This window comes from Fulvivirga sp. AWR4_260, from assembly GCF_056158185.1.
On sequence record NZ_JBSWSU010000015.1, the window covers coordinates 2652889 to 2768231 of the forward strand.

A 115343-nucleotide genomic window follows, 5' to 3' on the forward strand; every position below is an offset into this window, starting at 1 on the left:
TGCCTCATTAAACCTTGATAATAACACTAAACTCGAAACCTTATTAGTTTCTAATAATAAGCTAACAAGCATTGATTTAAACCATAACGACAGCTTAACTTACCTTTTCATTTCTAGCAATAAGCTTAAAAGTTTGGATTTAAGTAAAAACCAAAAATTATTAGAGATTCATGTTGATAGAAACCCCGATTTACACTGTATTAAAACAGAAAACAACCAAAATATACCTCGTATCTACAAATCAGATTCACAACAAGTAAATAACAGCTGTATTTAATTGTATTGGTGAAACTGTTTCCACTAGAATCACTCTCAAAATAAAGGAAAGCTAGTTTTTTCAATTTTGTTCCTAATTATGAGGTATGTACATGTATAAATAAGTTGTGCGTATTGCGAACACTATTTAGTGACGCTCAAGGAGAATACAGAGATGACAATTGGGTAATAAGTTTCTATAATAAATTGAAAATGGGAAAGATTTTTCAGAAAAAACAAGTCCTAAAAGTGACAAAAATGGGGCTGCAATAGGGTAGCCCCATGTATCGCAGTAAAAGAGACTCGCGCACTCAAGAATATTATTAGCTTCTTGCAGCATATCCATGTGATGCTAGCAAAGTTTTTCATTTCAAATTTTGCCATCAATACATACACGCGCCATAATACCCAATAAAATCATGAAGCGAGCATTAGCTTCAACCAAAAAAAGCGATGCAGATCTTAAGGAGATATAGAATTTTTTATTATTTTATCTATCTATAAGTAGATAGATTTATATATGAAACAAAAGATCATCACTGAAGCGAATTCCTTATTGCTAAAAAAAGGATACAACGCCTTTAGCTACAAAAGCATTACACAACAAATTGACATTAAAACATCGTCAATTCATTATTACTACCCCACAAAAACAGACTTGGGTATTGCCATCATACAACAACATGAATTGGCCTTAAAACAAACTATACATAGAAATAGGAATAAGAATGCAATAGAAAAAATTGACAAACTGTTTTACTATTATCAAAAATTGGCCAAAAGCAACAGTGTCTGCATTGTAGGCGCCATGGCATCGGATATCAATACCTTGGAGCCACCACTAAGAAATCAACTCCTAAACTTTTCAAACTCAGTAATCGATTGGGCAACTTCTATCATAGAAGAAGGTATTGAACAACAATTATTCAAATCATCTCATAACGTAAGGCTAAGTGCTAAGTTGCTAATATCTAGCTTAATGGCACTAGTTCAAATGGCAAGAATAGAACAGGTTTCCAACGATTTTGATCTTTGCATAGAAGAATTAAAAAGCAATATTCTACTCTAAAAAATTATGTATGGATCACTAGAGAATTAGCTGCTATTTTATAAAAAAACCCTTAAAACAGCTCCCAACGCCATGAAATCATCTTTCCACAATTCTTTAATCAACTATAATGAAACAAGAAAATTTTGAAACACTTTGTGCTGATGGCGTAAAATTAAACGGCATTTTACTTATCCCAGAAAAACCAAAGGCTGTAATTCAATTTAATTGTGGTACAGGCACAAAAAAGGAGTTTTACCTTAAATTCTTAACATATTTAGCAGAGAATGATTTTTTGTGTTGCCTTTGGAATTATCGTGGCACTAAAGAACACGATGACCTAAAAAAACTTGATATCAGTTATGTGGATTATGGACTTAAAGATATGCCTGCAATAAAAAGTTATTTGGATAAAAGGTTTCCAGAATTACCTTTTATACTCATCGGACACAGTGTAGGAGGCCAACAAATAGGGTTTATGAGCAACTTGGGAAATGTGGTTGGTAACATCAACATCGCTGTTTCTTCTGGCTACTGGCTTTATATGCCGTTTAGGTACCGCATGAAAGCCTATTTCTTCTTTTACATATTCGCACCATTAAGTGCTACTATCTATGGATATATCAAAGCAAAGCCTTATGGTTTTATGGAAAACCTTTCTACAAAATTTGTATACGAATGGCGAAATTGGCTGGGGGAAAAGGATTTGTTTTTCAGCAAAAAATACTACGGAAAGAGCTTTCCAATAGGACATTTTAAAAATTTCAAATTTCCTATCCATACTTACTACTCATCAGATGACACCATATCTAACAAAAAAAATACAAATGCATTTTGGCGAAACATACAAAGCGATAGAGACATCACATTCACAGAATTAGAGCCTAAAGCATTGGACTTGAAAAAGATTGACCACTTTGGCTATTTCAAAACGCGCATGAAAGACAAACTTTGGACTGACATTGTAAAACGATTGGACGCATTGGTTGGAACATAAACAGCACCTGCTATACCTCTATAAAATTAATTAGGAATTGTTTACATCATCTGACCTCTATAATAGGAATAAGGGAATGTTTCTATCCCTTATGCAATTGTTGGCAGCAGGCTAAAAAAATAAAAGATAATGATTGACATTTTAGATAGGATAAAATTATTTGAGATTTTAAGCAAACTTCAGGCAGACGATAAGCCAATATTTGGAATAATGACAGCGCAGCACATGATAGAGCATTTGGCTTTTGCAGTTCGGTTTTCTAACGGAAAAGAGCCTCAACACCATTATTATCCGACAGACAAAGAGCAACGAATTAAAGCGTTTGTTATCGGCACAGACAACGCTATGCCGATAGGTTTTAAATCTCCTGTTCTGCAGACAGAAGGACTTCCTACACTTAAACATTCTACTTTGGCCACGGCAATTGACAACCTTAAAGCTGAATTAAAGAACTTCGACAATTATTTTACCAATCAACCATTAGATAGGCCTGTTAATCCGACCATGGGCGAACTGAATTATCAAGAATGGGTACGGTTTCATAACAGACATTTCACTCACCACTTCCGACAATTCCGTTTACTTTAAGTTTGACAGACGCGATGCATTTACATTGACAACAACAAGGCAATTAAAGTCCGAACTGCTTACATGGCCCCGATGAAAAAAAATAGAACAAAACAACAAGCATTGCTCTTTGGAGTGTCTACCTTAGATGGCACTAAAAAATATGACTGAATTTTTATTATAAATCATCATGACATTATGATTGGAACTGGAAAAATTAAACAACGGATTGAAGAAATAAAACTACCTCCAATCGAGTAGTCGATTAATCTCCCCATAATTAAGGCAAAATATTCCCCCTAAGTTTTATAATTATATGATTGACTTTATTGTAAATATATGAAGAGTTGCTTTTTTATTTTAGATGATATAAATGGCCATGCATAGGAATAACTAGCCATGTGTATAAAATAAAAAAGGACAAACTTAAGTTTGTCCTTTTTGTGGAGCAAGGCAACTCAATTTCGAACTTTATTGCAGAAGACATAAAGCGAATTCAGGGGTATGTGAGGTAGTTTTTTGTATTGAAGTCATTTAATTTAGATGGACAGCAAGCAATATTCAACATTGATTTATATCATTACTAGATGGCACTCATAATAAGAATGTAGAATCAACCCGTTAATTATAAATAGGTTAAGAGTTTCATAATGAATATGCTTTTAAAAATTATTCTTATTTCATGACTTTAGCTAGCTTCATCAGCATCTGAATCTATACTATTAGTTTAATTACAATTACCTCTTAAGTAAATAGATGCCGTTATTATAACCACATATTCTAATACCGGATTAAAATTGCATCACACTTAGGCTTCTTACAGCCAAAAATGATGTAATGTGCAGTAGGGTATTATTGATTTAAGGGATGTACGCAAGAGATTATCATGGTGCGTCAGGAGGTGGGTGAATAGAATTTTTTAATGCTTATTATTCCATAAATTGTTGGTGTTGTACGAGTAGATATTTTTCAATATTTCGTTCCTTCAATGCTAGAAAGCCAAATTCATAGCAAAATAAGTAGACATCACCTTTTTGGTTTTTCCAAAAATGAGTGAAATATTTAGGGTTAAAACCTTCTTGTATCAAGGTTTCCTTTCTTACAGTAGATTTTCCTGCTTTATTAAATAATTTAAGCACCTTCCTGTTGATTTTCAATTGTTGATCCACCTTCAAGTAAAATTCTTCAGTTTTTAACCGCAGCTCATATTGAGCAATAGATTTACACTTGGCAGAACAGTATATTTTATCTTTTCGTCCAAAGACCTTATCTCCGCATGTTGGGCACTGTCTAGTTTTCATAGAGGAATATTATACGGATAATATACGAATAATATGCGTATAAAATTCCTTTTAGAATGAGAGGCTTTACGTAATTGCATTGGTTATGAAAGCATTGACAAAAAAATAACTTTAAAGCATTTGATGATTGGCGGAGTCAGAATGATAGGGATGAAGTTTTACCCTGATCAAGTTATTCAAACATTGATTAAAACATTGCCAGATATAAAATGGAGTAAAAAGTATGAAATGGCCTATTGCCCTAATACTCCTGAACATATAAAGCAAATACATTTTATTTTTAAAGGAGTGGCTTGGGTAGATGGGAAATACTTTTTTCGTAACAGACCACTAATTCAGCCTGTAAATGAGTCTAATCAGTTTAAAATTGGTGATACTAAAGTTAGAAAGACGATTGGTGATTATAGGTTATGCCCAAAAGATTATTTGCAGAAGTTAGCATTGAAGAAATATGCCGTTTCAACAGCTAAAACATATGTAGGTATGTTTGAGGGTTTTATAAATTATTATAAAAATGTACCTCTGCATGATTTAGGAGAGGAAGAAATAAGAAATTATCTATCATATCAGGTGTCTTTGGGGCGGTCAGACTCGATGCTGAATCAAATAATAAATAGTATAAAGTTTTACTATGAGATAGTGCTGAATATGCCCAATAGGTATTATGGAATAGAAAGACCGAGGAAGAGAGTTAAATTACCAGAGGTATTATCAAAAGAAAAAGTGAAGCGAATGATATCGAGCGTAAATAATATAAAGCATAAATGTATAATAGGCTTATTATATTCAGCTGGCTTGCGAAGAAGTGAGTTGCTCCAACTCAAAATATCAGATATAGATAGCGATAGAATGCAAATAAGAGTGAAAGGAAAGGGGGAAAGGATCGCTATACGCTCCTAATTACTAATTTATTGCAAGATCTACGAACGTACTATAAAATATATAGACCGAAGAAATATCTAATAGAAGTACAAGAGGGAGGGATTTACAGCGGAAAGAGTGTGTTGAATGTAGTGAAAAGGGCAGCTAGTAAAGCAAAGATAACCAAGTCAGTTGTTCCTCACATGCTACGACATAGTTTTGCTACACATTTATTAGAGGCCGGAGTGAATCTTCGTCAAATCCAAGTGCTGTTGGGACATAATTCTAGTAAAACGACAGAGATCTATACTCATGTAGCCAATACCTCTATGAAATTAATTAAAAATCCTTTAGATTGACTACCATAATAGAAATAAGGGAATGTTTGTGTCCCTTATACAATTGTTGGCAGCAAGGCTGAACACAAATTACTTCAAACCCAACTTTTTTCTGTGCTTTTTACCCCAACTTTCCATTGGTTTTACAACTTCATCAAGACCAAAAGAGTAATCCGTTACGGTATATTCAATTCTTACGGGATAATCATCAACAACCGTTCTTTTAATCAATAAATTTTCTTCCAAATGTTTCAATTCTTTGGACAGCACACGATTAGTTATTTTCGGAATTGAATTTGAAATCTCATTAAATCGTTTATTTCCACTATAAATTGAAAGAATAATTGGCAGTTTCCATTTCCCACCAAGCACGTACATCGTGTCTTGTATTGCCTTTATTTTTTCTTGAAATCGCTTTTCTTCTTTTGTCATAACATATCAAGTATCCTTTAGGATATAAGTATCAAATATATACCCTTTATATTTTAGATTTGTATTGTAAAACACAAAATTGATAAAAATGAAAACAATCTTTATTACAGGAGCTTCATCCGGCATCGGAAAAGCAAGTGCAAAATTGTTTCAGTCAAAAGGTTGGAATGTAATTGCCACAATGAGAAACCCGGAAAAAGAAAGCGAACTGACAAAATTGGAGAACGTAACGATTTTACCTTTGGACGTAACCAATCTTGACCAAATAAAATCAACAACACAAAAAGCGATTTTATTGAGTGACATTGATGTAGTGTTAAACAATGCAGGTTACGCCTTGTTTGGAGCAATGGAATCGTTTAGTGAAGAACAAATTGTAAGACAGGTAAATACCAATCTTATTGGTGTAATGCGAGTAACAAAAGCCTTTATTCCTCATTTCAGAGAAAAGAAAAGTGGTTTGTTTATCAATATATCATCTATTGCGGGACTTATGGCGTATCCATTTGGAAGCGTATATCACGCAACAAAATGGGCTTTAGAAGGTTGGAGCGAAAGTTTGTCTATTGAATTAGCCCCTTTTAATGTAGGCGTAAAAACTATTTCGCCAAGTGGAACAAACACAAATTTTAATAATGCAAGCGATATGGTTTCGCACCCCGCTTACGATAAATCTTTACAAAAACTATTGAGCAGTTTCAGTTCTGACAACACAGCAAAACAAATGGCAGAAGTTATTTATGAAGCAGCAACAGACAACAAAGACCAATTGCGCTACCTCGCAGACGAAACAGCTAAAACGAGATATTCGAGAAGATTGGAAATTGGTGTAGAAGAATTCAGGAAAGAAATTAAGAAATTCTTTTTGAGTATGTTTTAAAGAATTAAAAAAGAAAGTCCAGCTGCCAATCGTGTAGACGGCCGTGAGCTTTAAGCCCACGGTGCGCCTCACACACCACGTAGCGTACGGGTCTCGTACTACGCGGTTCATTGAATCTCGGGTTGTAATTCCTTCTGCCTGCTTAAGAAAAGGCTATAAAGGCTCAAAGACCAGTATTCCTAATCGAATTACGACACGATTCAATGTTCAGCCCTTCATTATTTAGTGAGGCCTCCTTGTTTTTCAAGGCTCGTTACCAATAACTACTATGACCTCAGCTGACTTCTCTCTACCCAACCCGTGAGCGAGAGACCTCCCCAGGTAAGGGCATATTCCTTCACCCAATATCCACTGGATCTACTGCATAGGTGCTGAGTGGATAACCACTTTGGGACGTCAGTATGATGTGCTACCTCATCCGACCTACGTAGCCTCAGTATCCAGTTCCTGTTCGTTGGAACCAGGATTTGCAGTCTCGCTTACTGCAGTGCATGCCTAACCACAAACCACCTTGCGACTTGCTAATGCTTCGGGACACGACTTCCGCACACAAGGGACTTTCACTGGAGTGTCTACCTTAGATGGTACAAAAAAGAGAGTTCGTAAATGATTAGATTTGAAAATGTCAAAAACGTTTGAAGATGAATTTAAGGTAATGATTGTAGACTTATTACAATCAGGCAGAAAAGCTACGGAATTAGGTGAAGAGTATGGTATAAGTGCTGGAACCGTTAGGCGTTGGCATAGAGAGTATAAGAAAAAATCAGGTGATTTTTCCAAGCCGCATGCCTTAACACCAGAACAACAAGAGCTTAAGGCACTTCAAAAAGAACTTAAAGAAGTAAGACTAGAACGCGATATATTAAAAAAGGCAGTAAGCATCTTCTCCAAGAACGACAGGTAAGGTACGGATTTATTCATAAAAATAGATTTCAGTATCCTGTTGGGAAGATGTGTAAGTGCATGGAAGTAAGCAAAAATGCCTATTATAATTGGCTCATTCAGCAAGGAAAGCCCAAGGTAAGCTCATCCAAAAAACGCCTAAAAGAGCGTATTGAAGAAATTTTCAGTAAGAGCCATGAAATATATGGGAGTTATCGCATTCAAAAGAAATTGGAACGTGAAGGCTTATTGTATTCTCGTTCCTATATCGCTTTATTAATGAATCAGATGAACCTAAAAAGTGGAGTGTCTACCTTAGCTGGTACAAAAAAAGAGAGTTCGTAAATGATTAGATTTGAAAATGGCGAAAACGTTTGAAGATGAATTTAAGGTAATGATTGTAGACTTATTACAATCAGGCAGAAAAGCTACGGAATTAGGTGAAGAGTATGGTATAAGTGCTGGAACCGTTAGGCGCTGGCATAGGGAGTATAAGAAAAAATCAGGTGATTTTTCCAAGCCACATGTCTTAACACCAGAACAATTAGAACTTAAGGCACTTCAAAAAGAACTTAAGGAAATAAGACTAGAACGCGATATATTAAAAAAGGCAGTAAGCATCTTCTCCAAGAACGACAGGTAAGGTATGGATTTATTCATAAAAATAGATTTCAGTATCCTGTTGGGAAGATGTGTATGTGTATGGACCAGCTAATAAAGATGATAAGCCAATGGAATCTCAAATGATAATTCCAATTAAGTTTAGAAGGGATGAATAAATTTCAATCCGCAGAATTAGACAAATTCAAAGATTGAATTTTTATACTAGCGCTCATGAGAATATAAAATAACATCAAGTAAGTATAGGAAGCAGGAAATAGGGTAGCGCTGCTGTTAGTCGCCTAATGTATCAACATTTAGGTGAAAAAAGCACATCAATTAAAAAGAATGGGGCAAAAGCTTTTAAAGCAAAAAAGGGCTATAAAGCCACTTTTTTGTAATGGGAGCAGAATCGAACTGCCGATCTCAGGGTTATGAATCTCAAATTCAAAAATATAAACAATTGATTGTCCAGTTTATAAAATTAAATCGACTATTGGTGCAATTTCTGGGTTGAACTTAACATAGATTGAAGTCTGCAAGCGATGTTAAGTAAATGTATAAAATAGAGTTTCATGAAGCCTTAGATCTTGCATGTCTATAATCATCAATCAGTAGGGCCTCGCAAAGTAATAATAGAAAACTTCATTAATGCAACATTGTTGCATTAATGAAATTGTTTGCTTATATATGCAACAATGTTGCAACTAATAAGGGTAAGCTGAAAACCTTCGATAGAGTAAGCGTTTAATCTAAAAATTTATTCATTATGAAAACCAACAAAGAAAACCTAATCGCGCAAATCTTATCAGACAAAGCTTCACGTTCAGTAGGTGGTACACATTGTAGCAACTGCGGTCACTGTACTAGCACTTTGTAAAATAAGTTGCAGCGGTGGTATGGGTTTCCATATCACCGCTTTTCTTTGAATTTAACGGCCATGAGAATTTTGGAAAAAGAACAGTTAAATAATTTATTGAGCTTTAAAAATGAGGACGTGCTTTCCAGATTTACTGATATGTATGATGTATCTGACGAGGAGGCCAGGGAGATACTTCAAGAAACTTTAAAGTTTCTTTATATCAGTCAAATACCAGGAACATTTATACCCGATGATTTACTCATTATTGATGAGATGTGGCATAATATGATCCTTTTTACCCCTCAGTATCACCAGTTTAGCCAACAGCATTTTAATAAGTATTTTCATCACCTACCGGCTACCAAAAGGGAAAAAGAAAATCGGAAGGATATGGTGGCATCTGACCCTGAAAAAGCCCGGCAGGATTATTTGGATAAGCTGCAGGTACTTATATCAGTAACTTATGATTATTTGGGTGAAGAAACCGTGAAAAAGTGGTTTCAGTTGTACCCAGAAAAATATAGTAAAGAGCGTATAAGATCATTGAGGAAGTAAAACATGAGTATTTTTCCTAAAAGAACAGTGCCTGGCAGTCAGGTGACCATTCATTGGAATTTTAATATTGCTCATTTAAAAGATATCCATGTTTGCCCTTGGGTAAGAATCGGTGTAAAGGATCCGAATGGTAAGACTCATATGCTATTTGAAGACTTCGTTTTGGGCTTGCCAGATCCGGCAGAAGGAGACGTGAGTGGTTTAAAATACCTGAATAAAAATTTACCATTACTCATCATTGCTGATTATCTAAGCGGGGCTCATAGAAAAGAGAAGCTTGTTGAGATTTTACAGAATATTCAATCAGGTCGCCACTTTTATTTCACCTTTGATTTAGACGATGAAGCTCCTTTAGGAAGGTACTCCCTAATCTCTGAGGTACACAGTGGGGGTGAAGTGAGATACTCAAAAACAGCCCCTGACGATTATTTTTTAGTAGAAAAGGTGTCTGTTAGCGGAATTGATTCTTCTCAGGAAAGTAAAATGGCTATAGTGGAAAACCATTCTGCTGAGAAAACACCAGTGAAGATTATTGGCTGTAGCTACACCACGGAAGGTAAGCTGAAGACCCAGGTGAATGTATTTGAGCTAGACCCGTTTGAAAAACAGAGAATTGTACTACATGCCCCCATTAATTATTTGTCTTATAATGAAGAGCGTAAAATAATTCCTCTTCAGCAAGCCGCTGTAAATATTCTTAGAAATCAGCAAATTCTCCAGCTCGATAAGGCGGATGGCACTACTTATTTATTAGAGAAAGATGGCGAGGAAAAGGCTTACACGCTAACGGCAGAGGAAAAGGAATTTTGGCTCAAAGCCGATGGTCTGCTCACAACCAGTGACTTAACCGAAAAGGAAAAGAAAATCCATGATAGACTAGTCAAACTAGATTTTATTAAAAATATCAGCTTTTAGCGCTTTATACATTCACTATATATGTTATCCAAATATTCCTCTCTTTTAGTGATTTTGATTCTGACTATCAGCTACTGCTATGGTCAAAATGCTAGTATTTTAGGAAGCCTACACTCAGAAGATGGCGTGGAGTTGCCGGGTGTATACTTAAAGCTTTCCAATGGATTGTCAGCTATAACCGATGAACACGGTACTTTTCTATTAAAAAATATTGCCCCAGGACATTACGTACTAGAAACATCCTTTATAGGTTTTCAGGCTTTTAAGCAAGGGGTGAATCTCTCAGCAGGTCAGAAGCTTAAATTGGACCTCGTACTCCAGGAAGAGGTAAAACAGTTAGAGGAGGTGGTAATTGCAGGGGAAACAGAAGCGATGGCTTTAAAGAAGAGTGTTTCATCGGTAGCTTTAGTAGAGGCTAAGCCTTTTTATAACCGTTCTTTAAATACGCCAGATTTGCTTAACACTATCTCTGGTGTTCAGGTTAGGCAAAGTGGAGGGGTGGGGAATAGTGCGGAGATATCGATTCAAGGTCTTTCAGGTCGGCAAGTTAAACTGTTTATAGATGGCATTCCTATGGATTTTCTACTTCCCGTAGAAGAGTTAGGGGTAGGCAGTGCACTCTCCATGTTTCCGGTGAATCTTATGGAAAGGATGGAGGTATACAAGGGCGCCGTACCAGTGGAGCTGGGAGCAGATGCGCTGGGAGGGGCTATTAATATTGTCACAAGAAAGAGTTTCCATGATTACCTGGAATTCACTACTGAGAGAAGTTCATTCAATACATTACGCTCTAGTATAAGTGCCAGAAAAGTATTTAAATCGGGTTTTAATTTCGGCGTAGGAGCCTTCTATCTTGCATCTGATAATAGTTATAATATTGATGATGTGAAGCTGATTAACGACTTTGGAAATCCAGAGTCTATTTCGGCCAAAAAATTTCATGATCGTTTTCGTAGTTATTTAGTAAAAGGTGATTTGGGTGTAGTTAACACGGCATGGGCAGATCAGCTGTCACTAAACTTTAGCTATGGTGACTTGTATGATGAGATACAGCACAACTTTGAAATGCGTCAGCCCTATGGCCAGGCCTTAAATTTATCTACTACTTACAATACATCTCTACATTATGAAAAATACCAGATAGCCAATAAGCTGGATGCTGATGTTTACCTTGGCTATAACCTGATTCAGACTCACTTTGTAGATACTACCCGGAATATCTACAATTGGCGAGGGGAGGTGATAGGTCAGAAAAGCTATGGAGGAGAGATTACCACCTCTCAGAATGACCTCAGTCTGGAGGGGAAAAATATAACAGGCAGGCTCTTATTAAACTATAAGCTAACACCTGGCGCCAAGCTTACATTTAACACTGTATTGACACACTTTAAACGTTCTGGTAAGGACCCTGTAGCAGCTCAATACTATGGAGAGGATTATTTCCAGAATCCGGTTTACATGGATAAACTGGTGGCAGGTTTAGGCTTTGAAAAACAATTTCTAAGTGATAGAATAACCAGCAATACAGCCATAAAAGCTTACACTTATAATTCTGAGGGCTTCTTAATTGAAGACGGCGATGCCAATACCACCATGCAGGATTACTTCCAACCGGGTTTTAGTCAGTCGCTTAAGTGGGTAATAAATTTACGCTGGCTGGCCAAATTTTCTTATGAATATGCCACCCGCATGCCTGATAGGGTTGAGGCACTGGGAGATTTTAGCTCGGCTATTAATGCAAACCCATCTCTAAAGCCAGAAACTAGTCATAATCTGAACCTGGGCACCTTCTATCAAATGAAGAAATGGAAGTTTGAATTGAATGGATTCTATCGTGATGTAAACGATATTATCATATTACAGGCAGTTCCACCACCGGTACTTAGCAAATATGAAAACCTGTTGAAAGCTAAAATATCTGGAGTGGAAGGTGAAGTACAATATCAGCCCTGGAAATGGGTCACTATTCGGGCTAATGCTACCTATCAGGATCTTCGTAATCGTTCTTCAAAAGGAAATGCCGGTGTTTCCAATGACCGATACTACGGAGCGAGACTGCCCAACAAACCCTATTTATTTGGTAATGGTGAGGTGCAACTACAAAAAGAAGGGCTCATTCAAAAGGGAGATCAGATACAAGCTTGGTGGACCACTGCTTATGTGAAGGAATTTTTTCGCTATTGGGAGATTGATGGGCGCAAGGAAGATAAACTTACCGTGCCTAATCAGTGGCTGCATAATCTAGGTCTATCCTACACTTTAAAAGGTGAGCAACTCACCCTTTCATTAGAATCACAGAATTTATTTAATGCACAGGCTTACGATAATTTCAGGGTGCAGAAACCCGGCAGATCATGGCATGTGAAAATGAGATTTTTTATAACGAAACCCTAAATTTATTTCAATAAAGATGAAAACAACTAATTACTATTTAAGCCTGCTCAAAGGTGTTAATTACCTGGTTATTATAATCGCAATATTTGGTGTAGTGTTGGTGTCTTGTAGCGATGATGATCCAGAAGTGGATCCTGATGCACCTGTTATTAGGCCTACTGAAGGTCTCACCATGAGAGGAGGTGAAACCATCAATTTTACATTTTCTGTAGTTGCTCTCGGCACTGTTTCAGAAGCTACCGTGGCAGCCAGTTCAGGCACAGCTGCTATTACTAATGTAGGAGATGTAATAGGCAGTACAAGCAGTTTGGTGCAGGTAACTTATACCACGGGTACTGATGTTAGCGGAACTCAAAAAGTAACACTAACTATCACGGATGAAGCTGGAAAGACTGTGAGTGAGGCCGCTGAAGTTGAGGTATCCTTACCAGTAAATTACGGTGTGGCATTGGTTTCCGGGGCTGGAGGCGTTACCACTACCTTCCTTCAAGGACTGGTAAATTTAGATATGACTAGTATTGACAATAGTAATAGTACTGAACTAGCCCAGTTTGCTGCGGTATATTCAGATGGTAGCTCCATGTTTGCCGCTGGGTTTGGAGCCCCTGCTACTATGAGCAAATACGTGTTTAACGCCGAGGGTGAAGCAGTGCTTGATCAGGAAATAATAGTGCCGGGGTCTAATTCTTTTTCAGCAGTAGAAATCATTACTAGTGGAGAGGGTTTTGCTACGGTAGGTGGAGGCCTATCTCGGGCGGTAAGGTTTAGCCCCGCCGAGATGAGGATAACTGGTGAAATAGATTTAAGTGAAGCAGGTGATGGTCTTTTTTACTCTGATATGATTGTAAGAGATAATACCCTTTTTATCGCTCTTAATGATTTTGGAGGTTCTGGTGAAGCCATGGTGGCGGTAGTAGACCTACAGACCAATCAATTAGAGAAAGTAATTACAGATGATCGTACATCTACCTTATTTGGATCTCTAACATCGGCTATAATGACCACAGCGGAGAATGGCGATGTTTATGTACAAGGTTCTGGTTTATACAGTGGTAAGCCTAGCGGCATACTTAGAATTAAAGCTGGAGAGACAGACTTCGATCCTGACTACTTTTTTAACCTGACAGAAGCTACTGGAAAAACATGCTTTGGCTTATACCATTTCGGCGATGGTGCTACATTTACCAGTATGTCTTTAGATGATGATAACTGGTTTGGAACCGATGGTGACAACCCGTCATTTAGATATCACAAAATTGATTTATCATCTAAAAGCGATGAGGGTGATCTGGATATGTCCCTTCCTAATACATTCGCCAGCTCTCGCACCATGTTTTTCTACAAAACACCCGATAATGAGATATTATTTCCTATAGCAGGTAAAGATGAGGATGCTTTATACAGTTATGAAATGAGTACAGGTGTGGTAAGCAAGAAAATAACCAGCACAAGTGGCTATTTCAGTGGATTGGTTCCTGTGAATTGATAAGGTATGCTGGAAGCCATCAATCTTACTAAAAAATACGGAGACTTCACCGCACTGAATGGACTTAACCTGTCCATCAGTGAGGGGAGTATCTTTTGTCTACTGGGAGCCAATGGAGCAGGTAAATCCACCACCATTAATCTTTTTCTCAATTTTATTGAGCCTACAGCCGGACAGGTTACCATACAATCATTAGATGTAACAAAGCATGGTAAAGAAACTAAAAAGCTTCTGTGCTATATACCTGAAAATCTGATGCTCTACCCCAATTTATCGGGTTTGGAAAACCTGGATTTCTTTTGCGGACTGGGGGGTAAAAGCTATGAAAAGGATTACCTGCATGAATTGCTTACCGACTCTGGTCTTCAGGCTAAGTTTATTAACAAACGGGTGAATAGCTACTCTAAAGGCATGCGTCAGAAGGTGGGCATTGCTTTGGCCAGAGCCAGAGAGGCTAAAGTTTTGCTTTTAGATGAACCTACTTCGGGTTTAGACCCAAAGGCCAGTAATGAGTTTTCTGAATTACTACTAGATATGAAAGATAAAGGGGTAGCTACCTTAATGGCTACCCATGATCTTTTTCGAGCCAAAGACACTGGCACACATATAGGTATCATGAAAGAGGGTGTCTTGATAGAGCAATTTCGCTCTGCAGAGGTCAGTTTCAATGATCTGGAGAAATTATACCTTACTCACATGCACAATTAATATGCACCAACTTTTATTAATAATCCGTAAGGAAATCAAGGAGGCTATTCGTGAAAAACTGGTCATTTCTCTTGGGTTGATCGTGGTTATCTTATTGGGTGTAGCTTTGTATTCCGGCTATGTGTCTTATCAGCAACAGCGGCAAGTGATTAGTCAGACACAGGCTGATAAAAGGCAAGAATGGCTTAGCCAGGGTGATAAGCATCCGCATATAGCGGCACATTACGGAACATTTGCTTTTAAACCCAAAACCATATTAAGCTTGTTCGACTTTGGTCTGGATGCTTATACGGGTACCTCAGTTTATTTAGAGGCCCATCATCAGCATGAGTTTATGTTTCGTCCAGCACAAGATCATAGCAGTATGATTCGTTTTGGCGAGTTAAGCGCAGCGCTGGTACTACAGGTGCTCTTGCCATTATTGATCATCTTTTTAGCTTTTACATCATATACCCGTGAGCGGGAGAGTGGGACCTTAAAATTGCTGATGAGCCAGGGCGTATCCTTGAGCACCCTTACTTGGGGAAAAGTGTTGGCTTATGGTGTCATATTATTGGGGATTTTATCTCCATTTGTGATCCTGATGATAGGCTTTAGTTTTATTGGAGTACAACAGCAAATTATTCCTGATTTATCAGTGCGAATATTATTGATGTCCTTTACTTATGCCTTCTACCTCTTCCTGTTTGTTGCCTTTTCAGTATGCGTGTCATTGCGATCTAAAACGGGTAGGAATGCGCTTTTATCATTACTTTCTGGTTGGATATTTCTGGTAGTGCTTATGCCCAAGACAGTGGCTAACCTGAGTGAGAGCTTTTATACACTGCCTTCCATGCGCGAGTTTAAAGCTGCCATAGAAAGAGATAAGATGAATGGTCTGGAAGGACGGCCATTGCTATCAGAGAGAAGGGAAAAGTTAAAGCAGGAATATTTAGTGAAGTATCATGTGGCCTCGGTGCAACAGCTTCCCATTAACTTTGAAGGGGTAAGCATGCAGGCTGGTGAAGAGTATGGTGATGAGGTATATGATTTCCATATCCAGGAGCTACGAGACACCTTTCATAAGCAAAACCAACTCAGTAGTTATGCTAGCGTAATCAATCCATTTTTGGCTATTGGCCATTTATCCAGGGCATTAGCAGCTACAGACATGTATACTTTCATAGACTTTGAAGAGAAAGCTGAGAAATACCGTAGGCAGCTCGTAAAAAAGATGAATGCCGACATGGCGGAAAACTCTGAATACGGAGAATTTTACGGATATAAGGCAGGGCATGATCTATGGCAGGAGATTGAGGATTTCTCTTACCAAACCCCTACTGTGAGCACGATACTTTCTCATTATACCCTGGAGCTTATATCTCTATTCATGTGGGTGGTAGTTATTATACTGTTGATCCATTTTACCAACCGAAAAATGAAGCCTTTGTATGGTTAAAATATTAAGCACTATTGTTCGCTACGAATGGAAATCATTCTTGAGAAACAAATTTCAATTATTGATGCTGGTGGTGGCTTTTGTCTTTGGCTTATACGCCATTTACTATGGCCAAGCAGAAATGGGGGCACAGCGGCGAACTATTAAGGCAGTGTTGAAATTAGAGCAGGAGGAATTTGAGAAGTATAAGTGTAGCTTTAAAGCTGAAATGGAGACCTTAGAGCAGGAACAGACTCATGACATAGCCTCTAAGCCCGCCTATGCCTGGTACCGCCATGGTTACAATGCCACTTTACCTCCGCATGATTATGCGTCATTGGCCATTGGTCAGAGAGATTTGTTTCGTTATTATTATCGACTAACGGGTATGAGTCTGCATTATCAACTATTTGAAAATGAGCTAGCTAACCCTGTGAATCTGCTGGCAGGTAACTTTGACTTGTCTTTTGTTCTGGTGTACCTCTTTCCTTTGTTGATTATAGCTTTTTGCTATGGCTTGTTCTCATCAGAAAAAGAAAGTGGGACCCTGGCTTTATTACAAATACAGTCAGTGAGCATGAGAACCATAATATTAGTGAAACTGACTTTTTACTTTTTATTGATTACTGGCTTAGCTTTGCTTTTATCATGTATCGGGCTGGTAAGCTCAGGAAGCCCCTTGGCAAGTGCCAACCTGATGCCAGCAATTGCATGGCTCATAGGCACCGTCATATATTGTGCTTTCTGGTTTAGCCTGTTATTCCTGATCATCAGCTTTAAAAAAAGCTCATCATTTAATGCCATAACGGCAGCCTGCTGCTGGCTTCTTTTTCTTATCGTGATTCCCGGATTACTTAATTTAATGGTGACCATAAAATATCCTCTAAACAGTGCTGCGCTTGCCGGGATTACGAGGAGAACCAGTATTGAAAACGAAAATGATGAGAAGGAAGCTAAAGCAGTTATCTATGAATTCCTTGAGCATTACCCACAACTGGCCGGCAGTAATAGCCTTATTCATAATGATCTACTACCCAAAGCCTATGCTGCTTTTACCGCCTTGAAGGATATTCATCACCAGCCTGATGTAGACCGCTATAACGGACAGGTGGTAAAAAGAAATACCTGGACTTCACAATTTGATTGGTTGAGCCCGGCAGTGAACATGCAAAATGTAATGGCGCACATTACTAAAACCGATGTTGATACTTTTTTGGGCTATCAGAAGGCGCTGGTAGCCTTCCATAAAAATATTACCGATTTCTATTTCACGCGACTGTTTGGGGATAAGCCCATATTGCTTGAAGACTATAATAAGGTGCCGATTTTTAAAGTGAAAGAACCCGAAAATAGGTGGTTGGTGGTATGGAACGGTTTAATCAAAATGCTGATTATGACCACTTTTATATTGGCTTATAGCATAATCCAAGCCCGTAAACTGTAGCCATATATTCCATATGCCAGAAATAGTAAATTTATTGAAAGATACACCCTGGCGTCTTATGAGGAAGCTGTCTTTGCCGGGAATCCTTGGCATGATGGTGCTGTCTGTTAACTCATTGATAGATGCCACTTATCTGGGAAATATGGTCAGTGCAGATGCTTTTGCTGGTGTCTCTTTGCTATTTCCCATCACGCTCATAGTGAGCAGCGTTACGGGGTTCATAGCCGCAGGGTCTACCTCGGTGCTCAGCAGGGCCATTGGAGCAAAAAATAGGGCTGTGCAGCAAAAAGTAATGCCTAATTTGCTGATGCTTTCGCTGATCTCTTCAGCTGTTCTAATGTTATTAGGATGGTTGTTTTCAGAGCAGACTGTCGCATTATTAGGAGCAGAACATACTGTGCTTAAAGCAGGGACTGATTATCTTCATGTATATCTCATAGGTGTGTTCTTTAGCATTTTTGGACTTGCTTCAAATGCATTAATACGGGCAGAGGGCAAGGTGAAGCAAGCCATGCAGTTTACAGTAATAGCTGTAATTGTAAATGTTATTCTCACACCTGTTTTTATACGCCTATTACATCTCGGCGTTCAGGGTGCGGCATGGAGCAGCATGGCCAGCATGATTGTTTATAGTATATTCACCTCTTTATATTTTATTAGAAATAAGGCATCATTTAAGGTTGGGAAATTACGGGTGAGACTTGAGAAAGAAATTATAGGTGATGTCATTAGCGTTGGATTTTCGGCCTTTTCCATGCAGATATCAAATGTATTGCGACAGTTCATAGTTTTTAGGTCCGTCACGTGGTATGGTACAGGTCATGATTTAGCTGTTTTTAGTGCTGGCTTTAGATTATTTGCTTTTATTTCGGTACCCGCCATGGGTTTATTGCAGCCCCTTCAGCCTATTATAGGGGTGAATTACGGAGCCGGAAATAGACAGAGATGTGTACAGACAATAAGGTTTTTTCGTAACGCAGGTATTATCTTTTTAGCCATCATGTCACTAATGCTGGTACTATTTACGGAGTGGTTTATAAGTATTATGATTCCTGGGCTACTACTTGCTGAACAGGAAGTGTTCCTGCTGCGTAGCATCTTTATTGTGCTGCCCTTTTTGCCATTTTCCACCATTACGATTATTTATTTACAGGCCATAGGGATGGGCAGGAAGGCTTCGCTGTTGCCCTTACTGAGGCAGGGGATTTTGTTTTTACCCTTAATACTCATTTTGCCTTACCTGTTCCAGGTTTCAGGCATCTATTTTACGCTAGCTTTAGAGAATGTGGTTTATGCCATTTTACTATGGTTGGTTATGTCTAAAGAATTTCAGTGCCTAAGACATGATGCTCAGCCTTAGTTTATTTTTCGGCCTACAATATGATAAACGTGCCAGTGCTTAAGCTTTCCAGAGGCAGTTTTCCCCTCTTCATTAACCTCTTTCAATACTTCAATATCAAATTTTGATAAAAGCTTTTCAACTTCTGCCCGCGAGAGAAAAGTCATATCGGCTCTATTGCTCCAGGAATCATTCGGTCCGAAAAATTGACCAGTAAACACGCCACCAACGTCCAGGCTATTGACAATTAGGGTCCAGACATGATTAAAATGATCAGGGTGGCAAAAAGGCAGAGAAAATGTAGCATTTATTAATCCGCTCGGGGGTAATTCAGTCAACTCTTCAAAGGAACTACACATAGTAGATAACTGACCTTGATATGAGTCTGAACATTGGTTTTGTAAAAGTTCAATTGCCTCAGGTTCTTGATCTATGGCTAATACTTGCCAGCCATGATCTAACAAGGCTATAGCGTCTATTCCATTTCCGGAGCCTAGATCTATAGCTATAGGATGAGATTTGCAAGGTTCACAGAACTCAAGAGCCTTTTGCAGGGTAGCGGCAGGAGGGGTGCTCTTATTATTGAAGTGATGATAATGTTTTTGCCATATTTCGCTCATCAACGTAAAGTTTATTATACAGGATATTTTTAAATGCAACAATAGTGCATTTATTTTGTTAATCAAATATAATGCGATATATACTCCTTGATTTCATCCAAAGTAAGTTGCGGAGGTGAGTTTTAAATTGAGATGAGTAAAATCCATGACCATGTATTTTTGAATAAATCAGCTATAATATTACTTACTGATGTAAGTAGTTATAGTATTCACTAAATTCACTTACAATTATCAAAATTGAATTATTATGAAAAAGCAATTCTCATTAATTACCCTATTGTTTGTATTTACATCATTTATACTCATAAGTTGCGGATCCAATCCTGCGGAATCAGAAGAGCACAAAAAGCTAGTTAGTGCTCATGATGAGATGGAAAAGAAACATAAAGAAATGGAAGATACCCATGCTGATATGGAAAAGATTCATCAAGAATTTATCGATGTCCACAGAGAAATGAGTGGAGGTGATGTGGATAGTTCTCATATGGTTATTGAAAATGATCATCAGGCATTAATCGATAGTCATGCAGAGGTGATTAAAAAACATGAAACTTTGATTGGCCAGCATGAAGAATTAGAAAAGAAACATGCTGCTGGTGAGGTAACTCCTGAAGCAATGGAGAAAGATCACGAAAGCATGAAAAAAGAACATGAAAATATGGATGCAGAGCATGCTAAGCTTATGGCGCAGCATGAAAAAATGAAGGCTGACCATGAACAAATGAAAGCTGACCATGAGGCAATGGAGTCAGACGAAGAAGTGGAAGAGGCTGATATGTAAGGTAAAACGACATTAAAATGGAGCCAGATCATTCCTATGATCTGGCTTTTTTTATGCCCGTAGGGGAACCGAGTGAGTGAAATATTAATGCAACATAGTTGCATTTGCAATTCCATTGATTAATATTGTAATAGGAAATTAATGCCATATGATATCACCTATTACCTTTATCCACGCCTATTTTGTTCGGTTATTAAGTTTGAAACAGCTATGTTTTCTTGCTTTCATATTCATCACGCTCTTCGCTTTTAGTGTCGGAGCACAGAGCTTAAAGGTTCAAGGTGAGGTAGTTGACAAAGCTGGCGACCCGCTCATCGGAGTGAACATCATCATAAAAGGAACTACCTTAGGCACTACTACGGATCAGAGCGGAAAGTTTGCTTTAATGGCCAGCTCAAGGGATACTTTGATTTTTTCTTTTATAGGTATGAAATCTAGAGAAGCTAAGGTTTCAAATGGACTCATGAACATAACGATGGAAGAAGATGCAGCAGCTCTAGACGAGATTATTGTTCGCTCCAAGCAAAAAAAATATGAAGTTGAACAAGGTAAATTGATTTTTAATGTTCAAAATTCAGCCTTAACCACTGGCCAGACAGCTCTTGATATTCTTAAGAGATTACCTGGAGTCAGTGTAGGGCAAAACGATGAAATATTATTCCGTGGCTCATCGGGCATTAATGTGATGGTGAATGGTAAAATGACTTATTTATCTGGTAACCAATTAGCTAATTACCTTAAAGGGATGAGTGCCGAAAATGTGAGTAAGATAGAGTTAGTGACCACACCTACTGCTGAATTTGATGCCTCAGGTAATGCAGGTATCATAAATATCATTTCTAAAAAATCTTTAGGAAAGGGCTATGCTGTAGATGTACGTTCTGCCGTTTCTAAGGGTAAATATTGGCGTGTGAATGAAAATGTAACTGCTAGTTTAAGTACAAAAAAAATGAACCTATACGGGGCATTGGATTTCAATATGCCTAATCAGTTTTCCACTAATAAAAGTGGTAATACTATAGATGACGAGGGCACTTTTCGGCTCATTCGAGACAATGAAACCAGTTATAAAGTAAAATACTACACTTGGCGGGTGGGGGCAGACTATCAGCTTTCGCCCAAGCACAGTGTAGGTGTAAACTACCATGGATATTTAGATAACTGGAAAGGCTTTTATTACTCTACTGTAGAAAAGCGTGATCAGCTAAATCAGCTTCAATCTTATATTTACTCAGAAAATAAGGTAGACGAACCTTACCATTATGATGCTGTGAGTGCAAACTACCAATATAAGATAGATACCTTAGGCAAAAAGATAACGGCAGATGCTAACTACACGTCATATCATAATTATTCTGATGGCACCATCACTACAGAAAACTATGATGAAAATGGTAGACTGGCCTTTCAGGATGTGCTCCAATCTCATCAGCCAGGGTTCGTGGAAATAACCTCTGTAAAGGCTGATGCCGATCTGCCCTTCAGCCACTTTACCTTTAAAACTGGGGTTAAATACGCCGAAATTCAGAATGACAACCAGTTCCGGTTTGACTCCCTTCAGTCTGGTAGATATATAGAGATTGAAAGTATGAGTAATCATTCTAAGTATAAAGAAAGGATAGCAGCAGCATATCTTTCTGGGGCTAAGGTTTTAAATAAAACTACTATAGAGGCGGGGCTCAGGCTTGAATATACTGATGCAGACGGCGTCACTGAAAAGCAGAGCATTGCAAATAGCTGGAATTACACCAAGTTTTTTCCTTCATTAGCTGTAGAGCAAGTGATTAATTATAATCATAAATTGGATTTTTCACTCAGCCGGCGCATTAACAGACCGGATTATACGGACTTAAACCCTGTTCGCTGGTATAATGACCAGTATTTTTATTACTCTGGAAACCCGCAGTTAGTACCTGAGCTGGCCTGGGTATATCTGCTTACCTACAGCTTAAAAAATCAATACATTTTCTCCACTTCCTATAATAAAAGCGTGAATTTTATTAACAGAAGGTTAGCCATAGATGATAATGGTGTTACAATAAAAAGTCAGAGCGCTAACTTTGGTAACAGGCACAGATTAGATTTCACATTGTCTGCACCATATTCTCTCTGGAATTTTTGGGATATTCAGTTCTTTGCTGATATCAACTATACATCATACCCGATATCTTTACTTGCTGGAGAAAAGCAAATGTCATTGTGGTCTGTAACGGCTACATTGCAACAAGATTTCTCATTACCTAAAGATTTTACCATTAACGTGGGGGCATACTATTTCTCTTCAGAACTTAGGGGTATATACATTACCGAGCCGACAGGCTTTGTAAACGTGGGAGTAAAAAAGGCGCTGTTGAATGAGAAGTTATCAGTACAGTTTAATGTAAGTGATATATTTAATACTAATAGATACCAGGCTACTTCGCAAAGTGATATTGCGGACTACTATTATAATGATAAACCAAATAGCAGAATTGTTGGCATGTCTTTAACCTACCACCTTGGAGGTAAACTACTTAGATCAAATAACCGAAGATCTGAAGAGCAGGAGAGATTATAAAAAAAAGAGTGGCTATTCTCTGACCTTTGAATAAACCACCCTTTTTTAACTTTTATATTTTACAATTTTAGTTTTATCCCTCCATTCATCACAAAGCCATCCACTGGCGCATATATGTCTCTAAAATTTGGATTATCAATACTGCCCGTATATATAGTATCAAAGGCAGTCTGTCTGGTATCGAGAAAATTTTCAAAGTTTAGAAAAATCGATAAATGTTCACCTATAGTCTTTTCACTCATTAAGCCTACTATCCAGTAAGATTGGCCTGTTTCGCCGTCATTAAGTACTTGGGGGCTATAATAATATGCCTCCAGACCTATCCAGAAATTTTCCTCCTTTTCATACATTAAAACATTGTTGAGTCTATGCTTGGCTACCAGTGGTGACTCTACGGTCTTGTTTTTCTCATGTTGATGTACATCGGCAAAAGTGTAGCCTACAAATAGCTTAAAATCATGATAGGCCAACCTTACATTAACCTCAATGCCTTTGGTGTCTAGAAAATAGCCTGCTGATTGTGTGAAAGTGTAAAAATCAGAAGTGGAAGGCTCTAGCTGAATGGGGGCATTAATTCTAGTATAAAAGATGAGCAAGTTGGTGCTCAGATCTAGTTCATGGGTTAAAGAAGCTTTGTAGTTAATATCAAGATTGCTTCCTAAAGAGCGCTCAGCATCCAGCTCACTGTTGTTGATCGGTTGTACATTTTTAAACTGAAGTCGTTCAGCCTCTTCAGAGAATATGGTAGGCGTTTTATATCCTAAGCCACCCCCCAAACGCATGGTAAGTTGAGGCTTTGGCGTATACATTAAAGAGATTCTTGGTAAAATGAATAGGCCGTAATCTGTTTGATAGTCTGTTCTAAGTCCGGTTTCTACAGCCAATTTGTCCAATGGATTCCAGGTGTTTTGTAAAAAGAGTCCCCAGGTAGCCTGCGAGTAATCCAGAGGTTGATTAGCGGTTACATCTCTCTGGTTGAAGTAATCCGTCCATAAGTTGATCCCTAAAATCCATTCTGATTTGTTTTGCCAGTTACTATAATTTATCTCGCTAAATGAGCTGAATTGCGTGCCTGAAAAAGTGTAAGAAGGTACGTTAATGGTTCTATCATAATGATTTAAACTGTTCTTTACATTTATTTGACTCAGCGGTGAGAATTTATGTTTCAGGTGCAGTTGTGTAGATACTCTGTCCGTTAAGTTCTCTTCAAAGAATGCATTATCTGCACTGTTTCCTTCCACATAATCCATGTTACCACCCAGCCTGTCTTCAGTGATATAACTTAAGCCTACATTAAGCTCAGTGTCTTGATTGAAATATAAAAAGAGCTTAGGGTTAAACGTGAAACGATCAAATTTAGGTATAGCGGTTAGCCCAATATCTGCCGGATCATAAGCCGAACCTTTGTTATAAGAGGAGAAGATGGTCATTCCTGTTTTTTCGTTTCGATTAGCATAAAATCCACTTAGATCCAGACCCAGTGCTGAGGTTCCATTGGCCATGAAGCTTAGTTCTCTATCGTATGTTGGGGTTTTGGTAACTAAATTCACCAGACCTGCTATGGCACCACCACCATAAAGCGTGGAGCTTGAGCCCTTTATTACTTCCACCTGTTTCAGGTCTAGTGGAGCTATTTGCATTAGGCTTAAACCACCGGAAAAGCCTGAGTAGAGTGGCATACCGTCTCGTAATAACTGAGTGTATTTGCCATCCAGTCCTTGTATACGAATACTCGAATTATAGCTGGTGGCAGAAGTCTGCTGTGTCTGTATGCCTGTACTTTCGTTGAGCAGCATGCGTATATCACCAGGTTTCATATTGCCTTTTTCAGAGAGTTCTTCTCCAGCGATAAATTCTACACGTGTGGGTATATCCTCTATAGTTCTACTAGATCGTGTGGAGCTAATAGTAATTTCCTCCATCTCGTGGGCCGATGGGGATAGTGATATGGTGAAATAACCTAAAGAATCTGAAAGCGGAAAGCTAACTGTGATGATAGAGGTTTTATAGCCAATATAACTTATTTCTATTTTTTGCTGACCGTCAGGGATGTTTTTTACTTCCACCAGGCCCTGTTGGTTAGTGGTTCCCCCTATAGAAATATCAGAAAAATAAACGGAAGCTCCTATAAGTGGTTCGTTAGTTTCATGGTCTTTCACCATGGCATTAAAGTTATTTTGGGCATACACAGTGCTATAGGCAGCACAGAGTAATGCTAATGAAATGATATAGCGCATTGTTGAATTAGATTTGAATAATAGATAAACTCTAGCAATAGAAAGTATCGCCAGGTATTTAAAAAAACGGAGGTCTATTATGTCAAACTTGGCGGGCGGCCGGGTGGTGAGCTGAAGATGGAGGAGGTAGATGAGAAATACACAATTTCGTGCACAACTTTCTCTTCAACTTGATCGGTTAAACAGAATATTTGATTACTTACAGTGAATCCGGAGCACATCCCGCATGATAAAAATGGGGAGCATGCTGTTTTAGCTGTGTCAGTAGGGTATGAGCAATCTGTTACCTCTGAAGATTCACAGCAGTCATCATCTTCATAGCAGCAAGGAAAAACTGATAAGGAGAGTACAAGAATTATAAGTACGTAACTGATGGCGTTCACAAGATAAAGATAGTCAGCTATATTTTAGTAATCCAATAATTATGAGAGATATTGAAAAGGCTTAAGGAATGCGTCCTTTTATAAAGGAAAAGAATTAGTTCTTAAGCAGCCTAATTGATTTAATTTGCCGTATGCACTTTTGCCTCAGATGATTAAACTAATTACTGGTTAAAAAAATGACGGTAGCCAGAATGCACAATAAGAAGTGTAGGAGATAAAAAGCAGGTTTATTTTTTAATGATTTCATCGTTTGAGAGGTTTATAGTTTAACAACTGTAAATGGCGTGGCCTTGTATTCACAGAAATGGATGCCACATTATTACTTACTTCGCAATATACTTCAAGTACAAGGATAGATGGATAATTCAATAAATGCAACCATGTTGCATTTATTGTTCTTTCAATTATCTTTGCGATCTAATTTCTTACACTATGATAACTGTACTAAAGAGAAAATCTGATGAGCTTGGCATTCTGAGTTCGTCACTTTGTATACTTCATTGCTTGCTTACTCCTGTTCTACCGGTGGTTTTCTCGGCCACTTCTGTGAGAGAGCTAAATAGTTATGAATGGTGGGGTGCTATGGATATAATTTTTCTATTGGTTGCCCTTGTCGCCATATATCGCACAGCCTGGCAAACCACTATTCGTTGGGTAAGAGTTGGGCTTCTTATTTCTTGGCTTCTACTCACTTTGTTAACATTTAACGAACGTCTTGAAGGTGTTGACTTTCCTTTGGATATGATGTATTTCCCTGCAACTTAAGGAGATGCCGATGCCCTCATAACTGTTGTCAAGTAGTTTCTAATAAGTGATAGACACAAATGTGTGTTTAGGCAACTTTTAAATAAGAGCATCTAAAAAATGATATAAAGAGGAAATGAAATTGCTGCACGCATGAGCATCTTCAGTGGCTGACTTTATACAAATAAATACCAATAATAATCAGGAACCACATAATTGAATATGATATGAAAATAGGTGATAAATTACTAGAAAGACATCATCATGAAATAAATGGTGAGAATCATGTTATGAGCTCAGTAGAGACTCCTTTAAGAAAAGATGCTTTCACTAAAACTGATGAAGAAAAGATGGTGAATATTGAAAAACTCTTTGGAGGAATCATGGAAGAATTAGGTTTGGATTTAACTGATGACAGTCTGCGGGGAACCCCATACCGTGTGGCTAAAATGTATGTTAAGGAATTGTTTCATGGCCTAAAACCAGAAAACAAGCCTTCGCTATCTGTTTTTGAAAATAAATATCAATACAATAAAATGCTTGTAGAAAAGGATATTAGTTTTTCATCTGCATGCGAGCATCATTTTCTCCCTATAATTGGTAAGGCACATGTAGGGTATATTTCTTCAGGCAAAGTTATCGGGCTTTCTAAAATTAATAGGGTGGTAGAGTATTATGCACGTAGACCACAGGTACAAGAACGGATGACTCTTCAAATATATAATGAGCTTAAAGATGCGTTGCAAACTGATGATGTGATAGTGGTAGTGGAAGCGGAGCATTTATGTGTTTCTACTCGCGGAGTGAACGATAAGACCAGCAAAACTACTACTCTGGAGTATGGAGGTAAGTTTGCTGATGTAGATTTTCGTAATGAATTTTATCAACATATTTGAGTAGGGCGGATTGGCTAAAAAAGATGTTGAAACAATATTAAAACAATACTAACGGCAGACTACAATTAAGTTCTGCTTGTTGGGTTATTACCGCATAGTGCTAAGGCTTTTACCTTCTCTTGAAAGTGAAAGCGCCCAAATGTTTTGTGAATTCTAATTAGCAAGTGCTTGAATTCTAAAGGGAAGGGATTATGAAGGTCTTAAGTCCATATTTTCCTCCTTTCGGCTTTATGCCAGTCACATAATAACTACGGTTCACTATGCATAATTTTAATGCCTACCCCAAGTGGAGTAGACCATCGGTTTTATCAACTAAATGAAGGTGTAATTAATATTCATCCTTCAAGTGCGTGCCATATAGCTATTTAACGGGCAAACCTAATTTCAGATTCTTGTATGGTATAATTTAAAGAGGTACGGCATAGTCGTGTTTTATAACTCCCATCACAAAGGTACTATGCGCACTTCCAATATTTCTAATTGAGCCCAAATCATTGAGTACAAAATCTTGATAATGCTTCATGTCCCTCACCATCACCTTTAGTCGAAAATCATAATTGCCCGAGATATTATAGCACTCACATACATACTTGGAAGCTGTGATGTCTTGGACAAATTGATGCCCTATTTCTTTAGTGTGTTCTTTTAGGGTAATATCACAGAAAACGATTAGTCCTTTTCCAACTTTTTCGGCTTCTACTAATGCTACGTATTTTTTTATTATCCCTTCTCTTTCCAAACGTCTGATTCTTTCATAAACAGGAGTTGGAGATAGGTTAACCTGTAGTGCAATTTCTTTCGTGGTTAATTTTCCGTTTTGCTGAAGCAATTCTAATAGCTTCAGATCAATCTGATCTAAATCTGACATAGATAAATTTTCTTTTGATGAGTTAAATGTATAGGTGTAAAAGATGATTTATCTTTTAATTCCTTATTTATAGATTATGTATCTTAATTTGATGTTAAATTTAATTAATTAATCTTTTATTTTGACCTTTGTTGGAGATTAAAACTGAAAAAGAATACACGGCCGTTCTGTTATAATATTCGATTACAAACCCAATGAAAGCCATGAAAGATACTCAGACTACAGTCAAGAATGATTTTGTTTTTACGCTAAAGAGCACTTTTTTAGATGAAAACTACCACCCCTCAAGCCAAACGCGGCTAACCACTAATTTTGCAAACTTAGCAAGAGGAGAAAAGCGCCAGCAGAATTTACGCAATGCCTTAAATATGATTAATAATCGATTCAATGCATTGGCTCATTTGGATAATCCAAAAGGCGACCGTTACCATGTAGAACTTGAAATCATCACCGTAACGATGAGTATCGATGATGACAATGGTGTTAATGATATGCCAATGATTGAAGTTCTGAAAACGAATATTTTTGACCATAAAACAGGTCAGCAAATAGAAGGCATTGCCGGAAATAATTTTTCTTCTTACGTGCGTGATTACGATTTCAGTGTTTTATTAATCGATTATAATAAAGACAAACCTAATTTCAGTGTCCCAGAAGATTTTGGTGATTTACACGGAAAACTTTATAAGCATTTTGTGAGCTCAGACACTTATAAAGCGCACTTTAAGATGCCTCCCATCATTTGTTTAAGTGTATCTAGCAACAAAACTTATACTCGCACTGATTATCAGCATCCGGTTTTGGGAGTGGAGTATGTGCAGAATCAGTATTCTCTCACTGATCAATATTTCGACAAAATGGGCTTAAAAGTTCGTTTTTTCATGCCTCAGAACAGTGTGGCGCCCATGGCTTTTTATCATTCCGGAGATCTACTTACTGATTATACTGATCTTGGACTCATCAGCTCTATCAGTACAATGGAGGCTTTCCAGAAGATTTATCGCCCTGAAATTTACAACGCCAATTCGGTGGCAGGGAAAGTCTTTCAACCAAGTCTTACACACGAAGATTATTCACTGACGCGCGTGGTTTATGACCGCGAAGAACGTAGCCGACTAGCCGTAGAACAAGGTAGATATGCTGAAGAGCACTTCATTAAGCCTTATAAAAATACATTAGAACAATGGTCGGCCAATTTCAACCTTTAATTAATACAACCCATTAAAAATATTATATGACTAAGAAGTTATTGCTTCCAACATCTACAGTTGGAAGTTTACCTAAACCTGCCTGGCTTGCGCCCCCCGAAAAATTATGGTCTCCTTGGAAATTAGAAGGCAAACAAGATGCGTTGCGAATCTCTTTGCATGAGCAAGAGTTAGCCGGAGTTGATGTTATTAGTGATGGTGAGCAAACACGCCAGCACTTTGTAACTACATTCATTGAGCATTTAAGTGGAGTTGATTTTGAAAATCGTAAAATCGTAACTTTTTATTAATGATAGGCGTCATGATTCTACTGGCCTATTTTTTACCGCAGCCTGGACTGGTCAAAGAACCTGTTTCGCTGCAAGAGATTGCCGGTGTAGGCGTTTCATTTATTTTCTTGTTTTATGGCTTAAGGCTGAGTGTTGATAAGTTAAAAGCCGGGCTGGCTAACTGGAAAATGCATATTGTTGTCCAGCTCACAACCTTTTTGTTTTTCCCGCTTATTGTTTTGGCTTCCCGCCCCTTGTTCATGAGCAACGATTTGGAGTTACTTTGGTTAGGGGTATTCTTTTTGGCGTCTTTACCGTCCACAGTTTCCTCTTCAGTGGTAATGATTTCCATTGCTAGGGGTAACATTCCTGCTGCCATTTTTAACGCAAGTATTTCAAGTTTGATAGGAGTAGTGGTTACCCCGCTATGGGTGGGGCTCTTTATAGCTTCAGCAACAGGTGATTTTGATGTTAGTGAGATCATTATAAAGTTGTTTGTTCAAGTCTTATTGCCTGTTATCATCGGCATCAGCCTGAACTCCCGTTTTGGCGCTATAGCCGAAAAATACAAGAAGCAGCTCAAGCGATTTGATCAGGCAATTATCCTTACTATCATTTACACCTCGTTTTGTAAGTCATTTTCCGAGCATCTGTTTGAAGGCTTCACCGCCCTTGAACTTGCTGGACTCGCAGTAGGGATGATAGCTTTATTTTTTACCGTATTCCTTTGTGTAGGGCTGCTTAGTCGCTTGTTTGGTTTTTCGGTTGAAGATCGTATTACCGTTTTATTTTGTGGGTCTAAAAAATCATTGGTACATGGCACCGTTATGTCAAAAGTGCTCTTTCAACAGGCTACAATTACCGGTATTGTGTTGTTACCGTTAATGCTTTACCATGCCTTACAATTGATTGCTGCGAGCATCATCGCTCAATCCATGGCCAGACGAAAAGAAGTATAAATACAAAGATAACGGAGTGGTTTCTCCTGTCCTTTGACTAAAATATCAATATGAAACTTTTAGAAAAAATACAATTAGGCGATGCTAGTCTAAAAAACAGAATGGCCATGGCAGCGATGACCAGAGGCCGTACTGAAGAAAATGGCTTAGTGGGCGATATGACGGTAGAATACTATGCTCAAAGAGCAAGCGCAGGTTTACTGTTTACGGAAGCCATTCGGATTAGTGAAGACGCTACCGGAAGTCCACTCACCTCGGGTATTTTTACGGATCAACAAATAGAAGCATGGAAGAAGGTTACAACTGCGGTACATGATAAAGGCTGTGTTATTGTAGCACAGCTTTGGCACACCGGCCGCATGGGGCATTCTATAGACAGGGACGGGAAACTTCCTTTGGCGCCATCACCATTGGCTATTCGGGGAATGCAGCACTTTACCTCCCAAGGCAAGAAAGATTATGAGGTGCCTCAGGAAATGACAATTTCGGAAATCAAGCAAACTGTAAAAGACTTTGGTCGCAGCAAAAAAAAAGCTATATCAGCGGAATTTACCATCTTCTCTCAAGTAGTCTCTAATATCATTTGTTTTATGCGCTTTAGTTGCACCATTCCACGGAAGCTTTTGAGCTGCATTATCTGTTCTTTAAACTGATCGTGCAGCATGGTCACTTGGTGTTCATACGGAGTGATGAAATGAGCATCACTCATAATGGCCATGAGTTCTTCGTCATATACAGTTTTAGCAAATTCCATGTGGCTTGCCTCATACCGCTTAAAGAGCTCTTCCATGGTGTCAATAAGCTGATTGTGTACTGATAAAAATCTTTCGTACTGATTGGCATTAAATGTTTTACTTGTCATGGTGATGTGGTTTAAATGAAGAGATTTATTGGTGAAGTCTATGGCTATAGTTTTTTAAGAAGGTGATATGATTTTGCATTTTATCATACATCTCTTGGAACTCACCTTCAAAGGCAGCCAGAAATTCTTTAGGCTGTGGGCTGGTATACAAACACTTTTCATTAATAGTGGCCACTAACTCTGTATTAAGCTCAATATAAGCGTTCAGCTGCTTCTGCATATCCATTATAAAAGCATCTAAAAGGTTTCTTAATTCCTTAACCTCTTTGGATTGGTTATTTTCCTTTTCTTGCATAACTTAAGATTCTGATTTATTCAATAGGATAACTTCTTTTTTCCAAAGCCTTAGGGGAAAATGGTGTAACCTTTTCCCCTGATAGGCTTATCCTTAGTCCCCCCTGGACTTTGGCAATGGTTAATACATGTATCAGGCATGAGCAGCAAGGAGGGAACGTTTCTCCTTACCTTTCATGCCTGCCTGAATTCAAACACTGACATTCAGGATTTATCATTCATTTTAGCAGTTAGTAGAAAATGGAGGGTAGTGCTGAGAAGAACTCACACTGCCTTCCTTATATCAGCATTACAATAAGCTTTTCATTGACCATTAGTGCAGCGGCTGCCAGATTACATGCCGCTGCCGCTAATGGCGTTCAACCTAAACCCGCCCTTCCGTTTGAAGGGCTTGAATAACCTTTATGATGCATAAAGGATGCCCCTCGTTACACCCCTGCAACGAAGGGACTTTTCAACCTAAACCGATTTGTGTTGGCCTTTCATTTCAGTGAATTTCATTTCTATTTTGCCTTTTACTGCATAGCAATAAGTCTTTCTTGACTTATCATAAATAACTGGTGCGTTAAAAACAGATTTTAATCCATCAATCAAATTGTATAAAGTGCTTTTTGATACCTTTAATTGCTTTGCAAAGCTGTTGACATCACCTGTTTTTTCATGCTGCAATGCTTCGTCTACTGCTTTAATTTTCTCTATATTCAACATCTTCATCATTATCATGAGTTAGAATTTCTAACAAAAACCACTAAAAGACACTCTTTATTTAAGTAACTTTAACAATTGCATTTTTATTGATTAAAGGAACTTTTGAGGATTCCAGTATTTCTGGACTATTTTTTTAGTAGTTTTAATTCGGTTTAGCGATTTAACTATATCAAATATAGTTAGAATATCTAACATTAAAAGCGATTTGTATATTATTTTTAAATAAAAGTGAGAGAATTTAACTTTTTACTCAAGAAATACAGAGAAAGTATAGGCATGAATCAAGCTACTTTTGCAGAGGAGCTTAGTAAAAGGTCTGGAATTGAGTTTTCAAGAACTCAAATTTCTCACTATGAAACAGGAAAGAATCAACCCAGACTGGAATTGTTACCCATCATCATGGATATATTGAATGTATCTGCTGAAGCTTTAATGGGGCTACCAGAACCTGGGCAAAAGGATAATTTTATTCAATTTGATGTTACCGAACATTCAGCTACAGAAAGACAAGATATTACTGGAATGTCAAAACCTGAATTAAAGGAGACCATAGAAAAGCAATACGAGCTCACCGACAGGTTAATCAAAGAAAATATAAGACTGAAAGATATTATAATTGCTTTAGGCTATCAAAGTAAGGGTGAACATTAAAGCCTTTAGCCATTTAAAATAAAGAAATGAGCCGATTATTAGATTTGCAATCAGCTCTTATTTATTGGGGAATTGTAACCATATCTAAATGGACTATTGGCAATAATTCGAAGGCCTTCTTCATGGGCTGCATGATAACGCTTCAACACCCTTTTATTCTTTCTATTTATACTGCGCCAATAAATACAAAAGGCCACAAGAGTGAATATGATTATCGCAGACAAAGTCACTATGGTGATGATATTTCTGAAATTGCTTTCACTTAACTCTTTCGTTCTAACTTCATTACGATGCCTTTCTTCTGCTAGCTTTATCTCATATTGATCTTTTAATAGCTTGAGTTTGTCATTTAATGCTTCTAAATATAAAATCTGATCCATCTTGATTTGACTAATGGCCAAAAACGACTTAGCATGGCTCACAAAAAACTGTTCATTGATTAACTTTTCACTACTTGTGATCAATTGAAGAGCATCTGACAAACCTTCTACATGAACATTTGAAGGAACCTTATCTATTGCTGCTGATAATGTGTTTAAAACTACATTCGGATCATTGCTATGAAGCTTTGCTTTTAAGGTTTCCGTATTGAGTAAAAGTATTGGGTCTCCAATTTGTTCTTTTAAAACCATAGCTTTCTCAATCCAGCTGTTGGCCAATTGAGTATTGCCTTCTTCCACATATGACTCTGCAATATTACTTATAGCTCTAGCTCTTTCTTTAAGGTTGTTTTCGGTGGTATGTTGAATAGATAATGTATACATCTCTCTTGAGTGAGAAAATTCGTTTTGATCAAAGTATACTTTACCTTTTGCATTGTACAACTCTGCTAGTGATGATTGCTTCTGATAGGTGTTAGCCAATGAAATGCCCTTATCCACATATTCCATTGCCATCTCATATTCATTAACGCCTGCATAGTCTAAGGCAATATTTAAATAAACCGTAGGGAGCCAATCTTCTCTTTCAACTTCTATAAATAAAAGCTCAGCACGCTTCAAATACCCCAAAGAGGCCTCTGTGTAACTTGCTCGCCTATATTCATCCCCAATATTATTCAAAGCTTTAGCTAAGCCATATCTATCATTTATCTTGGTATAAAACTCTAATGAGTTGATGTACGCTTCAGCGGCTTCTCCAACTTTATTCTCAATATGAAATAAATATCCTGTAGCACTATAATATTTGGCCATATACTCATCACTTCCTGCTTCTTGACTAATCTGCTTCAATTCACTAAGAATTTCTCTAGCCCTCGCAGGATTATCATATTCACTAAGAAATCGCTGATATTTTTCTTCTAGGATTTGGGTATCAATTTGCTTAGAAGTTGAAATGACATCTATATCATCATTGGAACAAGCCCCAATAAAGATTAGGACTGCTATTATAGGAATAAGACATTTCATACTGATAGGTTTATAGTTGATATAGCTTCAAAGCTACACCAAAGTATAAAGCCTATTACCTATAAATTATTGATGTAAATTACACGTATGAGGGAGGTTCAATTATTTTACTCTGGCGGGATGTGGCCTCCTCCAATTTCCGTGTCTTGTAATTGCTCCGCATCATTAGTTTTCGGTTGAATATCCTCTTCGCTACAAGCCGAAAATAAAATTAGAGTTATAGCTGAGATCGCTACAATGATTTTGATTGATTTCATGGGAGTATTGTTAAAATTTCAATATAATAGGTGTATTTATCTTATTGTCAGTTATTTATATTAAAACGCATGCCGCTGCATTCTTAATGTTAATAATTCTAACCGCTAGTTTTATTGTATATATAAAAATATTAAAAATAAATTAGAATTTTAAGGGTGTTATAAATTATTCCAATCTTTTTGGAATAATTTCAAAACACAAAAAATAAAACTCAAAAACCCTATTAATCAGGAAGTTAAACTTAAATGACATTTTCTGTGGATGAGTTAGCTATCAATATGATCCGCTAATAATATAGTAAGATATCACCAGAAAGGAAGGATAATAATATGCTTTTCATGAATTATGTTACAAATTCTTACATCAATATTTTAAAATAAATTGAACATAATTTATTTTGTTTTAACCAATTCTATATTTAGAGTCTCCTTTTAAGTATGGAAAAGAGTTATTTCTGATATATATTGTTTCGATAACTCCATAACGATGCTCACACTGAGATAACACCTACTTAAGTGGTGAGCTTTGAGTTCCATAGTACGCTGATACATATTTAGATACAAAGTATTTAGCTTTTCATTGCTTATTCTACAATTGCTTTTCATGATGTCTAAATTGGCCTAAACACTATTTTTCATCAAATAGAGCAGTTTTGCATTCCTTCGTTTTTAGCCTTTTCACTACCTTAAGCAGCCTTCCTCTCTCAAGCGCACCCTATGATTGATTAGTTTACGCATTGCACAACTTTTCAGCTTATCCTTGTTTATTATTAGTAACCATGTGTAATAAAGTGTAATCATGTGTTTTTAGCGCGTTAGTTATCTGTGAATTAAGTTTTCGGGAGTGAAATGATGGAGAAATCTCTACCTTTTAATGAAATGTAGCCATAGCAATCAATGACCATAAAGGCAAATAATGAGATTCGCGGTCGTGGCTAAGTAAACTTCATTCACCTGTAACGCTGTAAACCCAGCTTTAAGAGAGGAAAATTCAGCAAGGATAGGCTGTTTTTGATGTAAACATGGAGTTTATAACCTGTAAACAGGCTGTAAACTTGGTTGTAAACAGACTTTGTTTACAAGTAAGGGTTTTGTCCGGAAAAAACCTGTCATAATCTTAAAGAAAATGAACTATAAAAATTCATCATGGTTATTGAACAACACAACATATAGCATGATGTATTTTAAAAATTATTACAAATTGAAATAATTTTTAAAATATCTTTGAAATTAAATTGTTTCTTTCTTATCATTGATCATGGATAAGAAATTAGACAGTTACTTTGGAGGCGCTAGTTTAGCCCTGGCAATCCAGCTACATCAAGAGATGACCCAAAACAAATTATTTACAGTGAAAGAGACGGGTTACCTATCCCTTTTACTAAAAAGATGGGCGGAGAAAGAGGTGCTGGACAACTATTGGGATAAAGATCAAGGCCACAAGAAATTCACTTACATAGAGTTCATTTGGGTAAAAATTTTAGGAGAATTAATAGCCATGGGAATAGCGCCTGCCACTATAAAGTCCATGAAAGAAGACCTCTTTGAGAATATCCCTATTTCTATTCTCCAAGAGATGTTTAAAGCTAATCCCGAACTCATCAACCAGCTTACTGATGAAAGTGAGCGGGAACAGTTTCAAGAGATGATTGATAATGAGGAAGTATTAGATGAGGGAAATGATAACCTGAGTTTTAATCTACTCACACAGCTAGTGTGTGAAACAATACTGCATAGACAACCAATATCACTTCTACTATTTACTGATGGCACATGGCTGCCATGGTACGAAAATAGGACTGACATATTAGATGAGGAAGACTTGCGCAAAGTAGCATTTGACACTCATGTGAAAGTGAGTATTTCCAAAACAGTCAAAGATTCTTTCCTCTCTGAAGGCTCTGATTACCTGCTATCATACCTCAATATATTTACCTCAGCAGAAATGAAATTACTTAAAACAATAGGCTCGGGGGAATATGATAGCATTACCATTCATTTTAAGAAAAAGAAAATGAATAGTCTTGAGCTAACCAAAAAACAAGATGTGAAAAGAAGAATTGTGGATATACTCCAAGATTCCGCTTATCAAAACATCGAAGTAAAAACGCATGACGGGTTAGTTACTTCATTAACTAATACCGTAAAAGTGCGATTATAACTACCTTCATAGAAGGGCAACACATGCAGAAGCACTTCACTTGTAATACCAAGATGGCGCTTACCACCATGTAAACATTGAAATCAAATAATAAAAAAGAGAAACTAACAACTGATAAATTACCTGATCAAAACACAAGATTAACCTATGAAGAAATTGCCGCTGTAACTGGGTTTGAAAATATTACAGAAGATGAAGCAATTACTTTATCCGATCTTATTCATAACTATTGTGTAATGTCCTATCAAGCTTTTAACCATCATAAAAACCATGAGCAATAATTTACAAGCATTCAAAGCCTTTACCAAGGGGAGTCATAACACCACCACCAGAAACACCAACCATACTGTAATCTATACCAGAGTATCCTCTAGAGATCAAATGGAGAAAGGCGCCTCATTAGAAAGTCAAAAGAAGTACTGCGAAGAGTTTGCAACTAAAAAAGGCTTAGAAGTAGTGGCTTATTTCGGTGGGACATATGAGTCTGCAAAGAGCGATGGGAGAAAGGAATTTAACAAAATGCTGGAGTTTGTTAAAAGATCAAAAAAAGTGGCTTACATTATTGTATATAGTTACGATCGATTTTCCAGAACAGGAACCAATGGGGCTTACATCAGTCAGCAGCTTTTAAAATCTGGGATTACCACCTTATCGGTAATGCAGGAAGTTAACCCAAAGACTAGTTCAGGGGCATTTCAACAAGACTTATATTATCTCTTTGCCAAATTTGATAACGAGCAACGTAAAGAGAAATCCGTCACAGGAATGAGAGAGAAGATCAGGCAAGGCTATTGGGTGTGGCAACCTCCGCTGGGCTATACAAACAAAAAACCTGGAGCTACAGCAGATAAGCATGACCTTCAGATTGATGAGGCTGGAAAATTACTTAAAAAGGCATTTTTATGGAGAGCCAATGAAGGTCTGCCAATAGTTGAAATAGCAAAACGACTTAGCGCATTAGGACTACCTATGACTGACAAGAAGCTATCTAAAATTTTTAAGAACCCTTTTTACTGTGGCATAATAGTTAACTCTATGATCCCTGGGGAAGCTGTGAAGGGTAAGCACAAACCATTGGTTAGTGAAGATATTTTCTTTAGAATAAACGAAAAAAATCAAATTAGGCCACTTGGGTATAAAATGCAGCCTGAGAATGAGCATTTACCCCTAAAAGTATTTTTAAAATGTGAGTCCTGTAATAACCCTATGACAGGCTACTTGGTAAAGAAGAAAAATATTTATTACTACAAATGTAGAACTAAAGGCTGCTGTAATAATAGAAATGCGAACAAACTGAACGAGCAATTCAAGGGTATACTTTCCTCATATCAACTATCAACAGAATTACAGCCCTTAGTACGCCTTCAAATGGAAAAGCTTTTCTATACACTCAATGAAAGTAAAATAGAAGAGAACAAGCAATACAAAAAGCAGCTCACTTTACTTAATGAAAAAATAGAGGGAATGGAAGAGCGATTTGTAACAGGAGAAATTGATAAAGAACTTTTTGATAAGTATAGCTTAAAATTCAAAGACGAAAGGTCACAAATTCAGCAGAATATAGAAAATAATGAAATTAGTAGTTCTAACCTTGAAGAATGCATTGATTTTACTCTCAACACCAGTGGTAACTTGCTGAAATTATGGGACTTATCAGATTATGTCAAGAAGCAAAACTTGCAGCAATTGCTATTTCCAGAAGGGATTTTATATGACAGAAAAAACGATACACTTCGAACCACGAGAGTAAATTCATTTTTCAATGTAATACCCACAATATCAGCATTTTGCAGTAAAACAAAAAAGGGGATAAACAGTCTTAAAACTATCTATCCCCTTGTGGTGGGCGCTGAGGGATTCGAACCCCCGACCCCCTCGGTGTAAACGAGATGCTCTGAACCAGCTGAGCTAAGCGCCCTTCTTTAAGGAGATGCGAATATAGGAAACTTTTACTTTTTAAAAACATCTTGAAGAAAAAAAAGAAAATAAATTTCACATTTATTTAACACGACACCAAACAAAAGCCTTATTATAACGGTATAAAAATATACATAATAAGAAACATGTATTTCGAGCAGTTTAAAACAATCGTATATCGTTTGCAGCCTGTAGAGGATGACATCCTGAAGGAGATATATCAAGAGACAACAATCAAAAAGTTTGACAAAGGCGATTATATTTTACGCGCAAATGACATATGTAAATATCTCTATTTTGTAATTGAAGGGGGAGCAAGATCATTTTATACAACAAAAACAGGGAAAGAAAAGACAAGATTAATTGCCTTCGAAAATAGAATTGTTACCGTTTTGCATAGCTTGGTACAATCCCAACCATCAATAGAAACGCTACAAGCCATGGAAGACACCGTGCTAGTGTGTATTCATAGAGATAAATTTTTCTACTTTATAGAAAGGTACCCTATCTGGGACAGGTTTTACAGACGCATGCTAGAGGAAGCCTTTTTTTACCAGAACCACAAAATTGAAAACCACATTACACTTACAGCCCAAGAACGCTACGATATACTTTTAAAGGAAAGGCCCGAATATATTCAAAGGGTCTCCAACAAAATATTATCTAGCTTCATCGATGTAAGAGAAGAAACACTTAGCCGACTGAAAAGTAAAAGTCGATTTTGATCTAGGTCAATGACTTAAGCTTCATTATAGCCGTTTTTTGTACTTATAAATCAAGTAATTATGAGTACAGCAAAAAATAGATTAAAAATAATAACCACTGAGGAGCATTTTATATCTAAAGAAATCAGTGCATTATATTCAGACGAGGTTAAAAAACTTAATCCTCACTTTCAACAAGCATTTAATCAAGATGATGTCTATTCGCCTTCTTTAGAAGCGCTAGAAGATATGGCGGAAGGCCGTATCCAAGACATGGATAAGCACGGCATCGATATGCAAGTTTTATCTTACACCAGTCCGGGTACACAGATGCTAAGTGGCGACACTGCCATTACACAGACAAGGAAAATCAACGATATGCTAGCTGCTGCTATCAGCAAATATCCGAACCGTTTTTCAGGCTTTGCTTCTTTACCTACAGCTGATCCAAAAGCAGCAGTAGCAGAACTGGAGAGGTGCGTTAATGAATTAGGCCTGTCTGCGGTTATGATTAACGGCAGAACAAATGACCTATTCCTTGACCACCCTTCTTTTGAACCTTTGTTAGCTGCAGCGGAGAGACTGAAAACTCCCATCTACATTCATCCGGTTTTGCCTCCAAAGGCTGTTTTTGAAAGTTATTTTGACAATTTGGCCCCAATGGTAAGCGCCAGGTTCTCTACTGCAGGCTGGGGCTGGCACAACGAGGCTGGAATACACGGAGTAAGGCTCATATTGGCTGGCATATTCGATAAATTTCCTGATTTACAGATTATTTTAGGACATTGGGGAGAAATGGCAACTTTCTATTTAGAGAGAATTAATGATGTGCTTATGCCTGTAGCTCCACATTTGGAAAGGTCAATATCTGAATGTTTTCAGCAAAACTTCTACATCACGCCAAGCGGAATGTTCTCTTTACCATCGTTACTGCATAGCATTCAAATAATTGGAGCAGACAGAATCTTATACGCGGTAGACTATCCTTATATACCTCAGGATGGAGCCAGGGCCTTTTTAGAGAATGCTCCGATCAGCCTGGCTGACAAAGAAAAAATAGGATATAAAAACGCTGAAAGATTGTTAAACATTAAATTATAAACACATGACAAATACTATTTCTGTTACTAAAGATGACTCTCTGATTACAGGTCGACTAAAAGTAGAAGGAGCTAATTTATATTATGAGAAAATAGGAGAGGGGCCGCTGCTTTGAATGATACCTGGTGCTAATGGAGATCACTTTATTTTTAATGCTGTTCGTCAATTTCTGAAATTTCATTTTACAGTAGTTACTTACGACAGACGCGGTTTTTCTGGTTCTGAGTTAACCGAAGAGCAAGACTATGCTGTAAGAATAGAAACAGATGCAACGGATGCCGTTACGCTGATCAGGCACCTTTCTAATGAACCGGCTTATGTTTTTGCCAGCAGCTCAGGTGCTCTTATTTCTTTGCAGATGATAACCATGTTTCCTGATGACATTAAAGCTTTAATGGCGCATGAACCAACAGCATTGAAATACTTAAACAATACTGAATACTGGACCAATGCCAACCAAGAAGTATATGACTTATACAAGAAGGAAGGTATGGATGTTGCCAAAAAGAAATTTGTAGATACTTATATTCCTGGCATGCCAGATGCTGCACTGATGAGCCGTAGTGATGGAGAAGAAAATGGCAATAACAAATATTGGTTTGAACATGAATTTCTCCAGTATCCGTCTACTGACTTTGACACCTCAGCATTAAAACTAAATAAAAATAAAATCGTCTTCTGCGTAGGCAAAGATTCAATTCAAACGGTAGTAGCATGGCCAATTACCATTTTAGCCAGTGATTTTGGTACTCCGGTTCTTTACGTCCCTGGTGGGCATTTAGGCTATTTAATGCACCCCGAAATATTTGCCAATACCATAATGGAAGGCTTGAAAAAAAGATCATTGATATAATGGAATTTCTATTAAAGAAAAATATTCCTCAAAACGACACAGAGGTTTTAGAAAAAGCTCGAATAAAAGAATTGATTGAGTTTGAGCGTTTTTGTAGAGACAACGCCAACTGGCAGGAAATGAAAAAGTGCTTTACAGCAGATAGTGAAGTAAAAATCAGCTGGTTTGAAGGTACAGGCGAAGAGTTTGTTAATGCTTCGGAGAAAATGCAGGGTAGGGCACCACATCAAATACACAATACTTTGGTATGGCAAAATAATAACAAAGCAATAGCATTGGTAATGGCCACCATACAAAAGCGTTTGGTCATAGAAGACGTACTTTGTGAAGTAGCCTCTGATGTTAAATTGCTTTACAAAATAGTAAAACAGGAAGGAGAGTGGGCAATTAAAGGGTTTGAAGGTATTTATGAACAAGACACTATGAAAACGGTGTATCCTAATGCCTCATTGGACTTAAATAATACTCTTTTTAATATATACAGAAGTAGTTATGCTTGTCTGGCCTTTGCACTAGAGCAAATTGGCTATTCTATTAACAATGATTTGCCTGGCTTGGATAAACCTGAGTTAGTCCATCAACTATATGAAGAGGCCGATCAATGGCTGGCTGAATAGTGAACTGCAAATAAGAGCGGGCTGACCTGTCAGCCTGCTTATTCCATCACCTCCTCCAAGCTAAATATCAAAGTGTATGAATTTTTTTCCGTACGATTAGTTGGGCTTAATGCACATTTTTTAAACTCATCAAATTAATAAGTCGGTAACAACCTGATTTAGTGCTGGATTATTCAAGAGACTGATGAATGGCGAAAAGAACAATAAAATATAAATAAAAGCAGGCTGACTGTTCAGCCTGCTTCTTTTAATTATCTCCAACCACCACCAACTGCTCGGTATAAGCTAACTAATGACTGCAATTTTTGATTCTTCTGATTGGCCACATCAAGGCTAGAATTTAGTGCATTTTGCGCTGCGTTTAGCACTTCTAAATAATTAGCCATTCCATTATTTAATAATTCTTTCGAAAACTGTGTTGCCTGATAGTTCGCCTCAAATTCATTTTCTTTAATAACTTGCATCTCCTTTGCTGTCTTATAAGCATATAATGCATCAGAAACTTCTCTACTGGCTGTTAAAACCGCCTGTTCAAAAGCTATTTTGGCTTTATCTTGCTCTAGTTGGGCCACCTCATATTGCGTTTTAATTCTTCTCCTATTAAATACTGGCTGCGTTAACCTCGCTATAGCAGTTAAAAACAAACTTTCAGGATCTAGGTAATTTTCAAATTCTATGGCCTGATATCCACCACTTGCTGTCAATGTGAAAGAAGGATAAAATTGACTGCGGGCCACATTGGTTAACTCAAAGGCATTTCTTACTTGAAGCTCTGCAGCCATTACATCAGGTCTATTACTAATCAACTCAGCAGGTACACCCACTGATAATGCCGTATCAATATTTTGCTCTTCTAAAGATGACCTTAACATAGCATATGGAGTTTGTCCCATGAGTATAGAAAGCAGGTTTTCTGTCATATGAATCTGATTTCTCAATTGCACCAAGGTAGCTTCTGCAGTATATAGTTGAGCTTCTGTCTGTTTAACACCTACCTCTGAAACTTCACCACTTTCTTTAAGGCTGTACATCGTTTCTAAACTTTGCCTTCTGGTTTCTATCGATCGCTCTGTAATACTAGCCTGTTCATCAAGTGTCAGAAGATTATAATAAGCTGAAACTATATCGCTAATAAGTCTAGTTTTAACAGCTTTATGTGCTGCTAAAGATCTTAAATAACTAGCTTGCTGTGCTCTATCTGTACTTCTAATTTTACCCCAGATGTCAGCCTCCCAAGTTAAATCCCCAGTTAAATCATACTGATCAAAACTAGTAGTACCTAAACGCCCCATTCGGCTATTGCCAGATAATTCTTGATGAGTATAACCAGCACTTACTGCAAGCGTAGGATAATAACCTAACTTAGCTTGTTTACTATACGCTTCTGCTATCTCAACTTGTTTAATAGCTGTGCGTATGTCCATGTTGTTCTGTAGACCTTGCTCAATGTACTCGACCAGCAGGCTATCTGTAAACAATTTTCTCCATGAAAGATGAGCTAACATAGTACTATCTCCTTCAGGCATTATCTCATCGGTACGGTAATGCCAACTCTTATCTATATCACTGCTTTTATAGTCTTTTGCTGCAAAGCAACCTTGCAATAAAAGAATAATCGCAGCCTTAAATATTATATGTTTTTTCATAATAAAATATCCATTCAAATGATTCGATCTCCTCCTCTTATGCTTCCTGAGTATTTTTGTTGCTTACCTTTTCTTGTAGCCATTGAAACACGATATACAAAATAGGTATTACAAAAACACCCAATAGTGTACCTACTAGTAACCCGCCAGCTGCTCCTGTACCTATAGCTCTATTACCTTGAGCGCCAATTCCTGATGCTAAAACAAGGGGCAGCAAGCCTAAAATAAATGCAAATGAAGTCATTAAAATGGGACGCAAACGAGCTTTCGCTCCATCTATAGCTGAATCAACCAGTGATTCTCCTTGCTTTCTTCTTTGAATGGCAAATTCCACAATTAGGATGGCATTTTTCGCTAATAACCCTATCAGCATGATCAAGGCAATCTGGAAATAAATATTGTTATTAAGCCCGGCAATTTTGGTAGTAATAAATGCTCCAAACACACCTAATGGCAATGAAAGTAATACCGAAAAGGGAAGTAAATAGCTTTCATATTGTGCACTTAGCAAAAAGTAAACAAATACTACTACAAGAATCAAAATTGTCGTAGTTTGATTTCCTGCACTTATTTCTTCTCTAGTTAATCCAGAGTATGCTGTTCCAAAATCTCCAGGTAGCGATTCAGCTACTTCTTCTACAGCTTTAATGGCGTCCCCAGTGCTGTAACCAGGGTTGGTAGTACCTGTTATAGAGGTTGAATTAAATAGGTTAAATCGTGTAACTGATTGGGGGCCAAAAACCCTTTTTAAGCTTACTAGTTGTGTAATAGGAGTCATCTCACCATTAGCAGTACGTACCTGTATGGCATTTAAATCCTCTAAATTCGCCCTGTCTTCCGGCAAAGCCTGCATGTATACCCTATACTGTTTACCAAACCTTGAAAAATCAGCTGCGTATATACCACCTATATAGCCTTGCATGGTATTAAATATATTATCAATATCTACACCTAGCTCTGTAGCTTGCGCCATATTTATCTCTAGTTCGTATTGCGGATATTTAGTACTGAAAGAGGATTGAGCAAATTGGATTTCAGGCCTCTGACTAAGTTTACTGATGAAGTCTTTATTCACCTCATCTAGCTTTTGAAAATCTCCTCCCGAACGGTCTAACAGGCTTAACTGAACCCCTGACGAGCGACCAAAACCAGGTATACTTGGGGGCTGAAAGAAAAATATTCTTGCATCAGGTATGCTAGCCGAAAGTCCAAAAAGACTTTTTGTTATGGCTTCTATGGATTCCTCTTCTGATTCCCTCTCATCCCAATCCAGCAACTTAATGAACCCCATGCCATAATTACTTCCTTGCCCATTAATCAAACTTTGACCATTAATTATAGTCATTCCTTCCACACCCTGAAGGCTTTCTATTTCATCATACAGCTTTTTAGTTACTTCTGTAGTTCTATCTACTGATGCCCCTGCAGGCAATTCAACATTTAAGAAAATAACTCCTCTATCTTCTGCCGGCACAAAACCAGTAGGGGTAGTTGTTGAAGCCCAATAAATACCAACACCGGCTAATACGATACCTAAGGCTGAGATCCATTTATTTTTATAAAGAAAATGAAGAGATTTTCCGTATCGAGTAATAGTAGCATCAAAGGCTTCATTGAAAGCAGAGTAAAATCGCTGCAGAAAATTCTTGTGTTTATCTTCATCTTTGTTGTGGTGTTTTAAAAACAAAGCACATAATGCAGGGCTCAATGTAAGTGCATTTACTGCTGAAATAAATATGGCCACTATTAATGTGATACCAAATTGTTGATAAAACACGCCTGTAGGCCCAGTTATAAAGGTTACAGGAATAAAAACTGCTCCCATCACTAATGTAATAGACACAATAGCACCAGATATTTCTTGCATAGCTTCAAGTGATGCCTCCTTTGCACTGTTCATTCCTTCTTCGAGCTTGGCATGCACTGCTTCTACCACCACAATGGCATCGTCTACTACAATGCCTATCGCCAATACCAAAGCAAACAATGTGAGTAAGTTTATAGTGAAACCAAATAAATTAAGGAAAAAGAATGTACCTACTATGGATACTGGTACCGCAATGGCAGGTATTAAAGTAGCCCTAAAATCTTGTAGAAATATAAATACAACTATAAATACCAGTATGAAGGCCTCAATTAAAGTATGTACTACCTTATCGATAGAAGCTGTAAGAAACTCGTTAGTGTCGTAAGGTATAAATACTTCGATACCTTCAGGAAAATCTTTCTTTAAGTCTTCTAACTCAACCTTAACATTCTCGATTATCTCCTGAGCATTAGATCCTTTAGTTTGATAAATACCAAAAGAAACACTAGGATATCCATTAGTGATGGAGTTGTTAGCATAAGTTTGGGCATCAAGCTCTATAGTAGCTACATCTTTAAGTCTTAAGTATTGTCCTTCTCCTATAGATTTTAGTATAATTTCACTATACTGATCTTCTCTTTTGTATCGTCCTTCATAGGTAATTACGTAAGAAAAAGCTTCTCCATTATTTTCACCTAAAGTACCAGCAGCGGCTTCACGGCTTTGTTTTCTCAAGGCATTGCTTACATCTGCTGGAGTAATACCATAAGCTGCCATTTTATTTGGCTTAAGCCAAATGCGCATAGCATAGGTACGTTCTCCTAGAACACTTACACTACCTATACCTTTCACTCGTTGAAAAGCTGGTATAACATTTATGTTTAGGTAATTCTGGAGAAAAGTATCGTCATACTCTTCAGAGGTAGAGTAAAAACTCAAAAACATCAAAGAACTGGTTTGCCGCTTTTGGGTAGATACCCCCGTTTGTACTACAGCTTGCGGCAAGAGGGGAGTAGCTCTAGAAACTCTATTTTGAACGTTAACCGCTGCAATATCCGGATCTGTGTCCTGATCAAAGTAAATAGTAATAGTAGCCGTACCATTATTGGTAGCTGTTGAGGTCATGTAAGTCATTCCCTCCACGCCATTAATTTGCTCTTCTATGGGAATAATTACACTTTCAAGTACCGTTTCTGCTGTAGCTCCCTGATAGTTGGCACTCACCTCTATCGTAGGTGGTGCTATATCTGGGTATTGCGTAACTGGTAATGAGATCATTCCTAGTACTCCTAAAATTACAACCAGAATGGAAATAACAGTAGACAATACAGGACGTGTTATGAATACTTTTAACATAAAATGTCTTTTTTTTATTTTATTTAAATTCTGGTTTTATAGGCTTCGCTACACTATCAAATGGTATCGACTGAGGGGCAATTTTAGTTGCCCTTTTTAAGTTTTCAGCTCCTTTGGCTACAATAAGATCACCTTTATCTACTCCTTCCTGTATTATAAACAGAGCGCCTGCGGCATCTTTAATTTTAATTACACTAGATTTTGCCACGGAGTCTTTCCCCACCTTATAAATCAAAATCTTATCTTGCATCTCTTGAGTAGACTGCTGTGGTACTACAATAGCATTGCTATAAGTATGAGGAACCTTTATAGTACCACTACTACCGTTCGTTAGCAATCCTTCAGCATTAGTGAAAGTAGCTCTTAAAGATATAGAACCTGTTTGGCTATTGATCTGCGAGTTTATGGCTTCAATTTTGCCCTCATGCTCATACTCGGTTCCGTTAGCCAACATAAGTTTAACTGGTGGTAGGTTTTGTATTTTTTCTCTTTTCGTATTACCTAATACATTTTGCATAAAATCAAGGTAATCTTTCTCATTTATTGAAAAGTAGGCATATACATTACTAATATCAGTAACTGTGGTGAGCACCATTTGGCTATTAGGGTTAACTAAAGCACCTTTTCTTAACCTTATTTGACCTACATACCCATCTACAGGACTTTTAATATTGCCGTATTCTATATTTGCCAGAATACTATTGTAAGTACTTTTGGCTTGTTGCAACCGGGCTATAGCGGTTTCTAACTGTACTTTACCTATAATATTTTTGGCCACCAAGGGTTGAAGCTTATCCACTTCTACCTGAGCTGCATTTACATTTGCTTTGGCAGCTTGTGCATCCTGATCTAGACTTTGTGTTTCAAGTCTAAAAAGAGTCTGCCCCTTCTTCACCTTTTCACCTTCGTCTACCAAAACTTCAGTTATGTATCCACTTATTTTGGGTCTTACTTCGCTGTTCACCACTCCGGTGATTTGAGTAGGGTAGGAGGTAAAAGAAGTCACCGTTTTCTCTGGAACGGTTACAACAGGGTATTTAGGTGATTGCTTTTGCGCATCCGTTTTCGCATTCTGTTCTTTATCATCTCCACAGGATATACATCCAAAAACGAATGCAGCAATGATAACGCGTAAGTTATACTTAATCATATTATATTATTCTTGTGCTTAAATTGTTTCGGGTGTAACGAAAAGCATCTGTCTTCGACCATTCTATATTTGTCAGTCAAACACCCTTAAAACTCAAAGACAGATTACTTTTATTTTTTATTAATGAAGATGCAGCGTGGCCCATGGTGAAAGGGCAGTAGGATAGCCTTCAGTAAGTTCATGATAAACTGTTTCTGTGAAAGTTGGGAAGCGAGGATCAACAGGTTTATCTGGTAAGGCAGACTTTACTTCTTCCAAGCTTTTACCCGCCAATACCATTTGTTTTACAGCTTCTCTTCTTTTTACTGTAGCATCTAATCGTTGTTGCAACATTTCTTTTGACAGCATAGGGCCATGGCCCGGCACATAATAATTAGCTTTTAGAGCTAGTAAGCCTTCCATTGATTTAATCCAATTCAGGCTGCTTCCTCCATAATGAATGACAGGAAATTCACAATTATTAACCAACATATCACCAGCGTACACTATCTTATAGCCGGGTAGGTAAATAGCCAAGTCAGCACTAGTATGAGCTGGCGCAACATTAATCAACTCAACCTTAACATTATTGAAGTTTTCCGCTTTTGAAAAGCCAATTTCCTCGCTAGGTTTATAACCCGCTAATGCCTGGTACAAAGGACCAAAGAAAGGGCCACCTTCTTCGTCTTTTACAGATGCCTCCACAATAAGAAAGGTATTTTCATTGGCAATTAGGTTATCCACATTTCCATAGGCTGGCAGTCCTCCAATATGATCTGGATCTGCATGAGTAAGAATTACTGTTTTAATAGGTAATGAAGTAACATTTCTAACTTCCTCTATGGCTTTATCAGCCGCTGGTTTATTCAATTGTGTATCAATTACAATTACCCCATCTTTACCTACGATAAAGCCTGTATTACACACACCTCCTTGTACCCAGTAAGCTCCTTTTTTTAATTCGGTAGCCGTAAGTCTTAAAGGCTTATCGCTATGTTGTGCACTTACTCTCACACCTGCAATAACCAAAAGCATAACTGCTATTAGCCCCTTTTTAACGGAAAATAATAAGCTGATATCAGAGCTATTTCGTGACTCAGCTATCTGATAAATTGAATTTTTCGACTTCATAATACTTCTGTTTAACTGTTGCAAGCTGAAGCTTATAATGTCCTTTTGTTAACCTTTAATTAAATACGAAGACTTCAAAAAGAACATTACATCAACCAAAAAAATAGCTCCAGTGTACATTTACATTATTTTTATAATGCAAAAGAACAGTTAAAACAGACAGTAAAACAGGTCTAAAAATCCAGAAAAATGGTCAATATGTCAGATCATCTAAATACTACTCTCTCTATAAACTTTGGGGTTCACGCCAGCGTTGCGCTTAAAATATTTCCCAAAAAAGGAGGGATTAGCAAAATTGAGCATATCAGAAACTTGAGCAATAGTTAGTTCTTTTTTTTGAAGTAAAACCTTGGCCTCCAAAATCACCATTTCATTGATGACTTCACTCGCTGTTTTACCTATTTGCTCTTTCAGCACTTGAGATAGATGCTTGGAGGTAATCGACAATTTATCAGCATAATATGAAACATCACGATGCTCATGAAACTCAGCAATAAGCAACTCTTTAAAAGACCTGGCAATTACATGGCCATGACTAAAAGGTATTTTGTCATTTCGATCAAAATCTTCATAAATGTCTTCCATTTCTAGGAGCAGCGCCATTAGCATATAACCTACGATGGTGTTTCTGCGAATGGTTGAGGCTCCACTTTTACTTCCTATGTTAAGTAAATGCTCACTTACTATGTCAAACTTATCTTTCTCCAAACTCACAAAATGTGGACCTACATGTGAGAAATATGACCGTTTCTTAAGAAAAAATGGGTCAGAGAGTATACCTGACAGAAAGCTTTGAGAGAAAAAAACACTCACCGTTTGCAAACTATTATCCTCTTGTTGCCACTGCCTAATCAGCTCTGGTGCAATAGCCACAATTCCAGGTGCTGATATTTCATATTTTTCTAAATCAACTGATAGCACGGCATTACCTTGAAGTATTAAACCTACACTGTACATCTCAGACCGATGAGGCTCAGAAGGATGCAAGGAGTAGGCATGTGGTGGTTTAAAGAAAAAGCCTTCACTATCATTTTCCAGCCCAAATTTTTGAGTAATCTCGTCTAGGTTTAACTTCTTTATTTTAGTCATTAAGGCTCATTACTTTGGAAGAATGATTTTCTAAACTCTCCGGGAGTTTGATCCGTTTTTTGCTTAAATAATTTACTAAATGATTGTGAATGCTCAAAACCCAACTTATAGGCTATTTCTTTTACACTAAGCCTTGTGTTGATCAAAAGATTTTTAGCTTCCTCCAATAGAAGCCGATGAACATACTGCTGGGTAGTTAACCCAGTTATAGCCGATATAATGTCATTTAAATTGCGGGTAGAAATATTGAGCTTTTGTGCAATATCCAAGATGCTGGGTAAAGTGGTATAACCTTCTTCCTTAGTGAGGTATGCATGAATAATACCTTCCAATTGAGTAACCAAATCATGACTAAAAGACCGTGCCTTTTCAAATTGTCTTTTATAGAACCTATTGCTGTAATTCAGCATTAACTCTATAATATTCACTAAAATATCTTGATTAAATGGCTGCTCTGTATTGTTTAGTTCTTTTAGTAAAAAGTCAAATATAGAAGTAACCCAGACCTTTTCTTCACTGGTTAGCACCAAAGCCTCTGAAACCTGATATGAGAAAAATTGGTATTTATGAATGGTTTGACCCAAAGGGTAATTTCGAATGAAATCAGGGTGGAACATCAGCACATAACCTTCATTTTTACTTTCCCCAACAGCTGGAATGATCACCTGATTCGGAGCAGCAAATACCAAGCCCCCTTCTTTATAAACATAATGTCCAAGACCATATTTTACTTTGCCTTTAAATCCTGGTCGATAGGCTATGCGGTAAAAACCTGCAATAGGTTCTGCATTAAACTCATTAATTACACGTGGTGTCTTAGCATAATCCACTACCGCTATTAAAGGATGAGAGGGCTCAGAAATCCCTCTCATCTTTAAAAAGTGAGATATGCTATTCTGCTTATCAGGCCTGCTATCATCCATGACTAACTATATAACAAAAAATCTTACTATAATATAGAAACTAATGAGCATATCTGACATATATACCACCACCATTTTCTTACCCAAAGTTATGCAGGCACTAACTTATTTAGTGCTTCTGGGTATCTCTCACCTTCTAAAGCTCCAATAGCAAAAGTCTTATTTAGCACTGATAATTCCTCTGCCGTAAAGTTTATATTTAAAGCTTTTAAATTATTTGCAATGCGCTCTGGCTTGCTCATTCCTACTACAGGTATAATATCTTCACCCTGACTTAAAACCCAAGCAATGGCCAACTGCGATGCACTATACCCTTTATCAAACGCCATACTTTTCAATATCTCTACCTTTTCAAGGTTCTTCTCTAGAGCACCTGCCTGAAATCGAGGGAAGGCTTTTCGGTAATCTTTATCATCAAGTGGAGCATTCAATTTACCAGTAAGTAGACCGTAGGTTAATACTGAATAAGGTACAACACTTACACCAAGCTTTCTAGCTGTGGGTAGAATCTCCTTTTCAATAAACCTAGTAGACAATGAATACTCTATCTCTAATGCTGCAATTGAATGCTCCTTATGGGCTCTTTTCAGTTGATCCGCACTAGCTTCTGACAAACCTATGTGCTTAACCTTACCTTCTTTTACCAAATCAGCGATAGCACCAATAGTTTCTTCAATAGGCACATTCGGATCTATTCTAGCGGGTTGGTATAAGTCAATTTCATCCACCCCCAAACGAGTTAATGAGTAACTACAAAAGTTCTTTATTGCTTCAGGTCGACAGTCAATACCTAAGAATTTACCCGTTGGACTACGCATTACTCCAGTTTTAACACTAATGAAGACCTTGTCTTTGCGTTCTTTAATAGCCTGACCAATGACCATTTCATTATGACCGGTCTCGTAAAAATCTGCAGTATTTAAGAAATTTATACCTGAATCAATTGCCTCATGAATGGTCTTTATAGTTAGCTTATCCGCAGCCTCTTGATCAGAGGTATTGACCAACCTAGAGCCCAATGCAATGGCTGACACCTCAGGACCATCTGTTCCTAATTTTCTAAACTGTACCATATCCTTATATTTAAATTACTACAAAGATAGCGAAGCACTGCTCAGGCATTTGTAATCAAAAAGTTGAAGATGTAGTAAAAAAACAATAAAAAAGCACCTAAATTGGTGCCTCAATATATTTTAAAGTTTTATTTAGGGAAGCTGCAGCTCCATATCTACATGCAAAATACCTTCATCATCATACGGCTCTGATATAGGTTTAAATCCAAATGAAGCATAAAATTTACTCAAGTAAGTTTGAGCCTGTATAAATACGGTATCAAACGTAGCATCTTTATGCAGGTAATTAAGACACTTCTTTACAAGTAAACTACCATATTTCAGGTCACGACAATCTTCTCGCACCACGAGCCTTCCAAATGCTGCTTTGTCGGATTTTTTGTAGGCACGTAAATAACCTACTACCTCATTTTCCTTTTCTATAAAAAAGTGTTCGGCATCATAATCAACATCATCAAACTCTGGGTAAATGCATTGCTGCTCTATTACAAATACATCGAAACGTAATTTGAGAATTTGGTATAATTCCTTATTAGTCAATTCGTCAAATTTTTTCACCTGAATCAGATCACTCATAGAAGTGTATTATTTAATAATTAGTAAATCACAATACTAATTTTTTTCAAATACTAACACAAATCATCTCCTCAACATAATAAACGGGCACAAGTCTGGTTATCATTAATAATAAGGCATATTTATACTTGACGCGGAAACATATTTTAACTTTATTTGTTTTGCTTAATTTTTCAATAAATAGGAGAGAAGGATGTTAAGATCAGATGTTATTTGGCTGCATATCATACTAGGTTTTGGTATTGCATTTTTTGAATTAGCGATGAATGATGTTTTCGAAGTAACCATATGGACCACCCTCACCACTTTTGAATGGTTCTTTTTCCGAAAATTAGGTTTTATTTAGATGCTCAAGGCTTACATTGTAAGCCTTTTTTTATGGCTATTTTAAAGTGATTCAACGCTCCGTTGGATTAAAATATAAACGTAAATATTCTATTTATATTTAGCATTAACTTATTTAATAGGCCATATTCGCCCTATCGTTAATAATATTACAACAAGATGAGTATTACTTTAGAAAATGAGTACTTACGTATAACTATAAAGAAAGAGGGCGCTGAATTAACCTCAATTTTCAATAAAAGCAAAAAAAAGGAAATGTTATGGTCTGCTGATAACCAATTCTGGGGAAGGCATGCACCAGTCTTATTTCCAATTGTGGGCAGGCTAAATAAAAATCAATATGTCCACCAAGGACGTATTTACGAAATGTCGCAGCATGGATTTGCCAGAGACAAGCAGTTTGAAATAATAGCGCACAACGACACCAAAGTGTCCTTAACATTAAAATCTACTCCTGATACCCAACAGGTTTATCCCTTTGATTTTGAGCTAACATTAATCTACGAACTTTCTAACAATGAGATAATTCATAGCTATAAAATCAAAAACAGAGGAGAGGAAGAGATGCTTTATTCTATAGGCGCTCATCCTGCCTATATACTAGATAATACTTTTGACCAATATCACCTACAATTCCATAGTTTAGAGCCGCACCTTAAACGTACCTTACTACAACAAGGGCTTCTCGACAATCAAATTGAATATCAGCTCGATAATGAAAGCAAATTAACGCTGAGCCAAGAGTTATTCTTAGAAGATGCCTTAGTCTTCGAAAATTTACAGTCTGACGCTATCAGCATTGTACATGGAAGTGAAAAAATACTTACCATGAACTTTAAAGGATTTCCTTTTTTTGGCATTTGGACTAAGCCAGGAGCACCATTTTTATGTTTAGAGCCTTGGCTAGGAATAGCGGATAGTGTTGACTATAACGAAGAACTTTCAAACAAAAAAGGGATTCAAAAATTACCTACACAAGAAGAGGCAGAGCATCAATACCAAGTAACTATACACTAATGTAAAAAGGGGAGTAGGTTAGTTAACACCTCTCCTCTATATTTTATCTGTAGATACGAACTCTAACACTTTGCACTCCATATGATTGCATTTTTCGACAATGGCCGTGAAATATTGCAGACATTCTTGATTATCAACTGGAGCCTTTACTTTGATCATTCCAAAAACATCAAGTTCTTCTAACAAGAAGCTCTTTCTTAACTCCTTAAGCAACGCACTAGTATCTTCTTTTACCGAAGATAAATCATAAAATATAACATCAGGAATATAATCAAGATTCAGCTGCTCTACTTCAACTTTCCTTACAAATTCCTTAATACCTGAAGCAAGCGTGATCCTTGGCATGTAGCAAATTTCATCCAGATTACGGACAAAATTTTTCACCCATTCAGGATCATTCGATATCAATAGCACCTTCGTAAACAGCTGATCTTTAACAAGAGTTTTCATACTAATTAATAAGTTCCTAATAATTACTGTACTAATCAAAAAATATACGCCAAAACTGATGCCACTCTTACTTAAAACTTACACCTCTGTAACATTAAACTAAGGACCTTACATCTGTTATATTTTTTTTGTACTCAGCCAATACTTCAAAAAAGATTGACAAAAGAATATTATTATATTTGAAAGATAATTCGAAGATATAGTCAAGTAACATCAAGGAATATTTATTTAATGAAGCATTTTATTAGGAAAAAGTAGCGTATATTATTCCACACAATGGATTGCTATTCCATAATATAATTTTGATATTCATTAAAACTTGTCATAGCAACTCGCATATGTCATGCTTAAAGCAGAATTGTTTATCAGAGAGAAACTCGATAACCACATTTAATGACACCTTGTTAAAGCTTACTGACAACCATTATTAAAATCGATGATACATGAATAAATTACAACGGTATTTGTACAAAGAAGGCATTATAAAAATCAATGATAACAAACTCAATCAGTGGTCTAAAACACATGCCTTCGACAAACTTATACTAGCTGCTGAAATTAGCATTTATGATATAAGATTAAAATGCATCGAGTTGCTATCGCCACACATACATCAACAAGAAGTGAAAGCTCTATTTACTCGCATGATAACCGACAATGTAGAAGCTGTTTCTGAAGCCGCTATTAAAGCATTGGAACCAATCACTTCATCAGAATTACTAAACCGAATTACAGACATAAGAAATGCGAGAAAAGAATTGCTAAAAAAACAAAAAAAGCTAAAAAAGAGCTACGCAACATCATACAAAGACAACAGCCGCAGCAAACCAAGCGATAGGCTTATGGATAGACTAAGAAGCCAGCAAGAAATGAATAATATTCTCTACTAGACATAGAACAGAAATATTTTCAAACAAAATACATTAACTAATTGATTTAAAATAACGTAAATGCAAATCCTGAATTAGAAACAATCAAATCTCCTCCTCAAAAAAAGATAATTTCCACATCCCTTAATTATACTTAGAATTAACAGCTGCTCTTAATATTCAAACAAGAGGTCGATTTGTTTTTTGCTCATATTATCACAAAATGCTACTTTCGATCAGTAATTATATCTACAACACCAAAGCTGAATGAAACGAACCTGGGATCTTAAAGAAGAGCAATATTTTGGAATAGGCATTTACAGACCTAAGACTTCAGAAAATGTAGGCACATTATGGCGCACTGCTCATATCTATAAGGCCAGTTATATCTTTGTAATAGAGGCTAAGTATAATAAGCAGAGTTCTGATATTATGAAAGTTTGGTCTAAGATTCCATTATTTCAATATGAAACTATGGATTCATTCTTAGCTACGGTCCCGTATAGTTGCAAACTGGTAGGTATAGAAATGGATAAAGCTGCCACCCCAATTAAAAAGTATAAACACCCGGCCAGAGCGGTGTATTTACTTGGATCTGAAGATAATGGACTTCCTAATGCATTAAAAGACAAATGCCATGATTTGGTTTATCTGCCAGGAGACACCAGCCTTAATGTGGCGGTAGCCGGTAGTATCACAATCTTTGATAGAGTCAATAAAATGGAAATTTAGTTTCAATACAGCGTTTTGCAGCTGTACCACGTACCTCAAACACTGACTCCCAACCACCTCATCACAACCTATTATTTTTAATTAAAAAAAGGCCATAAGCGTATCAGAATACACTCATGGCCTTATTATTATTAGTTATTGATTATTATTTTACAATCAACTTAGTTTTCAGTATACCGTCTTTGGTTTTAACATTTAACATGTAAATACCTGACTTTATACCTTCTCTTTTCACTTGAATTTCGTGGTTTCCAGCATTTAATACTTCATTGTTAATATCTAATACTTGGTTACCCACCATATCAAATAACGATACCGCTACTTCGCTCTGCTGTGACAAGCTAAACTTCACCGTCAATTCATCACCCATAGGGTTAGGATAAGCATTTAATCCACTTAAAATAGTAGATGAAGGGCTTGCCATGCGAGAGGCTAGGGCAGAAGCTTGAATGTATAACACACCAACACCTGCATTTCCACCTACTATGTTAGGCACATCTGCCCCCGAGTTAAGAACACTACTATAGCTATATGGAATAGAAGGAGAACAATATGGCAGTTCATGAGTATCACTACTGTACTCAAAACTACTATTAACTAAAACATTGCCTACTGTTTCTCCATAACCATATTCATCACTATAAGCAGTAACATATGGGTTAAGTACATTATCGAAATAATTATTCTCTATTTTTAAACAAGCACCAATTCTAGAGTTGATAGCTGTTGAAAATATATCTTCGTAATAATTATTGAATAAATGTCCTTGTCCACCTCTCCACAATGGCAGCCTTGAGTGGCAGTTTCTAAAGTAATTGTGGTGGTAAGTGATATGTCTATTGTAATCATCACTTTCAGAACTTCCATTTAAAGACGTTTTCCAGCTATCGTGCAGGTAATTCCAACTATAAGTGATATAATCTGAATCTCTTTTAGAGTCCAATAAACCATCGTAATAGTCTTTATCTACTCCTGTGTATTCATTGTATAACTCACAATGATCTATCCATACGTGGTCAGCTGGTCCTTCAATGCTAATACAATCCTTATCACCACTAGTAACATGGTGTATTCTTAAGTTTTTAACTATTACATTGCTAGCACGGTAAATTTTAATACCAACATTATTAAATTCTGCTCCGCTACCAAGTCCAAGAATAGTAATATCACTTACATCTTTCACATTGATTTTTCCATCTGGGGCACTAGTAATAACGCCCTGCACATAAATTATACGAGGACCACCTTGGTCGATGGCATCTTGCAATTGCTGTCCTGTACTTACTATAACCTCAGGGCCTCCGGCTCCACCTGTGGTACCACCATTTTGTGTAGCCCAACCGTATAGACCAAAGTCATAATCACCACCATTGCCACCACCGTTATCTCCAGAAACAGTAGCACTTGCGCCATTTGAATTATAAACAACCAGGTTGAAGTCTGTAACTTTTATCCAATAATAGTAAGTAGTACCTGCCGCTGCAGTGTTATCAGAATAACTTCTAGTTGTACTGCTTACTGAAGCTATACGAACTCTTCCTGAAGGATCAGAATCGGTATCTCTATACACTTCTACCGCACGTACATCTATATCCTGAATACTCCAAGCTAAATTTACAGTGCTACCTGCTGCATTAGCAGAAAGTGATACTTCTCCATTTCCTGGTTCTGGATCTGGATCTGGGTCAGGATTTTGACCACCACCACTGCCATTATCAGCAGCACAGTTAGCATAGGCAATTCCATTTCCTGATACCTCTATCCAATCTACATCAGCAAATTCTCCATCTTGAGCAGTAGATATCTCTATCTCATTTACTCCTTGATTCAAATACTTGGTTACAGAAACTGTCACAAATGTACTCTTATCACTTGTTTTAGTGAAATTAACTGTACCTGAAGCACTGTTATTGATCAACAAATTAGCCAACGTAGAAGCTTGAGTTCCGCCATTTACGTATCTCCATTTTAAAGTATAATTACCAGAAGTACCTGCGTTAACTTTCCATATAATGCTTTTACCGCTAGAATTAGAAAGGTTAATAGCATTTCCATTATCCGCATTGCTGTATGACTTAAGACTTCCGTCATAACTACATAATCCTGTAGAAGGACTAGCAGAATCCTCTATTCTTACAGTGCCGGCAGAAGGGTCTCCTCCTCCGCCTCCGCCATTGTCACTAGCAAAATTGGCAGTAAGAGAAAGGTTACTATTCATTACAACACTGATAGAAGTTGATGAAGAAGAAGATGCTCCTGACCAACCAGAGAAAGTAAAACCTGAAGCAGCACTAGCACTAACAGATACAGTTTCGCCAGGTTGGTAAGCACTTTTATTAGGACTAACACTAACGCTACCTCCATTAGAAGGAGATGCATTAACACTTAGGCTATAAGTAGGGCTAGGTGAAGAGCCTCCTGATTCTACAGCTCCAAGATCTGGAGCACTACCATTATAACTAATGCCTGATGTAGAAACACCTCCATCTATTAAGTCACTATTAGATGATAAGTTTAAAAAACCTCCACTCAAAGGACTGGCATTGCTAGAAACATTTAAACTTTGAAAGTCTGATGATGAAACTGAAAATCCCCAATTGTCATCATTATCGAATGCATTAGGATAAGAAGAATTACCAATTAAACGATCGTTAGACCCTGTTTGGTAAGATACATTATTTTTAAATACTGAACTTCCGCCATCAAAATTGAAATTTCTTTCTTCATTATTATAGCCAGTACAGTTAGTTACTTCGATTGAACCTAAGTTTCTATTATAAGTAAAACCGTGTTTGCCATTATTAAAAGCAACACATCTGCGTAAAACATGGTTAACAGAAATGTCTTCACCACCTAGTTTAAAACCATTTTTATCTCCATTACCTGAAGTACTACCAGAGGTTAAAACACCATTGCTGTGAGCCACACAGTTTTCTAATGTGATAGCTCCAATAGGGCCCGTTTCTGTTTTAGTATACAAGTCCCAACCATCATCGATATTATGATGTGAAACACAATTTCTAAAAACATTACCAACGCCAACAGTTAGCTTAGCAGCAAAGCCATCAGCATCTTCATTATCAGAATCTCTATTATCATATGCCTCACAGTTAAGTATTAAATTATATGCAGGCCAAGATCCAATACTATTATCTGATGTATTGTATCTACTAAGCTGCAAACCTGTGTCGTGATTTTTTCTGAATATAGAACTCTCTATTGTATTATGATTTCCAGACAATAGCATTCCATTATCTCCAGCCTCTTCAACAATTAAGCCTTTAACGTACCAATAATCTGCATCCAGCACAAATCCTCTATTAGAACTACTTTCTGACTGTGAACTGAAATTGATAACAGGTACTTCGCTATTATAAGCGATAAGCTTAGTATTAGAGCTAGAAGAGCCGTTAGCCCTGTTAATAATCAAAGTGGAGCTTTGCGAATAAGTTCCTCCTCGTACATAGATTGTACCTCCTGAATTAATATTAGCAATAGCATTGGCTAATGTAGTAGGAGAGGATATACTTCCTGAATTGCTCGAGCTTCCATTTGGGGCAACATATAAAACTGATTGGGAAAATCCTGTGAAACAGGACATCCACAATAATAAAATTAGTGAAACGTATTTCATTTTTATTGATTTAGGTAAACTATTAATTAGGCCATACCTATAGACAGTAGGGTTTAGGTTAAGTTTTTTTACTTCATAATAGTGCGTATTAATTACACACTAAACTTAAGCCCATATTGCCCTACAGGCGTTTATCCAGCGTACCAATTTTTTTATTGTATGTTGCACACTTATTTTATCATGCATTTTTCGCCCTATGGCTATATTGAGAAGGGGATTTTCCGAAATTTTTCTTGAAAGATGAGCTAAAAGAACTGACACTTGCAAACCCACACATATCTGCAATTTCAGATACGCTATACTGCTGTGTTTTTAAAAGTGTTGCTGCATGCTTCAGTCTGATGTTATATATAAAGCTTAGCGGTGTTTTTCCAGATAATCCTTTGAGCTTTCTAAAGAGTTGGGTTCTACTGAGACCAAGTTCTTTACTTAGCTCCACCACGGTAAACTCACTATTATCAAGATGAGCTTCAACAACCTTGATACATTGGCTAATAAATGCCTGATCTAATTCCGCATAGTTTTGCCCATCTACATAATCAAACGCTCCGTTACCTAAATATTGCTGTAGCCTATCTCTATTTTTGAATAAGTTTACAATCAAAGCTTGCAAATGATCAGGATCGAAGGGTTTTTCAACATATAAATCGGCTCCATGATGAATGCCATGCATTTCATTTTCCATTCCCACCTTGGCTGTTAACAGCAGCACGGGTATATGACTATAATTAATATTAGTCTTTAATTGCTCACAAAACTGATAACCATCCAATTCAGGCATCATTACATCACTAATCACCAAATCAACATCACTTTCATCTATAATTTCAAAAGCCTCGCTTGCTGTTCCTGCCTTAAGGACCTTATAATCCCTTTGCAATAAGCTCATTAGAAAATATTGAATACCTTGATCATCATCTACCACCAAAATTGTTCGTATACGACTAGGCTCAGCATCAGATACTACACCGCTATGCTCATGGTAATCGTCTCCCTCTTGAGTACTAAGCTCTGTCTCTGCCGCCATTTCATTAATAGGCAGCTTCACCAAAAATTCACTGCCTACACCTTCCTGACTACTCACCTCTATGAGCCCATGATGCATTTTAACAAGACTATAAACCAAATTCAACCCAATTCCAGCTCCATCAGCAGAGGCATGATCAGCCCTGTAAAATCGCTCAAAAATATTATTAAGTACTTTCTTTGACATGCCCTTGCCATTATCTTTCACTGATAAGCAAAAGGCAGGAGTAGCCTGAAGCAAATCACTATGATATATATCTTCGCATAAGCTCAAGCCCAGAGAAACTAAACCTCCTTTAGCTGTATATTTTATGGCATTTAGGATTAGGTTATTCAAAATTTTCTCAAAAGCAGCAACGTCAATCCAGGCCGTTAAATCTGGAATTTTAGCTTCAAAAATCAATTCAATATCATGATCACGAGCCAACGGAGCAAAATCATCCAAGCACTGATTCATTAAAGCATTAATATTTTGCTCGGCAAACATGGGTTTATTTTGATCACTCTGCATCTTTCGAAACAGGAGTAGCTCATCAATCAGCTTTTGTAGCTTGTTGGTGTTTATACTAATTAAACGCAGCCACTGAGATCTTACACCTTTATAGGCATTATCCTTCATCAGTTCATTTAAAGGGCCTTTTATCAAGGTTAAAGGAGTCCTTAACTCATGAGATATATTCGTAAAGAACTCAATTTTAAATTGCGTCATTCTTTCGGCATGCTGCTTTTCTAGCCTCAGCAAAGCCAACTCCTTCCTTTTATCAAAACGATACCTTACCACCCTGGAGCTTACACCCACCACAATAATTATAAAAATACCATAGCATATGTACATCTGCCATGTAGCGTACCACGGAGGGCTTACCACAAATGAAAAAACATCAACAGGCTCATTATCCACTCCTTTCACCGCCTTCACCTCAAAACGATATTTCCCTTCTGGCAAGCTTGTAAATGAGACAAAGTTCCTCGTACCCACATCTCGCCATTGATCACTAAAACCAATTAAACGATAGGCATAGTTAATTTGTCCGTGCCCCGCAAAATCAAAGGCAGAGAATTCAAAAGAAATAAAGGTTTGATTTTCGAAGCGGAATACTTTATTATGATGTTTAACAAATGGCAAATATTCATCCTGCACCTTCACATTGGTAATAACTGCACGATATGTATTGTTAGGAACACAAATAGTGCTTGGATCAAACTTATTAGCTCCATTACTTCCTCCAAAATAAAGGTTGCCCTCACTATCCCTACATACGGAGCCACTTGTAAACACATCACTTTGTAAACCAAATGATTTATTGTAGTTGGTAATGACTCCTTTGGGCCATTCCATTCTACTTATACCATTATTGGTTGCCATCCAGATAGCATTATTATTATCTGATATTACTGAAAATACTGCATCAGAAGGCAGACCATCAGCTTTTGTAATATACTGAAAGCAACCAGAGTGTACATCAAAAAGATTTAAACCATTAAGCTTTGTTCCCACCCAAATTCGATCACATCGATCTTGATGAATTGACCTCACCATATTACTGCTAATGGCACATTCATTATCGTGGTCAGCTGTAAACCATGTAGCCTTATTATTCTGGTCATCAATAAGTAAAAGCCCCGAGTTTTCTGTTCCTATAAGTAAATTGCCGTTGCTCAGCTGATACGATGCCGTAATGATTTCATTTACCACTCTTCCATCAAAAAGCGTTACTTGAGAAAATTGCTTACTTGACCTATCAAAATTGAACAGACCTTCTCTGGTTCCAATCCAAGCTTTACCACAACGATCAACCAATATATTCTTGATAGGGTGGAAGGGGTAATTATCAAACAAGCGGCTTTCATCATTAAATAAAGACACTCCTTCATTGGTTCCTACCCAGATATCATTATCATCGCCACCTTTACCTAATGACATTATTCTATTGCTATTTATGGTAGAGCTTTCATTTTGAAAATGATTTACCACATCGTTCTGCTGCTGATACAAGCCCTGAAATTTGGTTCCTATCCAAAGCTTTCCATCATTACCCTCTAACATAGAGGTAACAGCCGCACCTTTTACAGATCTTCCGCCTTTTACGTGTGTGGTAAGCAACTCAAATGTATCAGACTTTCGATCATACAAATGCAGCCCTTTATGTTTGGTAGCTACCCATATCGCCCCATTTTCATCTTCATAAATATCTCTTATTTCATTACTTAAAAGGCCATCAGTACTCTGCCCATCATCATTAATATGCTCCCAAGTACTCAAATGAGCATTGTATACCAAAACGCCATGCGATATTGTACCCACCCAGATATTATGATCTCTTGAATTTAACAAGCACTGGATACCTGCATGCTCAAGGTTAAACACATTGTTTAGGCAATTTTCAAACTTCCCATTTTCCTCATCTAACCGGTATAGACCTTCTTGGGTACCCACCAAAACATTGCCTTTAAGATCAAAAGTCACGGCATTAACAACCCCGTTATATACATTAGGTCGACCTTTCAAATCCCAATGCGTAGTATCAGTTACACTCAACCGGTATAAACCGGCAGTACTTCCTATATAAATATTGCCAACGCTATCTTCATTAACACATAAAACCTCCTCTGAGATAGCATTAGATGATAATTTAACTGTTTTAAAATTATCATTTACCACATCATAAATCTGCACCCCACCGCGAGTCCCTACCCAAAGGTTATCGTGAGAATCAACAAATAAAATATTTACTTGGTCTGATTTGAGGCTATTACCATCTACAACATCATGGTGAAAAGATTTAAAAACGCTCTGACCGAATTGATTATGAGGATCAGGCAACATATTAAGCCCATTATCAGTGGCCAGCCACAAGTTACCATCTGCATCCTCTATAATATCCTGAATGAAATCACTAGTAATAGAACAATCATCTCCTGCATTATGACTGTAAACCGTAACGCTTTCAGCATCAAATTTACAAAGACCGATACTTTCAACACCTTGCCACAAATAACCACTACGGTCTTTTATCACACACCGTACGGTTTCACCTGGCAAACCAGCTTCGTTGCTGAAATGAATCAACCTTATAGATTGTGCTATTACTTTATTAAAGCATAGAAATAGACTTACTATTGATAGGGCAGTTTTAAAGTACAAGAACTAATTAGGTTTAGGTTTAAAATCAAATTTTAAGCTTGGGTACAGCTTATAAGAATTTAAACAAAATAACTGAATTTGAAAAAAAGGAGGGCTACAGATGAGTAATTTTTAGGCAAAAAAAAAGCCGTTAATTTCTTAACGGCTTTGCGGTCTGGACGGGACTCGAACCCGCGACCTCCTGCGTGACAGGCAGGCATTCTAACCAACTGAACTACCAGACCATTATATTTATTAAAGTTATTTTTTAACTTTCTTTATCCCTTTCGTTTAAGGTGATGCAAATGTATATCACCACTTTTAATTATACAAGAGTTGTGCAGAAAAAAAATTAAAAAAAGTTCAATTACTCACATACAAAAATAGATAAGCAGCTTAAAAACAACACCTTAGCCACTTATCTATTTTTCTAAATTAAATATTAATGAGATAATCGTGCTTCTCTTATTGAGAAAATAGCAGACACCAAAGCGTACATTCCTAACCATAAGTATAAATAAGTAACTGAGTAAAGGTTAAAATGCCAAATAGCTACAAACAACACAACGCCAGCCACCAGAAAGAGTGACAAGAGCGTAAAGAGTAATGGTTTTAAAATTTTCATAACATTAAAAATTTTAGATTAATTAATATTAGAATTTACAAAAACCAGTTCAAAAGACAATGCGCATTTAGTGATTTAATTATATTGAATATTGATTTATGTACAACATATAATTATTTTACCAATATTTATCTTATGATCGTAAACAATAATCATAACATGAATTATTCACTTTTTTTCGACATTAAGCAAAAACACATTACATATTCTTGTATTTGAGTGTTTCCGTCATATTTTTGTGCTTTTAACAACAAAAAGATATGCTATTGGATTTCGAAAAGCCCATTGCAGAATTAGAGACTAAACTGGAAGACATGAAAAAAATCGCACAAGAGAGCGATGTAGATGTTAGCGAAGCAGTAAAGTCTTTAGAGACTAAGATTAAAAATCTTAAAAAGGAAACTTTTGGCAACCTCACTAGGTGGCAAAAAGTTCAATTGTCTCGCCACCCAGACAGGCCATACACCTTAGACTATATATATGAAATTGCTGATGATTTTATCGAACTTCACGGTGACAGAACTGTAAAAGACGATAAAGCCATTGTAGGTGGTTTTGGAACCATCGATAAGCAAACATATATGTTTATCGGTCAGCAAAAAGGAAGAAACACTAAACAAAGGCAATTAAGAAACTTCGGAATGGCCAACCCAGAAGGCTACCGAAAGGCACTTCGTTTAATGAAAATGGCGGAGAAATTTAACAAGCCTATTGTTACTTTCATAGATACTCCGGGAGCATTTCCAGGTCTTGAAGCTGAAGAAAGAGGGCAGGGTGAAGCTATTGCACGTAACCTAAAAGAAATGTTCATGCTTAAAGTACCTGTTATATGTATTGTAATAGGAGAGGGAGCATCTGGTGGCGCGTTAGGTATAGCTATAGGAGATAAAGTATTCATGCTCGAAAACACATGGTACTCTGTAATCTCTCCTGAAAACTGCTCTACCATACTATGGAGAAGCTGGGATTATAAAGAAACTGCTGCCGAAGCCATGAGAGTTACGGCTGAAGACATGTTAGAGTTAAAACTTATAGATGGTATTATTAAAGAACCTCTTGGTGGTGCTCACATTGACATGAAAGCAATCTCTAAAGAAATAAAGAAAACTATCCTTAATTCTGTTAAGGAATTAGGCGCTCTTGACACTGACGTGAGAATAGAACAGAGAATAGACAAGTTCTGTAAAATGGGATCAGTTAAGGAGTAGAGATAAAAAATTCTAAGTAAATTTAAACCACAGGATATTCATTCTGTGGTTTTTTTTTACCCTAAATTGATAAACCTTTATGAATTTACATGTTATAGATACTGGGCATTTTAAATTAGATGGTGGCGCTATGTTTGGTGTAGTACCAAAAACAATATGGCAAAAGACCAACCCCGCAGATGAGAATAATTTATGCAGCTGGGCTATGAGATGTTTATTAATTGAAGATGGGACACAGCTCACCCTCATCGATAATGGAATAGGCAACAAGCAAAGCGATAAGTTTTTTAGCTATTATTATCTACATGGTAACGGTTCATTGAAAGGCTCTTTAAATAATAAAGGCTTTTCCACTTCAGATATAACAGACATGTTTCTTACTCATCTGCACTTCGATCATTGTGGCGGTGGGGTAGAATATAATAACAGCGGTCAATCCCAACTCGTGTTTGATCAAGCGAACTACTGGACAAATAAAGAGCATTGGCAATGGGCCACTAAACCAAACGCTAGAGAAAAAGCAAGCTTCCTTAAAGAGAATCTCATGCCTATGGAAGAAAGCGGTCAACTTAAATTTGTAGATTATAATAAAGAATCTCCATTTTCACAATTTGACATAATTACTGTTGACGGGCATACAGATAAGCAAATGCTACCAAAAATTAAGTATAAAGAGCATACTATAGTTTTTGCAGCTGACTTGCTACCATCTACAGGTCATATACCGCTGCCATATGTTATGGGATATGACACTAGGCCACTATTGACCTTGGCAGAAAAAGAAGCATTTCTTAATGAGGCAGCAGACAACAACTACATCATATTCCTCGAGCACGACCCTATAAATGAGTGCTGCACAGTAAAACATACTGAAAAAGGCGTTAGACTGGATCGAACATTTCCTCTTTCCGAAATACTATGAAAACCACAGGCTTAGTTTTATCTGGTGGAGCAGTTAGAGGCATAGCCCACTTAGGTGTATTAAAAGCACTGGAAGAAAATAACATTACCATCAACGCTATTAGTGGCACCAGCGCTGGAGCCATAGTAGGTGCCTTTTATGCTGATGGCTATGCCCCTGAACGTATTTTAGAAATCATAAAAGAAACAAAGGTCTTTCGGTTACTACGGCCAGCCATGAGCTGGAAAGGAATATTAAAAATGGATGAGATCCAATTGCTACTTAGCACCTACCTCAGTACTAAAGAAATAGAATCGCTAAAAATTCCTTTAACCATATCAGCGACCAACGTTAAAAAAGGCATCACAGAGTATTTCAGCGAAGGCAACTTAATTACAGCCACATGTGCATCATCTTGCATACCCGTTATTTTCAACCCGATACAGCACAATGACTCATTTTATATTGATGGTGGCATATTAAATAACTTGCCTACAGAACCATTAATTGGAAAATATGATATACTCATAGGAGTGCATTGCAACCCCATCGATACTGAATTTGATGGAAGAAATGCCAAACTGATGATGGAAAGAGCATTACTATTAGCCATCACATGCAATGTGTACAACAGAAAAAACCAATGTGATTATTTTATAGAACCCCTGGGCTTAGAGAAATTTAAGGCTATGGACCTTTCTAACATCGATGCAATCTATGAAGTAGGGTACACTCAGGCATTACAACAAATTGAAAGTTTTAAAATCATTGAAAATAGTTATTCATGACATTTGAAGAACAAATATTAGAAGGAATACCATCCTCTATACCCGCGCCAAAAACATTTGATCCATCCATCAACCATGCTCCTAAGAGAAAAGAAATTTTATCTGAGGAAGAAACAATATTAGCATTAAAAAATGCCTTAAGGTATTTCCCTTCAGAGCAACACGCCCAGCTGCTACCAGAATTTAAAGAAGAATTAAAAACATATGGTCGCATTTATATGTATCGATATCGCCCTGATTATGATATGTATGCCAGACCAATAGAGCAATACCCCGCAAAATGTCAACAAGCAGCGGCTATAATGCTAATGATCCAGAACAACCTTGATCCCAAAGTAGCCCAGCATCCGCACGAGCTAATCACATATGGAGGTAATGGTGCTGTTTTTCAAAATTGGGCTCAATACAGACTTACTATGCAATATTTAGCCACCATGACCGAAGAGCAAACTTTGCATATGTATTCTGGGCACCCTATGGGGCTATTCCCTTCATCTAAGGAAGCACCAAGAGTAGTGGTAACCAATGGCATGATGATCCCTAATTATAGCAAACAAGATGACTGGGAAAAATACAATGCCCTTGGTGTTACCCAATATGGACAGATGACAGCAGGTTCTTATATGTACATTGGCCCACAAGGAATTGTGCATGGCACTACCATAACAATCCTCAATGCAGGTAGAAAAATTTCTAACGATGGGCTACTAGGGAAAGTATTTGTTTCATCAGGCCTAGGAGGCATGAGTGGAGCTCAGCCAAAAGCAGGAAATATAGCAGGATGCATTTCCGTAATAGCTGAAGTAAATGAAAAAGCTATTAATACAAGACATTCACAAGGGTGGGTAGATGAAAAAACCTCTAGTATACAAGAATTAGTAGATAGAGTTAGAAAAGCGAAAGAGAATAAAGAGGTGGTATCCATTGCCTACCACGGTAACATAGTAGAAGTATGGGAGGCATTTGAAAAGGAAGACATATATATCGATATGGGTTCTGACCAAACTTCACTGCACAACCCTTGGGCGGGAGGCTACTATCCTGCGGGCATCTCTTTTGAAGAATCCAATCAGCTTATGGCAAATCAGCCAGAAGCGTTTAAAGAGAAAGTACAAGAGTCTCTACGCAGGCATGTAGCCGCTATAAATAAGCACACTGCAAAAGGAACTTACTTCTTTGATTACGGCAATGCTTTTCTTCTAGAATCTTCCAGAGCTGGTGCTGATATTATGAAAAATGAGCTAGAGTTCAAATATCCATCGTACGTACAAGACATAATGGGTCCTATGTGTTTCGACTTTGGCTTTGGACCATTCAGATGGGTGTGTACCAGTGGTAAAAATGAAGACCTAAACTTTACCGATGAACTTGCAGCATCTGTTTTGGAGCAAATGAAAAAAGAAAGCCCCAAAGAAATACAACAGCAGATGGCTGACAATATTCAATGGATTAAAGCAGCATCGGCAAACAAATTAGTAGTAGGGTCGCAAGCAAGAATATTATACGCAGATGCAGAAGGAAGAATTAAAATAGCCAAAGCTTTCAATCAAGCAATAAAAGAAGGAAAGATAGGACCCGTAGTTCTAGGCAGAGATCATCATGATGTATCTGGCACAGACAGCCCTTACAGAGAAACGAGTAACATTTATGATGGATCTCGCTTCACCGCTGATATGGCAATTCAAAACGTGATTGGAGATAGCTTTAGAGGTGCTACCTGGGTTTCTATACACAATGGAGGCGGAGTAGGTTGGGGTGAAGTAATTAATGGTGGCTTTGGAATGCTACTGGACGGAAGCCCCGAGACCGATGTAAAATTAGACAACATGCTATTCTATGACGTAAACAACGGAATTGCTAGGAGAAGTTGGGCAAGAAATGAAGGTGCTATTTTTGCCATTAAACGAGCCATGAATAACAACGATAGGCTGAAAGTCACCTTACCCAATGAAGTAAATATTAAATTAGACTAATTTTATGTTTTTATTTATTTATACAATATTTTTGAAGTATTAAATAAAACTTAAAAATGAAAAAAATTCTACTTTTTGCATTATTATGCACAGCTATCAGTTTTACTTCTGAAGCCCAAATTGAACAAGGAACCATTTACGTAGGAGCGAATTCTAATCTCAATTTCACATCAACCGAAGTTGAAGGATCAGATGACACCAATGACACTTTTTCAGCTGGTGTTACGGGAGGATATTTTCTTGCGGAAAATTTTATGGCAGGACTTGGGTTAGGTTATACACTCTACAAGAATGAATATATTGACCATACAACTACTATATCCATTTTAGCCAGATATTATATTCACGGTGCTTTTTTCTTAGGAGCAGCGTATGACCACATGAGTGTGAAAAACAATACAGATTTTCTTCGTCCTGATGCGGTTGACAGCTATAGCGATTCTGCCCTTACATTCCAAGCAGGATATGCAGCATTCTTAAACGACAATATTTCTATTGAGCCTTCTATTAACTATGGGGTTGGGTTAGGAGACTACGAAGTAAGCCAGCTCAGCATTAATGTAGGCTTTGGCATTTACCTCAACAGATAAGTCCGGATTACATAATTTTTACAAAAAACCCATTTACCTGAATGGGTTTTTTTATATTTACTGCAACTAAAACAAACTTAAGTAACTATGAAAAAACTTTTATTATTAACTGTATTTGTATTAGGAGCAATTTCATTCTCTCAAGCACAAACTAGAGTAGGTGGTGGATTTTCTTATGGTACAGATATTGAAGATTTTGGCCTTAACTTAAATGGAGAATTTTTTGTGGGAAATAATGTTTCAATAACTCCTGGATTCACTTATTTCTTTACTCCTGAAGCTTATAATTTTTGGGATCTTAATGCTGATGCACATTTCTATTTTGCAAAAGCAAGCTCAGCTGAAGTTTACGGTTTAGCCGGTTTCAACTTAGCTACATTTAGCTGGGATGATGATAGACTAAACGATGACTCCAATACAGAAGTAGGCTTAAATTTAGGGGTTGGATCTAATTTTGACCTAGGTGGCCCTGTAATGCCTTTTGTACAAATGAAATTAGTATTAGGAGGTTATGACCAAGGTGTATTAACATTTGGTATTAGAGTAAAAATCTAAGCAACACTCTACATATAGATATTTAAAAGCCAGTTTTTCTGGCTTTTTTTATAATAAAATAATCATATTCTCTGTTTATTTGTTACAGAATAAACCAAAATACAAACAAATGAAAAAATTATCTTTACTAATCATAATTGCAATTGCTTTTAGTACGGTTAGTTCATATGCTCAAGAAATACGCTTAGGAATTAAAGGTGGCCCGAATTTCTCTAATGTAAATTCAGATTTAGATACTGATTCTAGAACCGGCTACCATTTTGGAGCTTTTGGAACTATAAAATTGAGCAAATTAGCCATACAACCAGAATTAATATTCTCAAATCAAGGCTCTATACTGAATGAAGATGGAGAAGATCTAAAAGTAAATTATTCTTACCTTAATATTCCTGTTATATTCAAACTTTATCTATTAGCAGGTTTAAACTTACAGGTTGGCCCTCAATTTGGCTTTTTGTCTGGAGCTGAAAGAGAACAGCTAACTGGAGGAGATGAAGATATTAAAGATGAGTTAAAAAATTCTGATATTTCTTTAGGCTTAGGAGCCGGCTGGGATTTACCATTTGGATTAACCCTTGATGCACGTTATAACTTAGGACTATCTGACGTAAACGATGCACAAGCTAGTGGCGAAATAAAAAACCAAGTGTTCCAAGTTTCTGTGGGATACAGACTATTCGAATTTGGAAATTAAAATAAATGAAAAGGCTACCCTAGGGTAGCCTTTTCATTTATTCAACTATTATCAAATAGTAATTTTTCTTTCCTTTCTGCGCTAGCAAATATTTGTTTTGCAAAAGATCAAAATTCGCTTCTTGCGAGGCATCGGTAAGCTTAGTTTTATTTACACTAACTCCACCTCCCTTAATCATTCTCCTTGCTTCACCTTTAGATGGAAATATAGCTCCACCAGTAACATCTGAAAGCAAATCAGTAACATCCGCAGCTTCTTTTAACTGTGCACTTTTTATTGACACTTGTGGCACACCATCAAACACCGCTAATAATGTTTTCTCGTCTAAAGATCCCAAATCTTCTGTAGTAGATTTACCAAATAAAATCTGAGAAGCTTTAACCGCCATCTCATAATCTTCTTCAGAATGCACCCTAATGGTTATGTCTTTAGCCACAGCCTGCTGCAACTTCCTCTTATCAGGAGCTTCGGCATGCTCTTTTTCAATGGCTTCAATTTCCTCTTTTGACAACAAAGTAAATATGCGAATATAATTAGCTGAGTCTTCATCAGAAGCATTCATCCAATACTGGTAGAACTCGTAAGGCGAAGTTTTCTCCCTATCTAACCAAACGCTACCACCAGCTGTCTTCCCAAACTTAGTACCATCTGCCTTCTTTATTAGCGGAGTAGTAATTGCATATGCAGTAGCTTCTGACTCAGACTTTCTCCTTATCAGTTCAGTTCCTGTCACAATATTACCCCACTGATCAGACCCGCCTAATTGAATTTTACAATTTTTATTCTTATTCAACCAATAAAAATCATATCCCTGCACTAATTGATAAGTAAACTCAGTAAACGACATTCCATTTTCCAATCGGTTTTTCACTGAATCTTTCGCCATCATGTAATTTACAGTAATGTGTTTACCCACATCTCTGATAAAATCCAGAAAGCTAAAATCCTTAAACCAATCATAATTATTGAGCATTTCAGCAGAGTTAGCATCACCGCTAAAGTCCAAGAATTTCTCTAATTGCTTTTTTACACACTCTAAATTGTGCTGAAGCACCTCTGTAGAAAGTAAATTTCGCTCTGCAGACTTTCCTGATGGATCTCCCACCATACCCGTGGCTCCACCTACTACAGCTAAAGGCTTATGCCCCGCATTCTGAAAGTGTACCAAAGTCATTATTTGAACTAAATGTCCTATATGCAAAGAGTCAGCCGTTGGATCAAATCCAATATACCCGACCGTCATTTCTTTCTTCAGCTGGTCTTCTGCGCCTGGCATGATGTCATGAATCATACCTCTCCATTGTAGTTCGGCTACAAAATCAGTCATATTAGTAAGGATATTTTTTTATTAAAGAGTGCAAATATATTAAAAAGCCCAGTATCATTCAGGAAACAGCACCAAATATGATACTCAAATAATGTCGCATATATTTTCAAGCTCCTGTATTAATGGTTAAAATTGCCTAAATTTTAACATGTATAAACTTATGAAGCAGCCAGATGCACTTAATCAAGTAGCAGAATTCCATAAAACATTTCAACACCCTATAGTAGAGGCTCCTGCTATACCCGATGAAAAAAGATGTAAACTGAGAGTTTCTTTACTTGAAGAAGAAGTAAAAGAATTGGCCGAAGCAGTTAAAAATAATGATATAGTAGAGGTGGCTGATGCATTGTGCGACATTCAATATGTCCTTTCTGGCGCTATCTTAGAGTTTGGACTGGCCGACAAATTCAAATCACTGTTTGAAGAAGTGCAGCGCTCCAATATGAGTAAAGCATGTGAGACTGAAGAAGAAGCTAAGCAGACTGTAGCTCACTACACTGAAAAAAAAGGCATGCCTTGTCACTATAAATTAGTAGACGGGAAATATTTAGTTTTTAGAGATGAAGACAACAAGACCCTGAAGTCCATCAATTACTCTCCAGCAGATTTAGAGCCCATAATTAAAGGCTAGTTATACATAAAACTCCAGCTGAAAAACAGGAGACTCATTTTGTGGGATTGGTCGTACTGCCAAAATATCAGCAGTATTAAATACTTCGACAAACTCAGTACGACTAATCCTCTCTTTACTCACCCCAGGCTCAATTCTATGATATTGCATCCTTCCTGATGCATTAGCAGTAGCACTATAGACAAATCGGTACTGCAAAGGAATAGGAGAGGGCACAAACCGCATCGATACTCCTTTCAAATCCATTTAATAACTGTTTTTAAATACCATCAATTCTATTTCTTCCTTTTTCGAATTATACTGCTTCAACCAAAGAGTAGCTTCATAAGGCACATAATTAAACTCTTCTTGCAGTTTATTTATCTTGTGAGTCAATTCATCGATATAAAAATCAAGCTGAATCAAATCCCTACAATCTTGTGGCTTTTCAAAGTTTTTCTTCAAAAAGGCTAGCAACTGTTGATCTAATCTTCTCTTGGCGTATTCTGTCATACTATGTGTATTATTGCACAATAACAATTTTAATTAAACACCTCAAATATAGATAATTAGCTATTATTAACAACAAATATACATTATTTTTAGTGCATTTTTACACAAAATAAAATCAAAGATTAAATAAAAACCCCTTAAAACGTCTCAATTAAAGCCCATCACAGCCGCCTGCAGCAGCACTAAAACACATACCCAGCACCTACTCGTGCAATTTTACACACCTCATTGATTAGCATTTAATTGATTTTCCAAACTAAAAGTCTTTCCTTAAGACTTATTCATTATATTAGTATTTGCACTATATCTCTAAATGACCACAATAATGGAAGGCAACTTTATGAGCACCGACTTTATCGAAGTTTGGCATTATATTATGATAGGTGGGGTCATTATTTTCATTGTCATTGCTTTTTCGGTATATGCTCGCTACCACACCAAATTATCCTTAATAAACGGATACAAAGAAAAATATGACTACATCCGTACCAATGAAATTAAAGTTTATCAAACATCAAGTATATGCTTGGCGGTAGTACTTGCCATGCTCATCAATACTTATGGCAAAAGTTCAGAATCTTTCGATGGCATCTGGTTTTCAGTTCGCTTTGTCATTTCTATAGCGGGAGGCATATTACTAGGTTACATTGTGGCTTTAATATTGAAATATTACTATCCCACCAAACTCAATCAAAAACTATATAGATGGCGTTATATGCCAAGGGTTAACCCATCAACAGGTCGTTTAATGCGTTTATTAAGCGAAGACGAAGAAGATGTGCACCTAGACGAAGGAATGCAAATGGAAGAAAACGTATTTTCAGTAGACTACGATGTTTGGATTGATGATTCGAACGGAGAGGTAAAAATTGAAAAGTACCCAGGACATTTGCAAGCTATGAAATGTAAAAACTGCGGTTTTTATACCATGAAAATTGTAAAAGAAGAAATTATAGCTACACCCACAGAAGCAAAAGATGGAAAACTTATAAAACATTTCGAATGTCAGTATTGTGGTTTAATAAAGACCTCACCTTACAACATTGTAAAGAATGATAGCAACCATATCTCTCACAAAGACCCGATGAGTAAAATCATTAAGATTGAAATATTGGAGTCTTACGGAAATAAAAACAAATACATCTTTAAGAGCATCGATCAGGCTAAGAACTTTTTAGATAATTTAGATGTAGAGAAAAGAATGACCAAAGTGCCAGAAAAGCAAAATTAAAACCTATCATATCATGATTTTGCTTTTTGTCATTAAAAAATGAAACATATGGCACTCTTTTCGTTATATAGTTTAGGAATAAATATTACATTAGAGTAATACAAATAGCGCATGAGAAAAATCACATTAATAATAGCTCCAGTATTAGTCTTACTAAGTTTCATCACATATAGTTCATCAACTGTACTTAATTTAGGCACCACGCCCTATGACAGTACTGAGCTTATACCCAAGCCATACTATGGCGATGAAGCGAAGTTAATTACACAAATACTGGACACATATCATTACAAAAAAATTAAGTTTAATGATTCTATTTCATCAGTAGTCCTTGATGATTACATTGAAACACTAGACAACAACCATTCTTATTTCTTAGAATCTGACATTAAAAGTTTTGAAAAATATAGGAATGAGTTAGACGACCTAACTAGAGCTGGCGATGTAAGCCCGGCATATCAAATTTATAGCGTATTTAAAAAACGATTTGACAACAGAATGGCCTATGTAATGGATACCCTGTTGACTTACGATTTTGATTACACCAAAGATGAATACTATAACACCGATAGATCAAAAGAAGGGTGGCCTAAAAATCAAAAGGAACTGAATGACCTCTGGAGAAAAATAGTAAAAAGCCAGACGCTTTCTATGAAGCTTAATGATAAAGACAAAGAAACCATTAAGGAGAATATATCTAAACGTTATGAAAGATTTGATAAAGCCATTCAGCAATATCATACTGAAGACGTGTTTGAATTATACATGAATTCACTGGCCGAAGCATTTGACCCACACACCAACTACTTTTCACCTCGTACCTCAGACAGGTTTAAACAAAACATGAGCCTTTCTTTAGAAGGTATAGGAGCACGACTACAGACTGACACCGATTACACAAAAGTAGTTCAAATAATACCTGGTGGACCTGCAGACAAAAGTGACCTGATTCATGAAAATGACAAAATAATAGGTGTAGCACAAGGTGAAGATGGGGAAATGGAGAATGTAACGGGCTGGAGAATAGACGATGTAGTAGAACTAATAAAAGGGCCAAAAGGAACTACAGTAAGGCTAGAGATACTACCAGCAGAAACAGGAATAAATGGTGCTTCTAAAGAAATTTCTCTCGTAAGAGAAAAGATTAAGCTTGAAGACATGAAAGCGAAATCAGAGATTTTAAGCTTAAACCAAAATGGCAAAAACTACAAAGTAGGAGTGGTAACTTTACCTAGTTTTTATATGGACTTTGAAGCCTATCAAAAAGGCGACCCTAATTACACTAGTACCACTCGTGATGTAAAAAAACTAGTGAGCGAACTAAAAGACCAAGGTGTTGACGGCATCATGATGGATCTAAGAAACAATGGAGGCGGCTCACTTGCTGAGGCCATTGATTTAACAGGCTTATTCATAAAAGATGGGCCAGTAGTACAAGTTAGAACCTCTACTGACAAAATTGAAGTTGGTGAAGATGAAGACCCTGAAGTCATTTATGATGGCCCTCTAGCTGTTATGATTAACAGATTTAGCGCCTCCGCATCAGAAATATTTGCGGGTGCCATCCAAGATTATCATCGCGGGGTAGTTATTGGAGAGCAAACTTTCGGAAAAGGCACTGTACAAAGTGTAATTGATTTAGGCCGCTATATGAATGTGCCTGACGGAGAAAAAGTAGGCCAGTTGAAATTGACACTACAAAAATTCTACAGAGTGACAGGTAGCAGCACTCAGCACTTAGGAGTTAGCCCTGACGTAAATCTACCTTCGGCCTTCGATGCTAAAGAATTTGGAGAGAGTGCTAGCAAAAGCGCACTACCTTGGGATCAAATAAAAGGTGCTTCTTTTGAGTTAACTAACAAGGTGCCTAATAATGCGGTGTCTAAACTAAATCATGATTACCAAAAAAGGCTTAAATCAGATGAAGAATTACAAGCCCTGGTAGAAGACACTAAGGAACTGAAAGAGAACTTGGCAAAAACCAAAATCTCATTAAATATTGAGAAAAGAAAACAAGAAGTAGAAGAGTCTGAAAAGAAAAAGGCCAGTAGAGTTTCTATGAATGGTGTAAAAATCAAAAAAGAAGGAGCTAAAGACGAAGAAGATTCTAAATTTGATGACCCTTACCTGAAGGAGGGAGTTATCATATTAGCAGATTTTATTTCTGATATTGGTTAAATAACTTATCGATAGATCTTTAAAGAGGTCCTATCTCACAACTAGTTGACAGTGTGAAGGTAGGACCTCTTTCTTTTTCATATTACTATAAAAAAATTAACTTAGCTATATCAAACAAAACATGCTGTATGAAAAGAAAAATATATTTATTTATTCTATTCTTCTCAATAATGCAAGGTGCCACTTTTGCTCAAGGGCAAGAGTATAAAGACATCAAAGAGGCGTTATTTGTAGGAGGAAAATTATCAGGTGGCTCAGGTCCTCAAAGTGTAAACTGGATAAACAAAGGAGATAAATTCTCTTTTATTGAAAACACGGACAATGGCACCGAAATAAGGGCATATGACCCCAGAAGTGGCAAAGATGAACTGATATTTAATGCAAAAGGCGTTAACTTCCCTGATCAAGACGAAGCATTTGAATACCGATCATTTCAATGGTCGAAAGACTCTAAATATATATTATTCCAAACCAATTTCAGACAAGTTTGGAGAAGATCAGGAATCTCTGATTTTTACTTCTACAGCGTACAAGACAAATCCCTTAAACTTGTAGCTAAAGATGCGCAAACAGCAGAAATAAGCCCTGATGGGAGCAAAGTAGGATATGAAAGAGGTGGAAATTTATTTATTTTTGACTTCTCTACCCAAAAAGAAACACAGCTAACATCTGACGCTGAAGACCACTTTTATAATGGTAGATTTGGGTGGGCCTACGAAGAAGAATTTGGCTTAGCCCAAGCATGGATATGGTCGCCAGATAGTAAATACATTGCATTCTGGCAATCAGACGAAAGAGAGGTTCCAACATTTCAGATGACAGACTATGCAGGTCAGCATACCAAATACGTAGATGTGCCTTATCCGGCAGTAGGAGACCCCAATCCTACGGTAAGAATTGGTGTTTTAGATATAGCCAAAAAATCTAACCAATGGATGGATGTTGCACTGGAAGGAGGTTATATTCCTAGACTTTACTGGACAGCTCAGGCTGGTAAATTAGCCATAGTGCACATGAACAGAAAGCAAAATCACCTGAAGTTATTCTTCAATGATGTAACTACCGGAAAGGGCAAACTGATCATGGAAGAGAAGTCTGAAAAATGGATAGACGTTTTCGATTTCTTTGCCGGCATCATGCACTTATTCTTTTTCCCAGAAGACAAAGAAGAGTTTTTATGGATTTCTGACAGAGACGGATGGAGCCACATTTACAGATATGACTATAACGGAAAAGTAATTAACCAAGTAACCCAAGGGAAGTGGGAAGTTACAAGGGTAGAGGCGGTAGATTCTAAAAGTAGCACTATCTATTATACCGGCACTGAAGTTTCTCCGCTAGAAAGACAGCTTTATGCTATCAATTTTAATGGGAAAAACAAAAAGAAATTAACTAGGGCAGAAGGTACACACCACTTAAATGTGGCTCCGAATGGCAAATATTACATTGATACTTATAGTAACGTATCTACCCCTAAACAAGTAGAACTCTGGACTACAAAAGGAAAATTACTTAAAACTTTTGAAGCTAACGCTTCGGTAAAGGTTTTTACCAACACTCACTTTTACTCTAAAAAAGAGCTATTCTCATTTACCACACCAGATGGACAAAAGCTAGATGGGTACATCATTAAACCAATGGATTTTAATGAAAACAAAAAATACCCTTTACTTTTAAACATCTATGGTGGGCCTGGAGCACAATCCGTTTATAACGATTTTGCCACCAATGGCTGGGAGCAATACTTGGCACAGCAGGGATACATCATTGCTAGTGTAAACAATCGTGGTTCTGGTGGATATGGAAGCAAATTCGAAAAAGTAGTTTATAGAAATTTAGGAGAAACGGAAAGCAATGATTTTGTAGCTACAGTAAAATATTTGGCTAAAAAACCATGGGTAGACGGAAATAAAATGGCCATTAGAGGACACAGCTACGGAGGCTACATGTCTAGCTACACTATGCTAAACCACCCTGGGGTATTTAAAGTATCTTTGGTTGGAGCCCCTGTCACTGATTGGAGGCTGTATGACAGCATTTACACCGAAAGGTACATGGATTTGCTAGCTGACAATGAAGATGGATATATTAAGACTGCTTCAAGCGCAGCTGCCGCTAACCTAAAAGGAAAAATGTTTATTGCACATAGTACAATGGATGAAAATGTGCACTTTCAAAATACAATGCAATTAGTAAATGCACTAATTGATAACGGAAAAGATGCTGACCTTAGAATTTACCCTCCAGGAGCACATGGTGTAGCTTATAGCTCTACAAGCTACCTTCTGTTATATGCTCAATATGTAGATTATCTTAACAAGCATTTAAAAGGCAACTTTGAATCCAACGAAGTAGGTTCAATTAATTAATAAAAAATAAGGCAGTGAAATCACTGCCTTATTTTTTATCTTGTTAATACTACGTAATCATTAATTAGAGTTTTCAGAAAATCACCATGGCTCAATCCTTTTTGGTCTATCTCCAATACTTGCTTTACTGATTCCACCATACTTTTCAAGGCCACCTTATGAGATGCATTGGGGTATTTCCTACATCTATCGATTACATTTTTTATAAGTAACATATCTTCTTCAGTTAATTTCCGCACCTCTGGATAACTTATTTCGTAATTTCCGATTGAGTTTATTTTTTCAATATCCTTAAAACTTAAGGTGCGTGCTGGCTTAACCTTTATTACCGCAGTTTCGGCTGCCATATCGCCCAATCGCTGCCCCTTATTAGAAGTGCTTACAAAAATAGATGCCAAGGCCCCAACCGAAAAGTAGATATCTATCATTCTAAAAACCCAGCGCATCATATAATCACTAGACCGCGGCTCCTGTCCACTGGTCTTAACCACTTTTATATTTAACGCCAGCTTACCTATAGATTGGCCATTGTTCAACGTCTCAAAACCTATACTATAGAAGATAAAAATAGGAAACATTACTACATAATAACCATACTTAAACCCGTTGAGACCAAAAGCTACCCCCACAGATAAATATAAAATACTAATAGTTGTAAACATCACAATAATATCAATGATGAAAGCTATAATACGCTCTCGGAGTGGCGCAATTTCAAATTCAATATTTACATTTTGTGTTGTGTTAATTTCTATTTTTTGCATATTAGTAATTTAAAAGTCTTATTTTTCAACCTGAAAATGAAAGAGACCAAATTTATAGAGCAAAATAAAGAAAAATGGTTAAAGTTTGAGCAATTACTTAAACTTAAAACTCGTAACCCTGATCAGCTCAGTGATTTATTCATTCAAATTACGGATGACTTGTCCTACGCCAAATCACATTATCCTAATAGATCCATCAAGATTTATTTAAACAATTTGGCTCAACAGCTATTTTATAAAATTTATAAAAATAGGAAAGAGGGTAAAAACCGCTTTGTTAAATTCTGGCTCGAAGACCTACCTGCCGTTACTTATTATTCAAGAAAAGAACTGGTGGTTTCACTCGTGGTATTTTTAATAGCCGCACTCATAGGTGTAATTTCCACCGCCAACGATGCTGACTTTACAACAACCATCTTGGGGGAAGAATATGTAAGCATGACCATGAAAAACATAGAAAAAGGTGACCCCATGGCTGTTTACAAAACAATGGGCGAATTTGACATGTTCCTTGGCATCAGCATCAATAACATAATGGTGGCTTTCAATACTTTCATTACAGGTATTTTCTTTTCGCTGGGCTCGGTCATTATTATATTTTATAATGGTATGATGATTGGTACTTTCCAATATTTCTTCATCCAGCAAGGTTTAGCCATTGAATCTATGCTAACCATATGGCTTCATGGTACATTAGAAATTTCAGCTATCATCATTGCCGGTGGGGCCGGGATAGTACTTGGAAAAGGCTTTGTATTTCCTGGCACTTATTCACGGTTAAGAGCTTTTCAGCTTTCTGCACGGCAAGGGTTTAAATTATTGATAGGAATAGTACCCATACTTGTTTTTGCTGCAATAATAGAATCTTTTTTAACTCGCTATACCGAGGTTCCTAGTATAGTTAAACTAAGCTTAATACTTAGCTCTCTATTTTTTATCATCTACTACTTTATATTATACCCACTTCGTAAAAGTAAAAGTGACAATCTGGCGAAAATATCTATTCCTTTTACCTCTACCGCAGAGCCAGAAGAAGTCATCTTAAAAGGAGAGGTTAAAATGAATCATACGGTCTTTAGAGAGACTATTATAGTATATAAAAAAACATTTACTAAATACATAGGACCGGCATCAGTACTTATGCTCGGCCTAGTTGCCATAGCGGCCTTTTCCCTTAAAAATCAGGCCTTATCTAACAGTATAGATATAGAACAGCTGGTAATTGAAAAAATACTTATTGTAGCTAATTATGGCAACATGCCATATATGTTTTTTGCTGGATTAATATATGTATCGGGTATTACATTCTTCATACAAAAACAAATACGATCGTTTCATAACTACTCAACTTCAAATCAGAACTTAATACTATCGAGTTTATTCGCAGGTGTACTCATCAACATTCCGTTTTTCTTCAGTGGTTTTCTGTGCTTTCTATTCTTTATAGTTCTTTTTCCTTCTGCTCTATACATTGCAGCCATTCTCAACTCTAACAGCAACATTAGTGTGGGAAAGGCCATAGGTGAATTCAAATCTTTTCTAAGCAGCAGTTTCAGCAAAGTGATGGGCTTATTTTCACTATTGTTTTTTATTTTTATAGTAACGCTAATACTATTCGATAGCCCCTTTATGACGCTCTATGTAGATTTTATTCAAAGCAGTCTAGTTGCGGACGAGAAGTTTACATATTACGCCACACTTATTACCAATGCCTTAGTGGTGTTTTTCTGTATAAATGTTACTTTCCCCATTTTTTTAATTGCATTTAACATTCAGCAGTATTCTCTTATTGAGATAAAGAATGCGGAATTTCTTAATCAAAATATTGTTTCATTCAAAAATAAATACATTAAGTAATTGAAGCATATTACAATTTTCATATTGCTCATCAGTTGCTCTTTTTCTTTATCGTTTGGCCAAAGCAAACAATTTAACAGAGAAGAGTGGGAAGAGATTTCTCGTGACATTCAGTTTGGGGAACACGAAGGCAAAAGGTCTGAAGCCTCTGAAGTAGGCACAGGAAAAAGGCAAAAACTCTCCAAAAATGATTTAGAAAGCATTGCACCAAGCAGCGATTCCGTATCACTGTTTAATGGTCAGGTTATTCAAATAATACTCATTGGTATCTTGGTGGCAATAATAGTATTTATTATTTTAAAAATATCTGGTTATAACATAGGAAACCCAAAAGTTAAAGCCAACTCGATTACCATTGAAAACCTTGAAGAAAATTTAATGGAATCAGACCTCGAAAAATGGTTAAGAAAAGCACAGGAAGATAACGATTATAAAATGGTCATCAGAATATACTACCTCATGATCATAAAAGAACTGGCGCTAAAGAAACTTATTTACTGGAAAAAAGAAAAAACTAACCTCGAGTATGTGATGGAGATGCGCAAGCATTCATCATCTTCTCTATTTGAAAAAGTAACATTAGTATTTCAAGTTGTTTATTATGGAGATAAGACATTTGCTGTAGATAAACTCTTAGAATTTAGTAATGAACTAGAAAAATTTTATCAGCAATCAAAATCTTTCACTAATGAATAAAAAGGTTTTGATAGCAGCAGGGAGCATAGTAGTACTTATACTTATACTACTATTTTACTTTACCCAAAGCGATAGCAAAAGAAAGTATTATGATTGGAACGAAACGTTTTTAGTGGATAGCAAGTCTCCATATGATCAATATATCTTTTACGAACTATTAAAAAACTCCTACAACAAGGATTTTAATACCATTAATGACGCTTCAATCAAATATGAATTAAACAGCAACGATAGCACTTCTATTTATATGATAGTAGGTGAGTCGGCATTCTATACCTATGATGATATAGAGTCCTTAAAGCAATTCGTAGCCGATGGAAATGAAGCATTTATATGCTTAAAAAATTTCCCTTATGATCTCCTTGATGAAATCAACTATGACCAGTATTGCGCCATAGCCCTTTCTACCATAACCTATGACACCATAGAGGCTTCCATTAAGGACAGTAACATCAAATTAAGCTATCCTGCTATAAATAATTTAAAGCCATATGAAAGGGATTGGCCTACCTTGGACACCGTAGATTATTGTTACGATAACATAGAAGTACTTGGTTATTATAACAACTCTGAAATAAACTTATTGAAAATTTCATATGGAAAAGGAGTATTATATCTGCATAGCGACCCCATACTATTTACCAACTACTATTTAACACACGAAGAATATTTACCCTATGCAGAAGGGGTCATGGGTATTTTCAACGGTAATCAAATAGTGTGGGATGAATTCAGCAAAATGCCTCCAGAGAAAGAGTCTGCACAAAAGAAAAATCCGCTTGAATTTATACTAAGCCAACCTTCACTACGCTGGGCATGGTATACATTACTGCTTGCTGTGTTCATATACTTTCTTTTCTACATCAAAAGAAAACAGCGTATTATACCCGTAATTGCTAAAAACAGAAATACAACATTAGAGTACGTTGAAACCATTGGCTACTTATACTACAAAGAGCAGAACCACAGAAACCTTGCTGAGCATAAATGGAATCTTTTTTTGGCAGATATTAGAACCAGATATAATTTACCCACCAATCATGTCAATAAAGAGTTCATTACGAAACTGAGCCTCAAATCAGGGATAGAAGTTAAGGAAATAGAAAAAATAATTAAAGAATACCAAGATATTGACTACAAGGTAGATATCACACCAGAAAACTTGATAAGTTTTCACCAATTAGTAGAACACTATTATCAAAGAAGAAAATAATGGAAGAATACACTGAGCCACACGAGCCATCGGAATTAATAGAATTCAGAAATAATATAGCCAGAGTAAAAGAAGAAGTAGGTAAACTTCTTATTGGTCAAGATCAATTGGTAGATATGATGCTAATATCATTATTTACTAATGGACACATTTTATTAGAGGGTGTACCAGGGCTTGCTAAAACACTAGGAGCGAAGCTATTTGCCAAAACCTTATCAGTGAATTATAGCAGAATACAATTTACGCCCGATCTCATGCCATCTGATGTGGTAGGTACCAGCATCTTTAACCTCAAAGATTCTAATTTCATATTCAACTCTGGACCTGTGTTCTCTAATATTGTGCTCATTGATGAAATTAACCGTGCTCCAGCAAAAACACAGGCCGCTCTTTTTGAGGTAATGGAAGAAAGGCAAGTAACAGTAGATGGAACTACATACCCAATGGAGTTTCCTTTCATGATTATTGCCACCCAAAACCCAATAGAGCAGGAGGGAACATACAAACTTCCCGAAGCGCAGCTAGATCGTTTTTTGTTTAAGGTAAAGCTTAATTACCCTCAATTGCACGAAGAAAAGTTAATACTAAGGCGATTTAAAGAAGATTTTTCTCAGAAAATGATTGGTGATGTTTCTTCCATATTAACCACCGAAATGATAGAGAAGGCAAACAAGCTCGTAGAAAAGGTTCATATTAAAGACGAAATTCTAGACTATATTGCAGAAATCATCTATGACACACGCAACAATGGAGACTTATTCCTAGGAGCCTCACCAAGAGCATCTTTGGCAATAATGAGAGCCTCTAAAGCTGTTGCTGCGATTAACGGTCGTGATTTTGTAATTCCCGATGATGTAAAGTTTGTGGCTAGCCCAGTACTTAACCACAGAATTATACTTAACCCAGACAGGGAACTAGAGGGAGTGACCCCAGAAGAAATAATAAATGAAATAGTTAAGAAAACAGAAGTACCACGTTGAAAATAAAGCAGTTATATCTCACTAATCGTTTCTTTGTTGCCTTGGGAATAATTGTACTTCTATTCTCATTAGGTTATGCATGGCCACTGTTTTTCGCAATTGGAAAAACTGGCCTTGTAATCATTTTTGCCTGCACCATTGCCGATGCTTTTATATTATTTAACAAGAATAATCACTTAACAGCCAGTAGACAATGCGCAAAAGTTTTATCTCTAGGCAACAAGCAAACCATTAGCATTAGCATTGCAAATATGTCGAATATGGGCTTTAATATAGAACTGATCGATGAAATACCCAGCTTGCTACAAAAGAGGGATTTTATGGAAAAGCTTCACTTAAAAGCCCAACAACAGAAAAAGCTGACTTACCCTATCAGACCCTTGACTAGAGGAGTTTATAACTTTGGTAAAATTCAGATTTTTATTACTTCAACTATCCATTTAGCAAAACGCAGAATCTCTATTGAGGCCGATCAAGACATAGCTGTTTATCCGTCTATCATTGACATGAAAAGCCTAGAGCTTAAGTCTGTAAAAAATAACCATGTTAATTTTGGGATAAAAAAACTAAGAAGAATAGGCCACAGCTATGAGTTTGAACAAATAAAGGAATATACCAAAGGTGATGACATCAAAAGTATGAACTGGAAGGCTACTTCCAGAGCAAACAAGCTTATGGTTAATAGCTATACCGATGAAAAATCACAGCAGATATATTGTCTAATTGACGAAGGTAGATACATGAAAATGCCATTTAATGGGTTAAGTCTATTAGACTATTCTATTAACTCGAGTTTAGTTATTGCGAATACGGCACTAAATAAGCAAGATAAAGCGGGCCTCATTACATTTTCTGATACTCCGAAAAGAATTATAAAAGCCGACAGAAGTAGAATGCAGCTCAAAATTATTCTAGAAGCTTTATATAAAGAGAAGATTAGTGAAATGGAAGCCAATTACGAGCGGTTATATAAATCCATTCAATCAAATGTGAGAGGCCGCAGCCTTCTATTTCTTTATTCTAATTTCGAAAGCTTAAATGCACTACACAGAGTACTACCAATTTTACGTAAGCTGAACCTTGCTCACTTGCTTGTAGTCATTGTTTTTGAAAACGAAGAATTAACTACTTACCAGCATCAGGAAGCCAATAATTTAAAAGAAATTTATTTTAAAACTATTGCTCAAAAAATCAATATTGAAAGAGAACTTATACTTACCGAATTAAAGCGTTATGGTATTCAGCACATATTTACGCAGCCACAAAATCTATCTATAAACGCTATTAATAAATACTTGGAATTAAAAAGCAAAGGATTGATTTAAAGAAACAAATCTAGTTGACCATTCAAAGGACGAGCCTTACCAGCCACTGTTCGCCCTCCATATTTATATGAGTCATTTCTTTCCTTCTGTACTATTTTATTAAACCTTTCGGGTTGGGGTTGAAAATTCTTTTCTATTTGCTGAGCCATTATGTGTAATGATGCTATCGCTCTTTTCTTTTCGCTATAATCAATTTTAGCTTTATCAACACAGCCCTTCATCACATCTATAGTTTGATCATAGACCTTTGTAGGCACAGGAAAGGGGTGACCATCTTTTCCGCCATGCGCAAATGAAAAACGAGCGGGGTCAGTAAAACGAGAAGGAGTACCATGTATGATTTCACTTACCAATGTCAATGACTGTAACGTACGTGGTCCCATACCTTTAATAAGTAATAGGTCCTCAAAACTTTTCATTTCTGAATTATTAGCCACAGCCAGCACACTACCCAATCTTTTTAAGTCAACGTCTTTTGCTCTTACATCATGATGTCTAGGCATAACAATACTTCGTTTTTCCTTCATTAGTGTTGAGCTAGGCATCGTGCTCACATTTAATATCCCTGAACGTGTAGTTTTAGCAGCTGCAGTACTTAAGTTAATAATATCACCATTATTAATTCCACAAACCGCTGCCTGGGGGTCATCCACAAAAGACTTAACAGTAGGAGAGTGCCAATGATATCTTCTGGCCATTTTATTTACTCCATTCATACCCTGTTGCACCACGGACCATTCACCTTCTTTAGTTACAATAAAACTATGCAAGTACAATTGATACCCATCTTGCAAAGCTGTGTTATCTATTTTTGCACTTAACTTACTATTGTAAACCATAGCGCCACCGCTAAAACCTACTTTATCGGCTATTGCTATTAATTCGTTAGGAGTCTTTAATGAATGCTTTCCTCTTCCACCACAGATATATATACCCAAATCATCCGACATCTGGTTAACACTTTTTTTAAGCGCCCCCATCACAGAAGTAGTTATTCCTGAAGAATGCCAATCCATACCTAACACACAGCCCAATGACTGAAACCATAGAGGATCACTTAGTTTTGACAAAAAAGCTGACCTTCCATATTCCTCAACTATAGTAGAAACAATAGCTCCACCCAATTCGGCCATTCTCCTTGCTAACCAGTATGGTACCTTGCCACCATGCAAGGGCAAATCTGCATATCCTGAGTGTTTCATTGCGTAATCTTACTAATTTTATTAGCCAAAACCCTGTTTAAACTAATTTTTTTAGCTAAAAGTGAGGTAAAAAAAATTATTAAGGCAATATATTCAGGTATTGCGATAAATAAGGCTACCTTTGCAGTTCATTTATTAAATACTATCAATTGATTAATTTTTCTGATTTAGGACTATCTGATCCAATTTTGAAAGTCCTCCACGAGTTAGGATTTGAAACACCTACCAAAATTCAGCAACAAGCCATTCCTGTTTTAATAGAAGATGCTGATACAGACTTTATCGGCTTAGCACAAACAGGTACTGGTAAAACTGCCACTTTTGGTTTGCCACTATTGGAATCAATAGACCCTACAAATAAATCTACTCAAGCAGTAGTTCTGGCCCCAACAAGGGAATTAGGACAGCAGATTGGTCAGCAACTAGAAAGTTTCTCAAAGTATCTTAAAGGTGTAGAAGTACAAACTGTTTATGGAGGTGCTTCCATCACTCCACAGATTAACAAACTGAAGAAACAAACGCCTCAAATCTTAATAGCTACGCCAGGCCGCTTACTCGACCTTGCAAAAAGAAGAGCTGTTAACCTTAATGCCGTAAAATATGTGGTATTAGACGAGGCCGATGAAATGCTAAATATGGGCTTTAGAGATGATTTGGATGACATCCTATCATATACATCTGAAGGCCGAGTGACATGGTTATTTTCTGCTACCATGGCAAGTGAGATCCGTGATATAGTAAGAAAATACATGGATAACCCCAATGAGGTTAAGGTAGATTCAGGAAACAAAGTAAACCAAAATATTGATCATCAATTCTTTTTGGTAAAAGCTAAAGATAAGCCTGAATTACTTAAGCATATAATTCAATTAGAGCCAGAAATGCGCGGTATCGTATTTTGTAGAACCAAAAGAGATACTCAGGAGCTAGCTGAACTTTTACAAAAGCAAGGCTTACCTGTAGACGCTATCCATGGAGATTTATCTCAAGCGCAAAGAGACCAAGTGATGAAGAGGTTTAAAAACCACACACTTGAGTTTTTGATTGCTACTGACGTAGCCGCTAGAGGTATAGATGTTAATGATATTACACACGTAATTCATTATGCGCTACCTGATGATACTGAATATTATACTCATAGAAGTGGAAGAACTGGAAGGGCAGGTAAACAAGGTATATCATTAGCGTTAGTTAACACGTCAGAACAGCGCAAAGTACGCATGTTCGAAAAAAGGCTTAACATCAAATTCTCAAAATATGAGTTACCAAGCCCAACTGAAGTTGAAAAGCAGAAGTTGATTACATGGGCAACTCGTATCATAGATGTTAAAACTGATGAAGAAGCAGTTAATAAACATAAAGAGGCCGTATACCCAATATATGATGAACTAACTAAAGAGCAGTTAATAGATAAATTATTAACTATCGAATTAGAGCGTTATGGTATCGAAGATAAAGACTTTAGCTTAGACTCATCTTCAGGCTCTGGAGACGGCTCATATAAGAAGTTCTTCATCAATGTAGGAACTATAGATGGCTTTGATAAGCAATCATTAATTAGCTATTTATGCGCTGAAACAGGTCTTAATAAAAAGACTTTAGGTTCAGTAATTATGGAAGACCGCAGGTCTTATTTTAATGTTGAAAAAGAAGCTGCCGATGTAGTAGAGCCAGCTTTTAGAGGCATGGAATTAGACGGTAGAGAGTTAAGAGTGAATGCTGCTCGAGGAGGAGACCGAAGAAGAGACGATGGAGGCAGAAATGGCCGTGGCGGAAGATCTTACAGAGGAGGAAAAGGCGGAGGTAGAAACCAACGCAAAAGAGGTGAAGGCGGAAAAGGCAGAAACCGTAAAAGGTAGATAATTAGCAAGTTAAGATTTAACCACCTTAAGGATTAAGTCTTAATCAACTGATTATCAATCAATTAAGTAAGCTTATTTTAAGTGAAATTTAATTGGAAATAAAGTTTTCAAATGATGTTATTATGTAAAGAATATCATTACCTTTACACTAATAATTTAATATTTTATAATGAAAGAAGGAACAGTTAAATTCTTCAATGACTCTAAAGGTTACGGGTTCGTGAAGGATAATGTAGACAACAAAGAGTATTTCGTACACGTATCTGGTCTTGTTGACGAAATTAGAGAAAATGATGCCGTAACTTTCGAGTTACAAGAAGGAAGAAAAGGATTAAATGCAGTCAACGTAAAGTTGGTATAAATATAAAATCATTATAATACCTTTTAAGTACAAGCCGACTATTTTAGTCGGCTTTTTTTATGTCTATACACATAAAAGTGAGGAATTCATTCCCCACTTTCAACATTACTTTTACGCACTTCATCTGTAACATACCGCAGCAGTCACTTACAACATGATCAATTATTGCTTTTAGATGTAGATTTATAGAATACATTCAAATATTTAACCTTGGTAATTATAAGGCATGTTTCTTGAACATCTTAGCTCATGACATTATCTTCAAGTGTAATCACCCCAACAGATTTATTCATGGATGTAATTAATCAAGAAGAATACGCCCACAACAAAACAATACCACACGCCATCCGCGATGAGGTATTAACGGCTCTTTCTCATTACCCTGAATTAAGAGACACTGATATTAGATTCGTATTTAAGAAAAGTATATCTAAATCTTTTATGCAGGCGCAACCGGTACTATCATCTATGTTCAAAAGCAAAAAGAACAGAAAGTACGTTATTTATATCAGTCAGAATTTTAGCGTGTCGGGAGAGCGAGTAGGACTAGACTCCGTACCATTTAATGTATTAGTCGGTTGGATTGGTCATGAACTGGGACACATCATGGACTACAAAAACCGAGGACTATTATCTATGATCAAATATGGCATCGGTTATTTAACTTCTAAGTCCTACATTATTGGAGCTGAAAGGGTAGCAGACACCTATGCCATTCAACATGGCTTGGCAGAAAAAATCATCGATACCAAACACTTTATCCTTAACCATGCTCACCTTTCTGAAAAATATAAGAATAAAATAAGAAGACTTTATATGCCTCCGGAAGAAGTAATGATGTTTGTAAGGGGAGAAATGAACATTTAATAGCCAGTTTATGATTAAACTTTACGATTTATTTAATACCACTTATTATTTAAGACGTACATTTACCACATGAGAGTTATCAAAATTAATGAGCCCGGTGGCCCAGAAGTATTGAAGCTTGAGGAACGGAAAATACCTCAGCCCGCACCAGACGAAGTATTAATTAAAGTAAAAGCTGCTGGAGTCAACAGGCCTGATGTAATTCAAAGAAAAGGTTTATATCCGGCTCCAGAAGGAGTTGCTGCAGACATCCCAGGTTTAGAGATAGCCGGCATAGTAGAAGATGAGAATGACAACGCTTCTTGGAAAAAAGGAGACAAAGTATGTGCTCTACTAGCAGGAGGAGGATATGCGGAATATGCAACTGTGCCAGCAGAGCAGTGCTTACCCTTACCAAAAGGGCTCACATTTGAAGAAGGAGCATCATTACCAGAAACTTTCTTTACTGTGTGGTCTAATATTTTTGATAGAGCAGCATTTCGAAAAGGAGAGAAAGTGTTAGTTCATGGTGGCACGTCAGGAATAGGTGTAACAGCCATTCAAATGATTACAGCCATGGGTGGTACGGTTTACACTACAGCAGGATCAGATGAAAAATGTGATTTTACATCAAAGCTGGGAGCATCATTAAGCATCAATTACAAACAGCATGATTTTGAACAAGTAATAAAGGAAGAAACAAAGAAGCAGGGTATAAACATTGTACTTGATATGATAGGAGGAGAGTACACCCCAAAAAACATTAACCTTCTTCAAAATGACGGACGGTTAGTCATTATAAATGCTATGAATGGCCGGTTTGGCGAGGTAGATTTAATGAAAGTAATGACTAAAAGGCTCATAATCACTGGCTCTACCCTAAGAGCAAGAGACCGCCACTTCAAAGGTGCAATAGCCCGTAATCTTCAAACTTATATATGGCCTCTAATTGAGCATCAAAAAATACGCCCTATTATAGATTCTGTTTTCCCCTTAAATGAGGCTGATAAAGCTCACAAAAAAATGGAATCTAGTTCTCATATTGGCAAAATTATCTTATCAATATAATTATATGTGCATGCTGTTATTTAAAAAACACATCTTTCTATCATTCTTCTTTATTCTGGCTTTTTCATTTAATAGCATGTCACAGAAAGTTGATCTCAAATACTTAAAAGATTACTATTCTAATCAATCCATAGACTCTTGTATTGTTCCGTTTAACGACTCCACTAAGCACGTTAATCAAATTATACTTATTCGTCATGGTCAGCCCGATGTTACCAGAACAGGATGGCGCAATAGAAAAGAAGCCATTACATTTACAGAGGTGTATGATAGTGTAGGTGTGCTTTCTTTTAAGCCAATGCCGCTATGCCCGGATGATTTAAACGTAAAAAAAATATTCTACAGTAACGTACCTAGAGCCATGAATACGGCAGAAAGAATTTTTAAAGACAGGTACGAGATGATAGAAGATGCTCGTTTTAGAGAGTTTGAACGTAAAATCATGTGCTTTTTTAATATCAAAATGCCTCTTGGCGTTTGGCTTACTATGTCAAGAGTTCTTTGGATGACTGGCCTAAATGACAAAGGGATAGAGACATTTAAAGAGGCTAAGCACCGCGCAAAAGACAATGCAAAATTTTTAGCCCAGCAAGCAGACAAAGACCAATTGGTGATATTAGTAGCACACGGCCTACATAACAAATATGTTGCTAAATATCTAAAAAAACAGGGTTGGGAGAAGGTAAGAAAGGGTGGCAGCAAATACACTGCTGTAAACATATTAGCGAAAAAAAGAAAATAGCATCATTTTCTTAATAATAACAACCTAGCTACGCTTATAAATCTCATTAAGTTAATACCGTAAGGGAGTATACTAAAATCCCCAAAAAGTTTTAAACCTTCTAAGCAATAGTCAGCACCAGATAATTAGCATAAATCCTTTAACAGCAGGCTAATACAATTATTGGTTTAACTTTAATCCCGTTTTAAATATTAGAAAAGAGATAATAGAAGTGATTAGAATCATGAAAAATTAATTCTTTTAATATTATTTTTTCCATATTATTACACTTTATTATTGTTTTACCATGTGCAATAAAGGCTTTAATTATTTCTTACTCATTATATTTTCCCTCTTCTTAGTTATTGGAGCAAATGCTCAAACGTCCATTGAATATTTACCTATGGATAGTTTAAATACTGAGAAGGAAGCATTAAAAGAAAATATAGAAGCAAATGTTAAGAATTTAAAAAATCAACTTGATCGTAATACATATAATGTTGTAAAAGATCATTATGAAAACAAAAAAGACTTTCTATTTAAATTAATTGATAATAACACTTTTATCAAAGACCCACAGATAGATAGCTTGGTTAACTCTATTTTAACTGAAATAAAATCTAAAAACGACAATTTCAACAATTTTCCTCAGCGCATATTAATAGCTCGCACTCCATTAGTCAACGCCTCTTGCTGGGGCGAGGGCTCTATGATAATTAACCTAGGCTTACTCAACAGAGTTGACACAGACAGTGAACTAGCCTTTGCCATTGCTCATGAGGTGGCGCACCAAATCCTTGATCACGTTAATAAAAACATTGTAGCGCGAAAGGCGCAAATGAATGATAAAGACCTTTATAAAAATGTACAGGAGAAAGGAAAATTGGAGGTTATTAAAACCTTAGCCTATGAAAACTCAAGCTTTTCTAGAACTAATGAGCAGGAGGCTGATTCTTTAGCGGTAATCATGATTAACAAAACCATCTATAACCCAATGGCATATAATGGTTTATTATCGATGCTCGACTCTTCGGATTACCCCAAATACAGAAAACCTCCCCAACTTGACTCTATATATGATTTCACCAAATACCCTTTTAAAACAAAATGGCTAAGAAAGCCTGAACCATCCTTTGGTACTTCTGCTGAAGGCAATGGTTTATTTAACGAAGATTCACTACTTACTCACCCTCATATAAAAGATAGAATTGCCTCTTTAGACAAAAGCTTCAAAGACACTAATACGAAAGGTAAAAGCCACAAAATTTCACCTGTCTTGCAACAACGGATCGATTTTGAAATGGCCTACAGCTCATATGTGATGGGAAATTATGCTTTCACGCTATTTTTTGCCAGTCAGTTGATGGAACGTTACCCAAATAATAAATTCGTAAAAGATTTACTGGCAGAGTTGTGGTTCAACATTTATACCTCTAGAAAAAAACATGTATTTGGCCTTCATGTGCCGCTATCAGATCATTATGCCCCAATATATGATCAAAGCTTCGTTTTTCTTAACAACTTAAGAACTTCAGAGATTACCAAAATTGCTTACTATTTCATCAACTTATCACAGATTTTTGATAAAGAAAACATGGCCCATTACTATATGCTATGGACCTTAAGCAAAGAATTAGAATTAGAAGGAGTACAAAATAAGATAGAAACAGCATTCCATCAGAAATTTCCAGACACAACACTAGCTGATGTAAAAGTCACCTTCTATTAAAGCAGAACTATCCAAAACCAATAAATATGAAATTGAATTTTACAAAATGTATTATAGTAGCTTTTATGCTATTATCATCAGTGCTACATGCGCAAGAAAGGAAGTTTAACGACATCCTTAGCATGAGAGTACGTAACTCTGGTGTAATTACTAGTAACAATGAAATTAAGGGTTATTACACATTTTATAATGTAGAAAAGGCCTCAAAAGGTAAAAGAAATTTCTTACTGCAGGTACTTGATGAAAACCTAAAGGATTTTAAATCTGTAACTATGGAAGAAGGTAAAAACACCTTCTTACTTGAAAGTCAGTACAATCAGGATGCTCTTATTTTCAAATTCATAGATTTCAAAGAAAAAGAGTTAATCTATAGGATTTACAATTTAAGCAAAGGTGCAGACCATAGAATTAGTAGACCGCTTTCGGACAATACCGAATTAAACTATTACAAGGTATCTATACCTAAAGGTGTAGAGTTCTTGAATTTATCAGCGATAGATAATAAGGGCTTCGTAGATTATAGCTCTATTGATAAAGGCAGAAGTTATGCTCTCACGTTTTATTCTTCTGATGGTAAGAAGCTATGGAATAAATTTTCAACAGATAGCAAAACAGTAGAAAGCGCTGGTTATTTATGCAGCTCGGGTGATTACGTTTATAACCTTATCGCAAAGAGACCGAACAGAACTAGTTCTGACCTCTCTTTTGCAATTAATGCTTATGATATTTCTAACGGACTAAAAAGCTATGAAGTAAACCTACAAACAGACAAATATAGCACGCAGCCACTTTCTGCATACTACGACAAAGACAAGAAGACTTTAAACGTATTGGGTATGTATTATGCTCCTGACGTAAAATCATTAAAAGACAACGGTCTTGGTGTAGTAAGAATTGAAATTGACGACACGGGTAAAATTAAAAGTGAAAAATACCTCAGCTGGGCACAAAACTTCCGTAACTACGTAACAGTAGACAACAAAGGTAAAATTAGCAATGAAGGCAAAGATGGTTTCATTTATTTCCACGACATCATTCAAAATAGTGATGGAAGCATATTGGCAGTAGGAGAGCAATACAAAAAAGCAGCTGATGCAGCTGGTATGGCGTTTAAAGCGCTAGGAGCTAGCGCTAGTGTAGCAAAAGTGGTAATCAACGATTTGGTACTATTCCATTTCACTGAAGATTTTGAGATTAAAAATGTAAAATTCATCGAAAAAGACAAGTCTAACTTTGCTTTACCTGAAGGTACAGGGTTTGCTAATATTCACCTATTAAGTAACTTGGTTAAAGCATATGGTGGATTTGATTACTCTTTTTCTAACCAAAGTGAAAAGGACGAAACTTCAATTGTTGGATATATAGATTATGACAAGAAAAAAGGCGAGAAGAATGAATTCGTTTTTGGAAGTGTAACTTATTATGATGGTGAATTTTCTGAAGACAAAATCTCACTAGGAAAGCCAAAAGGAAGTGATTGGGTAAGAGTATTACCAGCCAAAGCTGGCTACGTATTACTATTGTCATACGACCATAAAGAGAAAACACTTAGCGCACATTTAGAGCGATTGAATTACTAAAAAAAGGCCGGCATAAGCCGGCCTTTTTTTTCATATTCTTTTTTTATTCTATCCGTACTTTTAGCTTTGCACGCTTTAATACAACATGGAAAAACAAGAACTCATCTTTACAGCGGCCTTAAACCTTTTTGTCCAGTTTGGATTTCATGGTACTCCCACTAGTAAAATAGCAGAAGAAGCAGGTGTTTCTAATGGCACTTTATTTCATTACTTCAGCACCAAAGATGAACTTATTACCGAGTTATATAGCAAGCTAATTAACCATAGAAATACACAGGTTAAGAATAATGTAGAAGCTACTACAGGTTTCAAAAATCGCTTTCAAACCTTTCATCGTATATCGGTATCGTGGGCTACTGCTAACAAAGATTCCAACTACTTTTTAAATCAGGTTGAATTCTCTCCTTATAATAATCTTGTTCACAGCAGTATTAAGCAAGACAATATAGAGATTCATAACCAATTATTAATTTACGGCCTCACTGAAAAGTTATTCAGACCTCTGGATCGAGAATTTGCTCGTACCATTTCAGAACATCATATCAAAGGAACAGTAACTTATATCAATTCCAGACCGTTAAGGCCAGATGATAAGTCTTTGGCAATAGAAAACTCATTCCGTATTTTATGGAATCTGTTAGCTTACCCCGAATACCACATTTAGTTATTTCTTTTTTAGCAGATAGCTTGGCCTCACTTCATATGGGTTACGCCAATTAAAAAGGGATCGATACAAGTCCTCATCTTCTTTTTTGACTTTACTGAGTATACATTGCCATGTAGATTCTTTCATAAATAAATAAGAAGGAGTCAGCTCTTCAATATCTGCAGTATCACACCCCAATGCAAAATATTGGGCCTCTTTTAACTTTAGTCCTGTAGCAATTCGCCACAACTTATTTTTATCCATTTCATATTCAGGAACCCATGGAAGTACATCAATTCCGGAATCAAATGTAACATATTCGGCCATTGCTTTATGACCTATAATCAATCCTACTTGATCTTGATCATGGTTTTGCTGTATCGTTTCTGAAATTGAATGATACAAACCATAGGGAGGGTCATACCTGCTACTTTTGTATTGATCTTTAATCACTATGGCAACAACAAAAACACTAACTAAAAAGAAAAACCTAATCAACCATTGATTTGAGTGTAAACGCCATTCAAAAACATTTAACATTAGCAACGCCAACAAATTGGCCAACATAAAGAAACGATAGCTAATACCGAGGGTATTCCATTCTAAGAACGGGCAGAACAACAACGCCAAAAGGCAATATACAATCATCAACCGAATAGGTATATTATCTTTTTTGATATATAAAACAGCACCTCCAACTACAAATAATAAGCTATAACATACAATTTCCCATTTCCAAAATAATGTAACCATTGACACGTTATTAGCATCAGTTAAAAATGAATAAGCAGGCCAATTAAACTGCTTAGTGAGTACAAATCCTCTATCAACCAACTCAGCATGCTTAAAATATATTGTCGTTACACAAGCTAATGTCATTAACACTAACAGCATAATGACATATCGTCTCTCCAAACGATGACTTCTATAAAACAGAATACCCATATTAACACCAAGCGCTACCAATGACAGTGCTGCGGTAAACTGGTGTGTAAATAGATTTATTATGAGCAAAAAAGCAGCAATAACATACCTCTTAGAAGTAAGCGCATGGATAAAAAAGAGTAAGAAGCAAAGGCCTAGTAAATTTTTAGGAAATTGAGCTGCAAAATACGTTAGGTGAAAGCTACATAGTGTTAGGCCTCCAATAATTTCGGGCAGAAAAGAAAAATTACGCTTTACCCTTTTAGAAATGAAGTAAATTATACCTGAAAAAGCACCAGCTAAAAAAGCAGATAACACCTTATAAGCCAATTCATAATCTCTTACTAACCACTTAACAAAAATAAGTAATGGATAAAAAACTGATATTCTGGAGGAGTGCATTTCCCCCTCCTCTAAGTAAGACTTTACCTGAACAAGATAAAAGTAACCATCCCAACCATTGGCAAAAGGAGTCTGGTTAAAAACAATAAACCTTAGAAGGGTAGAGGCTACTACTAAAAAGAATAAATAACAATTGTGAAAAGAAAAAACCGTTTTCAAATCAATCACAATCTACCTTAAAGTTGGATATTTTAAATTTCTTAGCATTGTTAAAATTATAATGCCACCATTCGGTCCTGATAGGAGAGAAGCCATACTTTTCCATACCATTCTTTAGCACCTGACGGTTAAAGAGAATTTCATGATCAAATTCCTGATAGCTATGATGGGCCTTTTCGCCAAAGAAATCGAATTCAGTCCCCATATCGAGCTCTTTACCTTCCAATGTAACCAATGTAATGTCTACAGCTCCTCCTCGATTATGAACAGAACCTCTATCCGGATTGGCCACATATTTAGCATCTGGATAAACCTGCCACATGAGCTTCTGAATGTACAAAGGCCTATAGCAGTCAAAGAACTTAATTTTGTAGCCCTGTTCCATAAAAGATTTATTCGCTTTAACGAGTGCATCAGCCACTTCTTTACGAACTACACAATCAGGGCATTCGTAAACTTTCGTCTCCAGAAAATTATTTGTGGTAGCATATCTCATATCATAAACGAAATCACTACTCATATCTTTAATTTTCACAAAGTCTTCTGGTTGTTGAGCCATTAAATCAGGCGCAAGCACAGTATTTAAAATAAAGATAATAGGTAAAATTCTCATATCAATCCTTAATAATAAAGTCTTCAACAAAACGCTGTCCGCCAATTTTTCCATTTGTAAAAGTCACATGATCTTGAAAAATCCTTGACTTATCATGAGTAACATTTCCAGAATATATTTCAGACCAATTAGTAGTACTATAAATCCTACCAAAAAAACGAACTTTAAAAGAGTCTTTGGCTATCTCTTCAATTTCCCAATTACCATCTGAAATTGTTTCTTCCATATCGTTAGAATCATCCGTATTTATGCTTAAGTCCTTTTTTCTATAAAGAACAAACGTATTATTAGACCTTAACATTAATGACATTTCTTCTTGGTAATTCTTATCATCATCGTACTTACTCAGTGAGATATTAATATTATGATCTAAATACTTTTTTATCAAGCCATTACTATTCCTCCTCAACTCGGTCACTCGCTGTTGAGTTTCTTTTGGCAAGAGTAAAATAGGTTGCCCTTTATATTTTAAATGCACCTCACTTATTACTAGATCTTTATATTTAGAGCCATTTATAACCTTATTAATAGTTAATATAAAAGTGTTGGCACTAACAGGTTTTTTAAGTTTAATAGATTGACTCCCTTGCTCGTCTTTTAAATGATACACTTGCTTATCTTCATTTGCATTGCCAAAGGAAAATTCTTTAACTCTACAATTAGCCTCGAAGTGAGAAGGAGAACGTTGATAGCCATTCCAAATTTCAACTTCATCCACGGTTACATTCTCATTAAATTTAAAACTAATGGTCTCTCTTTCTCCGGCAGTTGCACTACCTTCAGCCCAGCCAAATTCCTTTCTGCCATCCATCAAATTTTCACTTCCATAGGCAATTTCTGGAGCCAATGCACTGGAACTTTCAATTGAACCTTCATAAAATTTAGGAATTATTAAATCCATAGGAACACCTCCTTCACCGCTCAACTCAATTTCACTTATTGCTGTAAACAAATCAGGAGAATCAATTACCCTTTTGTATTCATTACCCTTATAACTCCCTTTTACTACTCGCTTATATTTAACATCATTAATCTTAATAAACAGATTACTGACTTCGCTTTCGGGGTTACTTCCTATATACCTACCATCACCATAAATAGCAAAATACTCAACATCATTAAAATCACCTCCACTCATACTATTGATATTTACCTCTGAAATATACACTGGATTTTTAAAGTAAATCATTATACCCTCAGAAGTAGCAGCTCCTTTCGGGGGCTTCCAATAACTATTGGGGTTACCATCAAACGCATTGCTAACATGGTATGAAATAAATGGAGTAGCCGTGCTTGTTGCATATAAATTAGTAATCAGCACTTTATCCATTGCAAATACTGATTTGCACACCATCGGTATTATAAAAATCAGAAATAAAATATTTTTCATATATTCACAACTTTCATTGAATAGCCAAAATAAATCTTTTTATTAAATCATAAAATGCCAATTAGCAAATATTCTACCAAGCAACCAATTAATCGGAGCAAATGGAGAAAAATAGCGGGTAAGAAATACTTTATTTTAAAACGAAAATTACTTTGGCTAAAGAATAGAAATGACTATGCCTCTATTCCCTCTAAGGACGATTTAAACCACCTTGTTTTTGAGCATAGCTCCACATTGCTTCGGCCTTTGAAGGATGTAGACATGCAGTATCAGCATAATAAAATCACCAATCTAAAAATTGCCTCTCAAGCAATTTCAGGTATTAAGATTGCACCTGGCAAATCTTTTTCCCTTTGGATGCTGGTAGGCAAGCCTACAAAGGAAAGAGGTTTTCTTAAAGGCTTAGTGTTAAATAATGGCCAAATAGGTTATGATTATGGGGGAGGGCTTTGCCAGCTAGGCAACCTTCTCTATTGGATGTTACTGCATTCGCCCCTTGAAATTACAGAGCGTTATCGGCACAGCTACGATGTTTTCCCTGACGTGAACCGCACACTGCCATTTGGCAGTGGGGCCACGTTATCATATAACTATATCGATCTGCAGTTTAAAAACAGCACCCAACATGATTACCAAATAAAATTATGGCTTAGTGAAAAGAAGCTCCATGGACAACTACTCTGCTCTGCAAACAGCAAGTATACTTACAAAGTATACGAAGATTACCACCTTTTTCATCAAGAGCAATGGGGAGGTTATACACGTCATAATGCCATAAAAAGATTAACTTATATGGGTAAAACGGTAATTAAAGATGAGCTAATTACTGAAAACCATGCTGTAATGATGTACAACCCGCTGTTGGCTTCGCCCGATTAATTATAGCAGATAGAAGAATACCGAAATAAAATGGCTGATTGTTCCGCCTAGCACAAAAAAGTGAAACACCGCATGGTTATAAGGCATTTTTTCAATGGAATATAAAATAGCTCCTACAGTATAGAAGAATCCACCTATCAGCAGATACATCAGCGCCTCTGATGATAAGCTTTCATATAATGGCTTAGCCGCAAAAACTGCTACCCATCCCATAAGCACATAACTTACTGTAGAAAGTGTGTTGTACTTACCCGTAAAAAATAACTTTAATATAATTCCGGCCAGCGCTAAAGCCCAAGTTACACCGAACAAAATCCAGCCCGTAGCCCCTTGTAATGCTACAAGACAGTAAGGAGTATAAGTGCCCGCAATTAAAAGGTATATAGCAGCATGGTCAAAAATATTTAACTTCTTTCTTAAAGTTTTTTTCTTGGCATAGTGATAAAGGGTAGAGGCCAAATACAAAGTAACCATACTCGCCCCAAAAACGGAGAAACTCACAATATGATATACCCCGCCATAAAGTGAAGCAAAAACCACTAATATTGCTAGCGCTGCCACACTAAGTATAAGCCCTGCAAAATGCGTTACAACGTTTAGTATTTCCTCTTTACGTGTGTAGTAAGTTAAAGAATAAGATGACATAACAACAACTATCTATATTATATGCTCTTTAACGTTTTTTATATCAAAATGATGCCCGTAACTGAAAATAATCTAATAAAAAAAGGCTCACAATTGTGAGCCTTTTAAAATATTTTAGAATTCCGCACTTCCAGGGAATCGAGGGAAAGGAATTACGTCTCTGATATTGCCCATTCCTGTTACGAACAACATCAAACGCTCAAAGCCTAACCCGAAACCAGAGTGAGGTGCAGTACCAAATTTCCTTAACTCTAAGTACCACCACAATTCTTTCTCTTCAATACCCATCTCTTTCACTCGCTGGGCTAATTTATCATAACTCTCTTCACGTTGCGATCCTCCAACGATTTCGCCAATACCTGGGAACAAAATGTCCATTGCAGCTACAGTCTTACCATCTTCATTAGCTTTCATATAAAAAGCCTTAATATCTTTAGGGTAATTGATCACTACAACTGGCTTTTTGAAATGCTTTTCTACCAAGTATCTTTCATGCTCACTCTGCAGGTCATTACCCCATTCTACCGGATATTCAAATTTTTTCTTAGCTCCTTTAAGTATGTCTATCGCCTCGGTATAATCTAACCTGATAAAATCATTATCAACCACAGAAGTTAATCTTTCGAGCAACTCCTTATCATACATATCATTAAGGAACTTAAGATCGTCCTTACAATTATCCAAAGCATATTTAATTACATACTTCAAAAATTCTTCAGCAAGTTCTATGTTCTCATCAAGTTCATTGAATGCTACCTCAGGCTCTATCATCCAGAACTCAGCCAAGTGCCTTGTGGTGTTAGAGTTCTCTGCTCTAAAAGTAGGTCCGAAAGTATACACCTGACCTAAAGCCATGGCATAAGTCTCGCCTTCCAGTTGTCCTGATACCGTTAAGTTAGCGGCCTTTTCAAAGAAGTCTTCTTTAAAGTTGATCTCACCATCTTCTGTAGGTATATTTTTAAGGTCTAAAGTAGACACTTGAAACATTTCACCCGCACCTTCGGCATCAGATCCAGTGATAATAGGTGTATGCACATAAAAGAAACCTTTGTCATTAAAATACTTGTGCACTGCAAAAGCCAAGGCGTGTCTTACTCTAAAAACTGCACCAAATGTGTTAGTTCTTGGGCGTAAGTGCGCAATTTCTCTTAAAAACTCTAAAGAGTGTCCTTTCTTTTGCAAAGGATAAGCTTCTGCATCAGCAGTGCCATATATTTCAATATCTGAGGCTTGTATTTCTACTGTCTGGCCTTTACCCATAGACTGCACAAGCTTACCTGTAGCCTTAATACATGCCCCGGTGGTGATATTCTTAACTAATTCTTCGTCAAAATTTTCGTTATCGACAACAATCTGGATATTATTAATTGTAGATCCATCGTTCAATGCGATGAAAGATACAGCCTTATTTCCGCGTTTGGTTCGTACCCATCCTTTTACTAAAACCTCTACGTCATACTCCGTAGCGGCAAGTAGGTCAACCACTTTACTTCGTTTCATATCGATAATGTTATTGAAAATTTATTTTATTCGTTTTTAAATACTGTGACAGCATTTTGCCACAAGGGCACAAAAATATAAACTTTCTTCCCTTTATAGGACAAAAAAGCAAAGAAATACATAGATCCCAGCCATTACAAAAAAAGCCTTCAAAATTGAAGGCTTTTTTTATTAGATATTTTCTAAAAGATCAGTCAGATTTTCATCTGGCAATCTCTGGAATATGATCTCGTCTACGTGAATAGACTTTGTATCTAGTTTAAATTCGCTAGGAATTTGAAGCTTTTCTTGCTTAAAGATATTGTTATTAAGCTTTTCAGCAATATCTGGGAAGAAAGGATAACCTAAATTCATGATCCAACCTATACCTTCTAAACATAAAGCCAGATTTAAGCAAACCTCGTCTTTTTTATCAGGATCCTTAAACTTCTTCCAAGGCTCTTCATTATTAATGTATAAGTTGAGTGTGTTACACAACTCTACGACGGTATTTAGGGCCGCAGAAGGATTGTCAGCTTTAAAGAAGCTCACATACTCTTCCTTAGACTTTTCAAATTTCTCCTTAATCTCAAGTTCTTGTTTGTAAGATTCAGGAATAGTCAACTCAGGCAATGTGCTATCAAAGAACTTTTGCGTAAGCTTTGATACCCTATTAACTAAGTTTCCTAAGTTATTGGCTAAATCCGCATTGATAACCTCAAAAGTACGTTGATAATCTAAGTTACCATCTCTTTCAAAAACACCGTCTTTCATTAAAATATACCTAAAGCCATCTCTGGTAAGGTATTCTATTAAAGTAAGAGGATTAACCTTTGTAGCAGGATCTGATTTAGAAATTTTTCGATTAGAAATTTTCCACCATCCGTGTACTAACAGCTGCTTTGGCAATTCTATATCTAAAGCCAATAAAAATGCTGGCCAATAAATAGCATGAAACCTTAATATATCCTTACCTAATAGGTGAGTGGTATTACTCCAATACTTTTTAAAGTCTTCAGAACCATCACCCCCCAATATAGATATATAATTGAATAAGGCATCTAACCACACATACATCACGTGGTTATCTGATCCTGGCACGGGTATTCCCCATGAGAATGTATTTCGTGAAATAGAAAGGTCTTGTAGTTCATTACCTTCTAAAAACGAAAGTACTTCATTTTTTCTATTCTGCGGTTCTATTAAAAACTCATCAGACTTTATTTTATCTATAAGGACATCACGAAAAGCAGATAATTTAAAGAAATATGAATCTTCTGCAATTTCTTCACATACCGTATTATGAATAGGGCATACGTTACCCTCTTCTAGCTCACTTTCTTTATAATATTGCTCACAACCTACACAATAAAGACCGTTGTATTGTCCAAAATAGATATGACCTTTTTCTTCAAGTCTTGTCCACACGGTTTTAACATATTCTTTGTGACTATCCGCTGTGGTTCTAACAAATGCATCGGTATCAATACCCAAAGCATCCCAGCACTCTCTAAAAGTAGCAGCCATATTATCTACCATTTCTTGCGGAGTAATACCTTCTTTTTCTGCTGCTCTTTGAATTTTTTGTCCATGCTCATCACAACCAGATACATACTTTACATCATACCCCATTAATTGGTAGAATTTCTTATAAGTATCTCCAACTAGTGTAGTATAAGCATGCCCAAGGTGAGGGCTTCCATTGGCATAGTATATCGGTGTGGTAATGTATTTATACTTCATAGAAATGAGTCAATATTTAAAATGGCTGTTTATATAAATGCTCTGCAAAAATACATGCTCCTAGAATAAATGCATCAATTAATGGAAAAATATTAGTAGTCTTAGGTTGTGGCGGTTATAATTATTTATTCAATTTTATTTAAAATTTAACCCGACAGAAACACGTTAGTAAGCAATTGAATATTAACCCATTAAATCATTAGTCATGAGGTGAAACCTGAAAAGCAATACATGTTTGAACATTATTTTTATTTTCTCACGCAACCATTCTTCATACAACCACTGTATCTGTTAGTAATAGCAGATTGTAAAATTTAGCATTTGAATCCTAAACCCTCCGATATTACAGCACTTATAACCGGGTGCAAAAAAGGCGATAGAAACGCGCGCAAGGCATTGTACAAGATGCATTACAGCTTTTCTATGAGCTTATGCATGCGGTATGCAAATTCTAAAGAAGAGGCACAGGAAATAATGAATGATGGTTTCATGAAAGTATTCCAATACATTGAAAAGTTTGATGCATCAAAGGCCTTTAAACCTTGGCTAAAACGCATATTGGTAAATAGTGCAATTGATCATTTTAGAAAAGTTAAAAAACAGCATCATGAGGTGGGGCTCGAAGAAGGGGTGAATGAAACCGGTTCGGACTCCATACTAGACTCTATTACTTATGATGAAATGCTAGAACTCATACACCAGCTACCTCCCGCCTATAGAACTGTTTTTAACCTTAGAGCTATAGAAGGGTATCAGCATGATGAGATCGCTGCCATGTTAAACATATCGATAGGCACATCAAAGTCTAATTATGCTAGAGCTAAAAAGAAACTGCAAAAACATTTGAATGCTTACTTTGAAGTGAAACCATGAGCGAAGAGCAGGATAACATAGAAAGGTTTTTCAGCAAGTACTTGGCAGGTAAGGAATTTGAGTTTGACGAATCTCAATGGGATAAGTTAGAGCAAAAATTAGATGCAATGGACTGGCGAACGGGCATGGCTTTTCAAGAAGCCGCAAAAAATAAGTCTGCTCGCTCTGCCGTATATCGAACTCTAATGGTGGTCTTACTTACGGTATCCGCCTTCTTACTGGGGTGGTATATGAATGCCCCAACAAGCAAGTTAAACGAGGAATATAGCGCTCCTCCAAAACATACTAGTCAAAACGAAACTTCACATGGGTATGAGACCTCAGAAGCTGCTAGCAATGTAAGTGGTGCAGAGACCAGTACTCACCGTACCGTGATCACAAATAGTATTGATTCAACATTTATATATAACAACAGGCCACTAGCTACTACAAACTATGAGCGCAAACAACATGTAACAAGCAACACGGTTGTTGATTCAAGAGTTATAATTGATCAAGAAAAAGGTAACGACAATGGGCCTTCAGAACAAGAGCAATATGATAACCAGCAGCAGGTTAATAATCATTCTATTATAAAAGCTACAAGTATACCTGAGAACGGCTACGGCTTGCAAAAAAACAAAGTAAATGACAGGGGCATTAGTTCTAGGAATGATTTAAAGCATATAAATAACACTTTAAAAAGAGGCACATTATCCATTGATAATCAAGAAAATAAACTCATAAAAGAAGACAATTCAGCCACATTTAACAAAAGGGAAGATTTGCCCGTAACACCATCAATAACGCCTGAACAAACTACTACTGGAGAAAATAATGACAGTGAAGAACTCAATGAGTCTTTTACTCCTGATAAAATTAATTACGGCCCTTCTAGCAATCTAACTAATGAGGAAGCAGAAACTACAGATAATAGTAACGGACCTGTTAGTTCAAATAACAATAAAGTCTTAGGCCAAGGCAAGCCACTAATCTATTCTAATACCAATGACCATAAAATAGTTACTCCTCAACCGGAGACTTCAAGCGATGCTTTATATAATAGTGAAAACAGTAGGGTAAACGAATTTCATTCAACATCTAAGAAAGGGTTTAACACCATTGCCCCACCCAGCAACAACACCCAAGAAAACGCAAATAAATTCAATAAAGAAAATAAACATACTCAAGTAAACTTTAATAGCAATACTTATACTGTCGAAGATCCTGAATATATAGCTCCACTGGGATATCAATTTGATTCGCCCGAACTAGTCTTTTTCGAGATTCACCAAATTGAACTCACTCACACATCGGAACATGCTGATTCTGTAGAAGAAAAAACGCAATATCGAAATACTAAGACCTGGGCTATTACTGCTATTGTAGCTCCAGATTTTAATAGCACTAAAACTAGTGAACTGTTTAAGAGCATAGGAGAGTCGTATGGACTTTCAGTCCAATATTACCCTATGAATAAACTAGAGATTAGTGCTGGGGCTATGATAAACAGAAAAGTATATACAGCAAGTCAAGATGAGTGTACTTACCCTTCTGATAAAATGTGGCTATATGGTATTTCTCCTTATAGCACAGATGCCGTTTGTAAAATGCTGGACATTCCCGTATCTGTTGGATATAAATTCTTAAGCTATGAAAACTCTGGTTTTTGGCTTAAAGCCGGCATTTCCTCGTACTTGCTAATGACTGAAAATTATGTTTTCAATTACGATGTAGAAAACAGTCACCTACTAAGAGAGTGGAATTCTGATGACAGAACTTTTGCTTTTGCCAGTACCTTAAACTTCAACATTGCTTATGAACAGAAACTAGGCAATAACTTTTCCGTTCTATTAGACCCATATTTTAAAATACCGCTCATTGGGTTAGGCTTTTATTCCATTGATCTTCTTACTAGCGGGGTCAATGTAGGACTTAGATACAGGATAAAACCAAAGTCAAAAGTACCAATAAACAGCACTTATTAACCAATAATAATATCTATAATTACCTTACTGAGCAAATAGCCTGAAAGGGAAAATATGGCTAAATAAGCCTATCAAACCCAAATAATACCGAAAAGAAATAAACATAATACAATAAGTAAACTTAACCTAACCAATTATCATGATGAAGAAAAAGAATTATCTGGTTTATGGGGCCACACTAGTTGGCTCCTTACTCTTCAATTGTCAGAGTGAAACGTTAACTCCACCAGTTGATTGTAACGACTCCGACCTAACTATAGCCCTAGATGGAACTATAGAAGATGTTAACTGTGGCCAGCAAGATGGTAGTTTCACAGTAATAGCCACTGGTGGAGCGGGAGAATATAGTTATACATTAAATGGAACTACTACCTCAGCGGGCAGCTACACAGAATTGGCAGCCGGCACTTATAATGTATCAGTAACAGATGCCAATGGATGTACGTCTGAAATGGCTGTAGAGGTAAAGAATAGAGATGGTGTAAATATAGAATTGGCAAAAGTAGATGCTGGCTGTGGTACATCTGAAGGTAAAATAACCATCACAGCTTCTGGAGGTTCTCAACCTTACCAATTTACATTAGATAATGGTCAACCTGTAACTGCAACAGAATTTACGAATTTGGCCGCGGGTGAACACACCATTATAGCTACTGACGACATGGGCTGCCAGACATCTCAAACCATAACATTAAACTCTGGTATCAAGTCAAGCCAAATAGAAAGCATCATATCTTCAGCATGTGCCAGATGTCATTCTGCAGGAGGCCGTTTCCCAGACCTTAGCGACCTTAGCAAGATACAAGCCAATGCTGAAAGGGTAATGATTAGGACAGAAGAAGAAACAATGCCTCCGGGTGGAGGACTTGCTCAAAGCGATATAGATGCCATTGCTTGTTGGGTAAATGATGGAGCCCTTGCTAACTAATTAACCCCTATAACTATGAAAGTTAAAATAATATTAATCACAATTGTAGCGCTCGTAATCATAGGAGCGGGGAGTGGCTATTACTTATACAATAAGCCAAAAGACAGTATGAATGACTTAACTGCAGACTTTCAATTAGCTGCAGGCGAATTATCCGCTGAGTTTAATAGTGACGAAAACGCAGCCAACACCAAGTACTTGGGCAAAACTATTGAGGTTACAGGAAAAGTACTGAGCATAGAAAAAGGTGAAGTGAATGTAATTACACTAGAAGGCGAAACCATGAGCCATATAAGAGCTGAAATGGACAAAACCAGTGAAGTAAAAGAAAGTCTTAACGGCAAAACCATCACTTTAAGAGGAAAATGCACAGGACTGCTATTAGATGTAGTTCTAAACAATTGTGTAATAATTAAAGAGTAACAACATGAAGAAATCAATATATACAATATTATTATCGCTTATTGCGATAGCGCCTTTATACTCGCAAACCCGCTTACTTGATCGTTCAGGTCAGGTTAAGTTTTACTCAGAAGCTTCTATGGAAAAAATAGAAGCTTCTACTAACTCTGCTTTAGGAGTACTAGAGCCCGCAAGTAACAATGTGGCAGTATCAATATTAATGAAGGGCTTTGATTTTGAAAAAGCTTTAATGCAAGAGCACTTTAATGAAAACTATGTAGAGTCTGACAAATACCCAAAGGCTACTTTTGCAGGAAAAATTTCTGATACTGTTGATTTTTCTAAGGACGGAAAATCTGCAAGCAAAGTAGAAGGTGACCTTACCATTCATGGTGTAAAACAGCATGTAACCCCCGATGCTACTTTTGAAGTAAAAGGTAATACCATTGAGGTGACCACCAAGTTTATGGTAAAATTAGCCGACTATAAAATTAAAATTCCAAATGTGGTAGTTGATAACATCTCTGAAGAAGTAGAGGTTACTGCTCATTTTAAATTCAAAAAGGATTAACGAGTATAATGAAAAAACATATAATAACAGCTTTGTGTTTTGTTGGGCTAAGCACCGCAGCTTTTGCTCAAAATGATTTGTTAGATGTATTGGAAAATGAAGCTCCCACAGAAACGTTTCCTGTAGAGGCTACATTTAAAGGTACACGCCTTATTAATGGTCACTCCATAGAAACGAGAAAGAAAAACAACCTAGATTTAATCATTTCTCACAGGTTTGGAGAAATAAGCGGTGGTTCTTACGAATTTTTCGGATTAGACCAATCCAATGTACGCATTGGACTAGATTATGGTGTAACTGATGATTTTAATATTGGAGTCGGTAGAAATTCATATCAAAAAACGTTTGATGGATACCTTAAATACCGATTGGTAAAGCAAACAACCGGAGCCAAGAAAGTTCCATTATCAGTAACTTGGTTATCATCTATAGCTATTAAAACACTCAAAGATCCTACTTACGAAGAGGTAATTGAGTTCAATGATAGATTGGCGTATACCAACCAGGTATTAATTGCAAAAAAATTCTCACCGTCTTTTTCTTTCCAATTAATGCCTACATACATACACTTTAATAGCATTAACGAAACAGATGAACGTAATGATATTTTTGCATTAGGAGCAGGAGGCCGCATTAAACTTACGCAGCGTCTTTCATTAAATGCAGAGTATTATTATCAAATAGATCCACTAAACTCTACAACTTATAATGCTATTGCAGTGGGTTTTGATATTGAAACAGGTGGACACGTATTTCAGCTACAATTTACAAACAGCCAAGCTATGATAGAAAAAGGTTTTATAGCAGAAACCTCTAATGATTTCTTTGACGGAGACATCCATTTTGGCTTTAATATTTCAAGAACTTTTCAATTAGGTAAGTAACATTTAATTGAATTATGTTTGCACACTGAGGTAATTTACCTCAGTGTGTTTTTGTTTCTCATTGCTCTACAGCTGCTTCCAGCCTCAAAACTATACTGCGCCTGATTGTTTTATCAATACTCGTTTGTGAGGTCAGGTTAATGTGATTTTCAAGAACTGCTAGCGCCTTTAATATTATTTGCTCAGCATCATCTAGGGTTGTAAAAATTCTATTACGACCATCGTCTAGAGACACCACTGCCGCCACTAAATCGTCAAACGTTTTTAACCGAAAAGGCGTGACATGAATGCGCCAATCTTCTATATAAATAATCTTTAACCCGTTGGGCAAACTCGCTATAAACTCTGCAGATTCTGCATAGGTCATGTTGTTCCTAAGGGTGTGAAGAATAAATTTTAAAAGCATTCCACTTTGCTGATTGCTAAACCTTAGTGAACGGTTCAATTCTGCAATACAGCCATTATCAATACAAGCTAGTTTATCAAAATCTATATTCATTGGAATAGGTTTAGTGAAAATTATAACCAAATGATCATTAATTCATGCTAAATAAATTCTATCTTAATGAATAAACACAAATTTCAATCGTTTGCATATTAATTATACTAGGCTAACACCTAGAATCAAAAAATTGTTTAATTATACACTAAAAACCTATATATTTTATAGTCATTTATACAAATGCACTTACACCCGTAATAGATCTTCCAACAATCAGTGAATTGATTTGCTTAGTTCCTTCATAAGAATAAACTGCCTCAGCATCAGCTACAAACCTGGCTACATTATATTCTAACAATATGCCATTACCTCCCATAATCTCACGTGCTTGGCTCACTATTTCTCTAGTATGCAGTGTACAGGTAACTTTGGCCAAAGAAGCTTGCTCATCAGACATAACACCTGCATCCTGTAATTGAGAAAGCCTAAATACTAGCGTTTGCATACTGGTTAAATTGCTTAGCATTTTTACCAGTAAATCTTGAATCAATTGAAAAGATGAAATAGACTTACCAAATTGCTTACGGCTATTAGCATAATTTAGTGCATGTTCATAAGCACCTCTAGCACAGCCCACGGCCTGCCAAGCTACTCCTGCTCGTGTCATCTTCAGTACTTTTGCTGTATCCTTAAAACTATTTGCATTTTGCAGCCTGTTGGCTTCACTAACTTTGCAGTCTTTCAAAGTTATCTCTGCGTTTTGAACTATACGCAAAGCCATTTTATCCTTCTGTTTCTCAGTATAAAACCCGGGAGTATCACGTTCTACTATAAAACCTTTAACTTGATTATCATCTTCATCTTGTGCCCAAATAATAGTGATATCTGAAAATGTGGCATTACCTATCCACTTCTTTTGACCATTCAGCACCCAGTGGTCACCTTCTCTTTTAGCTGTGGTAGTTAAGCCACCAGCCACTGCAGACCCCACCAAAGGCTCAGTAAGACCAAATGCTCCTATAACCTCCATTTTGTTCATTTTGGGTAACCATTTCGCCTTTTGTTCTTCTGAACCGCAAAGGTAAATGCTTCCCATAGCCAACCCTGCCTGTACTCCAAAAAAGGTACTAATGCTTGTATCTATTCGTGCCATCTCCATAGATATGAGCCCCTCTAAAAGCGAAGAGTGCTTGGTGTTACTTACACCATCATAAGTAAGCCCACAGATATCTAATGCTGCTAGTTTAGGTATGAGCTCATGCGGAAATTCGCCTTTCAACCAATACTCATTGGCTAAGGGCTGCACTTCTTCTTCCATAAACTTTCTAACCTTAAGCTGGATTTCGCGCTCTTCAGGAGTAAGCAACTCCTCTAACTGATAAAAGTCTGCATTAATTTCAGGGGCTTTATATTCTTTATTGCCAGCCTTAAGGGCTTTCATAAGATTATACATTTCCACCTTGTCCATATTAGAAAGAGATGTAATAATCTCTTTTAAGTCGATATGTTTGCTTATCTCTTTAATTTGCTTAAAGTCTATCCCCTTAAGCATATCTAAAATTCCGTGTTTTTCTTTATCGCTCATCTTTAAATTATCTTAAATGACAATACGCATTTTTAACAGGGTAGAGGCACACATGTTCAAGATGACAAATAAAAAAAGCCTGAGCATAATGCACAGGCCTTGAGTGGTTGTTGGTATAATTTTATTTGTATATACAGTATTAACAGTCAGTCAATTATATTGATATCAAAATAACTGTATTTCTTAAAAAAAATGTTTACAGATCTAAAGTCAATCTCATATATCACTTCATTCAGCACATTCATACAGTGCTACTTTCGGCAGTAACTCCCATTACTTTTGCCAATCTCTTGAGATTATCCTTCTTTCTTTGTACCTCATCCAAATGCATCTTTATAGCATTAGAATTTCTTTTTTCAGCTGCTAATTTTTTCAACTTCGCTTCCTCTGCTGATAAAAGTGATAACTGATCAATAACCATTTTTCCGGGTGCAATGTCTGTATTCATAAGGTAAATATTTTAGTATTAAAAAATTATTTAAGGTACCGGGGTTTCCCGTTTTTTCTCTGCTTCTAGCTGTTTATAATCTGCTATCATCTCATCTATCTTGTCAATAGCAGATTGCACATCATCTATTTGACGTTGAGCTATGGTTTGCAAATCAGAGGCCAATCCTTCATCTAGTATTTTTTTATACACATTAAGGGCATGTTTTTCTCCTCTTCTGCATTCTTTTAAAGTATCTACACCATGAAACGTGTGTGATGATGCTTTTAAATCCATCCACACTCTGTGTAAATCTGCCAACGTATTGCTGTGCACATATGCTATACCTGATACTTTTATGAGCTTCTCTGCAAACTCTTTCCTCTCTACACTTTTTTCACTTAAAAAAGTACTCAACAAACTGTCGTTAATATTATCAGCAGCCGACTGATACCCCTCACTAGCCTCCACGTTTACCTCAATCAACTTCTTAATGTTATTACTATCATTTTCCATTATTTGCTCCTTTATTAAGTTAATAAAAAAAGGGAAGAATGAATAATTAAATATTCGCTCTTCCCTTACATAGGTTTTATTTTATCAGACTCGCCTCGCTAAATGCATAATTACTGATACCGCCAGTAATACTAGAAATATGTAAAATATTATTTTGGCAATGGCTGCTGCTCCTGCAGCTAAACCTCCAAAACCTAACAAGGCTGCTATTAATGCTATTATTAAAAACGTAACTATCCAGCGTAACATATTCTTATATTTTAGTTCTAAATCTTATAATTGATTATACTAAAATATCTTGCCACAAGCTTAAAAGTGCTTTATATGCACGCTAAGCACATTAATAGATACAGATATGTAGAATTTACTATACGAAAATGTAGTACGGTGTGAGTTGATGTTCCCCAATTTTTGACTAAGGTAGTTTTGGTTTGCAGTCAGGGCAAACTTCACTTTTTGTTTTAAGCACTGTTAAAGTCCCAAATACTTTGCGGTGGGTGAGAGCATCATACCAATTATCTTTAAATTTTACCCGGCCACATACAGAGCAGCGCTTTTCCGCTGCATCCTCATCCTCTACAAAACTAATTTTAGGACTAATTTTTTTCTCCTTTATTTTGTCGTGCTCAATTTTAAAGAGGTTGCCATTTTCTTTTTGCACCATCATGCGCATAAACTGAGCTTTACCCGGCCCATCACAGCGATAATGGAGCACATAAGGCTTTTCTGTAACATTTACACGAGTAATCATGGCATCCAAAAACATCCTTACCTGATCTCCTTTTATATATTTGCTAATAAAACTACCTTTAATATTTTGCCCCACAAGCTCATCGGCATGATAACTCAACGCTAGTTGATCCCATAAGTCATCGGTGTCAATTATTTTACGATCAGAATCAATCCAGATACACGCCATTTTTTTTTATTTGTGGTTAGACAATTTGCATATTTGTTTGTTAACAAATTAGGAGAGATTCCTACTTTTTTAAACTCTTATTTTTTTTCTAAAGTTACAATTAGTTTGAGCACAACAAATTCAGTAGAATATATAGTAGCCATAGGAGCATCCGCAGGTGGACTCACGGCAATTCAGGAATTAGTAGAAGCTTTACCAGAAGACTTAAATAACATCGCAGTTATTATAGCTCAGCACTTAAGTCCTGAATATAAAAGTATGCTTACCGAAATCATAAGCAGAAAAACTGTTATTGATACTACTGCAATAACCAATGGTACCCAATTGCAGCCCAACCATATTTATGTAACTCCTCCTAATTGTGATGCCATAATAAAAAAGGATCACATTGAAATAGAGCACATAGAGCACCCTGGCCCTAAACCCAGCATAGACAAGTTATTCTCTTCATTAGCCAACTCATATGGTAAAAAAGCGGTGGGCATTGTACTCTCTGGTACTGGACAAGACGGCAGCAAAGGCGTAATAGAATTAAAAAAAGTAGGTGCACTTACAATCTCTCAAGATTTAGATAGCTCTAGATATTCTGGTATGCCGCAAGCTGCTATGACCACAGGCATGATAGATGTAGTATGTAGCCCGCACGAAATCGGAGCTAATATTTTAAATTTTATAAAAGAAAACAACAACAGAAAGGAAAATACTACGCAAAAACTCAAGGAGCATCAACTGGATGATGACTATGAATCTAGTGAAGACATCAGCACCATTCTTAGTCTACTAGAAGCCAAAATCGGAACTGACTTCAGCAACTATAAAGAATCTACCATTGTAAGACGCTTAGAAAAACGCTTGCAAGACAAGGGCTTTAGCAATGTGCAGATGTATCTCAACTACATAAGAGATAATGAAGAAGAGC

The 115343-nt window shown here is 36.7% G+C and carries 106 protein-coding genes, 2 tRNA genes and 1 pseudogene (2 of these 109 only partly in view); 69 read left to right on the forward strand and 40 right to left on the reverse strand.

All coding sequences use genetic code 11. The features are described from left to right. The 4 genes from ACXACQ_RS17455 to ACXACQ_RS17470 all read left to right on the forward strand — a co-directional run. Nucleotides 1-277, forward strand: partial view of a leucine-rich repeat domain-containing protein gene (locus ACXACQ_RS17455; protein ID WP_474977254.1) — the end only. It extends 620 nt beyond the left edge of the window; the window shows 277 of its 897 coding nt (coding positions 621-897); its start codon lies beyond the left edge, outside the window; the stop codon is at nt 275-277. Between the two features lie 498 nt (nt 278-775). After that, nucleotides 776-1324 carry a TetR/AcrR family transcriptional regulator gene (locus ACXACQ_RS17460; RefSeq protein WP_474977255.1) on the forward strand — a complete coding sequence of 183 codons (549 nt, stop codon included), beginning with the start codon at nt 776-778 and terminating at the stop codon, nt 1322-1324. 109 nt (nt 1325-1433) lie between these two features. Beyond that, the gene (locus ACXACQ_RS17465; protein WP_474977256.1) at nt 1434-2300 is read left to right on the forward strand and encodes an alpha/beta hydrolase family protein; all 867 of its coding nucleotides are present in this window, start codon (nt 1434-1436) and stop codon (nt 2298-2300) included. 129 nt (nt 2301-2429) lie between these two features. Beyond that, nucleotides 2430-2888, forward strand: coding sequence for a hypothetical protein (locus ACXACQ_RS17470; RefSeq protein ID WP_474977257.1), 459 nt, complete (start codon nt 2430-2432; stop codon nt 2886-2888). 908 nt (nt 2889-3796) lie between these two features. Here ACXACQ_RS17470 and ACXACQ_RS17475 read toward each other — a convergent pair. Continuing rightward, the gene (locus tag ACXACQ_RS17475) at nt 3797-4168 is read right to left on the reverse strand and encodes a hypothetical protein (protein ID WP_474977258.1); all 372 of its coding nucleotides are present in this window, start codon (nt 4166-4168) and stop codon (nt 3797-3799) included. Nucleotides 4169-4651: 483 nt separating this feature from the next. Between ACXACQ_RS17475 and ACXACQ_RS17480 the strand changes: the two are divergent. Further along, nucleotides 4652-5388 (forward strand): annotated as a pseudogene (locus ACXACQ_RS17480) (tyrosine-type recombinase/integrase). 69 nt (nt 5389-5457) lie between these two features. On the opposite strand, the gene ACXACQ_RS17485 reads toward ACXACQ_RS17480, so the two are convergent. Beyond that, nucleotides 5458-5799, reverse strand: a complete 342-nt coding sequence (locus ACXACQ_RS17485) for a winged helix-turn-helix transcriptional regulator (protein ID WP_474977259.1) — start codon at nt 5797-5799, stop codon at nt 5458-5460. Between the two features lie 88 nt (nt 5800-5887). Here ACXACQ_RS17485 and ACXACQ_RS17490 point away from each other — a divergent pair, with 88 nt between their 5' ends. The 12 genes from ACXACQ_RS17490 to ACXACQ_RS17545 all read left to right on the forward strand — a co-directional run bounded on the left by ACXACQ_RS17490 (nt 5888) and on the right by ACXACQ_RS17545 (nt 19302). Beyond that, nucleotides 5888-6679, forward strand: coding sequence for an SDR family oxidoreductase (locus ACXACQ_RS17490; RefSeq protein ID WP_474977260.1), 792 nt, complete (start codon nt 5888-5890; stop codon nt 6677-6679). Nucleotides 6680-7301: 622 nt separating this feature from the next. Then, entirely contained in the window at nt 7302-7583 is a 282-nt protein-coding gene (locus tag ACXACQ_RS17495) for a transposase (RefSeq protein WP_474977261.1), read from the forward strand. Between the two features lie 59 nt (nt 7584-7642). Then, nucleotides 7643-7906, forward strand: a complete 264-nt coding sequence (locus ACXACQ_RS17500; protein ID WP_474977262.1) for an IS3 family transposase — start codon at nt 7643-7645, stop codon at nt 7904-7906. A gap of 16 nt (nt 7907-7922) precedes the next feature. After that, complete coding sequence (locus tag ACXACQ_RS17505; RefSeq protein ID WP_474977263.1) at nt 7923-8204, forward strand: transposase; 282 nt, start codon at nt 7923-7925, stop codon at nt 8202-8204. A gap of 897 nt (nt 8205-9101) precedes the next feature. Then, on the forward strand, nt 9102-9578 hold the full coding sequence (locus ACXACQ_RS17510) for a glycine-rich domain-containing protein (RefSeq protein WP_474977264.1): 477 nt from the start codon (nt 9102-9104) through the stop codon (nt 9576-9578). Nucleotides 9579-9581: 3 nt separating this feature from the next. Beyond that, entirely contained in the window at nt 9582-10493 is a 912-nt protein-coding gene (locus tag ACXACQ_RS17515; protein WP_474977266.1) for a hypothetical protein, read from the forward strand. Between the two features lie 48 nt (nt 10494-10541). Next, nucleotides 10542-12887 (forward strand): TonB-dependent receptor, encoded by a 2346-nt coding sequence (locus ACXACQ_RS17520; RefSeq protein WP_474977267.1) that lies wholly within the window; start codon nt 10542-10544, stop codon nt 12885-12887. A gap of 16 nt (nt 12888-12903) precedes the next feature. After that, nucleotides 12904-14373, forward strand: coding sequence for a DUF4374 domain-containing protein (locus ACXACQ_RS17525; protein WP_474977269.1), 1470 nt, complete (start codon nt 12904-12906; stop codon nt 14371-14373). A 6-nt stretch (nt 14374-14379) separates the two neighbouring features. Next, on the forward strand, nt 14380-15081 hold the full coding sequence (locus ACXACQ_RS17530) for an ABC transporter ATP-binding protein (RefSeq protein ID WP_474977270.1): 702 nt from the start codon (nt 14380-14382) through the stop codon (nt 15079-15081). Between the two features lies 1 nt (nt 15082). Further along, nucleotides 15083-16519 (forward strand): DUF3526 domain-containing protein, encoded by a 1437-nt coding sequence (locus ACXACQ_RS17535; protein WP_474977271.1) that lies wholly within the window; start codon nt 15083-15085, stop codon nt 16517-16519. Beyond that, nucleotides 16512-17942 carry a DUF3526 domain-containing protein gene (locus ACXACQ_RS17540; protein WP_474977272.1) on the forward strand — a complete coding sequence of 477 codons (1431 nt, stop codon included), beginning with the start codon at nt 16512-16514 and terminating at the stop codon, nt 17940-17942. The genes ACXACQ_RS17535 and ACXACQ_RS17540 overlap by 8 nt, the downstream gene beginning before the upstream one ends. Before the next feature lie 13 nt (nt 17943-17955). Continuing rightward, nucleotides 17956-19302: an MATE family efflux transporter gene (locus ACXACQ_RS17545; RefSeq protein ID WP_474977273.1), complete on the forward strand. Its 1347-nt coding sequence runs from the start codon at nt 17956-17958 to the stop codon at nt 19300-19302. Here ACXACQ_RS17545 and ACXACQ_RS17550 read toward each other — a convergent pair. Next, nucleotides 19299-19901 carry a methyltransferase domain-containing protein gene (locus ACXACQ_RS17550; RefSeq protein ID WP_474977274.1) on the reverse strand — a complete coding sequence of 201 codons (603 nt, stop codon included), beginning with the start codon at nt 19899-19901 and terminating at the stop codon, nt 19299-19301. The two genes, ACXACQ_RS17545 and ACXACQ_RS17550, sit on opposite strands and share 4 nt — an antisense overlap. Before the next feature lie 247 nt (nt 19902-20148). On the opposite strand from ACXACQ_RS17550, the gene ACXACQ_RS17555 reads away from it, so the two are divergent. Then, complete coding sequence (locus tag ACXACQ_RS17555; RefSeq protein ID WP_474977275.1) at nt 20149-20682, forward strand: coiled-coil domain-containing protein; 534 nt, start codon at nt 20149-20151, stop codon at nt 20680-20682. Nucleotides 20683-20881: 199 nt separating this feature from the next. Beyond that, nucleotides 20882-23239: an outer membrane beta-barrel protein gene (locus ACXACQ_RS17560; protein WP_474977276.1), complete on the forward strand. Its 2358-nt coding sequence runs from the start codon at nt 20882-20884 to the stop codon at nt 23237-23239. A 59-nt stretch (nt 23240-23298) separates the two neighbouring features. Here the strand turns inward: ACXACQ_RS17560 and ACXACQ_RS17565 are convergent, their stop codons facing one another. After that, entirely contained in the window at nt 23299-25476 is a 2178-nt protein-coding gene (locus ACXACQ_RS17565) for a TonB-dependent receptor (protein WP_474977277.1), read from the reverse strand. An 815-nt stretch (nt 25477-26291) separates the two neighbouring features. Between ACXACQ_RS17565 and ACXACQ_RS17570 the strand changes: the two genes are divergently transcribed. Both ACXACQ_RS17570 and folE read left to right on the forward strand, forming a co-directional pair. Further along, entirely contained in the window at nt 26292-26624 is a 333-nt protein-coding gene (locus ACXACQ_RS17570; protein ID WP_474977278.1) for a MerC domain-containing protein, read from the forward strand. Between the two features lie 206 nt (nt 26625-26830). Then, nucleotides 26831-27499: a GTP cyclohydrolase I FolE gene (gene folE, locus ACXACQ_RS17575; protein WP_474977279.1), complete on the forward strand. Its 669-nt coding sequence runs from the start codon at nt 26831-26833 to the stop codon at nt 27497-27499. 406 nt (nt 27500-27905) lie between these two features. Here folE and ACXACQ_RS17580 read toward each other — a convergent pair whose 3' ends face one another. Next, the gene (locus tag ACXACQ_RS17580; protein ID WP_474976523.1) at nt 27906-28367 is read right to left on the reverse strand and encodes an Lrp/AsnC family transcriptional regulator; all 462 of its coding nucleotides are present in this window, start codon (nt 28365-28367) and stop codon (nt 27906-27908) included. 203 nt (nt 28368-28570) lie between these two features. On the opposite strand from ACXACQ_RS17580, the gene ACXACQ_RS17585 reads away from it, so the two are divergent. Genes ACXACQ_RS17585 through ACXACQ_RS17600 form a run of 4 tightly spaced genes read left to right on the forward strand, consistent with a single transcriptional unit; the run spans nt 28571 to nt 31456 of the window. Beyond that, the gene (locus ACXACQ_RS17585) at nt 28571-29575 is read left to right on the forward strand and encodes a DUF1852 domain-containing protein (RefSeq protein WP_474977280.1); all 1005 of its coding nucleotides are present in this window, start codon (nt 28571-28573) and stop codon (nt 29573-29575) included. Between the two features lie 26 nt (nt 29576-29601). Continuing rightward, entirely contained in the window at nt 29602-29865 is a 264-nt protein-coding gene (locus ACXACQ_RS17590; RefSeq protein ID WP_474977281.1) for a hypothetical protein, read from the forward strand. A gap of 11 nt (nt 29866-29876) precedes the next feature. Further along, a complete protein-coding gene (locus ACXACQ_RS17595) occupies nt 29877-30803 on the forward strand; it encodes a bile acid:sodium symporter family protein (protein ID WP_474977282.1) in 927 nt (308 codons plus the stop codon). A 50-nt stretch (nt 30804-30853) separates the two neighbouring features. Then, on the forward strand, nt 30854-31456 hold the full coding sequence (locus ACXACQ_RS17600) for an oxidoreductase (RefSeq protein WP_474977283.1): 603 nt from the start codon (nt 30854-30856) through the stop codon (nt 31454-31456). On the opposite strand, the gene ACXACQ_RS17605 is transcribed toward ACXACQ_RS17600, so the two are convergent. Both ACXACQ_RS17605 and ACXACQ_RS17610 read right to left on the reverse strand, forming a co-directional pair. After that, nucleotides 31366-31665: a hypothetical protein gene (locus tag ACXACQ_RS17605; protein WP_474977284.1), complete on the reverse strand. Its 300-nt coding sequence runs from the start codon at nt 31663-31665 to the stop codon at nt 31366-31368. The genes ACXACQ_RS17600 and ACXACQ_RS17605 overlap by 91 nt on opposite strands. A 25-nt stretch (nt 31666-31690) precedes the next feature. Further along, entirely contained in the window at nt 31691-31960 is a 270-nt protein-coding gene (locus ACXACQ_RS17610; protein WP_474977286.1) for a hypothetical protein, read from the reverse strand. Nucleotides 31961-32199: 239 nt separating this feature from the next. On the opposite strand from ACXACQ_RS17610, the gene ACXACQ_RS17615 reads away from it, so the two are divergent. Next, nucleotides 32200-32358, forward strand: coding sequence for a hypothetical protein (locus ACXACQ_RS17615; RefSeq protein WP_474977287.1), 159 nt, complete (start codon nt 32200-32202; stop codon nt 32356-32358). A 60-nt stretch (nt 32359-32418) separates the two neighbouring features. On the opposite strand, the gene ACXACQ_RS17620 is transcribed toward ACXACQ_RS17615, so the two are convergent. After that, complete coding sequence (locus ACXACQ_RS17620) at nt 32419-32676, reverse strand: hypothetical protein (RefSeq protein ID WP_474977288.1); 258 nt, start codon at nt 32674-32676, stop codon at nt 32419-32421. 219 nt (nt 32677-32895) lie between these two features. On the opposite strand from ACXACQ_RS17620, the gene ACXACQ_RS17625 reads away from it, so the two are divergent. After that, entirely contained in the window at nt 32896-33318 is a 423-nt protein-coding gene (locus ACXACQ_RS17625; RefSeq protein WP_474977289.1) for a helix-turn-helix domain-containing protein, read from the forward strand. Nucleotides 33319-33368: 50 nt separating this feature from the next. On the opposite strand, the gene ACXACQ_RS17630 is transcribed toward ACXACQ_RS17625, so the two are convergent. Beyond that, nucleotides 33369-34727 carry a tetratricopeptide repeat protein gene (locus tag ACXACQ_RS17630; protein ID WP_474977290.1) on the reverse strand — a complete coding sequence of 453 codons (1359 nt, stop codon included), beginning with the start codon at nt 34725-34727 and terminating at the stop codon, nt 33369-33371. Nucleotides 34728-34834: 107 nt separating this feature from the next. Beyond that, nucleotides 34835-34984: a hypothetical protein gene (locus ACXACQ_RS17635; RefSeq protein ID WP_474977291.1), complete on the reverse strand. Its 150-nt coding sequence runs from the start codon at nt 34982-34984 to the stop codon at nt 34835-34837. Nucleotides 34985-36242: 1258 nt separating this feature from the next. Here ACXACQ_RS17635 and ACXACQ_RS17640 point away from each other — a divergent pair. The 3 genes from ACXACQ_RS17640 to ACXACQ_RS17650 all read left to right on the forward strand — a co-directional run bounded on the left by ACXACQ_RS17640 (nt 36243) and on the right by ACXACQ_RS17650 (nt 39029). Next, on the forward strand, nt 36243-37145 hold the full coding sequence (locus ACXACQ_RS17640) for a hypothetical protein (RefSeq protein WP_474977293.1): 903 nt from the start codon (nt 36243-36245) through the stop codon (nt 37143-37145). A gap of 77 nt (nt 37146-37222) precedes the next feature. Beyond that, complete coding sequence (locus ACXACQ_RS17645) at nt 37223-37426, forward strand: hypothetical protein (protein WP_474977294.1); 204 nt, start codon at nt 37223-37225, stop codon at nt 37424-37426. Next, the gene (locus tag ACXACQ_RS17650; protein ID WP_474978487.1) at nt 37416-39029 is read left to right on the forward strand and encodes a recombinase family protein; all 1614 of its coding nucleotides are present in this window, start codon (nt 37416-37418) and stop codon (nt 39027-39029) included. Before ACXACQ_RS17645 ends, ACXACQ_RS17650 begins: the two co-directional genes overlap by 11 nt. On the opposite strand, the gene ACXACQ_RS17655 is transcribed toward ACXACQ_RS17650, so the two are convergent. Beyond that, nucleotides 38986-39063: transfer RNA gene (locus tag ACXACQ_RS17655), tRNA-Val, on the reverse strand. The two genes, ACXACQ_RS17650 and ACXACQ_RS17655, sit on opposite strands and share 44 nt — an antisense overlap. A 145-nt stretch (nt 39064-39208) precedes the next feature. On the opposite strand from ACXACQ_RS17655, the gene ACXACQ_RS17660 reads away from it, so the two are divergent. The 4 genes from ACXACQ_RS17660 to ACXACQ_RS17675 all read left to right on the forward strand — a co-directional run bounded on the left by ACXACQ_RS17660 (nt 39209) and on the right by ACXACQ_RS17675 (nt 42337). After that, complete coding sequence (locus tag ACXACQ_RS17660) at nt 39209-39787, forward strand: Crp/Fnr family transcriptional regulator (RefSeq protein WP_474977295.1); 579 nt, start codon at nt 39209-39211, stop codon at nt 39785-39787. Between the two features lie 60 nt (nt 39788-39847). Next, nucleotides 39848-40867: an amidohydrolase family protein gene (locus ACXACQ_RS17665; RefSeq protein ID WP_474977297.1), complete on the forward strand. Its 1020-nt coding sequence runs from the start codon at nt 39848-39850 to the stop codon at nt 40865-40867. A 115-nt stretch (nt 40868-40982) separates the two neighbouring features. Continuing rightward, a complete protein-coding gene (locus ACXACQ_RS17670) occupies nt 40983-41720 on the forward strand; it encodes an alpha/beta hydrolase (protein ID WP_474977298.1) in 738 nt (245 codons plus the stop codon). Further along, complete coding sequence (locus ACXACQ_RS17675; protein ID WP_474977299.1) at nt 41720-42337, forward strand: hypothetical protein; 618 nt, start codon at nt 41720-41722, stop codon at nt 42335-42337. The genes ACXACQ_RS17670 and ACXACQ_RS17675 overlap by 1 nt, the downstream gene beginning before the upstream one ends. Nucleotides 42338-42588: 251 nt before the next feature. Here ACXACQ_RS17675 and ACXACQ_RS17680 read toward each other — a convergent pair whose 3' ends face one another. The 8 genes from ACXACQ_RS17680 to ACXACQ_RS17715 form a co-directional block, all read right to left on the reverse strand. Then, nucleotides 42589-43983 carry a TolC family protein gene (locus ACXACQ_RS17680; RefSeq protein WP_474977300.1) on the reverse strand — a complete coding sequence of 465 codons (1395 nt, stop codon included), beginning with the start codon at nt 43981-43983 and terminating at the stop codon, nt 42589-42591. Between the two features lie 37 nt (nt 43984-44020). After that, nucleotides 44021-47146 carry an efflux RND transporter permease subunit gene (locus tag ACXACQ_RS17685; protein ID WP_474977302.1) on the reverse strand — a complete coding sequence of 1042 codons (3126 nt, stop codon included), beginning with the start codon at nt 47144-47146 and terminating at the stop codon, nt 44021-44023. Nucleotides 47147-47165: 19 nt separating this feature from the next. Continuing rightward, on the reverse strand, nt 47166-48296 hold the full coding sequence (locus tag ACXACQ_RS17690; RefSeq protein ID WP_474977303.1) for an efflux RND transporter periplasmic adaptor subunit: 1131 nt from the start codon (nt 48294-48296) through the stop codon (nt 47166-47168). 120 nt (nt 48297-48416) lie between these two features. After that, entirely contained in the window at nt 48417-49406 is a 990-nt protein-coding gene (locus ACXACQ_RS17695) for an MBL fold metallo-hydrolase (protein WP_474977304.1), read from the reverse strand. 210 nt (nt 49407-49616) lie between these two features. Next, entirely contained in the window at nt 49617-50495 is an 879-nt protein-coding gene (locus tag ACXACQ_RS17700) for a helix-turn-helix domain-containing protein (protein ID WP_474977305.1), read from the reverse strand. After that, entirely contained in the window at nt 50495-51418 is a 924-nt protein-coding gene (locus ACXACQ_RS17705; RefSeq protein WP_474977306.1) for a helix-turn-helix domain-containing protein, read from the reverse strand. The genes ACXACQ_RS17700 and ACXACQ_RS17705 overlap by 1 nt, the downstream gene beginning before the upstream one ends. Before the next feature lie 89 nt (nt 51419-51507). After that, nucleotides 51508-52491: an aldo/keto reductase gene (locus ACXACQ_RS17710; protein ID WP_474977307.1), complete on the reverse strand. Its 984-nt coding sequence runs from the start codon at nt 52489-52491 to the stop codon at nt 51508-51510. 132 nt (nt 52492-52623) lie between these two features. Continuing rightward, on the reverse strand, nt 52624-53067 hold the full coding sequence (locus ACXACQ_RS17715) for a GNAT family N-acetyltransferase (RefSeq protein WP_474977308.1): 444 nt from the start codon (nt 53065-53067) through the stop codon (nt 52624-52626). A gap of 504 nt (nt 53068-53571) precedes the next feature. Between ACXACQ_RS17715 and ACXACQ_RS17720 the strand changes: the two genes are divergently transcribed. Beyond that, the gene (locus ACXACQ_RS17720; protein ID WP_474977310.1) at nt 53572-54429 is read left to right on the forward strand and encodes an aldose 1-epimerase family protein; all 858 of its coding nucleotides are present in this window, start codon (nt 53572-53574) and stop codon (nt 54427-54429) included. Nucleotides 54430-54465: 36 nt separating this feature from the next. Here the strand turns inward: ACXACQ_RS17720 and ACXACQ_RS17725 are convergent, their stop codons facing one another. Then, nucleotides 54466-54879, reverse strand: a complete 414-nt coding sequence (locus ACXACQ_RS17725; protein ID WP_474977311.1) for a hypothetical protein — start codon at nt 54877-54879, stop codon at nt 54466-54468. A 443-nt stretch (nt 54880-55322) separates the two neighbouring features. Here ACXACQ_RS17725 and ACXACQ_RS17730 point away from each other — a divergent pair, with 443 nt between their 5' ends. Continuing rightward, nucleotides 55323-55769, forward strand: a complete 447-nt coding sequence (locus ACXACQ_RS17730; RefSeq protein WP_474977312.1) for a hypothetical protein — start codon at nt 55323-55325, stop codon at nt 55767-55769. A 246-nt stretch (nt 55770-56015) separates the two neighbouring features. Then, nucleotides 56016-56480, forward strand: a complete 465-nt coding sequence (locus ACXACQ_RS17735) for an RNA methyltransferase (protein ID WP_474977313.1) — start codon at nt 56016-56018, stop codon at nt 56478-56480. Nucleotides 56481-56625: 145 nt separating this feature from the next. Here the strand turns inward: ACXACQ_RS17735 and ACXACQ_RS17740 are convergent, their stop codons facing one another. The 3 genes from ACXACQ_RS17740 to ACXACQ_RS17750 form a co-directional block, all read right to left on the reverse strand. Next, complete coding sequence (locus tag ACXACQ_RS17740; RefSeq protein WP_474977314.1) at nt 56626-60114, reverse strand: pectate lyase family protein; 3489 nt, start codon at nt 60112-60114, stop codon at nt 56626-56628. Between the two features lie 178 nt (nt 60115-60292). Beyond that, nucleotides 60293-64285: a hybrid sensor histidine kinase/response regulator gene (locus tag ACXACQ_RS17745; protein ID WP_474977315.1), complete on the reverse strand. Its 3993-nt coding sequence runs from the start codon at nt 64283-64285 to the stop codon at nt 60293-60295. Between the two features lie 150 nt (nt 64286-64435). Further along, nucleotides 64436-64509, reverse strand: a tRNA-Asp gene (locus ACXACQ_RS17750). Between the two features lie 640 nt (nt 64510-65149). Here ACXACQ_RS17750 and ACXACQ_RS17755 point away from each other — a divergent pair. The 7 genes from ACXACQ_RS17755 to ACXACQ_RS17785 all read left to right on the forward strand — a co-directional run bounded on the left by ACXACQ_RS17755 (nt 65150) and on the right by ACXACQ_RS17785 (nt 71598). Then, nucleotides 65150-66097: an acetyl-CoA carboxylase carboxyltransferase subunit alpha gene (locus tag ACXACQ_RS17755; RefSeq protein WP_474977316.1), complete on the forward strand. Its 948-nt coding sequence runs from the start codon at nt 65150-65152 to the stop codon at nt 66095-66097. A gap of 79 nt (nt 66098-66176) precedes the next feature. Continuing rightward, nucleotides 66177-67019, forward strand: a complete 843-nt coding sequence (locus ACXACQ_RS17760; RefSeq protein WP_474977317.1) for an MBL fold metallo-hydrolase — start codon at nt 66177-66179, stop codon at nt 67017-67019. Next, nucleotides 67016-67786, forward strand: coding sequence for a patatin-like phospholipase family protein (locus ACXACQ_RS17765; protein WP_474977318.1), 771 nt, complete (start codon nt 67016-67018; stop codon nt 67784-67786). The genes ACXACQ_RS17760 and ACXACQ_RS17765 overlap by 4 nt, the downstream gene beginning before the upstream one ends. Further along, nucleotides 67783-69759 (forward strand): urocanate hydratase, encoded by a 1977-nt coding sequence (locus ACXACQ_RS17770; RefSeq protein ID WP_474977319.1) that lies wholly within the window; start codon nt 67783-67785, stop codon nt 69757-69759. Before ACXACQ_RS17765 ends, ACXACQ_RS17770 begins: the two co-directional genes overlap by 4 nt. 56 nt (nt 69760-69815) lie before the next feature. After that, the gene (locus ACXACQ_RS17775; protein WP_474977320.1) at nt 69816-70349 is read left to right on the forward strand and encodes an outer membrane beta-barrel protein; all 534 of its coding nucleotides are present in this window, start codon (nt 69816-69818) and stop codon (nt 70347-70349) included. Between the two features lie 87 nt (nt 70350-70436). Continuing rightward, the gene (locus ACXACQ_RS17780; RefSeq protein WP_474977321.1) at nt 70437-70904 is read left to right on the forward strand and encodes a hypothetical protein; all 468 of its coding nucleotides are present in this window, start codon (nt 70437-70439) and stop codon (nt 70902-70904) included. A gap of 109 nt (nt 70905-71013) precedes the next feature. Further along, nucleotides 71014-71598 carry a porin family protein gene (locus ACXACQ_RS17785; protein WP_474977322.1) on the forward strand — a complete coding sequence of 195 codons (585 nt, stop codon included), beginning with the start codon at nt 71014-71016 and terminating at the stop codon, nt 71596-71598. Nucleotides 71599-71635: 37 nt separating this feature from the next. Here the strand turns inward: ACXACQ_RS17785 and tyrS are convergent, their stop codons facing one another. Continuing rightward, nucleotides 71636-72925, reverse strand: coding sequence for a tyrosine--tRNA ligase (tyrS, locus tag ACXACQ_RS17790; RefSeq protein ID WP_474977323.1), 1290 nt, complete (start codon nt 72923-72925; stop codon nt 71636-71638). Between the two features lie 160 nt (nt 72926-73085). On the opposite strand from tyrS, the gene ACXACQ_RS17795 reads away from it, so the two are divergent. Next, nucleotides 73086-73556, forward strand: coding sequence for a pyrophosphohydrolase domain-containing protein (locus tag ACXACQ_RS17795; protein ID WP_474977325.1), 471 nt, complete (start codon nt 73086-73088; stop codon nt 73554-73556). Here ACXACQ_RS17795 and ACXACQ_RS17800 read toward each other — a convergent pair whose 3' ends face one another. Together ACXACQ_RS17800 and ACXACQ_RS17805 are read right to left on the reverse strand one after the other, a co-directional pair. Further along, nucleotides 73557-73802 carry a hypothetical protein gene (locus ACXACQ_RS17800; protein ID WP_474977326.1) on the reverse strand — a complete coding sequence of 82 codons (246 nt, stop codon included), beginning with the start codon at nt 73800-73802 and terminating at the stop codon, nt 73557-73559. Further along, nucleotides 73803-74048 (reverse strand): hypothetical protein, encoded by a 246-nt coding sequence (locus ACXACQ_RS17805; RefSeq protein WP_474977327.1) that lies wholly within the window; start codon nt 74046-74048, stop codon nt 73803-73805. Between the two features lie 325 nt (nt 74049-74373). Here ACXACQ_RS17805 and ACXACQ_RS17810 point away from each other — a divergent pair, with 325 nt between their 5' ends. The 3 genes from ACXACQ_RS17810 (at nt 74374) to ACXACQ_RS17820 (ending at nt 79826) form a co-directional block, all read left to right on the forward strand. Next, nucleotides 74374-75279, forward strand: a complete 906-nt coding sequence (locus ACXACQ_RS17810) for a hypothetical protein (RefSeq protein WP_474977328.1) — start codon at nt 74374-74376, stop codon at nt 75277-75279. A gap of 111 nt (nt 75280-75390) precedes the next feature. After that, a complete protein-coding gene (locus ACXACQ_RS17815) occupies nt 75391-77457 on the forward strand; it encodes a carboxy terminal-processing peptidase (protein ID WP_474977329.1) in 2067 nt (688 codons plus the stop codon). A 128-nt stretch (nt 77458-77585) separates the two neighbouring features. Continuing rightward, nucleotides 77586-79826, forward strand: a complete 2241-nt coding sequence (locus tag ACXACQ_RS17820; RefSeq protein WP_474977330.1) for a S9 family peptidase — start codon at nt 77586-77588, stop codon at nt 79824-79826. A 35-nt stretch (nt 79827-79861) separates the two neighbouring features. Here ACXACQ_RS17820 and ACXACQ_RS17825 read toward each other — a convergent pair whose 3' ends face one another. Then, nucleotides 79862-80590, reverse strand: a complete 729-nt coding sequence (locus tag ACXACQ_RS17825) for an RDD family protein (RefSeq protein WP_474977331.1) — start codon at nt 80588-80590, stop codon at nt 79862-79864. Between the two features lie 36 nt (nt 80591-80626). Here ACXACQ_RS17825 and ACXACQ_RS17830 point away from each other — a divergent pair, with 36 nt between their 5' ends. Genes ACXACQ_RS17830 through ACXACQ_RS17850 form a run of 5 tightly spaced genes read left to right on the forward strand, consistent with a single transcriptional unit; the run spans nt 80627 to nt 86661 of the window. Next, nucleotides 80627-82447, forward strand: a complete 1821-nt coding sequence (locus ACXACQ_RS17830) for a stage II sporulation protein M (protein ID WP_474977332.1) — start codon at nt 80627-80629, stop codon at nt 82445-82447. Continuing rightward, nucleotides 82448-83143 carry a hypothetical protein gene (locus ACXACQ_RS17835; protein WP_474977333.1) on the forward strand — a complete coding sequence of 232 codons (696 nt, stop codon included), beginning with the start codon at nt 82448-82450 and terminating at the stop codon, nt 83141-83143. Then, nucleotides 83136-84356 carry a DUF4350 domain-containing protein gene (locus ACXACQ_RS17840; protein WP_474977334.1) on the forward strand — a complete coding sequence of 407 codons (1221 nt, stop codon included), beginning with the start codon at nt 83136-83138 and terminating at the stop codon, nt 84354-84356. Before ACXACQ_RS17835 ends, ACXACQ_RS17840 begins: the two co-directional genes overlap by 8 nt. After that, nucleotides 84356-85336 carry an AAA family ATPase gene (locus ACXACQ_RS17845; RefSeq protein WP_474977335.1) on the forward strand — a complete coding sequence of 327 codons (981 nt, stop codon included), beginning with the start codon at nt 84356-84358 and terminating at the stop codon, nt 85334-85336. The genes ACXACQ_RS17840 and ACXACQ_RS17845 overlap by 1 nt, the downstream gene beginning before the upstream one ends. Continuing rightward, the gene (locus tag ACXACQ_RS17850; RefSeq protein ID WP_474977336.1) at nt 85333-86661 is read left to right on the forward strand and encodes a DUF58 domain-containing protein; all 1329 of its coding nucleotides are present in this window, start codon (nt 85333-85335) and stop codon (nt 86659-86661) included. Before ACXACQ_RS17845 ends, ACXACQ_RS17850 begins: the two co-directional genes overlap by 4 nt. On the opposite strand, the gene ACXACQ_RS17855 is transcribed toward ACXACQ_RS17850, so the two are convergent. Next, nucleotides 86658-87863 (reverse strand): DUF763 domain-containing protein, encoded by a 1206-nt coding sequence (locus ACXACQ_RS17855; protein ID WP_474977337.1) that lies wholly within the window; start codon nt 87861-87863, stop codon nt 86658-86660. The genes ACXACQ_RS17850 and ACXACQ_RS17855 overlap by 4 nt on opposite strands. 149 nt (nt 87864-88012) lie before the next feature. Here ACXACQ_RS17855 and ACXACQ_RS17860 point away from each other — a divergent pair, with 149 nt between their 5' ends. The 8 genes from ACXACQ_RS17860 (at nt 88013) to ACXACQ_RS17895 (ending at nt 96694) form a co-directional block, all read left to right on the forward strand. Further along, entirely contained in the window at nt 88013-89722 is a 1710-nt protein-coding gene (locus ACXACQ_RS17860) for a DEAD/DEAH box helicase (protein ID WP_474977338.1), read from the forward strand. A 172-nt stretch (nt 89723-89894) separates the two neighbouring features. Continuing rightward, entirely contained in the window at nt 89895-90086 is a 192-nt protein-coding gene (locus ACXACQ_RS17865; RefSeq protein ID WP_474977339.1) for a cold-shock protein, read from the forward strand. Between the two features lie 249 nt (nt 90087-90335). Continuing rightward, complete coding sequence (locus ACXACQ_RS17870) at nt 90336-90953, forward strand: hypothetical protein (protein WP_474977340.1); 618 nt, start codon at nt 90336-90338, stop codon at nt 90951-90953. A 69-nt stretch (nt 90954-91022) separates the two neighbouring features. Further along, complete coding sequence (locus ACXACQ_RS17875) at nt 91023-92000, forward strand: NAD(P)H-quinone oxidoreductase (protein ID WP_474977341.1); 978 nt, start codon at nt 91023-91025, stop codon at nt 91998-92000. A gap of 76 nt (nt 92001-92076) precedes the next feature. After that, nucleotides 92077-92742 (forward strand): histidine phosphatase family protein, encoded by a 666-nt coding sequence (locus ACXACQ_RS17880; protein WP_474977342.1) that lies wholly within the window; start codon nt 92077-92079, stop codon nt 92740-92742. Nucleotides 92743-93028: 286 nt separating this feature from the next. After that, entirely contained in the window at nt 93029-94450 is a 1422-nt protein-coding gene (locus tag ACXACQ_RS17885) for a M48 family metallopeptidase (RefSeq protein ID WP_474977343.1), read from the forward strand. A 26-nt stretch (nt 94451-94476) separates the two neighbouring features. Next, entirely contained in the window at nt 94477-96030 is a 1554-nt protein-coding gene (locus ACXACQ_RS17890) for a DUF6770 family protein (RefSeq protein ID WP_474977344.1), read from the forward strand. An 85-nt stretch (nt 96031-96115) separates the two neighbouring features. Next, nucleotides 96116-96694: a TetR/AcrR family transcriptional regulator gene (locus ACXACQ_RS17895; protein ID WP_474977345.1), complete on the forward strand. Its 579-nt coding sequence runs from the start codon at nt 96116-96118 to the stop codon at nt 96692-96694. On the opposite strand, the gene ACXACQ_RS17900 is transcribed toward ACXACQ_RS17895, so the two are convergent. From ACXACQ_RS17900 to ACXACQ_RS17910, 3 genes are read right to left on the reverse strand one after another with little or no spacing between them, the layout of a single operon-like run. After that, nucleotides 96695-98161, reverse strand: a complete 1467-nt coding sequence (locus ACXACQ_RS17900; RefSeq protein WP_474977346.1) for a hypothetical protein — start codon at nt 98159-98161, stop codon at nt 96695-96697. 1 nt (nt 98162) lies between these two features. Next, nucleotides 98163-98774, reverse strand: coding sequence for a M15 family metallopeptidase (locus tag ACXACQ_RS17905; protein WP_474977347.1), 612 nt, complete (start codon nt 98772-98774; stop codon nt 98163-98165). Between the two features lies 1 nt (nt 98775). Beyond that, complete coding sequence (locus ACXACQ_RS17910; RefSeq protein WP_474977349.1) at nt 98776-100164, reverse strand: NADase-type glycan-binding domain-containing protein; 1389 nt, start codon at nt 100162-100164, stop codon at nt 98776-98778. Between the two features lie 54 nt (nt 100165-100218). On the opposite strand from ACXACQ_RS17910, the gene ACXACQ_RS17915 reads away from it, so the two are divergent. Beyond that, nucleotides 100219-101043: a VanW family protein gene (locus ACXACQ_RS17915; protein ID WP_474977350.1), complete on the forward strand. Its 825-nt coding sequence runs from the start codon at nt 100219-100221 to the stop codon at nt 101041-101043. On the opposite strand, the gene trhA is transcribed toward ACXACQ_RS17915, so the two are convergent. The 3 genes from trhA to metG all read right to left on the reverse strand — a co-directional run bounded on the left by trhA (nt 101044) and on the right by metG (nt 104910). Beyond that, nucleotides 101044-101688, reverse strand: a complete 645-nt coding sequence (trhA, locus tag ACXACQ_RS17920) for a PAQR family membrane homeostasis protein TrhA (protein WP_474977351.1) — start codon at nt 101686-101688, stop codon at nt 101044-101046. It abuts the gene before it with no gap. Nucleotides 101689-101802: 114 nt separating this feature from the next. After that, nucleotides 101803-103188, reverse strand: a complete 1386-nt coding sequence (gene asnS / locus ACXACQ_RS17925) for an asparagine--tRNA ligase (protein WP_474977352.1) — start codon at nt 103186-103188, stop codon at nt 101803-101805. A 171-nt stretch (nt 103189-103359) separates the two neighbouring features. Beyond that, nucleotides 103360-104910, reverse strand: a complete 1551-nt coding sequence (gene metG, locus ACXACQ_RS17930) for a methionine--tRNA ligase (protein WP_474977353.1) — start codon at nt 104908-104910, stop codon at nt 103360-103362. 321 nt (nt 104911-105231) lie between these two features. Between metG and ACXACQ_RS17935 the strand changes: the two genes are divergently transcribed. The 6 genes from ACXACQ_RS17935 (at nt 105232) to ACXACQ_RS17960 (ending at nt 110535) form a co-directional block, all read left to right on the forward strand. Then, nucleotides 105232-105783, forward strand: a complete 552-nt coding sequence (locus ACXACQ_RS17935; RefSeq protein WP_474977354.1) for an RNA polymerase sigma factor — start codon at nt 105232-105234, stop codon at nt 105781-105783. Further along, nucleotides 105780-107750, forward strand: coding sequence for a porin family protein (locus ACXACQ_RS17940; RefSeq protein ID WP_474977356.1), 1971 nt, complete (start codon nt 105780-105782; stop codon nt 107748-107750). The genes ACXACQ_RS17935 and ACXACQ_RS17940 overlap by 4 nt, the downstream gene beginning before the upstream one ends. A 139-nt stretch (nt 107751-107889) precedes the next feature. Then, a complete protein-coding gene (locus tag ACXACQ_RS17945; protein WP_474977357.1) occupies nt 107890-108678 on the forward strand; it encodes a hypothetical protein in 789 nt (262 codons plus the stop codon). Between the two features lie 15 nt (nt 108679-108693). Then, entirely contained in the window at nt 108694-109101 is a 408-nt protein-coding gene (locus ACXACQ_RS17950; RefSeq protein WP_474977358.1) for an OB-fold protein, read from the forward strand. A 4-nt stretch (nt 109102-109105) separates the two neighbouring features. After that, nucleotides 109106-109651 (forward strand): YceI family protein, encoded by a 546-nt coding sequence (locus ACXACQ_RS17955; RefSeq protein WP_474977359.1) that lies wholly within the window; start codon nt 109106-109108, stop codon nt 109649-109651. A gap of 8 nt (nt 109652-109659) precedes the next feature. Next, the gene (locus tag ACXACQ_RS17960; protein ID WP_474977360.1) at nt 109660-110535 is read left to right on the forward strand and encodes a DUF5777 family beta-barrel protein; all 876 of its coding nucleotides are present in this window, start codon (nt 109660-109662) and stop codon (nt 110533-110535) included. 58 nt (nt 110536-110593) lie between these two features. On the opposite strand, the gene ACXACQ_RS17965 is transcribed toward ACXACQ_RS17960, so the two are convergent. The 6 genes from ACXACQ_RS17965 to ACXACQ_RS17990 form a co-directional block, all read right to left on the reverse strand. Continuing rightward, nucleotides 110594-111034, reverse strand: coding sequence for a DUF2267 domain-containing protein (locus ACXACQ_RS17965; RefSeq protein WP_474977361.1), 441 nt, complete (start codon nt 111032-111034; stop codon nt 110594-110596). Nucleotides 111035-111209: 175 nt separating this feature from the next. Continuing rightward, complete coding sequence (locus tag ACXACQ_RS17970; protein ID WP_474977362.1) at nt 111210-112562, reverse strand: acyl-CoA dehydrogenase family protein; 1353 nt, start codon at nt 112560-112562, stop codon at nt 111210-111212. 241 nt (nt 112563-112803) lie between these two features. After that, nucleotides 112804-113010, reverse strand: a complete 207-nt coding sequence (locus ACXACQ_RS17975; RefSeq protein WP_474977363.1) for a hypothetical protein — start codon at nt 113008-113010, stop codon at nt 112804-112806. A gap of 30 nt (nt 113011-113040) precedes the next feature. Then, complete coding sequence (locus tag ACXACQ_RS17980) at nt 113041-113505, reverse strand: PA2169 family four-helix-bundle protein (protein WP_474977364.1); 465 nt, start codon at nt 113503-113505, stop codon at nt 113041-113043. An 84-nt stretch (nt 113506-113589) separates the two neighbouring features. After that, on the reverse strand, nt 113590-113754 hold the full coding sequence (locus tag ACXACQ_RS17985) for a DUF1328 family protein (protein WP_474977365.1): 165 nt from the start codon (nt 113752-113754) through the stop codon (nt 113590-113592). Between the two features lie 166 nt (nt 113755-113920). Next, nucleotides 113921-114424 carry a hypothetical protein gene (locus ACXACQ_RS17990; RefSeq protein WP_474977366.1) on the reverse strand — a complete coding sequence of 168 codons (504 nt, stop codon included), beginning with the start codon at nt 114422-114424 and terminating at the stop codon, nt 113921-113923. A gap of 105 nt (nt 114425-114529) precedes the next feature. Between ACXACQ_RS17990 and ACXACQ_RS17995 the strand changes: the two genes are divergently transcribed. Then, nucleotides 114530-115343, forward strand: partial view of a CheR family methyltransferase gene (locus tag ACXACQ_RS17995; RefSeq protein WP_474977367.1) — the 5' portion only. Its footprint extends 2816 nt past the window's final position; the window shows 814 of its 3630 coding nt (coding positions 1-814); the start codon lies at nt 114530-114532; its stop codon lies beyond the right edge, outside the window.

Excerpts from the sequence above, each read along its gene's own strand:
- ACXACQ_RS17890 (WP_474977344.1), top strand. The coding sequence starts at position 94,477 with ATGAAATTGAATTTTACAAAATGTATTATAGTAGCTTTTATGCTATTA.
- ACXACQ_RS17490 (WP_474977260.1), top strand. The coding sequence starts at position 5,888 with ATGAAAACAATCTTTATTACAGGAGCTTCATCCGGCATCGGAAAAGCA.
- ACXACQ_RS17855 (WP_474977337.1), bottom strand. The coding sequence starts at position 87,863 with ATGAAACACTCAGGATATGCAGATTTGCCCTTGCATGGTGGCAAGGTA.
- ACXACQ_RS17470 (WP_474977257.1), top strand. The coding sequence starts at position 2,430 with ATGATTGACATTTTAGATAGGATAAAATTATTTGAGATTTTAAGCAAA.
- ACXACQ_RS17815 (WP_474977329.1), top strand. The coding sequence starts at position 75,391 with ATGAGAAAAATCACATTAATAATAGCTCCAGTATTAGTCTTACTAAGT.
- ACXACQ_RS17820 (WP_474977330.1), top strand. The coding sequence starts at position 77,586 with ATGAAAAGAAAAATATATTTATTTATTCTATTCTTCTCAATAATGCAA.
- ACXACQ_RS17970 (WP_474977362.1), bottom strand. The coding sequence starts at position 112,562 with ATGAGCGATAAAGAAAAACACGGAATTTTAGATATGCTTAAGGGGATA.
- ACXACQ_RS17465 (WP_474977256.1), top strand. The coding sequence starts at position 1,434 with ATGAAACAAGAAAATTTTGAAACACTTTGTGCTGATGGCGTAAAATTA.
- ACXACQ_RS17555 (WP_474977275.1), top strand. The coding sequence starts at position 20,149 with ATGAAAAAGCAATTCTCATTAATTACCCTATTGTTTGTATTTACATCA.
- ACXACQ_RS17665 (WP_474977297.1), top strand. The coding sequence starts at position 39,848 with ATGAGTACAGCAAAAAATAGATTAAAAATAATAACCACTGAGGAGCAT.
- ACXACQ_RS17710 (WP_474977307.1), bottom strand. The coding sequence starts at position 52,491 with ATGGTACAGTTTAGAAAATTAGGAACAGATGGTCCTGAGGTGTCAGCC.
- ACXACQ_RS17685 (WP_474977302.1), bottom strand. The coding sequence starts at position 47,146 with ATGTTAAAAGTATTCATAACACGTCCTGTATTGTCTACTGTTATTTCC.
- ACXACQ_RS17565 (WP_474977277.1), bottom strand. The coding sequence starts at position 25,476 with ATGCGCTATATCATTTCATTAGCATTACTCTGTGCTGCCTATAGCACT.
- ACXACQ_RS17600 (WP_474977283.1), top strand. The coding sequence starts at position 30,854 with ATGAAACTTTTAGAAAAAATACAATTAGGCGATGCTAGTCTAAAAAAC.
- ACXACQ_RS17730 (WP_474977312.1), top strand. The coding sequence starts at position 55,323 with ATGAATAAATTACAACGGTATTTGTACAAAGAAGGCATTATAAAAATC.
- ACXACQ_RS17955 (WP_474977359.1), top strand. The coding sequence starts at position 109,106 with ATGAAGAAATCAATATATACAATATTATTATCGCTTATTGCGATAGCG.
- ACXACQ_RS17635 (WP_474977291.1), bottom strand. The coding sequence starts at position 34,984 with ATGAAATCAATCAAAATCATTGTAGCGATCTCAGCTATAACTCTAATT.
- ACXACQ_RS17590 (WP_474977281.1), top strand. The coding sequence starts at position 29,602 with ATGACTAAGAAGTTATTGCTTCCAACATCTACAGTTGGAAGTTTACCT.
- ACXACQ_RS17515 (WP_474977266.1), top strand. The coding sequence starts at position 9,582 with ATGAGTATTTTTCCTAAAAGAACAGTGCCTGGCAGTCAGGTGACCATT.
- tyrS (WP_474977323.1), bottom strand. The coding sequence starts at position 72,925 with ATGACTGATTTTGTAGCCGAACTACAATGGAGAGGTATGATTCATGAC.
- ACXACQ_RS17660 (WP_474977295.1), top strand. The coding sequence starts at position 39,209 with ATGTATTTCGAGCAGTTTAAAACAATCGTATATCGTTTGCAGCCTGTA.
- ACXACQ_RS17700 (WP_474977305.1), bottom strand. The coding sequence starts at position 50,495 with ATGACTAAAATAAAGAAGTTAAACCTAGACGAGATTACTCAAAAATTT.
- ACXACQ_RS17620 (WP_474977288.1), bottom strand. The coding sequence starts at position 32,676 with ATGATGAAGATGTTGAATATAGAGAAAATTAAAGCAGTAGACGAAGCA.
- ACXACQ_RS17805 (WP_474977327.1), bottom strand. The coding sequence starts at position 74,048 with ATGACAGAATACGCCAAGAGAAGATTAGATCAACAGTTGCTAGCCTTT.
- ACXACQ_RS17770 (WP_474977319.1), top strand. The coding sequence starts at position 67,783 with ATGACATTTGAAGAACAAATATTAGAAGGAATACCATCCTCTATACCC.
- ACXACQ_RS17880 (WP_474977342.1), top strand. The coding sequence starts at position 92,077 with ATGTCACAGAAAGTTGATCTCAAATACTTAAAAGATTACTATTCTAAT.
- ACXACQ_RS17960 (WP_474977360.1), top strand. The coding sequence starts at position 109,660 with ATGAAAAAACATATAATAACAGCTTTGTGTTTTGTTGGGCTAAGCACC.
- ACXACQ_RS17755 (WP_474977316.1), top strand. The coding sequence starts at position 65,150 with ATGCTATTGGATTTCGAAAAGCCCATTGCAGAATTAGAGACTAAACTG.
- ACXACQ_RS17785 (WP_474977322.1), top strand. The coding sequence starts at position 71,014 with ATGAAAAAATTATCTTTACTAATCATAATTGCAATTGCTTTTAGTACG.
- ACXACQ_RS17800 (WP_474977326.1), bottom strand. The coding sequence starts at position 73,802 with ATGGATTTGAAAGGAGTATCGATGCGGTTTGTGCCCTCTCCTATTCCT.
- ACXACQ_RS17475 (WP_474977258.1), bottom strand. The coding sequence starts at position 4,168 with ATGAAAACTAGACAGTGCCCAACATGCGGAGATAAGGTCTTTGGACGA.
- folE (WP_474977279.1), top strand. The coding sequence starts at position 26,831 with ATGAAAATAGGTGATAAATTACTAGAAAGACATCATCATGAAATAAAT.
- ACXACQ_RS17545 (WP_474977273.1), top strand. The coding sequence starts at position 17,956 with ATGCCAGAAATAGTAAATTTATTGAAAGATACACCCTGGCGTCTTATG.
- ACXACQ_RS17905 (WP_474977347.1), bottom strand. The coding sequence starts at position 98,774 with ATGAGAATTTTACCTATTATCTTTATTTTAAATACTGTGCTTGCGCCT.
- ACXACQ_RS17650 (WP_474978487.1), top strand. The coding sequence starts at position 37,416 with ATGAGCAATAATTTACAAGCATTCAAAGCCTTTACCAAGGGGAGTCAT.
- ACXACQ_RS17610 (WP_474977286.1), bottom strand. The coding sequence starts at position 31,960 with ATGCAAGAAAAGGAAAATAACCAATCCAAAGAGGTTAAGGAATTAAGA.
- ACXACQ_RS17895 (WP_474977345.1), top strand. The coding sequence starts at position 96,116 with ATGGAAAAACAAGAACTCATCTTTACAGCGGCCTTAAACCTTTTTGTC.
- ACXACQ_RS17630 (WP_474977290.1), bottom strand. The coding sequence starts at position 34,727 with ATGAAATGTCTTATTCCTATAATAGCAGTCCTAATCTTTATTGGGGCT.
- asnS (WP_474977352.1), bottom strand. The coding sequence starts at position 103,188 with ATGAAACGAAGTAAAGTGGTTGACCTACTTGCCGCTACGGAGTATGAC.
- ACXACQ_RS17965 (WP_474977361.1), bottom strand. The coding sequence starts at position 111,034 with ATGAATATAGATTTTGATAAACTAGCTTGTATTGATAATGGCTGTATT.
- ACXACQ_RS17780 (WP_474977321.1), top strand. The coding sequence starts at position 70,437 with ATGAAAAAACTTTTATTATTAACTGTATTTGTATTAGGAGCAATTTCA.
- ACXACQ_RS17640 (WP_474977293.1), top strand. The coding sequence starts at position 36,243 with ATGGATAAGAAATTAGACAGTTACTTTGGAGGCGCTAGTTTAGCCCTG.
- ACXACQ_RS17550 (WP_474977274.1), bottom strand. The coding sequence starts at position 19,901 with ATGAGCGAAATATGGCAAAAACATTATCATCACTTCAATAATAAGAGC.
- ACXACQ_RS17775 (WP_474977320.1), top strand. The coding sequence starts at position 69,816 with ATGAAAAAAATTCTACTTTTTGCATTATTATGCACAGCTATCAGTTTT.
- ACXACQ_RS17605 (WP_474977284.1), bottom strand. The coding sequence starts at position 31,665 with ATGACAAGTAAAACATTTAATGCCAATCAGTACGAAAGATTTTTATCA.
- ACXACQ_RS17615 (WP_474977287.1), top strand. The coding sequence starts at position 32,200 with ATGGAGGGTAGTGCTGAGAAGAACTCACACTGCCTTCCTTATATCAGC.
- ACXACQ_RS17840 (WP_474977334.1), top strand. The coding sequence starts at position 83,136 with ATGAATAAAAAGGTTTTGATAGCAGCAGGGAGCATAGTAGTACTTATA.
- ACXACQ_RS17915 (WP_474977350.1), top strand. The coding sequence starts at position 100,219 with ATGCCAATTAGCAAATATTCTACCAAGCAACCAATTAATCGGAGCAAA.
- trhA (WP_474977351.1), bottom strand. The coding sequence starts at position 101,688 with ATGTCATCTTATTCTTTAACTTACTACACACGTAAAGAGGAAATACTA.
- ACXACQ_RS17505 (WP_474977263.1), top strand. The coding sequence starts at position 7,923 with ATGGCGAAAACGTTTGAAGATGAATTTAAGGTAATGATTGTAGACTTA.
- ACXACQ_RS17980 (WP_474977364.1), bottom strand. The coding sequence starts at position 113,505 with ATGGAAAATGATAGTAATAACATTAAGAAGTTGATTGAGGTAAACGTG.
- ACXACQ_RS17530 (WP_474977270.1), top strand. The coding sequence starts at position 14,380 with ATGCTGGAAGCCATCAATCTTACTAAAAAATACGGAGACTTCACCGCA.
- ACXACQ_RS17500 (WP_474977262.1), top strand. The coding sequence starts at position 7,643 with ATGGAAGTAAGCAAAAATGCCTATTATAATTGGCTCATTCAGCAAGGA.
- ACXACQ_RS17945 (WP_474977357.1), top strand. The coding sequence starts at position 107,890 with ATGATGAAGAAAAAGAATTATCTGGTTTATGGGGCCACACTAGTTGGC.
- ACXACQ_RS17870 (WP_474977340.1), top strand. The coding sequence starts at position 90,336 with ATGACATTATCTTCAAGTGTAATCACCCCAACAGATTTATTCATGGAT.
- ACXACQ_RS17680 (WP_474977300.1), bottom strand. The coding sequence starts at position 43,983 with ATGAAAAAACATATAATATTTAAGGCTGCGATTATTCTTTTATTGCAA.
- ACXACQ_RS17940 (WP_474977356.1), top strand. The coding sequence starts at position 105,780 with ATGAGCGAAGAGCAGGATAACATAGAAAGGTTTTTCAGCAAGTACTTG.
- ACXACQ_RS17525 (WP_474977269.1), top strand. The coding sequence starts at position 12,904 with ATGAAAACAACTAATTACTATTTAAGCCTGCTCAAAGGTGTTAATTAC.
- ACXACQ_RS17990 (WP_474977366.1), bottom strand. The coding sequence starts at position 114,424 with ATGGCGTGTATCTGGATTGATTCTGATCGTAAAATAATTGACACCGAT.
- ACXACQ_RS17690 (WP_474977303.1), bottom strand. The coding sequence starts at position 48,296 with ATGATTAAGTATAACTTACGCGTTATCATTGCTGCATTCGTTTTTGGA.
- ACXACQ_RS17705 (WP_474977306.1), bottom strand. The coding sequence starts at position 51,418 with ATGGATGATAGCAGGCCTGATAAGCAGAATAGCATATCTCACTTTTTA.
- ACXACQ_RS17675 (WP_474977299.1), top strand. The coding sequence starts at position 41,720 with ATGGAATTTCTATTAAAGAAAAATATTCCTCAAAACGACACAGAGGTT.
- ACXACQ_RS17810 (WP_474977328.1), top strand. The coding sequence starts at position 74,374 with ATGGAAGGCAACTTTATGAGCACCGACTTTATCGAAGTTTGGCATTAT.
- ACXACQ_RS17735 (WP_474977313.1), top strand. The coding sequence starts at position 56,016 with ATGAAACGAACCTGGGATCTTAAAGAAGAGCAATATTTTGGAATAGGC.
- ACXACQ_RS17495 (WP_474977261.1), top strand. The coding sequence starts at position 7,302 with ATGTCAAAAACGTTTGAAGATGAATTTAAGGTAATGATTGTAGACTTA.
- ACXACQ_RS17910 (WP_474977349.1), bottom strand. The coding sequence starts at position 100,164 with ATGAAAAATATTTTATTTCTGATTTTTATAATACCGATGGTGTGCAAA.
- ACXACQ_RS17695 (WP_474977304.1), bottom strand. The coding sequence starts at position 49,406 with ATGAAGTCGAAAAATTCAATTTATCAGATAGCTGAGTCACGAAATAGC.
- ACXACQ_RS17670 (WP_474977298.1), top strand. The coding sequence starts at position 40,983 with ATGATACCTGGTGCTAATGGAGATCACTTTATTTTTAATGCTGTTCGT.
- ACXACQ_RS17720 (WP_474977310.1), top strand. The coding sequence starts at position 53,572 with ATGAGTATTACTTTAGAAAATGAGTACTTACGTATAACTATAAAGAAA.
- ACXACQ_RS17715 (WP_474977308.1), bottom strand. The coding sequence starts at position 53,067 with ATGAGTGATCTGATTCAGGTGAAAAAATTTGACGAATTGACTAATAAG.
- ACXACQ_RS17885 (WP_474977343.1), top strand. The coding sequence starts at position 93,029 with ATGTGCAATAAAGGCTTTAATTATTTCTTACTCATTATATTTTCCCTC.
- ACXACQ_RS17795 (WP_474977325.1), top strand. The coding sequence starts at position 73,086 with ATGAAGCAGCCAGATGCACTTAATCAAGTAGCAGAATTCCATAAAACA.
- ACXACQ_RS17825 (WP_474977331.1), bottom strand. The coding sequence starts at position 80,590 with ATGCAAAAAATAGAAATTAACACAACACAAAATGTAAATATTGAATTT.
- ACXACQ_RS17740 (WP_474977314.1), bottom strand. The coding sequence starts at position 60,114 with ATGAAATACGTTTCACTAATTTTATTATTGTGGATGTCCTGTTTCACA.
- ACXACQ_RS17760 (WP_474977317.1), top strand. The coding sequence starts at position 66,177 with ATGAATTTACATGTTATAGATACTGGGCATTTTAAATTAGATGGTGGC.
- ACXACQ_RS17580 (WP_474976523.1), bottom strand. The coding sequence starts at position 28,367 with ATGTCAGATTTAGATCAGATTGATCTGAAGCTATTAGAATTGCTTCAG.
- ACXACQ_RS17830 (WP_474977332.1), top strand. The coding sequence starts at position 80,627 with ATGAAAGAGACCAAATTTATAGAGCAAAATAAAGAAAAATGGTTAAAG.
- ACXACQ_RS17985 (WP_474977365.1), bottom strand. The coding sequence starts at position 113,754 with ATGTTACGCTGGATAGTTACGTTTTTAATAATAGCATTAATAGCAGCC.
- ACXACQ_RS17585 (WP_474977280.1), top strand. The coding sequence starts at position 28,571 with ATGAAAGATACTCAGACTACAGTCAAGAATGATTTTGTTTTTACGCTA.
- ACXACQ_RS17865 (WP_474977339.1), top strand. The coding sequence starts at position 89,895 with ATGAAAGAAGGAACAGTTAAATTCTTCAATGACTCTAAAGGTTACGGG.
- ACXACQ_RS17460 (WP_474977255.1), top strand. The coding sequence starts at position 776 with ATGAAACAAAAGATCATCACTGAAGCGAATTCCTTATTGCTAAAAAAA.
- ACXACQ_RS17765 (WP_474977318.1), top strand. The coding sequence starts at position 67,016 with ATGAAAACCACAGGCTTAGTTTTATCTGGTGGAGCAGTTAGAGGCATA.
- ACXACQ_RS17875 (WP_474977341.1), top strand. The coding sequence starts at position 91,023 with ATGAGAGTTATCAAAATTAATGAGCCCGGTGGCCCAGAAGTATTGAAG.
- ACXACQ_RS17725 (WP_474977311.1), bottom strand. The coding sequence starts at position 54,879 with ATGAAAACTCTTGTTAAAGATCAGCTGTTTACGAAGGTGCTATTGATA.
- ACXACQ_RS17595 (WP_474977282.1), top strand. The coding sequence starts at position 29,877 with ATGATTCTACTGGCCTATTTTTTACCGCAGCCTGGACTGGTCAAAGAA.
- ACXACQ_RS17510 (WP_474977264.1), top strand. The coding sequence starts at position 9,102 with ATGAGAATTTTGGAAAAAGAACAGTTAAATAATTTATTGAGCTTTAAA.
- ACXACQ_RS17570 (WP_474977278.1), top strand. The coding sequence starts at position 26,292 with ATGATAACTGTACTAAAGAGAAAATCTGATGAGCTTGGCATTCTGAGT.
- ACXACQ_RS17950 (WP_474977358.1), top strand. The coding sequence starts at position 108,694 with ATGAAAGTTAAAATAATATTAATCACAATTGTAGCGCTCGTAATCATA.
- ACXACQ_RS17485 (WP_474977259.1), bottom strand. The coding sequence starts at position 5,799 with ATGACAAAAGAAGAAAAGCGATTTCAAGAAAAAATAAAGGCAATACAA.
- metG (WP_474977353.1), bottom strand. The coding sequence starts at position 104,910 with ATGAAGTATAAATACATTACCACACCGATATACTATGCCAATGGAAGC.
- ACXACQ_RS17845 (WP_474977335.1), top strand. The coding sequence starts at position 84,356 with ATGGAAGAATACACTGAGCCACACGAGCCATCGGAATTAATAGAATTC.
- ACXACQ_RS17535 (WP_474977271.1), top strand. The coding sequence starts at position 15,083 with ATGCACCAACTTTTATTAATAATCCGTAAGGAAATCAAGGAGGCTATT.
- ACXACQ_RS17540 (WP_474977272.1), top strand. The coding sequence starts at position 16,512 with ATGGTTAAAATATTAAGCACTATTGTTCGCTACGAATGGAAATCATTC.
- ACXACQ_RS17975 (WP_474977363.1), bottom strand. The coding sequence starts at position 113,010 with ATGAATACAGACATTGCACCCGGAAAAATGGTTATTGATCAGTTATCA.